73 protein-coding genes and 1 pseudogene (1 of these 74 cut by a window edge) are annotated in these 84,081 nt (G+C 61.8%); 51 read left to right on the forward strand and 23 right to left on the reverse strand.

The genetic code is table 11. The annotated features are described in order from the left end of the window. The 7 genes from ACF8MI_RS10485 to minC form a co-directional block, all read right to left on the reverse strand. On the reverse strand, window positions 1–2,144 hold the 5' portion of the coding sequence (locus tag ACF8MI_RS10485) for a mechanosensitive ion channel family protein (protein ID WP_104835419.1). Its footprint begins 10 nt before the window's first position; 2,144 of the gene's 2,154 nt are visible here — the first part of the coding sequence; the start codon lies at window positions 2,142–2,144; the stop codon falls past the left edge of the window. 44 nt (window positions 2,145–2,188) lie between these two features. Next, window positions 2,189–2,356 (reverse strand): hypothetical protein, encoded by a 168-nt coding sequence (locus ACF8MI_RS10490; protein ID WP_016715524.1) that lies wholly within the window; start codon window positions 2,354–2,356, stop codon window positions 2,189–2,191. 125 nt (window positions 2,357–2,481) lie between these two features. Continuing rightward, entirely contained in the window at window positions 2,482–3,771 is a 1,290-nt protein-coding gene (locus tag ACF8MI_RS10495; protein WP_016715525.1) for a M18 family aminopeptidase, read from the reverse strand. A gap of 107 nt (window positions 3,772–3,878) precedes the next feature. Continuing rightward, the gene (locus ACF8MI_RS10500; RefSeq protein WP_060497580.1) at window positions 3,879–4,514 is read right to left on the reverse strand and encodes an RluA family pseudouridine synthase; all 636 of its coding nucleotides are present in this window, start codon (window positions 4,512–4,514) and stop codon (window positions 3,879–3,881) included. Between the two features lie 154 nt (window positions 4,515–4,668). Beyond that, entirely contained in the window at window positions 4,669–4,923 is a 255-nt protein-coding gene (minE, locus tag ACF8MI_RS10505) for a cell division topological specificity factor MinE (RefSeq protein WP_003252572.1), read from the reverse strand. A gap of 3 nt (window positions 4,924–4,926) precedes the next feature. Then, complete coding sequence (gene minD, locus ACF8MI_RS10510) at window positions 4,927–5,739, reverse strand: septum site-determining protein MinD (protein ID WP_016715526.1); 813 nt, start codon at window positions 5,737–5,739, stop codon at window positions 4,927–4,929. Between the two features lie 109 nt (window positions 5,740–5,848). After that, complete coding sequence (gene minC / locus ACF8MI_RS10515) at window positions 5,849–6,610, reverse strand: septum site-determining protein MinC (protein ID WP_019097103.1); 762 nt, start codon at window positions 6,608–6,610, stop codon at window positions 5,849–5,851. Between the two features lie 111 nt (window positions 6,611–6,721). On the opposite strand from minC, the gene ACF8MI_RS10520 reads away from it, so the two are divergent. Next, a complete protein-coding gene (locus ACF8MI_RS10520; RefSeq protein WP_104834137.1) occupies window positions 6,722–7,657 on the forward strand; it encodes a lipid A biosynthesis lauroyl acyltransferase in 936 nt (311 codons plus the stop codon). A 25-nt stretch (window positions 7,658–7,682) separates the two neighbouring features. After that, a complete protein-coding gene (locus ACF8MI_RS10525) occupies window positions 7,683–8,831 on the forward strand; it encodes a patatin-like phospholipase family protein (protein WP_060497578.1) in 1,149 nt (382 codons plus the stop codon). Between the two features lie 115 nt (window positions 8,832–8,946). On the opposite strand, the gene ACF8MI_RS10530 is transcribed toward ACF8MI_RS10525, so the two are convergent. Both ACF8MI_RS10530 and ACF8MI_RS10535 read right to left on the reverse strand, forming a co-directional pair. Then, a complete protein-coding gene (locus tag ACF8MI_RS10530; protein ID WP_082426333.1) occupies window positions 8,947–9,771 on the reverse strand; it encodes a VacJ family lipoprotein in 825 nt (274 codons plus the stop codon). After that, window positions 9,764–11,062, reverse strand: coding sequence for a serine/threonine protein kinase (locus ACF8MI_RS10535; RefSeq protein ID WP_060497577.1), 1,299 nt, complete (start codon window positions 11,060–11,062; stop codon window positions 9,764–9,766). Before ACF8MI_RS10535 ends, ACF8MI_RS10530 begins: the two co-directional genes overlap by 8 nt. Before the next feature lie 190 nt (window positions 11,063–11,252). Here ACF8MI_RS10535 and ACF8MI_RS10540 point away from each other — a divergent pair, with 190 nt between their 5' ends. Continuing rightward, complete coding sequence (locus ACF8MI_RS10540; RefSeq protein WP_060497576.1) at window positions 11,253–11,606, forward strand: hypothetical protein; 354 nt, start codon at window positions 11,253–11,255, stop codon at window positions 11,604–11,606. Between the two features lie 290 nt (window positions 11,607–11,896). Here the strand turns inward: ACF8MI_RS10540 and ACF8MI_RS10545 are convergent, their stop codons facing one another. Then, window positions 11,897–13,462: a beta (1-6) glucans synthase gene (locus ACF8MI_RS10545; protein WP_200928732.1), complete on the reverse strand. Its 1,566-nt coding sequence runs from the start codon at window positions 13,460–13,462 to the stop codon at window positions 11,897–11,899. A gap of 197 nt (window positions 13,463–13,659) precedes the next feature. Here ACF8MI_RS10545 and ACF8MI_RS10550 point away from each other — a divergent pair, with 197 nt between their 5' ends. The 10 genes from ACF8MI_RS10550 (at window position 13,660) to ACF8MI_RS10595 (ending at window position 27,202) form a co-directional block, all read left to right on the forward strand. Continuing rightward, window positions 13,660–14,520: a glycine betaine ABC transporter substrate-binding protein gene (locus ACF8MI_RS10550; protein ID WP_060497574.1), complete on the forward strand. Its 861-nt coding sequence runs from the start codon at window positions 13,660–13,662 to the stop codon at window positions 14,518–14,520. Between the two features lie 243 nt (window positions 14,521–14,763). After that, window positions 14,764–15,075 carry a DUF485 domain-containing protein gene (locus tag ACF8MI_RS10555; protein ID WP_054900493.1) on the forward strand — a complete coding sequence of 104 codons (312 nt, stop codon included), beginning with the start codon at window positions 14,764–14,766 and terminating at the stop codon, window positions 15,073–15,075. Beyond that, window positions 15,072–16,736, forward strand: coding sequence for a cation acetate symporter (locus tag ACF8MI_RS10560; RefSeq protein WP_105945961.1), 1,665 nt, complete (start codon window positions 15,072–15,074; stop codon window positions 16,734–16,736). The genes ACF8MI_RS10555 and ACF8MI_RS10560 overlap by 4 nt, the downstream gene beginning before the upstream one ends. A gap of 218 nt (window positions 16,737–16,954) precedes the next feature. Next, window positions 16,955–17,431 (forward strand): CS1 type fimbrial major subunit, encoded by a 477-nt coding sequence (locus ACF8MI_RS10565; protein ID WP_060497572.1) that lies wholly within the window; start codon window positions 16,955–16,957, stop codon window positions 17,429–17,431. Between the two features lie 97 nt (window positions 17,432–17,528). After that, entirely contained in the window at window positions 17,529–20,021 is a 2,493-nt protein-coding gene (locus tag ACF8MI_RS10570) for a TcfC E-set like domain-containing protein (RefSeq protein WP_200928731.1), read from the forward strand. A 26-nt stretch (window positions 20,022–20,047) separates the two neighbouring features. After that, window positions 20,048–21,235, forward strand: a complete 1,188-nt coding sequence (locus tag ACF8MI_RS10575) for a hypothetical protein (protein WP_200928730.1) — start codon at window positions 20,048–20,050, stop codon at window positions 21,233–21,235. A 170-nt stretch (window positions 21,236–21,405) separates the two neighbouring features. Further along, the gene (locus tag ACF8MI_RS10580) at window positions 21,406–22,104 is read left to right on the forward strand and encodes a hypothetical protein (protein ID WP_060497594.1); all 699 of its coding nucleotides are present in this window, start codon (window positions 21,406–21,408) and stop codon (window positions 22,102–22,104) included. A 5-nt stretch (window positions 22,105–22,109) separates the two neighbouring features. Continuing rightward, a complete protein-coding gene (locus tag ACF8MI_RS10585; protein WP_177337075.1) occupies window positions 22,110–23,297 on the forward strand; it encodes a hypothetical protein in 1,188 nt (395 codons plus the stop codon). 26 nt (window positions 23,298–23,323) lie between these two features. Next, the gene (locus ACF8MI_RS10590; protein WP_060497569.1) at window positions 23,324–23,950 is read left to right on the forward strand and encodes a response regulator transcription factor; all 627 of its coding nucleotides are present in this window, start codon (window positions 23,324–23,326) and stop codon (window positions 23,948–23,950) included. Next, a complete protein-coding gene (locus ACF8MI_RS10595) occupies window positions 23,951–27,202 on the forward strand; it encodes a response regulator (protein ID WP_233458197.1) in 3,252 nt (1,083 codons plus the stop codon). It abuts the gene before it with no gap. Here ACF8MI_RS10595 and ACF8MI_RS10600 read toward each other — a convergent pair. Next, complete coding sequence (locus ACF8MI_RS10600; protein ID WP_012271016.1) at window positions 27,130–27,282, reverse strand: DUF3309 family protein; 153 nt, start codon at window positions 27,280–27,282, stop codon at window positions 27,130–27,132. The two genes, ACF8MI_RS10595 and ACF8MI_RS10600, sit on opposite strands and share 73 nt — an antisense overlap. Before the next feature lie 220 nt (window positions 27,283–27,502). Here ACF8MI_RS10600 and ACF8MI_RS10605 point away from each other — a divergent pair, with 220 nt between their 5' ends. Continuing rightward, a complete protein-coding gene (locus ACF8MI_RS10605) occupies window positions 27,503–28,312 on the forward strand; it encodes an SDR family oxidoreductase (protein ID WP_104834141.1) in 810 nt (269 codons plus the stop codon). Window positions 28,313–28,432: 120 nt separating this feature from the next. Continuing rightward, window positions 28,433–28,612 (forward strand): carbon storage regulator, encoded by a 180-nt coding sequence (locus ACF8MI_RS10610; protein WP_104834142.1) that lies wholly within the window; start codon window positions 28,433–28,435, stop codon window positions 28,610–28,612. 32 nt (window positions 28,613–28,644) lie between these two features. Here ACF8MI_RS10610 and ACF8MI_RS10615 read toward each other — a convergent pair whose 3' ends face one another. From ACF8MI_RS10615 to mnmC, 5 genes are all read right to left on the reverse strand, one after another. Continuing rightward, a complete protein-coding gene (locus tag ACF8MI_RS10615; RefSeq protein ID WP_060497566.1) occupies window positions 28,645–28,872 on the reverse strand; it encodes a YheU family protein in 228 nt (75 codons plus the stop codon). A gap of 82 nt (window positions 28,873–28,954) precedes the next feature. After that, on the reverse strand, window positions 28,955–30,139 hold the full coding sequence (locus ACF8MI_RS10620; protein ID WP_104834143.1) for an osmoprotectant NAGGN system M42 family peptidase: 1,185 nt from the start codon (window positions 30,137–30,139) through the stop codon (window positions 28,955–28,957). Window positions 30,140–30,267: 128 nt separating this feature from the next. After that, the gene (gene ngg, locus ACF8MI_RS10625) at window positions 30,268–32,013 is read right to left on the reverse strand and encodes an N-acetylglutaminylglutamine synthetase (RefSeq protein ID WP_060497565.1); all 1,746 of its coding nucleotides are present in this window, start codon (window positions 32,011–32,013) and stop codon (window positions 30,268–30,270) included. 3 nt (window positions 32,014–32,016) lie between these two features. After that, window positions 32,017–33,804, reverse strand: coding sequence for an N-acetylglutaminylglutamine amidotransferase (locus tag ACF8MI_RS10630; protein WP_060497564.1), 1,788 nt, complete (start codon window positions 33,802–33,804; stop codon window positions 32,017–32,019). A 113-nt stretch (window positions 33,805–33,917) separates the two neighbouring features. Then, on the reverse strand, window positions 33,918–35,882 hold the full coding sequence (mnmC, locus tag ACF8MI_RS10635) for a bifunctional tRNA (5-methylaminomethyl-2-thiouridine)(34)-methyltransferase MnmD/FAD-dependent 5-carboxymethylaminomethyl-2-thiouridine(34) oxidoreductase MnmC (RefSeq protein ID WP_060497563.1): 1,965 nt from the start codon (window positions 35,880–35,882) through the stop codon (window positions 33,918–33,920). Between the two features lie 113 nt (window positions 35,883–35,995). Here mnmC and pap point away from each other — a divergent pair, with 113 nt between their 5' ends. Continuing rightward, window positions 35,996–37,489: a polyphosphate:AMP phosphotransferase gene (pap, locus tag ACF8MI_RS10640; RefSeq protein ID WP_060497562.1), complete on the forward strand. Its 1,494-nt coding sequence runs from the start codon at window positions 35,996–35,998 to the stop codon at window positions 37,487–37,489. A 74-nt stretch (window positions 37,490–37,563) separates the two neighbouring features. Here pap and ACF8MI_RS10645 read toward each other — a convergent pair whose 3' ends face one another. Next, a complete protein-coding gene (locus ACF8MI_RS10645; RefSeq protein WP_200928728.1) occupies window positions 37,564–38,958 on the reverse strand; it encodes a class II fumarate hydratase in 1,395 nt (464 codons plus the stop codon). 154 nt (window positions 38,959–39,112) lie between these two features. Here ACF8MI_RS10645 and ACF8MI_RS10650 point away from each other — a divergent pair, with 154 nt between their 5' ends. The 7 genes from ACF8MI_RS10650 (at window position 39,113) to ACF8MI_RS10680 (ending at window position 46,844) form a co-directional block, all read left to right on the forward strand. Further along, complete coding sequence (locus tag ACF8MI_RS10650) at window positions 39,113–39,637, forward strand: DUF2059 domain-containing protein (protein ID WP_003252642.1); 525 nt, start codon at window positions 39,113–39,115, stop codon at window positions 39,635–39,637. 10 nt (window positions 39,638–39,647) lie between these two features. Beyond that, entirely contained in the window at window positions 39,648–39,944 is a 297-nt protein-coding gene (locus tag ACF8MI_RS10655) for a BolA family transcriptional regulator (RefSeq protein WP_016715010.1), read from the forward strand. Window positions 39,945–40,053: 109 nt separating this feature from the next. Beyond that, window positions 40,054–40,986, forward strand: a complete 933-nt coding sequence (locus ACF8MI_RS10660) for a rhodanese-related sulfurtransferase (protein ID WP_060497560.1) — start codon at window positions 40,054–40,056, stop codon at window positions 40,984–40,986. Between the two features lie 3 nt (window positions 40,987–40,989). Further along, window positions 40,990–41,622, forward strand: a complete 633-nt coding sequence (locus ACF8MI_RS10665) for a DsbA family protein (RefSeq protein ID WP_200928727.1) — start codon at window positions 40,990–40,992, stop codon at window positions 41,620–41,622. Further along, a complete protein-coding gene (locus tag ACF8MI_RS10670; RefSeq protein WP_060497558.1) occupies window positions 41,615–43,447 on the forward strand; it encodes an ABC transporter ATP-binding protein in 1,833 nt (610 codons plus the stop codon). The genes ACF8MI_RS10665 and ACF8MI_RS10670 overlap by 8 nt, the downstream gene beginning before the upstream one ends. A 124-nt stretch (window positions 43,448–43,571) precedes the next feature. Beyond that, window positions 43,572–46,028, forward strand: a complete 2,457-nt coding sequence (locus ACF8MI_RS10675; RefSeq protein WP_060497557.1) for an EAL domain-containing protein — start codon at window positions 43,572–43,574, stop codon at window positions 46,026–46,028. Window positions 46,029–46,058: 30 nt separating this feature from the next. Next, complete coding sequence (locus ACF8MI_RS10680) at window positions 46,059–46,844, forward strand: TenA family transcriptional regulator (RefSeq protein WP_060497556.1); 786 nt, start codon at window positions 46,059–46,061, stop codon at window positions 46,842–46,844. Window positions 46,845–46,966: 122 nt separating this feature from the next. Here the strand turns inward: ACF8MI_RS10680 and ACF8MI_RS10685 are convergent, their stop codons facing one another. The 3 genes from ACF8MI_RS10685 to ubiG are packed head-to-tail and all read right to left on the reverse strand — an operon-like array spanning window position 46,967 to window position 49,109. After that, window positions 46,967–47,707: a YciK family oxidoreductase gene (locus ACF8MI_RS10685; RefSeq protein WP_200928726.1), complete on the reverse strand. Its 741-nt coding sequence runs from the start codon at window positions 47,705–47,707 to the stop codon at window positions 46,967–46,969. Window positions 47,708–47,736: 29 nt separating this feature from the next. Beyond that, window positions 47,737–48,408 carry an N-acetylmuramic acid 6-phosphate phosphatase MupP gene (mupP, locus tag ACF8MI_RS10690; protein ID WP_104834147.1) on the reverse strand — a complete coding sequence of 224 codons (672 nt, stop codon included), beginning with the start codon at window positions 48,406–48,408 and terminating at the stop codon, window positions 47,737–47,739. Window positions 48,409–48,410: 2 nt separating this feature from the next. Beyond that, window positions 48,411–49,109, reverse strand: coding sequence for a bifunctional 2-polyprenyl-6-hydroxyphenol methylase/3-demethylubiquinol 3-O-methyltransferase UbiG (ubiG, locus tag ACF8MI_RS10695; RefSeq protein WP_016715017.1), 699 nt, complete (start codon window positions 49,107–49,109; stop codon window positions 48,411–48,413). A gap of 110 nt (window positions 49,110–49,219) precedes the next feature. Between ubiG and mtnA the strand changes: the two genes are divergently transcribed. The 7 genes from mtnA to rpsA all read left to right on the forward strand — a co-directional run bounded on the left by mtnA (window position 49,220) and on the right by rpsA (window position 60,577). Beyond that, complete coding sequence (gene mtnA / locus ACF8MI_RS10700; RefSeq protein WP_104834148.1) at window positions 49,220–50,296, forward strand: S-methyl-5-thioribose-1-phosphate isomerase; 1,077 nt, start codon at window positions 49,220–49,222, stop codon at window positions 50,294–50,296. Window positions 50,297–50,542: 246 nt separating this feature from the next. Continuing rightward, window positions 50,543–53,308 (forward strand): DNA gyrase subunit A, encoded by a 2,766-nt coding sequence (gene gyrA, locus ACF8MI_RS10705; protein WP_060497553.1) that lies wholly within the window; start codon window positions 50,543–50,545, stop codon window positions 53,306–53,308. 204 nt (window positions 53,309–53,512) lie between these two features. Continuing rightward, window positions 53,513–54,598 (forward strand): 3-phosphoserine/phosphohydroxythreonine transaminase, encoded by a 1,086-nt coding sequence (serC, locus tag ACF8MI_RS10710; RefSeq protein ID WP_060497592.1) that lies wholly within the window; start codon window positions 53,513–53,515, stop codon window positions 54,596–54,598. After that, complete coding sequence (pheA, locus tag ACF8MI_RS10715; RefSeq protein WP_016715021.1) at window positions 54,598–55,692, forward strand: prephenate dehydratase; 1,095 nt, start codon at window positions 54,598–54,600, stop codon at window positions 55,690–55,692. Before serC ends, pheA begins: the two co-directional genes overlap by 1 nt. A gap of 193 nt (window positions 55,693–55,885) precedes the next feature. Beyond that, window positions 55,886–58,093 (forward strand): bifunctional prephenate dehydrogenase/3-phosphoshikimate 1-carboxyvinyltransferase, encoded by a 2,208-nt coding sequence (locus tag ACF8MI_RS10720; protein ID WP_233458233.1) that lies wholly within the window; start codon window positions 55,886–55,888, stop codon window positions 58,091–58,093. Further along, window positions 58,090–58,776: a (d)CMP kinase gene (cmk, locus tag ACF8MI_RS10725; protein WP_060497551.1), complete on the forward strand. Its 687-nt coding sequence runs from the start codon at window positions 58,090–58,092 to the stop codon at window positions 58,774–58,776. The genes ACF8MI_RS10720 and cmk overlap by 4 nt, the downstream gene beginning before the upstream one ends. Before the next feature lie 124 nt (window positions 58,777–58,900). Further along, window positions 58,901–60,577: a 30S ribosomal protein S1 gene (gene rpsA, locus ACF8MI_RS10730; RefSeq protein ID WP_003252673.1), complete on the forward strand. Its 1,677-nt coding sequence runs from the start codon at window positions 58,901–58,903 to the stop codon at window positions 60,575–60,577. A 355-nt stretch (window positions 60,578–60,932) separates the two neighbouring features. Here the strand turns inward: rpsA and ACF8MI_RS10735 are convergent, their stop codons facing one another. Beyond that, the gene (locus ACF8MI_RS10735; protein WP_060497545.1) at window positions 60,933–61,388 is read right to left on the reverse strand and encodes a transposase; all 456 of its coding nucleotides are present in this window, start codon (window positions 61,386–61,388) and stop codon (window positions 60,933–60,935) included. Between the two features lie 325 nt (window positions 61,389–61,713). Between ACF8MI_RS10735 and ihfB the strand changes: the two genes are divergently transcribed. The 21 genes and pseudogenes from ihfB to rfbA all read left to right on the forward strand — a co-directional run bounded on the left by ihfB (window position 61,714) and on the right by rfbA (window position 81,780). Beyond that, window positions 61,714–62,016: an integration host factor subunit beta gene (ihfB, locus tag ACF8MI_RS10740; protein WP_016715025.1), complete on the forward strand. Its 303-nt coding sequence runs from the start codon at window positions 61,714–61,716 to the stop codon at window positions 62,014–62,016. Between the two features lie 19 nt (window positions 62,017–62,035). Beyond that, window positions 62,036–62,299, forward strand: coding sequence for a lipopolysaccharide assembly protein LapA domain-containing protein (locus ACF8MI_RS10745; RefSeq protein ID WP_016715026.1), 264 nt, complete (start codon window positions 62,036–62,038; stop codon window positions 62,297–62,299). A 102-nt stretch (window positions 62,300–62,401) separates the two neighbouring features. Continuing rightward, window positions 62,402–63,832 carry an MBL fold metallo-hydrolase RNA specificity domain-containing protein gene (locus ACF8MI_RS10750; RefSeq protein ID WP_164524947.1) on the forward strand — a complete coding sequence of 477 codons (1,431 nt, stop codon included), beginning with the start codon at window positions 62,402–62,404 and terminating at the stop codon, window positions 63,830–63,832. Window positions 63,833–63,982: 150 nt separating this feature from the next. Then, window positions 63,983–65,101: a Wzz/FepE/Etk N-terminal domain-containing protein gene (locus tag ACF8MI_RS10755; RefSeq protein ID WP_186723386.1), complete on the forward strand. Its 1,119-nt coding sequence runs from the start codon at window positions 63,983–63,985 to the stop codon at window positions 65,099–65,101. 129 nt (window positions 65,102–65,230) lie between these two features. Then, window positions 65,231–65,770 (forward strand): annotated as a pseudogene (gene rfbC / locus ACF8MI_RS10760) (dTDP-4-dehydrorhamnose 3,5-epimerase); the annotation flags it as partial. A gap of 57 nt (window positions 65,771–65,827) precedes the next feature. Continuing rightward, window positions 65,828–66,202, forward strand: a complete 375-nt coding sequence (locus tag ACF8MI_RS10765; protein ID WP_392517489.1) for a sugar 3,4-ketoisomerase — start codon at window positions 65,828–65,830, stop codon at window positions 66,200–66,202. Then, window positions 66,195–66,665 (forward strand): acyltransferase, encoded by a 471-nt coding sequence (locus tag ACF8MI_RS10770; RefSeq protein WP_104834154.1) that lies wholly within the window; start codon window positions 66,195–66,197, stop codon window positions 66,663–66,665. The genes ACF8MI_RS10765 and ACF8MI_RS10770 overlap by 8 nt, the downstream gene beginning before the upstream one ends. Then, window positions 66,658–67,764, forward strand: coding sequence for a DegT/DnrJ/EryC1/StrS aminotransferase family protein (locus ACF8MI_RS10775; RefSeq protein WP_104834155.1), 1,107 nt, complete (start codon window positions 66,658–66,660; stop codon window positions 67,762–67,764). The genes ACF8MI_RS10770 and ACF8MI_RS10775 overlap by 8 nt, the downstream gene beginning before the upstream one ends. A gap of 9 nt (window positions 67,765–67,773) precedes the next feature. Beyond that, window positions 67,774–69,045, forward strand: a complete 1,272-nt coding sequence (locus ACF8MI_RS10780; RefSeq protein WP_104834156.1) for an O-antigen translocase — start codon at window positions 67,774–67,776, stop codon at window positions 69,043–69,045. Window positions 69,046–69,048: 3 nt separating this feature from the next. Continuing rightward, window positions 69,049–70,482 carry a hypothetical protein gene (locus ACF8MI_RS10785; RefSeq protein WP_392517483.1) on the forward strand — a complete coding sequence of 478 codons (1,434 nt, stop codon included), beginning with the start codon at window positions 69,049–69,051 and terminating at the stop codon, window positions 70,480–70,482. Window positions 70,483–70,484: 2 nt separating this feature from the next. Next, the gene (locus ACF8MI_RS10790) at window positions 70,485–70,967 is read left to right on the forward strand and encodes a hypothetical protein (protein WP_392517484.1); all 483 of its coding nucleotides are present in this window, start codon (window positions 70,485–70,487) and stop codon (window positions 70,965–70,967) included. Window positions 70,968–70,979: 12 nt separating this feature from the next. Next, a complete protein-coding gene (locus ACF8MI_RS10795; protein ID WP_392517485.1) occupies window positions 70,980–71,750 on the forward strand; it encodes a hypothetical protein in 771 nt (256 codons plus the stop codon). Continuing rightward, window positions 71,689–72,558 (forward strand): hypothetical protein, encoded by an 870-nt coding sequence (locus tag ACF8MI_RS10800; RefSeq protein ID WP_225850521.1) that lies wholly within the window; start codon window positions 71,689–71,691, stop codon window positions 72,556–72,558. The genes ACF8MI_RS10795 and ACF8MI_RS10800 overlap by 62 nt, the downstream gene beginning before the upstream one ends. Further along, complete coding sequence (locus tag ACF8MI_RS10805; RefSeq protein ID WP_104834159.1) at window positions 72,555–73,673, forward strand: glycosyltransferase family 4 protein; 1,119 nt, start codon at window positions 72,555–72,557, stop codon at window positions 73,671–73,673. Before ACF8MI_RS10800 ends, ACF8MI_RS10805 begins: the two co-directional genes overlap by 4 nt. After that, the gene (locus tag ACF8MI_RS10810; protein WP_392517486.1) at window positions 73,663–74,772 is read left to right on the forward strand and encodes a DUF1972 domain-containing protein; all 1,110 of its coding nucleotides are present in this window, start codon (window positions 73,663–73,665) and stop codon (window positions 74,770–74,772) included. Before ACF8MI_RS10805 ends, ACF8MI_RS10810 begins: the two co-directional genes overlap by 11 nt. Then, window positions 74,772–75,761, forward strand: a complete 990-nt coding sequence (locus ACF8MI_RS10815) for an SDR family oxidoreductase (RefSeq protein ID WP_104834161.1) — start codon at window positions 74,772–74,774, stop codon at window positions 75,759–75,761. The genes ACF8MI_RS10810 and ACF8MI_RS10815 overlap by 1 nt, the downstream gene beginning before the upstream one ends. Continuing rightward, on the forward strand, window positions 75,758–76,771 hold the full coding sequence (locus tag ACF8MI_RS10820; protein WP_104834162.1) for a glycosyltransferase family 4 protein: 1,014 nt from the start codon (window positions 75,758–75,760) through the stop codon (window positions 76,769–76,771). The genes ACF8MI_RS10815 and ACF8MI_RS10820 overlap by 4 nt, the downstream gene beginning before the upstream one ends. A gap of 58 nt (window positions 76,772–76,829) precedes the next feature. Next, entirely contained in the window at window positions 76,830–78,827 is a 1,998-nt protein-coding gene (locus tag ACF8MI_RS10825; RefSeq protein ID WP_164524942.1) for a nucleoside-diphosphate sugar epimerase/dehydratase, read from the forward strand. A gap of 102 nt (window positions 78,828–78,929) precedes the next feature. Then, window positions 78,930–80,000 (forward strand): dTDP-glucose 4,6-dehydratase, encoded by a 1,071-nt coding sequence (gene rfbB / locus ACF8MI_RS10830; protein WP_164524941.1) that lies wholly within the window; start codon window positions 78,930–78,932, stop codon window positions 79,998–80,000. Continuing rightward, the gene (rfbD, locus tag ACF8MI_RS10835) at window positions 79,997–80,893 is read left to right on the forward strand and encodes a dTDP-4-dehydrorhamnose reductase (protein ID WP_104834164.1); all 897 of its coding nucleotides are present in this window, start codon (window positions 79,997–79,999) and stop codon (window positions 80,891–80,893) included. The genes rfbB and rfbD overlap by 4 nt, the downstream gene beginning before the upstream one ends. Window positions 80,894–80,898: 5 nt before the next feature. Beyond that, window positions 80,899–81,780: a glucose-1-phosphate thymidylyltransferase RfbA gene (gene rfbA, locus ACF8MI_RS10840; protein WP_392517490.1), complete on the forward strand. Its 882-nt coding sequence runs from the start codon at window positions 80,899–80,901 to the stop codon at window positions 81,778–81,780. 129 nt (window positions 81,781–81,909) lie between these two features. Here rfbA and ACF8MI_RS10845 read toward each other — a convergent pair whose 3' ends face one another. Together ACF8MI_RS10845 and ACF8MI_RS10850 are read right to left on the reverse strand one after the other, a co-directional pair. Continuing rightward, on the reverse strand, window positions 81,910–82,641 hold the full coding sequence (locus tag ACF8MI_RS10845; RefSeq protein ID WP_392517487.1) for an SGNH hydrolase domain-containing protein: 732 nt from the start codon (window positions 82,639–82,641) through the stop codon (window positions 81,910–81,912). A gap of 82 nt (window positions 82,642–82,723) precedes the next feature. Beyond that, entirely contained in the window at window positions 82,724–83,704 is a 981-nt protein-coding gene (locus ACF8MI_RS10850; protein ID WP_392517488.1) for an IS5-like element ISPa41 family transposase, read from the reverse strand. Window positions 83,705–84,081: the final 377 nt, after the last annotated feature.

An 84,081-nucleotide genomic window follows, 5' to 3' on the forward strand; every position in this document is an offset into this window, starting at 1 on the left:
GCGCCGGATTGCGCCATTCCACCACCACCCGCAGTCACCACCTGCACCGACAACCGTGGTGTCGCCAAGTCCAGCCCTGCCTCATCCAGCTGCCGCTTCAGCGCCAGGTTGAAGGCCCGCGACACTTCCCACTGCTTGATCGGCGCCGTCTTGAACCGCGCCCGCAAAATTGCCGACCCCGACTCGAAACTCTCCACCCCTTGCAGTTCCAGTGGCGACCAGATGTTGCGGCGCATCAGCGGGTCATTGCGCAGCTTTTGCCCCACTTCGCGAATCAGCGTGATCGCCTGGTCGATGTTCATGTTGTGCGGAATCGCCACGCGGAAAATCGCATAGCCAAACTCCCGCGAGTAGTTCTTGATGCTCTTGATCTCGCTGAAGGGGATGGTATGCACGATGCCGTCTATGTCCCGCAGGCGCACGGTACGAATGGTCAGCCCCTCCACCGTGCCCAGGTGGCCGCCCACGTCCACGTAGTCGTCGATGGCCAGCGAGTCCTCGATGATGATGAACAGCCCGGTGATCAGGTCCGCCACCAGTGACTGTGCGCCAAAGCCGATGGCCAGGCCGATCACACCGGCACCGGCCAGCAGCGGGGTGACGTTCATGCCCATGTTGGCCAGGGCAACGATCACCGCGATGATGAAGATGACCACGAACATCACGTTGCGGATCAACGGCATCATGGTTTGCGCACGGGCGTTGGCCAGGCCCCGACGCGAGCGCACCAAGGCATGGTGCACGGCGGTGTCGGCAAGGATCCACACCAGCCAGGCGACGATCAGTGTGCCGGCAAGGCCCAGCAGGCGCAGGCTGATGTCGTGGCCGTCGCCCTCTGCGAAGCTGATCATCGACAGGCCCCACACACGCAGGCCCAGCTCGATGAATACCAGCCAGATGAACAGGTGCACCAGCAGGTAGCCAAAGTTGCGCAGGCGCTCGGCATACACGGCCTGGCGCTTGTTGGCGCGTTTGGGGTTGGCCGCATGGCGGCGTACCAGGCCGTTCAGCACCATGCACACCACCACCAGCACCGTGCACATCAGTGACTGGCGCAGGGCGGTGCTGGTGTCGCCCGCCGAGATGAAGGTGGCGAACAGCGAAATGGCCACCAGAATCAGTGCCGGAATGAACCAGAAGCTGCCGAGAATCTCGATGGTGTCGCTCAGGGTGCGCCGGGTCAGGCGCCGCGACAGCGGCTGGTTGCGGATCAGGTGGGCGATGGGGCGGCGAAAGCGCAGGATGAACAGCCCGGTGCACAGTGCGGCGATGACGTTGGCCAGGGTGGCCAGGGCATGGGCCAGGTGGGTACCCAGTGCAACCAGCATGCGCGGGTCGCTCATGGCCTCGCCAAACGCAGCGAAGCTGCCGATCAGCCACAACGGGCGGAACGCCTGGCGCCGCAGGATGTGCAGGGCGCGGTGGCGGTGCGGGCCGTCCAGCAGCGAGAAGGCGATGACGCAGATGGCCGAGAAGCAAGTGCCCACGACCAGCGCGTAGGCCAGCACCATGGCCAGCGATTTGCCCAGCGACGGCGGCAGCACGAAACTCAGGTAAACGGTGAATACCAGCGCCACCAGCCATGGGCCGAGCTTGCGCAAGGCAAAGCGCACCAGGTCCCAGGTGCGCGGGTGTTGCGGTAGTTCTTCGCTCAGGCCAAAGCGCAGGCGTATCCGGTGCCCAACCCAGTTGAAGGCGTAGGCCAGCACACTCCACACGGCAATGACAGCGGCAAAGCCGAACAGGATGGCTGGCCACTGGTGCACCGGCACCATCAGTTCGGTCAGTTCCGCCTGGGCCTGTTCGATTTCCGCCGCCCAGCGATGGAACGGGCTGGCGTCGCCGCTGAACTGTTTTTCGAAGTCATGCAGGGCACCGCCGATCAGCCCGAGCACGCCCTGTTCGACGCTGGGTTGCGACTGCTTGGTCGCGTCGCGCAGCTTTTTCAGGTCGGCCAGCAGCTTGGCCCGCTGTTGGTCGTTTTCGAGGTTCTTGATCACCTCGTCCAGCGACTTGCCCAGCGGCTCGGTGGCCTCCGGTTGCGCAGGCGCACTGCCACCCAGCAGGCCAGGCAGGCCCGCCGCCTTTACCGGGGTGATGAACAGCAACAGCAGCAGGAACAGGTAACGCAGGAGGGCAAGCACTGGCAAATCTACCTCAGGTCAAACGATTGACCGAGTGTAGAGGTTTATGACGGCAGTTTCTCAAGGATCTTCCAGCAGGTGAGGCCGAAGATACCCAAGGTGCCGATCCACATCATCAGTACCCCGATATTGCGTTCGCGCATGCTGAAGCCGATGGTCAGCAGCATCAGGAACAGGAACACCGGCACGAACAGGGACAGGAACGGGGACATGGACAGCAATCCTTTTGCAGTGGGGCCATGTATCAAGCATAGCGGGTGGCAAGCGAGGCGGGATTGACCTTGAGCAGGTCCGGCCCTTTGCGGATAAAACCGCGATAGGGCCGGACCTGCCTACATCAAGGCAACTCGCGGCTACGGTAGAAGGCGGTCAACACCTTCACCAGGTGCGCCAGGTCATGGCTGCCGCACAGTTCACGAATCGAATGCATGGCAAAGGTCGGCAGCCCGATGTCCACCGTGCGCACCCCCAGGTGGCTGGCGGTAATTGGCCCGATGGTCGAACCACAGCCCATGTCGCTGCGCACCACAAAGCTCTGCACCGGCACTTCTTCGGCCATGCACAGGTGGCGGAAGAACCCGGCGGTTTCGCTGTTGGTGGCGTAGCGCTGGTTGTTGTTCACCTTGATCACCGGCCCGGCGTTCAGCTTGGGCCCGTGGTTGCCGTCGTGCTTGTCGGCGTAGTTGGGGTGCACGCCGTGGGCGTTGTCCGCCGACACCATCAGCGAGCGCTGAATGGTGCGCACGTAGGCGTCGCCATCCGGCAGCAGGCGCTGCAGGGTCTGCTCCAGCATCGGGCCATCGGCGCCGCAGGCTGAGCAGCTGCCGACTTCTTCGTGGTCGTTGCACACCAGCACGCAGGTTTCATCACTGTCGGCGGCCAGTAAGGCTTGCAGGCCGGCGTAGCACGACAGCAGGTTGTCCAGGCGGGCGCCGGCGATGAAGTCGCCGTTCAGGCCGACCAGTGCGGCATCCTGGGTGTCGTAGAAGCTCAGCTCGTAATCCAGCACCACGTCGGCGATCAGCTCGTGCTCGCGGGCCAGTTGCTCGGTGAGCAGGGCGCGGAAGTCGATGCGCTCGTCTCCGGCCACCTGGGCGAGGATGGGCGGTAGCTCGTTCTGCGGGTTGATCGCCCAGCCTTCATTGGCGGTGCGGTTCAGGTGAATGGCCAGGTTGGGGATGATCGCGATCGGCAGCTTGAAGTCGATCAGCTGGCTTTCAACCTTGCCGTCACGGCGGTAGGTAACGCGCCCGGCCAGCGACAGGTCGCGGTCGAACCACGGCGCCAGCAGGGCACCGCCATACACCTCGACACCCAGTTGCAGAAAGCCCTGGCGCTGCAGCTCGGGCTGCGGTTTCACCCGCAGGCACGGGCTGTCGGTGTGGGCGCCGACCATGCGGATGCCGTTCAGCAGGGGGGCTTGCTTGCCCAGCTTGATGGCGATGATTGAGGAGTCGTTACGGGTGACGTAATAGCGGCCGCCGGGCACGGTGGCCCAGCTGTCGCGCTCGTCCAGGCGCTGGTAGCCGGCCGCTTCCAGGCGCTGGGCCAGGCTGGCGGTGGCGTGGAAGGGCGTGGGGGAGGCCTTGAGGAAGTCGATAAGGCCAGAATTCAGTGCGTCGCGCATAGCTCACTCCAGACAGCAGTGGCGCGAGTTTAGCGTATTAAGTCGACAAATTGTGTCTGCCTCTTCGCGGCTAAAGCCGCGAAGAGGCCTGTAAAGGCAGTACACATTCAGAAGGGCGCTGGGCACTCGAACTTCAACCGCTCCCCCGACACCGGGTGGGTAAAGCTCAGCATGGATGCATGCAGGCACAGCCGCTCATGCGCAGCCAGCGCCTCAGGGTTGGCATACAGCCGGTCACCCAGCAGCGGATGCCCGATCGACAGCATGTGCACACGCAACTGGTGAGAACGCCCGGTAATCGGCGTCAGTTCCACCCGGCAGTAATCGCCACAGCGCTCGACGATGCGCCAGAAGGTCAGTGCGTGCTTGCCCTGTTCGTGGTCCACCACATGCCGTGGCTTGGTTGGCGGGTCGTAGCGCAGTGGCAGGTCGATGCTGCCACTGTCCAGCGCCGGTTGGCCCCAGCACAACGCGGTGTAGGCCTTTTCGGTTTCGCGGTCGTGAAACTGGCGAGACAGCTCGCGGTGGCTGTCGGCATCGCGGGCCAGCAGGATGATGCCGGAGGTTTCCCAGTCCAGGCGGTGCACGATCAGCGCATCAGGGTAGCCGTTTTGCTGCAGGCGGGTGATCAGGCAGTCCTTGTTGTCTTCGGCGCGGCCGGGCACCGACAGCAGCAGGGTCGGCTTGTTGATCACGAGGATGGCGGCGTCTTCGTGCAGGATCTGGATGTTCGACAGCGGCATTGCGTGGTCTCTGTTAAATCGGGGAAAGCTATTGGGGCCGCTTTGCGTCCCATCGCGACACAAGGCCGCTACTACAGGGGAGTGCATTCCCTTGTAGGAGCGGCCTTGTGTCGCGATGGGCTGCACAGCAGCCCCAAATTCCCGGTAGCGCGGATCAGCGATCCGGCAGGGTAATGTTCAGCTCCAGAATGGAGCAGCTGCCCTGGTTTTCCAGCTCGATATGCACATCATCGTTGCCGATGTTCACATACTTGCGGATGACTTCCAGCAGTTCTTTCTGCAGCGCCGGCAGGTAGTCCGGTTCGCTGCGTTGGCCGCGCTCGTGCGCCACGATGATCTGTAGACGCTCTTTCGCTACCGACGCGCTGGTCTGTTTCTGTCTGCCACGAAAGAAGTCAAAAAGGTTCATGGTTTACTTGCCTCCAAACAGGCGCGCGAAGAATCCTTGCTTCGGCACTTCGATGAACCGCAGGGGCTTCTCTTTGCCCAGCAGACGGTCGACGGTGTCGCTGTAGGCCTGGCCGGCATCGCTCTGGTCGTCGAGGATGACCGGGATACCCTGGTTGGAAGCCTTCAGCACGGCCTGGGACTCGGGAATCACGCCCTTGAGCTTGATCGCCAGGATTTCTTCGACGTCGGCGATGCTCAGCATTTCGCCCTTTTCCACGCGCTCGGGGTGGTAGCGGGTGATCAGCAGGTGTTCCTTGATTGGCTCTTCGCCGTTTTCGGAGCGGCGCGACTTGCTCGACAGGATGCCCAGCATGCGGTCGGAGTCACGTACCGAGGACACTTCCGGGTTGGTGACCACGATGGCTTCGTCGGCGAAGTACATGGCCAGGTGCGCGCCTTTCTCGATACCGGCTGGCGAGTCGCAGATGACGAAGTCGAAGTCTTTCTTCAGCTCCATCAGCACCTTTTCAACGCCTTCCTGGGTCAGCGCGTCCTTGTCACGGGTCTGGCTGGCGGCCAGCACGTACAGGTTCTCGAGGCGCTTGTCCTTGATCAGGGCCTGTTGCAGGTTGGCTTCGCCGTTGACCACGTTGACGAAGTCGTACACCACGCGGCGTTCGCAGCCCATGATCAGGTCGAGGTTACGCAGGCCCACGTCGAAGTCGACGATGACGGTCTTGTGGCCACGCAGTGCGAGGCCGGTACCAATGGCGGCGCTGGTGGTGGTCTTGCCCACACCCCCCTTGCCGGAAGTAACCACGAGAATCTTGGCCAAGGTGTTTCACCCCTAAAATAGTCGGGACACGGGTCCCTGCAAATAACTGAAATAGCTTAAATAACGGCAACGGTAAAAAAGTTGCTCTAAAAATGCTGGCAAGTATCCGTTAAAGACGAGTGATGTTCAACACGTCACCAGACAGGCTGACTTGCACGCCGGTGCCCCACAGCGGGTCGCGGCGCAGGTCTTCGCAGACCTTGTACTGGCCGGCGATCGAGACCATTTCGGCGGTCATCTGCTGGCAGAAGATACGCGCCTTGGTGTTACCTTTGATGCCGGCCAAGGCGCGGCCGCGCATGGCGCCGTACACATGGATGTTGCCATCGGCCAGAAGTTCCGCACCCGGGCTGACCGAAGCGGTAACGATCAGGTCGCCACCTTGGGCGTAGATCTGCTGGCCGCCGCGTACCGGCGAGGTGATGATGCGGGTCGGGCGCACTTCGGGTTCCGGTGCCGGTGGTGGGGCCGGGGCCGGCTCGGGCTTTCTGACCACCTCGGGCTCGGGCTCCAGTGGCCGCTCGCGGGCGCCGGAAGGCGGCAGTACCGGCAGGTCGATGGCGATGGCGGCAGCGATGTCCTCGATGCGGTTGGCGCGAATGGCCAGGGTACGCAGGCCGTGGTGGCGGCAGATCCGCATCAAGCCGGGCAGGTCGATTGCCCCTTCGTCGGCTGGCAGTTTGTCCAGCGCCAGCACCAGCGGCGTGTTGCTGAAGAAGTTCGGTGCCTGGGCGACTTTGGCCGCCAGCTGGCGGTCGAGGGCTTCAAGGTCATTGCGCGCCAGTTCCAGTACGGTAATGGCGAGCATGCTGCCCTTGAGCTGGAACACGGAGGCGGTGTCGGGTGTGTGGTTTGGGCTCATGGTCTGCATAGACGGCTTGTTGCGAAAAAAGTGCCCTGACTTATAACGAGAACACCGGTTGCCCGCAACATGCACTGATCCGTTGTAGAATGCGCGGCCTTTGTCTTTCCGGATGCTTCAATGGAACGCCCGCGTTTTCGTCCCTATTACCTTCATCCCAAGTTCTGGGGCCTGTGGTTGGGCCTGGGCCTGCTGTGGCTGGTGGTCCAGTTGCCGTACCGGGTGCTGTTGAAAATCGGTGCCGGGTTGGGTGCCGTGATGTATCACTTTGCCGGTGAGCGTCGGCGCATTGCCGCACGCAACCTGGAGCTGTGTTTCCCGGAGCTGTCGGTCGACGAACGGCAGCGTTTGCTCAAGGCCAATTTTGCGTCCACCGGTATCGCCTTCTTCGAAATGGCCATGAGCTGGTGGTGGCCCAAGGCCAGGCTGGCGCGCCTGGCCCATGTCGAAGGGCTGGAGCATCTGCAGGCCGCCCAGCAGGCGGGGCAGGGCGCCATCCTGATGGCGGTGCATTTCACCACGCTGGAAATCGGCGCGGCGCTGCTGGGCCAGCAGCACACCATCGACGGTATGTACCGCGAGCATGGCAATGCGTTGTTCGACTTCATCCAGCGCAGTGGGCGTGAGCGGCATAACCTCGACTCGCTGGCGGTGGAGCGTGAGGACGTGCGCGGCATGCTCAAGCTGCTGCGTTCGGGTCGTGCGATCTGGTACGCACCGGACCAGGACTACGGCGCCAAGCAGAGCATTTTCGTGCCGCTGTTCGGTATCCCGGCTGCGACGGTAACTGCCACAACCAAGTTTGCCCGGCTGGGCAAGGCGCAGGTGATTCCGTTCACCCAGAAGCGCCTGGAGGATGGCAGCGGCTATCGTCTGGTGATCCACCCGCCGCTGCAAGACTTCCCGGGGGAGAGTGAAGAGGCTGATTGCCTGCGCATCAACCAGTGGGTTGAAAGTGTGCTGCGCGAGTGCCCTGAGCAATACTTGTGGGCGCACCGCCGGTTCAAGTCGCGGCCTGAGGGTGCGCCGCGGCTCTATGACAAGAAAAAGCGCTGAAAGCAGCTGAACCAGGAAGGATGCCATGGCCCCACCTCCGGTAACCGGTCTTATCCTTTCTGGCGGCGGCGCCCGCGCGGCCTATCAGGTCGGCGTACTGGCCGGCATCGCCGAGCTGCTGCCGGCCGGCGCGCACAACCCCTTTCCGGTCATCGTCGGCACCTCTGCCGGTGCCATCAATGCCGTGACCCTGGCCAGCGGTGCCACTCATTTCAACGACGCCGTGCAACGGCTTACCACCTTCTGGCAGAACTTTCGCAGCCACCTGGTCATCCGCAGCGACTGGCCCGGGGTGGTGCGCCAGGCCAGTCGCTTCGTTGGCCACAACCTGTTAGGCATTGGTGGCCCGGCACCCGTGGCGCTGCTGGACAGCAGTCCCTTGCGAGGCTTGCTGGAGGCACACCTGAACCTGGACGGCATCGGCCATTCCCTGGCCGCCGAGCAGTTGCGCGCCGTGGCAATCACGGCCTTTGGCTACGAGTCTGGTCAGGCGGTCACCTTCTACCAGGGCCGTGGCAGCATCGAGGCCTGGCTGCGTCACCGCCGCATTGGCGTACCCACGCCGCTGACCATCGACCACCTGCTGGCCAGTGCGGCCATTCCGCTGCTGTTTGCCCCGGTGCAACTGGGCGACGAGTATTACGGCGACGGTGCAGTCCGCCAGTCGGCGCCCATCAGCCCGGCCTTGCACCTGGGCGCCAGCCGGGTGCTGGTGGTCGGGGTCAGTGGCAACCCGCAGCGGCCAGCGCCGCCGTTGCCGACCCAGCGGGTGTTCAGCGGGCAGCAGCCGAGCCTGGCACAGATTGGTGGGCACATGCTCAACAGCACGTTCATTGACAGCCTGGAAGACGATATCGAATTGCTGCAGCGGCTCAATCATTTGAGCCGGTTGCTACCGGCACATCTGGATGCCCGTCGCCTGGGGCTGGCGCCGATCGACGTACTGGTGGTGGCGCCCAGCCAGCCGCTGGACGAGATTGCCGCACGGCACCGGCGTGAGCTGCCGGCGGCGTTGCGCTTGTTCCTGCGTGGGCCGGGGGCGACGCGGACCAGCGGGGCCGGGGTGTTGAGCTATTTGCTGTTCGAGGCGAGCTATTGCAGTGAGCTGATCGAGCTGGGGCGGCGGGATGCTTTGGCGAAGAAGCGGGAGTTGTGTCAGTTCCTGGGGATTTGATGTTGCCTGTTCTGGCCCTTTCGCGGGCAAGCCCGCTCCCACAGGAACCGCACAACCTTCAGGCATTGTGCAGTCCCTGTGGGAGCGGGCTTGCCCGCGAACAGGCCGGGCCTGCTTACTCGGCTATCTGCAACTTGCGCGCTTGGGTATACACGTACCGCACCTTCTCGTACTCGAACGGCGAGTTCAGCTGCCCATAGCGGAATTTGGTGGTGTAGCGCTTGTCCACCACCTGCAAGGCAAAGATTTCCGGATGGTCGGTGCTGGCTTCGGCCACATTTAGGTAGTTGATGGCCTGCTCGCCCGCATAGTCCACCACCACCCCTGTGGTATCGCGCAGGTTCGATGGCCCCAGCACCGGCAGCATCAGGTACGGCCCGTCCGGCACGCCGTAGAAGCCCAGGGTCTGGCCAAAGTCTTCGCTCTGACGCGGCAGGCCCATGCTGGTGGCCGGGTCCCATAGCCCACCCACACCAATGATGGTGTTGAACATCAGCCGCGCCGTGATCTCCGCCGAGCGCTTGGCTTTCAGCTGCAGCACGCTGTTGAACAGGTTCGGCACATCGCCGATGTTGTTGAAGAAATTGCTTACCCCGGTACGCACGAAGCGCGGGGTGACGTACTGGTAGCCACTCACCAGCGGCAGCAGCACCCATTGGTCCAGCCGGTAGTTAAAGTGGTAGATGCGCCGGTTGATCGACTCCAGCGGGTCGTACACGTTCAGCGCCTCCAGGGTAGAGCGCTCGAACTCGCGCTGGTCCAGCCCGGGGTTGAATTTCAACTCGCGCAGCGGGTCGAGAAAGCCGTCTGCTTCGGGCGCCAGTGGTGCGGCAGTCACCTGAGGGTCGGCTTCGACCACGCTGGCCCGTGGGGCGGTTTCGGCGGCCAGCGCGTGGCCGGCAGCCAGCAGGGCAGTGGCAAAGAGGAGTTTGTTAACCACGGAAGAACTCCAGCATGGCGTCACTGTTGACGCGGTAGTTGAGGTTGCCGCAATGGCCGCCATGGGGGTAAAGGGTCAGCCGGTCACCAAATACCTTGCGCAGGAAGCCGATATCGCCGGGGCCAAGGATGACGTCGTCAGCGTTGTGCATCACGGCAATCTTGTCGCTGCTGCGCAGGTAGTCTTCCAGGGCATACAGGCTTACCTGGTTGACCAGTTGCAGGATGCTGTTGCCGTCGGTGCGGGCGCGCCACATGGGGATCACCTGCTCGGTCATGTAGCAGTCGAAGTCGCACTGCAGGGCACGTTTGAAGAACGGCGTGAGGCTACTGCCCTCGGTGATCGGAAACTTCGGCGGAATGATCAGGCCACGGCGGTTGATCAGGTCGGAGGTAAAGGCAATGTCGGCCGCCGAGAAGCGGAACGAGGTGCCGATCAGCATGGCCATCTGTTCGTTGGACAAGTGCTGGCGCGACTGCTGGAAGTCGTACAGCAGGGCGTCATTGAGGTCGATGTAGCCCTTGTCCTGGAAGTAGCGCGTGAGCTTTTGCAACATCAGCTCGTAGAAGGTGGTGCTGCGGTCGATGCCCTTGACCTGGGTTTGCACCAGCTTGTCCAGGTTGTTGATCGAGGTGTACAGGTTGACTGGCGGGTTCAGCAGCAGCACGCGCTTGAAGTTGAAGCTGCGGCGGGTTTCGTCCAGGTGGCTGACGAAGGCCGCATCCAGCGCACCCAGGCTGTAGCCGGTGAGGTAGAAGTCACTGACTGGCAGGCGCGGGTGCTGGGCGCGCACGGCCTGCATCACCCGGTACATGTCTTCGGCGTCATCCTTGCTGACACCGGGGGTGGCAAAGCGCGAAGCGGCGCTCATGAAGTCGTAGCTGGTGGGCGACGACAATTGCACTACGTGGAAACCGGCCTGATAGAACAGCTTTTTCAGGTATTCGTTGATGCTGCTGGAGTACGGTGCGCCGGTACCCGCAATGATGAAGATCAGCGGCGCCTCGCGGTCCTGGCGGGCCAGGCGGTACTTGAGTTTTTTCACTGCCCAGAAGTTGTCGGGCAGGGTGAACTCACGCTCCGGGCGCAGGTTGAGGCTGTAGTCGGACTGTGTGATTTCGTCGTCGCTGGGCAGGGTCGGGCGCTGGTCCGGCGGCGTGGTGGCGATGGTGGCCTCGAACGGGTTGGTCAAGGGGTAGCCATAACTCGCGGCGTCGATGTCCCGCGCCGAAGCGGCCACAGCCATGAGCAGGCTGCCGAGCAGGGCAGCGAGGCGCAAAGATCGAAGCATGTAGTCCCCCAAAAGAACGCAAGGTCGAGCGGTGTGCAGGCTAGGACCACATCAACGCAGGCAAAGTTGCCTGGCGCGGTGGCCTTTGGTGTGCCGGTTATCTGCAACATAGCTGCAGGGTTGTGATTTTGCCTTACATCGGGGCATAAGCGATCATGGATGCTTTCGATTACCGCTATTGGAGAACGGGATGTCTCGTACGCTGCCGGCTGCGCTGCTTGTGCTGTTTCTTGGGTTGTGGCTTGCGGCCAGTTATGGCGTGCGTTACGGCTTGATGGAGGACGGGCAGTGGGTGGGGTTGTGTACGACACCTGCGGCGTACTGGCAGTGTGAGGTGCGGTCGTTGCTGGGATTGGGCATTCACCATCAGGTGATGGCCTGGTCCGGGCTGGGCCTTGCGTTGTTGGCGCAGGTGGTGACCCGCCGCACCGGCTGGTGGCTGGCGGTGTTGGCCCTGCTCTTCGCGGTACCAGCGCTTGTGCTGTATACCGCCAGCATTGCGGTGTTTGCGCTGGTGCTGGCGGGGTTGCGGTTGGTTCGGTAATTGCTGTGGGGCTCAAAGGTGCATGCCTTGGGTACTGCGGTGGGGCGGAAATCGAGCGCCGCCCACGCGGCGCATCGCGAGCTGCGCTCGCTCCTACGTTTATTTCGGGCCAGTGATGCCTGTGACAGGCGCGCGCGACTGCCTGGTTTGTACGACGCGATATTGCGCCTTGCGCCAAGGCGTACGCGCTCAAATCCCACAGGAATAATTGGCCCGAAATAAACGTAGGAGCGAGCGCAGCTCGCGATGCGCCGCGTGGGCGGCGCTCGATTTCCGCCCCACCATAGCAATCAAGCCGAACGCAGCCGCAAGCTCCGCCACAAAGCCGCTGTCATTAGCACACTCACCACCGCCCAGCCCCAAGCCTGCTGGTTTTCCAGCCCTTCCACGAACAACTGCGGCGCCACCCCGGCCCCAACAATGAACGCCAGCAGCGCCACCTCGGCACGCCGTGCCCGTACCGGCCACAGCACATAGACCAGCGCCGGCAACGCCAGCGCCGCACTGGGGAAGCTGCGATAGCGTGGGTCGAACACCATCGCCAACATGCTCACCGCTGCGGCAAAGCCCGCCGCCAGCAACAGCCAGCCTGCCCGTGCCTGTAGCCAGGCGAACAACCGCTCGCGCCAGCCGGCCCGCTGCGCCAGGGCCAGCAACACGTGGGCCAGCACCAGCAGGTTCAACCCGGCCAGCGCCACCGCCCATACCCACTCCCCGGCAAAGCGCGCATGGGTGCGCATCAGCTCACCCCACAACCCCAGGCATCCGGCGCCAAACGCCGCCAGCAATGGCAGCAGCAAGGCTGCCTGAACCGTTGCGGGGCGCCCGGCAAGTAACAGCATGGCCAGCATCAACAATGCGCAGGCCAGCAACCACTGCGGCCAGTAATGCAGGTTGCTCACCGGCCCCTCCAGCACGCCCTTGTCCTGCCGGTCGGCATCGTAAAGCCCCCAGTAACCGCCGACGGCCCCCTCGTTGGCACGTTTCCAGGGTTGGTCGAATGCTTCGATCAGGTTGTAGCGCCAGCCGTTGCTCTCAGCCATGGCCACAAAGCCGCGAATGAAACGCGCCTCGTTGACCCGGCTGGGCACTGCGGTCTCCCGCTGGCGCCCTTCGCTGGGCCAGCCGGTTTCGCCGATCAGGATGTCTTTGGGGGCGAAGCGTGTGCCGAACACCCTGCGCACATCGGCCACATGGGCCAAGGCTTCGTCGATACCGCGTGGGTCGTCTTCCCAGTAGGGCAAGAGGTGGATAGTCAAGAAGTCCACCTGCGGCGCTACCTGCGGGTGCTGCAGCCAGAACTCCCATACATCCGCGTAGGTCACCGGCACCTTCACCTGGCGCTTCACACGGGCGATCAGCGTGGCCAGGTGTGCGCCGGTCACCTCTTTGCGCAGCAAGGTTTCGTTGCCGACGATCACCGCGCTGACCACATCCGGGTTGGCGTTGGCGGCGGCAATCAGCAGGTCGATTTCCCTGTCGGTATCGGCCGGGTGGGCGTTGACCCAGGCACCCAGCATCACTTTCAGGCCATGCTTGCGCGCCAGCGCGGGGATTGCCTCAAGACCGGTCATGGAATAGGTGCGGATGCACTGGAATCGCTCAGCCAGCAACGCAAGGTCGGCGTCCATGCGTGCCGGGCGCAGGCGAAACGGCTGGTCGTAGGGCGACTGGTTCTTGTCGAACGGCGTGTAGGACGCGCACTGCAACTTGTGCGTCGGGCTGGCCGCATCCGGCAGGTGCACCGGCTTGCCAAGCCCGTACCAGAGCCCTGCAAGCCCCAGCAGGGCCAACAGGCAGGCAAGCAGGTACAACGGCAACAGCAGGCGGGCAGAGCTGGGCATCGGGCGGTCCATCGTCAGGCGCAAAAGGGTAGATAGTAGCCCGGCGCCAACGCTTTGGCATGCAAGGATCGCGCAGGCCGGCGTGAGCCGATGGCGCTAATGGCACAGTGCTGTCGCATATGGGGCGGGTACAGGTCGCAGCTGGATCAGGTCGCCCGGTGTTGCAGGCAGATGATGGAATCTCCTGGACCTGACGAGGGGATGCTTTGATGGCTGCGATAAAAAGAATGCGACGTTTACTGGGTGTGGGCACCGCCCTGGTAATGGCCATGAGCGCTGCACAGGCAATGGCCAAAGAAGTAAGCATCGGTTACGTGGATGGTTGGGCCGACAGCGTGGCCACCACCAACGTGGCTGCAGAAGTGATCAAGCAGAAGCTCGGCTACGACGTGAAGTTGCAGGCCGTGGCCACGGGCATCATGTGGCAGGGTGTGGCAACCGGCAAGCTCGATGCGATGTTGTCGGCCTGGTTGCCCGTCACCCATGGCGAGTATTGGGCCAAGAACAAGGACAACGTGGTCGACTACGGCCCCAACTTCAAGGACGCCAAGATCGGCCTGATCGTGCCCGAGTACGTCAAGGCGGTGAGCATTGCCGACCTCAAGACCGACAGCAGCTTCAAGCAGAAGATTGTCGGCATCGACGCCGGCTCCGGCGTAATGCTCAAGACCGACCAGGCGATCAAGGACTACGACCTGACAGGCTACAAGCTGCAGGCAAGCTCCGGTGCGGCCATGACCGCGGAGCTGGGCCGTGCCTATGCCAAGCAGCAGTCGATTGCGGTCACTGGCTGGGTACCGCACTGGATGTTCGCCAAATGGAAGCTGAAGTTCCTCGAAGACCCGAAAGGCGTGTATGGCGCGGCGGAAACCGTGAACAGCATTGGCAGCAAGGAACTGGCGACCAAGGCGCCGGAGGTGGCGGAGTTCCTGAAGAAGTTCAGCTGGCAGTCGAAGGACGAGATTGGCGAGGTGATGCTGGCGATTCAGGAAGGCGCCAAGCCTGAAGCAGCGGCCAAGGACTGGGTGGCCAAGCACCCTGATCGCGTGAAGGAGTGGACAGGTAAGTAATCTACTTCAACGTCCGGTTTTTCTGCTTCGCGGGCTTGCCCGCTCCCACAGGTCTATCACTGCCTTCAGGCCTTGTGATGCCCCCTGTGGGGGCGGGCATGCCCGCGAAAGGGCCTTCACTTTGTTACGCAATCGGTAAAACACCGTTGCATCTAAGACTAAGGTCGTCTGGCTGCCGTCCAACAGCCGCATAAAGTAAGGGCGTGGGTTTCATCCCCTACCTGTGCTGCTAGGACAAAAACAATGAACGACAGCATTTACCTCTCGATACAAAACAGCCCCCGCTTCAAGGAGCTGGTCACCAAACGCGAACGGTTCGCCTGGATACTCTCAGCGATCATGCTCGGCCTGTACTGCGCCTTCATCCTCCTGATCGCCTACGGTCCTCAGATACTGGGCGCCAAGCTCAGCCCTGAGTCGTCGATTACCTGGGGCATTCCCCTGGGCGTCGGCCTGATCGTTTCGGCATTTGTCCTGACCGCCATCTACGTGCGCCGCGCCAACGGCGAATTCGATGAGCTGAACAAGGCCATCCTGAAGGAGGCGCAACAATGATTCGCCACGCCAAAACCCTGGCCGTACTGGCCTGCGGAGCCTTCGCACCCGCCGTGTGGGCTGCCGATGCCCTGACCGGCGAGGTGCAGAAGCAACCGCTGAACGTTTCCGCCATCGCCATGTTCGTGGCCTTCGTCGCCTTCACCCTCGGCATCACCTACTGGGCCTCCAAACGCAACAAGTCGGCGTCGGACTACTACGCTGCCGGCGGCAAGATCACTGGTTTCCAGAACGGCCTGGCAATCGCCGGCGACTACATGTCGGCCGCCTCGTTCCTGGGTATTTCCGCGCTGGTGTTCACCTCTGGCTACGATGGCCTGATCTACTCCATCGGCTTCCTGGTCGGCTGGCCGATCATCCTCTTCCTGATTGCCGAACGCCTGCGCAACCTGGGCAAATACACCTTTGCCGACGTGGCCTCGTACCGCCTCGGGCAGAAGGAAATCCGCACCCTGTCGGCCTCCGGTTCGCTGGTGGTGGTGGCGTTCTACCTGATCGCCCAGATGGTCGGTGCCGGCAAGCTGATCGAGCTGCTGTTCGGCCTGGACTACCACGTGGCGGTGATCCTGGTGGGTATCCTGATGTGCCTGTACGTGCTGTTCGGCGGCATGCTGGCCACCACCTGGGTACAGATCATCAAGGCCGTGCTGCTGCTGTCCGGTGCCAGCTTCATGGCGCTGATGGTGATGAAGCACGTGGGCTTCGACTTCAACACCCTGTTCTCCGAAGCCATCAAGGTACACGCCAAGGGCGAAGCGATCATGAGCCCGGGTGGCCTGGTCAAAGACCCGATCTCGGCGTTCTCGCTGGGCCTGGCGCTGATGTTCGGTACCGCAGGCCTGCCGCACATCTTGATGCGCTTCTTCACCGTCAGTGACGCCAAGGAAGCGCGCAAGAGCGTGCTGTACGCCACTGGCTTCATCGGCTACTTCTACATCCTCACCTTCATCATCGGCTTTGGCGCCATCCTGCTGGTCAGCACCAACCCGGATTTCAAGGACGCCGCTGGCGCCTTGCTGGGTGGCAACAACATGGCAGCCGTGCACCTGGCCAATGCGGTGGGTGGCAGCGTGTTCCTGGGCTTCATCTCGGCGGTCGCCTTCGCCACCATTCTGGCGGTGGTTGCCGGCCTGACCCTGGCCGGTGCCTCGGCGGTGTCCCACGACCTGTACGCCAGCGTATGGCGCAAGGGCAAGGCCAACGACAAGGACGAGATCCGCGTATCGAAAATCACTACCGTCGCCCTGGGCGTGCTGGCGATCGGCCTGGGTATCCTGTTCGAGAAGCAGAACATCGCCTTCATGGTTGGCCTGGCGTTCTCCATCGCGGCCAGCTGCAACTTCCCGGTACTGCTGCTTTCGATGTACTGGAAAAAGCTGACCACCCGCGGCGCGATGATTGGTGGCTGGCTGGGGCTGGTAAGTGCGGTGACGCTGATGATCCTCGGCCCGACCATCTGGGTACAGATCCTCGGCCACGAGAAACCGATCTACCCGTACGAGTACCCGGCGCTGTTCTCGATGGCCATTGCCTTCGTCAGCATCTGGTTCTTCTCGGTCACCGACAAGTCCAAGGCTGCCGACGACGAGCGAGCGCTGTTCTACCCGCAGTTCGTGCGTTCGCAGACTGGCCTGGGTGCCAGCGGGGCAGTGTCTCACTAATCAGGTAATTGGGGCCGCAAAGCGGCCCCAATGTGCTTGGTATTCTCCTGCGGAAGTGCTCCCCCTCTGAATTGTCGTTAGGAAATGTCAACAACTCGCTCAGATAGTTCCCGTATTTACGTTGTGGGTAACTGCGGATACTCCTGCCTGTCAACGGCGCTTAGCCTGATTGACCTTCAATCAAAGCTTATGTCTACAGATTTCCAGGAGATCTATTCGTGAAAGCACTCATGCTGGCACTTCCATTTGCTGCTCTCGTTGCAGGCCCAGCCATGGCCGAAGACCCGATCGAGAAACAGGTGCTGATTACAGCTACCGTGCCTACCGCCAACTTCTACGTCGAGCCCGTCGGCGGCAACTGGATGAATGACCCGCAGGAAATGGCCTGGAACTCGTTTCAAGGCACCCTGACCCCGGTCCGCAAGCAACTGCAAGCCAAGAGCACCATCGGCCCGATCACTGCCCACCTGCTGTCGCCAGCCGTGGTCAGCAGCGGTCTGGACTCCATCGGCCTGGATGTGAAGATCGGCGACACGCTGCTCACCACCAATGCGACCGAAATTCTCACCGAGACCCAGGCTTTACCCGGAGCCATCGTCGACTTCGAAGTGGCAGCGCAAACCCCGGCCGGTGGCTACAAGCCAGGCAACTACCAAGGCCTGGTCAGCATGATGTTCGAAACCGCTGCGCCCTGATCCCCGCACTGTTCCCCTTCTTTCATCCGTTGTTGCTCACCTTCACCCCTTGCGTCGCGCCGGGGGTGAGGGCAGCGTCTTGCTTGCAGACAGGGTCATGGCCTTTTCCTTAACTATAAAGACTTTGCTGCTGACGGCATGTCTTGCTGTGCTGCCGGTTGCCGCCCAGGCGTCTGACCGTGCAATGGGCGTGGTTAGCCAGGCCCAAGGCTTGCCACGGGAATTCGAGGAGCACTTTTTTGACGTGCCGCTGGCCGTGCGTGTGGACCTGGATGGCCGCTACCTGGGTGATGCCATGGTGGTGCTCAGCCGCGATGAGCGTGTGCAGCTGCTGGAGTTCACCGACCACTTCGACAGCCGCGAGCCAGAAACCCTGCGCCGCCGCTGGCAGGAGCGGCTAACTTCTGGTCGCCCGTTGGGCGACTGCAAGCGCGACTGCCCGGACGGTTTGCGCGCTATCCACTACAGCTTGGTCAACTCGCAGCTGTCCTTGCTGACCCACGCCGCCGAGCTGGCCGGCGACGCACCGCGCTACCACGCCTTGCCCGAACAGGGCGGCGGGCTGCTGCTGCGCAACCAACTCAACCTGGCCAGCGATGGCCGCGACACCAGTGGCCTGTTTTCTCTGGCAGGCCAGGGCAGTGTCGGTAACTGGACCACCCTGGCCGATGCCCAGCTTGACCGTGGCAGCGTCGGCAGTCAGCAAACCCGGCACCGGGTCAGCCAGCTGTACGCCGAGCGTTTGCACGATGACCACTTCTTTCGCCTGGGCTATTTTACCCCCGGCAACCAAGGACTCACCCGCCAGCCGCGGCTGCTGGGGCAGAGTCCCGATACCACGCTTGGCCTGATGTTCGGCAGCAGCGACAGCCTGTTGATCGACAACGGCCAGCCCAGCTCGACTCCCATCTACGTCACCCCCAATCGCCCCGGCGTGGTGGAGATCTACCGCAATGGCTCGCTGATCAACAGCCAGACGGTGCAGCCTGGCTTGCAAGCACTGGATACCCGGGTGTTGCCAGGTGGCATCTACCAGGTCGAGGTGCGCTTGCTGGAAGACGGCCAGGAAACTGCACGCACCGAGGAGTTCGTCTACAAGCCCAACAGCTGGCGCAACCCCGACAGCCGCTGGCGCTACAACCTGTACCTGGGCCAGCAGGCCAGCCTGCTCAGCAACTGGGACGAGGATCACGACGACAGCCTCAGCGCCGGTGTCATGGCCAACTACCTGCTGCACCCGCGGGCGGTACTTGGCGTGTCCGTGCAGCAGGTGGAAGAAGCCATGCAATACGGTACCTCGCTGGACTGGGACGCACTCGATCGGCTCAAGCTCTACGGCAACCTCTACCGTACCGAGAACCAGGGCGATGGTTATGACCTGCAAGTGATCCACAACCACGACCTGGGCTCGCTGGTGTTCAGCCACAGCCGCTCCTGGCTGGAAACGGTCAGTCGCCCGACCCACAGCCAGTTCGTGCGCTACCAGGAACAGAGCCAGACCTCCCTGTTGCTGACCCACCGCCTGAGCAACCGCAGCACCGCCACCATTCGCCTGGCCCACAGTTCGGGGGCCGCCGATGGCCTCGGCATCGACCTGGGCTGGTCGTACTACGGCAAGCTGTTGGGCTCTGACGCCAACTGGCGCCTGAGCCTGTTCGACCGCCCTGGCACCCTCAGCAGCGGTGACGAGCGCAGCCGTGGCGTCAACCTGGCCGTGAGCATGAGCCTGGGTGGCCCCGGCGAGCGCATTGCCGCCAGCATCGGTAGCCGCACCGCCCATGACGGTGGGCGCGATCAGAATGCTTCGCTGTCCTACCAGCGCGACGTCGACCTAGGCGTGGTGCGCAGCCTCGGCGGCAGCGTCACGGCGGACCGCTACGGCGCCGGTTTCGGCGGCACGGCTCAGTTCCAGAACCAGGCGCTGTACGGCGACGCCTACGCGCAGAGTTCGTCCTACAACGGCGAAGTCAGCGCCGGGCTCAACCTGCAGAGCATCGTCGCGGTGGGGGAAGGCAAGCTGGCCATGAGCGGCCAGTACCTGCCCCACGATGCCGGGCTGATCGTCGATGTCGAGAGCGACATAGAAGGCTTGGCCCTGCGCGCCGACGACCAGTATGGGCTGAGCGCCACGCTGCACCCCGGTCGTAACGTGATCCCGGTTGGCGCCTACAAGTCCGGCTATGTGCAGTTCGACCTGGATGGCGACAACGAAGCGGCGGCGGTGATCCAGCCGACCAGTTTCGACTACCACCTCAACCGGGGCGGGGTGGGCTATCGCAAGTTGCGGGTGATGCGCACGGTGACCGTGCTGGGGCGGCTGCTCGATCGACATGGGCAACCGATGCAAGGGGCGCAGGTGGTCAATCACGCCAGCCGTAGCGTGAGCGAAGCTGGGGGGCATTTTGCTGTGGAGATGAGTGAGTCGACGCCGACGCTGGAGGTGCGCAAGGGAGGGCAGGCGCTGTGCCTGCTTGAGCTGAAAGTGGCGCAGATCGAGCGTGAGGGAGATGTATTGCTGGCTGGCGATCTAGCCTGTGAGCCGGGCAAAGTTGCTCAGGCCGGGTCATTGCATACGGGGGACAAGGGGTGAGTGGGTACCGGATTATCAGAACGGCTTTGCGCCTGCCTTTGGGGGTATGGTTGCTCCTTGGCCTGGCAACACCCGGACGGGATGATGTCGCCCTGGAGGCGCTTGTCAGTGCTCAATACCTGGGGGATGCTTCGGGTGACTTCGAAAATACCACCCCGCTGGCTGCGTATTGCCAACGCTGGTCTGCAGACTGCCGCGAAATGCGCGCCATGCAGCTTCCCATTACCTATGCCAGGACGACGGTGAAGAACAGTGGTGATGTCCGTGACAATTTTTACGTTCAACTGCCCTCGGCCAGGGCTGTGGATGTGTTTCACACAAGCACGGGGGAGTCCCATCGTCTGAACTTTGAGTTTCTTGGCGTCAGTCAGCAGGTTCAGGGTACCCCGGAGTTGCGCGTCAACCCGGTCTGGACACGGGAAATCAGGGGTGGTTGCTCTTATCGGCAGACATTCGGTTATGCCGGCAGCCCTTTTGCGACGCATTACCTGTGGCTGGTACGCAATCCAAGCTCACCCTCCGGGTGCCATTCCATTCATGGGGCGATGCCGAACGGTTATACCGTTGAAACTTCGGTTAGCAACATGGGTATCGCCTATCGGCTGACCATGCCTGAGCCCAATCGCATGAAGCCCGGTTTTTATACCGGCAGCCTGACTTACAGTATCGGACCGGGCGGCGACTTCGATTTTGGCAATGGTGTCAGCGCTCTGAATGGCAGCAGCTTGACGTTGAACTTCGAACTTGACGTACAGCATGCCTTCGTCTTCGAGTTTCCACCTGGATCGGACCGTGCCGTGCTGGAGCCCCCAGGGGGATGGGGGGCGTGGCTCGGGGGGAGGGGGGCGCCCCAGCGGTTGCTCAGGGATTTGCCGTTTCGGCTGTGGTCCACCGGGCCTTTTAAAGTTTACAAGTTATGCCGGCATTATTCGGGTACCGGTTGCGGTATCCGCAATGACGCAAACCATGAGGTACCTGTTGCCGTTGCATTGACCTTGCCCGGCGGCATTCGGCACCAAGGCGGTCCGGTGAGTAAGCTCGAGCTGCCTACCGGTCGCGATGCTGCGCTCTCTTTCGAGTCGGTGATGCCGGTGCTCAACCAGTCGGGGCAGTTGCATTTCGAGGTTGGTGGCGAAGATGTGAAAGCCATGATCGAGCATCCCGGCAGCCGCTACGAGGGAGAGGTGACGGTGGTTTTCGACGCCCAGCTATAAGGGCGGAAGCTGTCTTTAGGAAATCTCCTCAAACGATTAGGAAATTTCCTGCATTTTGTGTGTGAGCACAAGACCACAATCACTTCAGTGATGCTGATTGGCTATCAGAGGCTTTTTGCTATGAGGAATTTTGCGTGAAATCATTTCGCTATTTCTGCCTGGCCTGGGCCATGCTGCCTTGCCTGGCCCAGGCGGGGCCCGAACTGAATGTGGGCGGGCTATACGACTACCTGGAAGAAGGCAAGAGCACCTTGCTCAAGCGCGTACGCAACGGCGGTGATTCTACGGCCTTCGTCAAGGTCAGCGTGGTTGAGCTGGTGTATGACGGCAGTGGCCCGCCCCGTGAAGTCGCCCTCGAAGGCCTGGCACTGGAGCAGCGCGGCCTGGTGGTCAGCCCGGCGCGGCTGATCGTGCCGTCGCGGGGCATGCAGGCCGTGCGCCTGCTGTACCGCGGCGAGCGCGACAAGGAGCGCTACTACCGCCTGCGCTTCATCCCGGTGCTGCCGGAACTGGGCGACGGCTTTGCCGTCAGCGAAGCCGAAGCTGAGCAGTACCGCGACAGCCTCAAGGCCGGCGTCAACCTCCTGGCCGGCTACGGCACGCTGTTGTTCGTGCGCCCCGACCAGACCCGCTACCACACCCCGATCCGCCGCCAGGGCGGTGCGCTGACCGTAACCAACCAGGGCAACGCCACCGTGGTGCTCGACCACTTCCGCCAGTGCCAGGCGCAGGACCAGGTGTGCGAGCCGGCCACCAAGCATCATCTGCTGCCAGGGCGTACCCGCCAGTTCGAAGGGCAGGCGGCCAAGGTGCATCAGTTCGAGTTGCACGAAGGCGCTGAGCGCAAGCCGATGTTACTGGAGGGATGAAAACCATGGCGCGTACCCGCAGGGTTTTGGTCTGGTTGCTGACCGCCCTTGCCTTGCCGATGTCGTTTGTAGAGGCAGCACAAGTGACGATCTCTGCCCAGTATCGTGGCGGTGGCTCGGGCCGTTTCGACAATACAACGCCACCCGGCGGTATGTGCCAGTACATGCCCTATACCTGTAGAACCCGCCAGACAGTCGCGTTGCCTATCACGTATACCAAGCAAACCACAAAGGATGCGGCGGATGTGCGTGATCAATTCTATGTGCAGCTGCCCGGTCGCAAGCAGATCGATGTCTATCATGAGCAAACCGGTGAGCCACGGCAGATTACTTTCGACTGGTCGGCAATCAGTCAAGAAGTCCACGGCAGCGATGTGACACGTATTGCACCAGGCAATAGAGACGTGCGTGGTGGATGCCGGATGGTCACCACCGTGTCCCAATACCGGCCCCCGATAGTCAGGTACTTGTGGGATATGACAAGCCCGGCAGCACCTCAGCCCTGTTCGGTCTCCGTGCTTCAGGGGGGCAGTGGTCAGAGGGACACTGTCGATGTGACCGACACCAGCGTCGCCTACCAGTTGAATCTGCCGCCGCCCTATCGCCTTCCTGCCGGCATCTACCGCGGCAGCGTGGTGTATAGCGTAGGCCCGGGAGGGGATTTCGACTTCGGCAACCAGGTCAGTGGCCTGAGCACCAACACCCTGACGGTCGATTTCGTGCTCGATGTCCAGCACGCGTTCATCTTCGAATTTCCTCCCGGCTCCGACCGCGCGGTGCTCGAACCTCGAGGCGGCTGGAAATCCCGGCTGTCGGGAGGGCGGCCGCCGCAGAGGCTGTATCGAGACCTGCCGTTTCGGGTGTGGTCCACCGGGCCGTTCAAGGCCTACAAGCTGTGCCAGTACAACATGGCCGGCACCTGTGCCATCCGCAATGCAGATCAGCACCAGGTACCGGTGGGGATATCCCTCAGCCTGCCTGCCGGCATTCAGCATCGCGGTCAGGCCGTTGAACGTGTACCGCTGCCAACCGGCAGGGGCGCTGCGTTGCAGTTCGAAGCGGCTACGCCGGCGCTCAACCGGCCCGGGCAATTGCATTTCGAGGTTGCGAGCGCTGCGGTGGGCGAAATGCTCGACCATGCCGGCAGTACCTACAACGGCATGGCCACCGTGGTGTTCGATGCCGAATTCTAAGCCAGCCTGCCAAGCGAGAACGCCTGATGAATAAAGCACTGGTGGTCGACGACCACCCTTTCATACGTTCCACGGTGTGCATGCTGCTGCGCCAGGAGCGCCTGGAGATCGTCGGCCAGACCGACAATGGCATCGACGCCGTGCGCATGGCCCGTGAGCAGGCGCCCGATATCATCATCCTCGACATCAGCCTGCCCAGGCTCGATGGCATGGAGGTGATCGCCCGGGTCAAGCGCCACGAACGACCGGCCAAGACTTTGGTGCTGACCTCGCACCAGGCCGAAGCCTACTCCCTGCGGTGCATGCAAGCCGGGGCGGCGGGATTTGTGTGCAAAAGCAACGACCTGGGAGAGCTGAACAAGGCGGTGCGCGCAGTGCTGTCGGGTTTCACCTACTTCCCCGAGGTGGCGCTGAGCTCGGTGCACAGCCAAGACCTGTACGCCACCGATGCGCAGCGTATTGCCTGCCTCAGTGACCGTGAACTGATGATCCTCCAGCACCTGGCCCGTGGCCTGAGCAACAAGGCTATCGGTGACGTGATGCTGCTCAGCAACAAGACGGTCAGCACCTACAAGGGGCGGCTGCTGGAAAAGCTGCGTCTAAACTCGCTTATCGACCTGGCGGATTTCGCTCGTCGCAACCAGCTTATTTGAATGGTGCGTGCAATCTGGCTGCTGTTGTTGTGCTGCCTGTTTCCCCTGTCGGGCGTGGCTGCACCGGTGTTCCATGGGCGTGCGGTATTCGAAGGGCCGCGTGCCGAACCGGTCAGCAGTGACCTGCGCTGGCTGTGGCACCATCGTGTGCTGCGCCTGGGGGTGCTTGGCGACGACCAGCCGCCGCTGGATATCCTCGGCACCGGGCGTGCCTACGAAGGCATCACGGCCGATTACTCGGGGCTACTGGCCGAACACCTGCAACTGGACATGCAGGTGCAGGTGTTCGAGTCGTTCCAGGCGGCGGTCGCGGCGTTGCGCGAAGGCACTGTCGACCTGCTTGGCTCGGTCACTGCGCAGCAGGCGCTGCAGGCCGGCTTGCGCCTGTCGACGCCCTACGCCGAAGACTATCCCCTGTTGCTGGCCCAGGAGCACAAGGCGGTTTCCCCGGGCGATGAAGCGTTGCGCATGGTGATGGTGGACGGTTACCGCACACCGGAGCAGGTCAGCCAGTACTACCCACAAGCCGACCTGCAGGTGCACCCCACTGCGTTCAGCGCCCTGGCCGCGCTTGCCCTAGGCCAGGCTGACCTGTACCTGGGCAACGCCTTGATTGCACGCTACGTGAAGGGCCGCAGCCCCTTTAGCGGGGTGGAAGAAATTGGCCACGCGGCCCTGCCGCGCCAAAGTATTGGCTTTGCCATGCTTGACAACGGTACGCCGTTGCCACGCCTGGTGGATACGGTGCTGGAGGGCATCAGCCCAGCCCAGCGTGCGCGCATCCAGGCGCGCTGGAACCCGCTGGCGAGCGGCCCACGCTCGGCCCAGTCGGTGCACTTGAGCGAGGCCCAGCAGCGCTGGCTGACTGACAACCCCAAGGTGCGCGTGCTGGTGGACGATCAGGTGCTGCCACTGAGCTACCGCGACAGTAAGGGCCAGCTGCGCGGCCTGACCCTCGATGTGCTGCAGATGATCACCCGGCGCACCGGTCTTGAATTTGACGTGCAGGCAGGGGCGGGCGCCGAGCAGATGATCGGCCAAGTCATTCAAGGCAAGGCGCACCTGATTGCCGGGCTGCCCTACAGCGACAACCTGGCGCAGCGCCTGGGCTTCAGTCGCGCCTACCTCAGTGCTTCGCGGGTGCTGGTCAGCCGCACTGGCGAACAGGCGCCGTCCAGCCTGGAGCAACTGGCTGGACGGCGCGTGGCGGTGGTGTCGGGCAGTGCCATGGTCGAGCTGTTGCAACAACGTTATCCGCAAGTGCGCCAACGCGTATTGAGCGGCCCTCTGGATGCCCTGCACGCGGTCGCCGATGGCCGGGTGGACGCCGCCTTCCTGACTCTGGATGACGCCCGTCCGCTGGTCGCCCGGTGGTACCCCGGGCAGTTGCAGGTCAGTGCCGGCCTGGCCCTGCCGCCCGCGCATTTCGCCTTGGCCAGTACCCGCGGCGCCAGTGAACTGCTGGGTATCATCGACAGCGCGTTGCTCAGCCTGACGCCGCAAGAGACCACTGCGCTGGTGCGTCGCTGGCGCAACCCGATGATCGTCCCCGACGGCGTCTGGCCCCGCCATCGCGTCAAGGTGCTGTTCGGCTTCGGCATCGCGTTCTGCCTGCTGTTCATTGCTCTGTTGTGGATCCGCTACCTGCGCCGGTTGCAGGTACGGTTGCGGCGGGCCAAGCGTGCGGCGGATGCCGCCAACCAGGCCAAGACCGAGTTCCTTGCCACCATTAGCCATGAGATCCGCACCCCGCTGCATGCGGTGCTGGGTATGCTCGAACTGGCACAGCGCAAGGCCGCCCAAGGTGTACTGGACCGCCTGGCCATCGAGGTGGCCACCGAAGCGACACGGGGGCTGAAAGAGCTGATTGGCGACATACTCGACATTACCCGCATCGAAACCGGCCACTTGCAACTTTCGCCGCAGCGGGTACGGGTGGGCGAGCTGGTCGGGCGGGTGGTGCAACTGTTCGAACAATTGGCCCGTGGCAAAGGCCTTGAGTTACAGATGCAACTGGGAGGGGCAGTGGGTGCCGAGGTCATGCTCGACCCGCTGCGCTTCAAGCAGGTGCTGGCCAATCTGCTGAGCAACGCAATCAAGTTCACCCGGCGCGGGCGCATCTTGGTCAGCCTGCAGGCAGCGCCGGCTGACGGGCTGCTCGATATCGTGCTGCTGGTAAAGGACAGCGGCGTGGGCATCGCCGCCAGCGAGCTGGCTGCATTAGGGCAGCCGTTTCGTCAGGCCAGCAACCACCGCCAGTCGCCACGTGCCAGCACCGGCCTGGGCTTGAGCATCAGCCGTAACCTGTGCCAGTTGATGGGGGGGCAATTGCAGCTGCGCAGCACCTTGGGGGAGGGCACCGAAGTGCAGGTGCGGCTCAAGCTGCCGCTGTTGTCGAGTGCGACGCCAGCGCCTGATGTTTCACCCTTGCTTGCTGCAGAGCCTGGCGCACGGCTGCGGGTGCTGGTGGTGGACGACTACCCGGCAAACCGGCTGCTGTTGGCACAGCAACTGGATTTTCTCGGGCATCAGGCGCGGGTTGCGGAAGACGGCGCACAAGCCTTGCGCTTGTGGCTGAAGGAGCATTTCGACGTGGTGATTACCGACTGCAACATGCCGCGCCTGGACGGTCACGGGCTGGCCCGTGCCATACGCGAACACGAGCGGCGCAGCGCTCGCCCGCGTAGCAGGGTGATTGGCCTGACCGCCAGCGCCCAGGAGGCCGAGCGCAGGCGCAGTTGCGAAGCGGGCATGGATGACTGTCTGTTCAAGCCGCTGGACTTGGGTAGCCTCGCCCAGGCACTGATCAGTGCACGGCCTGCGCAGGAACCGAATGACCAAGGCAGCCTGCTAGACCTGCAGCACTTGAGGCATCTGGTGGGTAACGATGAAGCGGCGCTAAAGGCGTTGTTGGGCGACCTGCGTGCCAGCAACCGTGAGGACCTGCAACGGTTGGAAAACCTCGGTGATGCGCCCGAGGCTATCGCCAGCCTGGCGCACCGGGTCAAGGGCGGCGCACGTATCGCCCGCGCCGACGCCCTGGTTACCTTGTGCGAGCAGGTCGAGCGTTGTTGCAACGCTCAGCCGTTGCAGCGCCCGGCGCTCAGCCTGGCGGTCCGCGCCCTGGGCGACGGCATGCGCCGCCTGGAGCGCCATCTGGAACGCCAGGCCGGGGTGGCTCATATCATGCCAAGCAGTAACAGCACCAACAAGATCACCAGCACCACGCCGACGATGCCGGACGGGCCATAGCCCCAGCTGCGCGAGTGTGGGAAGACCGGTAAGCCACCAATCAGCAGAAGGATCAGGATGATGATGAGAATCGTGGTCATGACGGAATCCTTGCATGGTTGAGGGTCAAGGGCCTCTGACTGCTGGCCTCTTGTAAGTAAGGACCGGCGTCACGCGGGAAAGATTCCATTTGTGTGCGGCCAGGCGGGCGGAACCGACCATGCAGTCATGCCCACCCATTCATTACCCTGATGAACCCTGCCTGTCCGCCTGGTCTTGATTAGACTCGCTGCACAACCACTTTGAACAAGGCCAGCCACCATGCAAAACCGCATCATGATCACCGGCGCCGGGTCCGGTCTCGGCCGCGAGATCGCCCTGCGCTGGGCGCGTGAGGGCTGGCGCCTGGCGCTGGCTGATGTCAATGAAACCGGCCTGCGCGAAACCCTGGCGCTGGCCCGCGAAGCGGGCGGCGATGGCTTCGTTCAGCACTGTGACGTGCGTGACTATAGCCAGCTGACAGCCCTGGCCCAGGCCTGCACCGAGCTGTTCGGCGGTATCGACGTGATCGTCAACAATGCCGGTGTTGCCTCGGGCGGGTTCTTCGCCGAACTGTCGCTGGAAGACTGGGACTGGCAGATCGCGGTCAACCTGATGGGTGTGGTCAAGGGCTGCAAGGTCTTTTTGCCGCTGCTGGAGCGCAGCAAGGGCCGCATCATCAACGTTGCCTCCATGGCCGCGCTGATGCAGGGGCCTGGGATGAGCAACTACAACGTGGCCAAGGCGGGTGTGTTGGCCCTGTCGGAAAGCCTGCTGGTGGAACTGCGCCAGCTGGAGGTGGCGGTGCATGTGGTGTGCCCGTCGTTCTTCCAGACCAACCTGCTCGACTCGTTCCGAGGGCCGAACCCGGCGATGAAGGCGCAGGTTGGCAAGTTGCTGGAGGGCTCGCCGATCAGCGCGGCGGACATTGCCGACTACATCCATCAACAGGTCGTCGCTGGCGAGTTCCTTATCCTGCCGCACGAGGCAGGGCGGCAAGCCTGGCAGCTGAAATGCCAGGCCCCTGAGCGGCTGTATGACGAGATGGCCGAAATGGCGGTGAAAATGCGCGCAAAAGCCCAGTCGCGATGAATAACCTGTAGGAGAAGTTACCTGGCTGTGTAGGGCTCTTCCGAATAGTGATGGAGCTATTGAGTAGCCGAATCCCTACGAGGCAGGCTCTGGTTTTCCCGTTAGCAGGAGGATCGGAACATGCTGGTAATAGGGCGCGAAGTAGGCGAAATCATCGTGATCGGTGATTACATCAGGATCATGGTGGCGGATGTCCGGGAAGGGATTGTGCGCTTTGGTGTGGAGGCCCCGCGAGAGGTGCCGGTGCATCGGGCCGAGGTGTACAAGCGCATCAAGGAGGCCAAGCAAAACGAGGCCTGATGTTGCCTGTACCGGGGCGCGTCGCGGGCCTGCTAGCCGAGCAGTTCGCGGGGCACATCATGCCTGGCCAACAACTGGCATTGTTGGCTTTCGGGGTCGAACAGGATGAACGCCTGCCCCTTGGCCAATGCCTGGCGCACCCGCAGCACACGGGTTTCCAGTGGGGTATCGTCGCCATTGTCGGTGCCGTCGCGGGTGACGAAGTCTTCGATCAGGCGGGTCAGGGTTTCGGCTTGCAGTTGGTCGTAGGGGATCAGCATGGTAGGCGATGTCTGAAGTAGGTGTGGGCATGCTACGCGAAACAGTTGATATTTTGGGGCCGCAAAGCGGCCCCAAACGTCCTCAGCCTTTATTGCCAATCAGGCTGTCCACCGCCGGCACCCGTGTGTCGCTCTCCATTTGCGCATCGTGCTCCAGCTGGTGGCTGAACCTTTCAAGCGAAGCATTGGCCGGCTGCGAATCGCTGGCGAACACCGGTGGGCTAAGCAGGTAAGCCGACAACAACCGGCTGAGTGCAGCCAGGCTGTCGATATGGGTGCGCTCATAGCCATGGGTGGCATCACAACCGAATGCCACCAGCGCGGTGCGAATATCGTGCCCTGCGGTCACCGCCGAATGAGCGTCGCTGAAGTAGTAGCGGAACAGGTCGCGTCGCACCGGCAGGTCGTGGTCGCCGGCCAGTTTCAGCAGGTGCCGGGACAGGTGGTAGTCGTAAGGCCCCGACGAATCCTGCATGGCCACGCTCACCGCATGCTCGCTGGAGGCCTGGCCGGGCGCTACCGGGGCAATGTCGATGCCGACGAACTCGCTGACATCCCAGGGCAGGGCGCCCGCCGCGCCCGAGCCGGTTTCTTCGGTGATGGTGAACAGCGGGTGGCAGTCGATCAGTGGTTGCTGGCCGCTTTCAACCACGGCTTTCAGTGCCGCCAGCAGCGCAGCTACGCCGGCCTTGTCGTCCAGGTGGCGGGCGCTGATGTGACCGCTTTCGGTGAACTCGGGCAAGGGGTCGAAGGCCACGAAGTCACCAATGCTCACGCCCAGCGCCTCGCAATCGGCACGGGTGGCGCAATAGGCATCCAGGCGCACTTCCACATGCTCCCAGCTCACCGGCATCTGGTCGATGGCGGTGTTGAAGGCATGCCCGCTGGCCATCAGCGGCAGCACGCTGCCACGGTATACGCCAGTATCGGTGAATACGCTGACGCGGCTGCCTTCGGCGAAGCGGCTGGACCAGCAGCCCACTGGTGCCAGGGCCAGGCGGCCGTTGTCCTGCAACTGGCGCACGCTGGCACCGATGGTGTCCAGGTGCGCGGATACGGCACGGTCGGGGGAAGTTTGCCGGCCCTTGAGCGTGGCGCGAATGGTGCCGCGCCGGGTCAGCTCGAAGGGGATGCCCAGCTCGTCCAAGCGTTCGGCCACGTAGCGCACGATGGTGTCGGTGAAGCCGGTGGGGCTGGGGATGGCGAGCATCTCCAGCAGCACGCGTTTGAGGTAATCGAGATCGGGTTCAGGATACTGATTGGACATGTTTGGAACTCCTTTACTCCTGTACTGGCCTCTTCGCGGGCAAGCCCGCTCCCACAGGGACCTCACAATCCCTGAGGGCAGCGCTTTACCTGTGGGAGCGGGCTTGCCTGCGAAGAGGCCGTCAGCAGTTACGCCAAAGGCCGGCTATGCGGAAACAGCAAATCGATAAAGCGCTCGGCCGTGGGCTGCGGTTCATGGTTGGCCAACCCGGCACGCTCGTTGGCCTCGATGATCACGTACTCCGGTTGCCCGGCATCGCGCACCATGAAGTCCAGCCCGACCACAGGGATTTCCAGCGCCCGTGCAGCGCGCACGGCCGCGTCGGCCAGCACCGGGTGCAGGCGTTCGGTGACGTCTTCCAGGGTGCCACCGGTGTGCAGGTTGGCAGTGCGCCGTACCGTCAGGCGCTGGCCAGCAGGCAGCACGTCGTCATAGCCAAAGCCCGCCGCGCGCACTGTGCGCTCGGTTTCGTCGTCCAGCGGAATGCGGCTTTCGCCACCGGTGGCGGCCTGGCGTCGACGGCTTTGGGCTTCGATCAACTGGCGGATGCTGTGGTTGCCGTCGCCCAGCACCTGGGCCGGGTGGCGCACGGCGGCAGCCACCACCTCGTAGCCGATCACCACGATGCGCAGGTCGAACCCGGCATGGAAGCTCTCCAGCAGCACACGGCTGTCGAACTGGCGGGCGTGCGCCACGGCGCGGGTGATGTCGTCGATGCAGGTCAGGTTCACCGCCACGCCCTGGCCTTGCTCGCCATCGACCGGTTTCACCACCACCGCGCCATGCTCGTCGAGAAACGCCAGGTTGTCGTCTGCATTTCCCGCCAGCTGCTGTGCCGGCACCTGTAGCCCGGCGTTATGCAACGCATGCTGGGTGAGGCGTTTGTCCTGGCACAGGGTCATGGTCACGGCACTGGTCAGGTCGCTGAGCGATTCACGGCAGCGGATGCGCCGCCCGCCCAGGCTCAGGGTGAACAGGCCGCCAACGGCGTCATCCACCTGCACGTCGATGCCCCGGCGCATGGCCTCATCGACGATGATGCGCGCGTAGGGGTTCAGCTCGGCCTCAGGGCCCGGGCCCAAGAACAGTTGCTGGTTGATGCCGTTCTTGCGCTTGACCGCAAAGGTGGGCAAGTTGCGAAAACCCAGCTTCTGGTACAGACGCTTGGCCTGGCGGTTGTCGTGCAGCACCGACAAGTCCAGGTAGGCCAGGCCACGGCTCATGAAGTGTTCAATCAGGTGGCGCACCAGCACCTCACCCACGCCGGGGCGGGTGCACTGCGGGTCCACCGCCAGGCACCACAGGCTGCTGCCGTGTTCCGGGTCGTCGAAAGCCTTGGCGTGGTTCAGGCCCATGACGCTGCCGATCACCGCACCGCTGTCTTCGTCTTCGGCCAACCAGTACACAGGGCCGCCCAGGTGCCTGGGGGTGAGCAGGCAAGGGTCGACCGGTAGCATGCTGCGTGCCTGATACAGGGTATTGATGGCCTGCCAGTCGGTCGCGTTTTGCGCCCGGCGTACGCGAAAACCGCGGAATACCCGTTGCGCTGGCCGGTAGTCGGTAAACCAAAGGCGCAGGGTGTCGGACGGGTCGAGGAACAGTTGTTGCGGGGCCTGGGCCAGCACCTGCTGGGGCGCGGCCACGTACAGGGCTATGTCGCGCTCGCCGGGGCTTTCGTCCAGCAGCGCCTCGGCCAGGCTGGTCGGGTTGGGGTAGGTATGGCCGATCAGCAGCCGACCCCAGCCGCAGTGCACGGCACGCGGCTGGTTGTGGGGCTGGCTGCCGTCGCCGGCCAGGCGCGCCTGCAGGCGCTCGTAGGACGGCGCCTGGCCGCGCAGCAGGCGCTGACCGTAAGCGATTTCATGGGCTTTCATCGGTCAGATTCCTTGTTCGCTCAACCACAGGTTCAGCGCCGCCAGCTGCCACAGCTTGGAGCCGCGCAGCGGGGTGAGCTGGCCATGCGGGTTACTCAGCAGGCGGTCGACCATGGCCGGGTTGAACAGCCCACGGTCCTGGCTGGGGTCGGTCAGCAGCTCGCGCACCCAACCCAGGGTGGCGCCTTCCAGGTGCTTCAGGCCCGGTACCGGGAAGTAGCCCTTCTTACGGTCGATCACCTCATGCGGGATCACCCGTCGTGCCGCCTGCTTGAGCACCTGTTTGCCGCCGTCGGGCAGCTTGAAGCGCGCCGGGATACGCGCTGAAAGCTCCACCAGGCGGTAGTCGAGGAACGGTGTGCGCGCTTCCAGGCCCCAGGCCATGGTCATATTGTCCACGCGTTTGACCGGGTCATCCACCAGCATCACCGTGCTGTCCAGGCGCAGGGCCTTGTCCACGGCGTCGCGGGCGCCGGGGCGGGCGAAGTGCTCGCGCACGAAGTCGCCGGCCGCGTCGGTTTCCAGCAACCAGGGCGCCTGCACGGTGTCGCGGTACTCGGCGTGGCTGCGGTCGAAGAACGCGTCGCGGTAAGCCGAGAAGGCATCCTCGGCGCCGTCCACCTGCGGGTACCAGTGGTAGCCGGCGAACAGCTCGTCCGCACCCTGGCCGCTTTGCACGCCCTTGCAATGCTTGGCCACTTCCCGCGACAGCAGGTAGAAGGCGATACAGTCGTGGCTGACCATTGGCTCGCTCATGGCGCGAAACGCTGATGGCAACTGCTCGATGATCTCGTGTTCGGCGATGCGCAACTGGTGGTGGCGGGTGCCGTAGTGCTTGGCGATCAGGTCCGAATACTGGAACTCGTCGCCACGCTCGCCACCGGCGTCTTCGAAACCGATGGAGAACGTGGACAGGTCGTCCACGCCCGCTTCGCGCAACAGGCCGACCAGCAGGCTGGAGTCGACACCCCCGGACAGCAGCACGCCGACGTCGACGGCAGCACGTTGGCGGATGGCCACGGCCTCGCGGGTGGCGTCGAGCACGCGGGTGGTCCAGCCTTCCAGGTCCAGCTCACGCTCATCAGGGTTGGCACCGTATTTCAGCTGCCACCAAGTCTGGCGTTCGACTTCGCCATGGCGATCGACGCGCATCCAGGTGCCGGGCTCCAGCTTTTGCACGTTGGCCAGCAAGGTGCGCGGTGCCGGTACCACGGCGTGGAAGTTCAGGTAATGGTTGAGCGCCACCGGGTCGAGCACCGGGTCGATGTCGCCACCCTTGAGCAGGGCCGGGAGGGTCGAGGCGAAGCGCAGGCGCTCGCCGTCGCGTGACAGGTACAGCGGCTTTACGCCCAGGCGGTCGCGGGCCAGGAACAGGCGCTGGTTGTCGCGCTCCCAGATGGCCAGGGCGAACATGCCGTTGAGCTTGGGCAGCAACGCCGCGCCCCAGGCGTGGTAACCCTTGAGCAGCACCTCGGTGTCGCCATCGGACCAAAAGCTGTAGCCCAGGTCCTGTAGCTCGTGGCGCAACTCGGGGAAGTTGTAGATGGCACCGTTGAACGCCAGTGACAGGCCCAAGGTGTTGTCGACCATTGGCTGCGCCGAGCCGTCGGACAAGTCCATGATTTTCAGGCGTCGGTGCCCGAGGGCGATCGGGCCTTGGCTATGGAAACCCCACGCATCCGGGCCGCGAGGCGCCAGGTGATGGGTAATGCGCTCTACCGCAGCCAGGTCGGCTGGGCGAGGGGCTTGGTCCATGGGGGTGAAACGCAACTCTCCTGCTAATCCGCACATAAGTCCTTACCGGTTTTTCCGTTGGGGAGGGGGGGCCCAGGATTCGGGCACCTTAAGGAACTGACCTATGTGCTTTGTGAGAGTTTTAGAACAATCTGTTATATGGGGCGGGATCACTTCCCTCGGATCAGCTTGCGTAATGCAAACCGGTTTGGGTGGCACGCCTCCACCACCGCCCGTGGCAACGGCAGCGGTTCTCCACATACCCAGGCCGCCACCAGCTCCCCACTCAATGGCGCCGTGATCAACCCGCGTGAGCCATGCCCGCTGTTCACGTACAACCCGCTCAGCCAAGGGCAGGCCACATCGGGCACTTGCCGCGCATCGCGGGCCAGCACCGCATAGGCCTCGGCAAACCCTTGCGCATCAGCCATCGGCCCCACGATCGGCAGGTAATCCGGGCTGGTGCAGCGGAACGCCGCACGCCCCTGCAACTGCTCGGCGTCCAGCTCGGCCACACCCAAGCGCTGCGCCAGATCGACGGAAATCTCGTCCAGCATTGCCAGGTTGCCCTGATGTTCGGCAACCGTCGGCGCCAGGTCTTCGCTCTGGAAGTCGAAGCTTGCGCCCAAGGTATGCTCATCCTCGCGGGGTGGCGCTACATAACCCTCTGCGCATACCACGGTGCTGAGCATGCGGCTGCTGGCAGTGGCCGGCAGCCGGGTAATCTGCCCGCGAATGCGCTTGAGCGGCAACTGTGCACAAGGCTCGAAACGCCGAACGTCGGCGGCACCGGCCAGGATCACCACCGGTGCACTGGCCAGCAGGCGCTCACCCGCCCAGGCTTGCCACTGGCCATCCACCTTGCGCAGCTCAAGCACTTCCTGGTGTGTCACCCGTTGAATCCCCGGGTGCTGCAACTGCTGCTGACACAGGGCCGGCGGGTGCACCCAACCGCCTTCGGGGTAGAACAGGCCGCCGGCCGGCAGGGCCACACCGGCAATGGCTTCGGCCTCGGTGCGCGCCAGGGTGTGCAGCAAGGCGTGGTCGAAAGCGGCAGCCAGCTTGCCCTGGCGTTCGGCCTCTTTGCTGTCGAAGGCCAGTTGCAGCACCCCGCAGGCATCCCAGTCACGGCCACGCTGCAAGCGCTCGAGCTGGCGACGGGTGTAGCCGAAACCGGACAGGATCATTTGCGACAGCGCTGTGCCATGCGCAGACAGCTTGAGGTACAGCACCCCCTGCGGGTTGCCCGAGGCTTCCCGGGCCGGTGCATCGTGGCGTTCCAGCACGGTCACCTGCCAGCCACGCCGGGCCAGGCTGGCCGCGCTTGTGCTGCCAGCGAGCCCGGCGCCGATTACGAGCGCTTCACGCGGCCCTGGAATGGCGGGCGGGCGCGCATACCAAGGCGCTTTGGGGCCGGGCCGGGGGCCGACGTAAGCGCCGCTCATCACTTCCCACTTCTTGCCGATGCCCGGCACTTTCTTCATGGCGAAGCCGGCTTCGACCAGGCTGCGGCGCACCCAACCCGTGGTGGTGAAGGTGCCCAGCACGGTGCCGGCGTGCGACAGCCGCGCCAGTTGCGCAAACAGCTCCGGGGTCCACATGTCGGGGTTCTTCGCCGGGGCGAAACCATCGAGGAACCACACATCGATCTGCGCATCGAGCTGCGGCAGCTGTTCCAGTACATCACCGACCAGCAGCGTCAGGGTGACCCTGCCCTCGGCGAAGGTGAATTGCTGGAAGCCCTGGTGCACCGCCACGTACTGCTCCAGCAGCGGTTCGGTGTAGGCGGCAAGCTCAGGCCACAGGTGTACTGCGCGGGCCATGTCAGCCAGGCTGAGTGGGTATTTTTCGACGCTGACGAAGTGCAGGCGCGCGTTGCTGTGGGCATGCTCTTCAAACAGCTGCCAGGCGCAGAAAAAGTTCATGCCAGTGCCAAAGCCGGTTTCGCCGATCACCAGGCAGGCGTGCGGGGCCAGGCTGGCAAAACGCTCGGCCAGGCGGGTCTGGCCGAGGAACACATGTTTGGTTTCTTCGATGCCTTCGTTGACCGCGAAATATACGTCGTCGTATTGCCGCGAGTGGGGGCGGCCCTGGTCGTCCCAGTCGATCTGGGCATGCTGGAGGAGGGTGGACATGGTTGGCTCGGTTGCAGCAGATGGTCGGGATTTTATGCCATCTGATGATTTTGCGCAGGCACAGGCGGCCCACAAATCCGCTAGTCTTGCTTATCAATTGAAGGAGCCAGTGCATGTTCGAATCCGCCGAAATCGGCCACAGCATCGACAAGGAGGCTTACGACGCCGAGGTACCCGCTTTACGCGAGGCCCTGCTCGAAGCCCAGTACGAACTCAAGCAGCAGGCGCGCTTCCCGGTGATCGTGCTGATCAACGGCATCGAAGGTGCCGGCAAGGGTGAGACGGTAAAACTGCTCAACGAGTGGATGGACCCGCGCATGATCGATGTGCTCACCTTCGATCAGCAGACCGACGAAGAGCTGGCTCGCCCGCCGGCCTGGCGCTATTGGCGGGCCTTGCCCCCCAAGGGGCGGATGGGTGTGTTCTTCGGCAACTGGTACAGCCAGATGCTGCAGGGGCGGGTGCACGGGGTATTCAAGGATGCCGTGCTCGACCAGGCCATCATGGGCGCCGAGCGGCTGGAGCAGATGCTGTGCGATGAAGGTGCACTGATCATCAAGTTCTGGTTCCACCTGTCCAAGAAGCAGATGAAGGCTCGTCTGAAATCGCTCAAGGACGACCCGCTGCACAGCTGGAAGATCAGTCCGCTGGACTGGCAGCAGTCCGAAACCTACGACCGCTTCGTGCGTTTTGGCGAACGCGTACTGCGCCGCACCAGCCGCGACTACGCGCCGTGGCACATCATCGAAGGCGTCGACCCGAACTACCGCAGCCTGGCAGTGGGGCGCATCCTGCTGGAAAGCCTGCAAGCCGCACTGGCCAACAACCCCAAGGGCAAGCACCAGGGCAACGTCGCCCCGCTGGGCCGCAGCATCGACCAGCGCAGCCTGCTCGGTGCCCTGGACATGACCGTGCGGCTGGATAAATCCGACTACCAGGAACAGCTGGTCACCGAACAGGCCCGCCTGGCCGGCCTGCTGCGCGACAAGCACATGCGCAGGCACGCGTTGGTGGCGGTGTTCGAAGGCAACGACGCCGCCGGCAAGGGCGGCGCGATCCGCCGAGTGGCAGCGGCGCTGGACCCCCGCCAGTACCGTATCGTGCCGATTGCCGCACCCACCGAAGAAGAACGCGCGCAGCCTTACCTGTGGCGGTTCTGGCGGCATATTCCGGCACGCGGCAAATTCACCATTTTCGACCGGTCCTGGTATGGCCGGGTGCTGGTCGAGCGGGTGGAGGGCTTCTGCAGCCCGGCCGACTGGATGCGCGCCTATAGCGAGATCAACGACTTTGAAGAGCAGTTGGTGAATGCCGGCGTGGTGGTGGTCAAGTTCTGGCTGGCGATTGATCAGCAGACCCAGCTGGAGCGCTTCGAAGAGCGTGAGCAGATCCCGTTCAAGCGTTACAAGATTACCGAGGACGACTGGCGCAACCGGGACAAGTGGGACGACTACGTCCAGGCCGTAGGCGACATGGTCGACCGCACCAGCAGCGAGATCGCGCCGTGGACGTTGGTAGAGGCCAACGACAAGCGCTGGGCGCGGGTGAAGGTGTTGCGCACCATCAACCAGGCCCTTGAGGCGGCGTTTGCCAAGGACAAGAAATAGCTGAAAGTGTTGTTGCCTGTCCTGGCCCTTTCGCGGGTTTACCCGCGAAGAGGCCGGCACAGGCTATAGATGACTCAGCCCTTGCCACCCGGTGCCAGCATGTTCTCCGGCCTTACCCACTGGTCAAACTGCTCATTGGTCAGGTACTTCAATTCCAGCGCAGCCTCGCGCAAGGTCTTGCCCTCGTTATAAGCCTTCTTGGCAATCTCCGCCGCCTTGTCATAGCCAATATGCGGGTTAAGTGCCGTCACCAGCATCAACCCGCGTTCCAGGTGCGCAGCCATCTGCCCGGCATCCGGCTCGATGCCCGCCACGCAGTGCAGCTGGAAGTTGCTGCAGCCATCGGCCAGCAGTTCGATCGACTGCAACAGGTTATGGATGATCACCGGCTTGAACACATTGAGCTGCAAATGCCCCTGGCTGGCGGCAAAGCCGATGGCCGCGTCGTTGCCCAGTACCTGGCAGGCCAGCATCGACAGCGCCTCGCACTGGGTAGGGTTGACCTTGCCCGGCATGATCGAGCTGCCGGGTTCGTTGGTTGGCAGGCGCACTTCGGCCAGCCCGGCGCGCGGGCCGGAGCCGAGCAGGCGCAGGTCGTTGGCAATTTTCATCAGGGCCACGGCCAGGGTCTTCAACGCGCCCGCCAGGCTGGTCAGCGGTTCGTGGCCGGCGAGGGCGGCGAACTTGTTCGGTGCTGTGACGAACGGCAGGCCGGATTCCGCCGCCAGCTCGGCAGCGATGGCCTCGGCAAAGCCATGCGGGGCATTAAGGCCGGTACCCACGGCGGTGCCGCCCTGGGCCAGCTCACAGACCGCCGGCAGGGTAGCGCGGATGGCTCGTTGGGCGTAATCGAGCTGGGCAACGAAAGCCGAGACCTCCTGGCCGAAGGTGATTGGCGTGGCATCCATCATGTGCGTGCGGCCAGTCTTCACCAGCTTTTGGTGGCGCGCTGACAACTCTGCCAGGCCCGACGACAGTTCGGCGATGGCCGGCAGCAGCTTGTCGTGCACCGCTTGGGCTGCAGCAATGTGCATGGCGGTGGGGAAGCAGTCGTTGGAGCTTTGCGAGCGGTTGACGTGGTCGTTAGGGTGTACCGGCGCCTTGCCGCCACGGCCCTTGCCGGCCAGTTCGTTGGCGCGCCCGGCAATCACTTCGTTGACGTTCATGTTGCTCTGGGTGCCGCTGCCGGTCTGCCAGACGACCAACGGAAACTGGTCGTCATGCTGGCCATCCAGCACTTCGTCGGCGGCCTGTTCGATCAGCCGGGCGATGTCGGCCGGCAGGTCGCCATTGCGGTCGTTAACGCGTGCAGCGGCCTTCTTGATCAGCGCCAGGGCGTGCAGCACCGCGAGGGGCATGCGTTCCTTGCCAATAGCGAAGTTGATCAGCGAACGCTGGGTTTGCGCACCCCAATAAGCGTCCTCCGGAACTTCGACCGGGCCCAGGCTGTCTGTCTCGATACGGCTCATTCTGTACTCACTCCTGTGTAGTTCGAATTCGCAGTTTAGGCCCTGAATCGACCGAGCGGTTCCGTCGCTCGTCGTGCCACTTGAGCACATCGCCACCACGGCGCAGAATGCTCTACTCTGAGGTACCCGCCTCCCTCTCCTTGAAGGAAATGCAATGACCCGTCTCCGTGTCCTTTGTGCCGCCGTTGCCCTGGTTTGCGCCAGCGGCCAGGTGCTCGCTGCCACCGCCAGCCATAACGCTGCTGCCGAGAAGTTCCTGACCCTGGCCAACGCCGACAAGCTGGGCACCCCGGTGTACATGCAAGTGCAGCAGATGTTCGCCCAGCGCTTCGCCCAGACCAAGGCCCCGGCCGCCAAGCAGCCGGTGCTGGAAAGCTACCAGGCCAAGGCCAACGCCGCACTGGACAACGCCATCGGCTGGAACAAACTGAAGCCGAAGATGGTCGACCTGTACACCCAGACGTTCACCGAGCAGGAACTCAAAGACCTGGTCAAGTTCTACGAATCGCCGCTGGGCAAGAAGGTGCTGCGTGAAATGCCCAAGGTCACCCAGCAGTCGGCCCAGCTGACCCAGCAGAGCCTGGAGCCAGCAGTACCCGTGGTGAACAAGCTGCTGGAAGACATGACCAAAGAGCTGGACCCGAACGCTGGCAAGGCCGCCGCTCCGGCGAAGAAGTGAGTACGCCGCAATGACCATGCAGCAGCGCATTGAACAGCAACTGGCGGCCCTGGCGCCGGAACACCTGCAAGTGCTCAACGAAAGCCACATGCACAGTCGTGGTCAGGAGACCCACTACAAGGCAGTGATCGTCAGCGAGCAGTTTGCCGGGTTGAACAGCGTCAAGCGCCACCAGAAGGTGTACGCCACCATGGGTGAGCTGATGGGCGAAATTCACGCCCTGGCCATCCACACCTACACCGCCGAAGAGTGGGCCAAGGTCGGCGTTGCACCGGCCTCGCCGGTGTGCGCGGGCGGCGGGCACTGAAACCTTTCTGTCGTTCTGGTAGAATTCGCAACGCGCCGCTTGTCGGCGCGTTTTTATTTGTCAATCCGGTCCGCCCTTTACGAGGGCAACCACCTGGAGAACCTGCTTCATGTCCCAAGCCATCGTCGTCGCGGCGCTGTACAAATTCGTCACCCTGGAAGACTACGTCGAGCTGCGTGAGCCGCTGCTCAAGGCCATGCTCGACAACAACGTCAAAGGCACCCTGCTGCTGGCCCACGAGGGCATCAACGGCACCGTGTCGGCCACCCGCGAAGGCATCGATGGCCTGCTGGCCTGGCTGCGCAACGACCCGCGTCTGGTCGATGTCGACCACAAAGAGTCGTACTGCGACGAACAGCCGTTCTACCGCACCAAGGTGAAGCTCAAGAAAGAAATCGTCACCCTCGGCGTGCCAGGCGTAGACCCCAACCAGGCGGTCGGCACCTATGTCGAGCCCAAGGACTGGAACGCCCTGATCAGCGACCCGGAAGTGCTGCTGATCGACACCCGCAACGACTACGAAGTGGCCATTGGTACCTTCAAAGGTGCCATCGACCCCAAGACCGAGACCTTCCGCGAGTTTCCGGAGTACATCAAGGCCAACTTCGACCCGAGCAAGCACAAGAAGGTCGCCATGTTCTGCACCGGCGGCATCCGTTGCGAAAAAGCCTCCAGCTACATGCTCGGTGAAGGCTTCGAGGCGGTCTATCATCTTAAGGGCGGCATCCTGAAATACTTCGAGGAAGTGCCTCAGGAAGAAAGCCTGTGGGACGGCGACTGCTTCGTCTTCGACAACCGCGTCACGGTGCGCCATGACCTGAGCAAAGGCGAGTACGACCAGTGCCACGCCTGCCGCCACCCGATCAATGCAGAGGAACGCGCGTCCGAGCACTATTCGCCAGGGGTCAGCTGCCCGCATTGCTGGGACACCCTGAGCGAAAAGACCCGGCGCAGTGCCATCGACCGGCAGAAGCAGATCGAGCTGGCCAAGGCCCGCAACCTGCCGCACCCGATCGGTTACAACTACAAAGCCGAGGCTTGATGCATGTCTTCACGCCTGATCTATGTGATGGACCCGATGTGCTCCTGGTGCTGGGGTTTCGCGCCAGTGGCGGGGGCCCTGATCGCCCAGGCGCGTGAGGCCGGTATCGCCACCCGTCTGGTGGTGGGTGGGCTGCGCACCGGTGGCAGTGCGCTGGACAGCTCTACCCGCAAGTACATCCTCGAACACTGGCAGGCGGTGGCCGATGCCACCGGCCAGCCGTTCCGCTTCGAGGGGGCCATGCCCGACGGCTTCGTCTACGACACCGAACCGGCCTGCCGTGCCCTGGTCACAGCCCGCGAGCTGGACGCCGAGCGCGTCTGGCCGCTGCTGGCGCTGATTCAGCGTTCGTTCTACGAGCAGGGCGTGGATGTGACCACTGCGCCGCAGCTGGTCGAACTGGCCGAACAGGCAGGCTTCGACCGTGCCGTGTTCGCCGAAACCTTCGCCCGTGCCGACACCCGTGCGGCCACTGCGGCCGACTTCAGCTGGGCACAGGACCTGGGTATTGCCGGTTTCCCGACCTTGCTGGCCGAGCGCAACGGCCAACTGGCCCTGCTGACCAACGGCTACCAGCCGCTGGAGCGCCTGCAACCCTTGCTCGGCCGTTGGCTGCAGCAGGCCGCCTGTGCTTGATGTGCCTGGGTCACCCGACCCGGTACCGGGCAAGCCATACACTGCGGCCGATCGGCTGAGCTGGGCGGAAATCCGCCGCCTGGCCCTGCACCACAAGCAAAACCTCTGGTCCGCCAACCTCATCGCTGTGCTGGCGGCGTGTTGCAGCGTGCCCATTCCGCTGCTGCTGCCGTTGCTGGTGGATGAAGTGCTGTTGGGCCACGGCGATGCCGCGCTCAAGTGGATGAACCACCTGCTGCCGTCCAGCTGGCAGGTGGCAGCCGGCTACATCGGCCTGATGCTGGCGCTCACCCTGTGCCTGCGCCTGGCGGCGCTGGCGTTCAACGTGATCCAGGCCAAGCTGTTTGCCGGCTTGGCCAAGGACATCGTCTACCGCCTGCGAATTCGCCTTATAGAGCGGCTCAAGCGCATCTCGCTGAAGGAGTACGAAAGCCTGGGCAGCGGCACGGTAACCACCCACTTGGTCACCGACCTGGACACCCTCGACAAGTTCGTGGGCGAAACCCTCAGCCGTTTCCTGGTGGCCATGCTGACGTTGACCGGCACGGCGGCGATCCTGATCTGGATGCACTGGCAGCTGGCGTTGCTGATTTTGCTGTTCAACCCGCTGGTGATCTATTTCACCGTGCAGCTGGGCAAGCGCGTCAAACACCTGAAAAAGCTCGAAAACGACAGCACCGCGCGTTTTACCCAGGCGCTGGCGGAAACGCTCGATGCCATCCAGGAAATCCGTGCCGGCAACCGCCAGGGCTACTTCCTGGGCCGCCTTGGCCTGCGTGCCCGCGAAGTGCGCGACTACGCCGTGGATTCGCAGTGGAAAAGCGATGCCAGTGGCCGTGCCAGTGGCCTGCTGTTCCAGTTCGGCATCGATATTTTCCGTGCAGCAGCCATGCTCACCGTGCTGTTCTCCGACCTGTCGATCGGCCAGATGCTGGCGGTGTTCAGCTACCTGTGGTTCATGATCGGCCCGGTGGAACAGCTGCTCAACCTGCAATACGCCTACTACGCCGCGGGCGGTGCGCTGAGCCGCCTCAACGAGCTGCTGGCGCGTGCTGACGAGCCGCAATACCCGGCCGCCTGCGACCCGTTCGCCGGGCGCGACACGGTGGGCATCGAGGTGCGCGACTTGCGTTTTGCCTATGCCGACGAGCCAGTGCTGGATAACCTGGACCTGTCCATCGCCCCGGGTGAAAAGGTGGCAATTGTCGGTGCCAGTGGCGGCGGCAAAAGCACCTTGGTGCAGCTGTTGCTGGGCCTTTATAGCGCCCAGGCCGGTACCATCCGCTTTGGCGGTGCCAGCCTGCAGGAAATCGGCCTGGAAACCCTGCGTGAAAACGTGGCGGTGGTGTTGCAGCACCCGTCACTGTTCAACGACACCGTGCGCGCCAACCTGACCATGGGCCGAGACTGCAGCGACGACGCCTGCTGGCAAGCGCTGCGCATCGCTCAGCTGGATGCCACCATTGCGGCCTTGCCGCAGGGCCTGGACAGTGTGGTGGGTCGCTCTGGCGTGCGCTTGTCCGGCGGCCAGCGTCAGCGCCTGGCCATCGCCCGCATGGTGTTGGCCGAGCCCAAGGTGGTGATTCTCGACGAGGCCACCTCGGCGCTGGATGCTGCCACCGAGTACAACCTGCATCAGGCATTGGCGCGCTTCCTCAGCGGCCGTACCACGCTGATCATCGCCCACCGCCTGTCGGCGGTGAAACAGGCCGACCGGGTGCTGGTATTTGATGGTGGGCATGTCGCCGAAGATGGCGACCACCAGCAGCTGATCGCCGAGGGTGGGTTATACGCCAAGCTTTATGGGCACCTGCAGCAGAGCTGACGTTCAAACTGTACAAATCCCCCGATTCCCTGTCATAAAAATCCCCTCCACAACGATGGCAAATGGCCTACGCTGTGCTTGTCTGGGTTGATTTGCGCCTTATCTGCTCTGTGACAGGGAATCCATGAAGGGACATCGCACTCTAGAAGCGCCTAAGTTGCTCGGCATCACCTGGCCCTTCATCGCCGTTGTGGTCTTCCAGGTGGCGCTGGGCAGCCTCAGCCTTTATACGCTGTCGGCCGTGCGCGCCTATGTCGCGGGCGAAAGCCTGTGGTCCAAGGCGCAGAAAGACGCCATCTACTACCTTAACCTGTACGCCGAAACCCGCGACGACAGCACCTATCAGCGCTATCGCCAAGCCATTACCGTGCCGCAGGGTGACCACCAGTTGCGCGAGGTGCTCGACCAGCCCAACCCTGATCTGGATGCCGCTCGCCGGGCGGTGCTGCAGGGTGGCAACCACCCCGACGATGTCGAGCGGATCATCTGGTTCTACCGCAATTTCCGCAACATCAGCTATATGCAGACAGCCATCGACTACTGGGACATCGGCGACGACTACCTGGCCAAGCTCGATGTGCTGGCTGGCGAGATGCGCCAGAGCTTTGCCACTGGCCCGGCAGACACCCAGGCAGTGAGTGCCTGGAAGGCCCGTATCGTCACCATCAACGAGGGTGTCACACCCGCCGCCAAGGCGTTCAGTGATGCGCTGGGTGAAGGCTCGCGGATGCTGTTGCGGGTGTTGCTGATCACCAACCTGCTGACGGCCATGTTCCTGATTACCATCGCCTGGCGCCGCTCCAGCAAGCTGCTGGCCCAACGGCAAGCCTTCGCCAGTGCACTGCAGGAGGAAAAGGAGCGGGCACAGATCACCCTGCAGGCCATTGGTGATGCGGTGATAACCACCGACGTGGAGGGCAACATCGGCTACATGAACCCGGCCGCCGAGCAACTGACCCACTGGCAGTCTGGTCAAGCCCAGGGCCTGCCGCTGTCAGCGCTGTTTAGCCTGGTGGATGAGCAAGCTGAAGAGGATAGCAGCAGCCTGGTCGAGCAGGTGCTTAGCGGTAGCCTCAAGGGCGGCGCGGAGCATGCCCGGCTGATTCAGCGCCTGGATGGCAGTACCGTGTCGATCAACCTGGTAGGTTCGCCCATCGTCAGCGATGGCCAGGTCAGCGGCATCGTACTGGTACTGCATGACATGACCCAGGAACGCCAGTACATCGCTAACCTGTCCTGGCAGGCCACTCACGATGCCCTGACCGGCCTGGCCAACCGGCGCGAGTTCGAGTATCGCCTGGAGCAGGCGCTCAATGGCCTGGCGCGCCAGGCTGGGCGGCATTCGCTGATGTTCCTTGACCTCGACCAGTTCAAGCTGGTGAACGACACCTGCGGCCACGCCGCCGGTGACGAGCTGCTGCGGCACATCTGCGCCGTGTTGCAATCCGGCCTGCGTGAAGGCGATACCCTGGCGCGGCTGGGGGGTGACGAATTTGGCGTGCTGCTGGAAAACTGCCCATCCGACCAGGCCGAGCGCATTGCCGAACAGTTACGCCAGATGGTGCAGAGCCTGCATTTCGTGTGGAAGGGGCGGCCGTTCGTCACCACGGTCAGTGTTGGCCTGGTGCACATGGCCCAGCCCCCCGGTACCCTCGAAACCTCGCTGCGCGCCGCCGACATGGCCTGCTACATGGCCAAGGAAAAGGGGCGCAACCGCGTGCAGGTGTACCACGCCGATGACAGCGAGCTGTCCATGCGCTTTGGTGAAATGGCCTGGATCCAGCGTTTGCATGTGGCCCTGGAAGAAAACCGCTTCTGCCTGTACGCCCAGGAAATTGCCCCGCTGAAAACGTTCGAAGGGCCGGGCCATATCGAAATCCTGCTGCGCCTGCACGACGAAAGTGGCCGTACCATTCTGCCCAGCAGCTTCATTCCGGCAGCCGAGCGCTATGGCCTGATGACCGCGCTGGACCGCTGGGTGGTGCGCAATGTGTTCCAGGTCATCCGCCAATGCCTGGACGAAGGGCGTGAAGGGCCGCTGTCGATCTGCGCGATCAACCTGTCAGGGTCGAGCATCGGCGATGACAAGTTTCTCGAGTACCTGCAGCGGCTGTTTGTCGAATACGCCATCCCGCCGCGGATGATCTGTTTCGAAATCACCGAAACCAGCGCCATTGCCAACCTGGGTAGCGCCATCCGCTTCATCAACGAGTTGAAGGGGCTGGGCTGCCGCTTCTCGCTCGATGATTTTTGCGCTGGCATGTCGTCGTTCGCCTACCTCAAGCATTTGCCCGTGGATTTCCTGAAAATTGACGGCAGTTTCGTCAGGGACATGCTCGACGACCCGGTCAACCGGGCCATGGTCGAGGTCATCAACCATATCGGCCATGTCATGGGGAAACGCACCATCGCCGAGTTCGTCGAAACACCCTTGATCGAGCAGGCCCTACAGGAAATAGGCGTGGATTACGCCCAGGGTTACCTGATCGAACGCCCGCAGGTGTTCACCTGTGACAGTCTGCAGCGCCAACGGATCGCCGCCCGGCCTCTGTTGCAGCGCGCACCTGGCACGTTTCGCTAGCTAGAAATCACAAGGATCAAGGAGCTGAAAGTGATTGATGCATTCGTTCGTATCGGGCCTTTGATGGACCCCGCCAGCTACCCCCAGTGGGCCCAGCAACTGATTGAAGACTGTCGCGAAAGCAAGCGCCGGGTGGTCGAGCATGAGTTCTATGCGCGCCTGCGCGATGGCCAGCTCAAGCAGTCGACCATTCGCCAGTACCTGATCGGTGGCTGGCCGGTGGTGGAGCAGTTTTCGCTGTACATGGCCCACAACCTGACCAAGACCCGTTATGGGCGGCACCAGGGCGAAGACATGGCGCGGCGCTGGTTGATGCGCAATATCCGGGTTGAGCTGAACCACGCCGACTACTGGGTGAACTGGTGTCAGGCGCATGGCGTACACCTGCATGAGTTGCAGGCCCAGGAAGTGCCGCCCGAGCTGAACGGCCTGAACGACTGGTGCTGGCGTGTGTGTGCTACTGAGAACCTGGCCATTTCCATGGCGGCGACCAACTACGCCATCGAGGGGGCTACCGGGGAGTGGTCGGCGGTGGTGTGCTCGACCGACACCTACGCACAGGGCTTCCCGGAGGACCAGCGCAAGCGGGCGATGAAGTGGCTGAAGATGCATGCCCAGTATGACGATGCGCACCCGTGGGAGGCGCTGGAGATCATCTGTACCCTGGCGGGCGAGAACCCGACGCTGGGGCTGCGCACCGAGCTGCGCAGGGCGATTTGCAAGAGTTACGACTGCATGTTCCTGTTCCTGGAACGGTGCATGCAGCTGGAAGGGCGCCAGCAAGGCCGCCTGCGCCCTGCGTTGGCAGCGGGCTAAGGCCCTGGGGTCGCTTTGCGACCCATCGCGACACAAGGCCGCTCCTACAGGGGATCGCGTACCCTTGTAGGAGCGGCCTTGCGTCGTGATTGGCTGCACAGCAGCCCCGGCAATCTCAAGCCTTACTGAGCGTTGAACGCCTGCCCATTCACCCCGGTGCTGTCCGGCCCCATCAGGTACAGGTACACCGGCATGATCTCTTCGGGCAGCGGGTTGTTCTGCGGGTTCTCGCTGGGGTAGGCCTGGGCGCGCATCGCCGTGCGCGTGGCGCCCGGGTTGATGCTGTTGGAGCGCACCGGCGCCACGCCTTCCAGCTCGTCGGCCAGGGTCTGCATCAGGCCCTCGGTGGCGAATTTCGAAACGCCATAGGCGCCCCAGTAGGCACGGCCTTTACGCCCGACACTGCTGCTGGTGAACACCACCGACGCGTCTTGCGACAGTTTCAATAGCGGCAGCAGGGTGCTGGTGAGCATGAAGGTGGCATCGACGTTGATGTGCATCACGCGCATGAAGTTGTCGCCCGATAGCTGCTCCAGCGGCGTGCGCGGGCCAATGATCGAGGCATTGTTCAGCAGCCCGTCCAGGCGGCCGAACTGATCCTCGATCATTACCGCCAGTTCGTCGTACTGGTGGGGCAGGGCGGTTTCCAGGTTGAACGGGATGACCACCGGTTGCGGATGCCCGGTGGCTTCGATCTGGTCGTAGACCTCGTTCAGGTTGGCCTCGGTCTTGCCCAGCAGCAGCACGGTGGCGCCTAACGCGGCGTAGGCCTTGGCGGCAGCGGCACCGATGCCGCGGCCGGCACCGGTAACCAGAATGACCCGGCCTTGCAGCAGGTCGGGGCGGGCGGTGTAGTCGAACATGGTAGGTCCTTCGTGTTCGTTGGCGGGGGTCAGCAGCCGCACAGCGCGCTGTCGATCACTTTGCGCAGTTCCAGCGGGTGGTCCACCACCACGTCGGCACCCCAGTTGTTTGGGTTGTCCTCTGGATGAATATAGCCGTAACGCACCGCCGCCGTGCGGGTGCCGGCGTCGCGGCCAGACTCGATGTCGCGCAGGTCGTCGCCGACGAACAGCACGCTGGCCGGGTCCAGGTCCAGGGTTTTGCAGGCCAGGATCAGCGGCTCGGGGTCGGGCTTGCTGTTTTTCACATGGTCCGGGCAGATCAGCAATGCCGAACGCTCGGCCAGGCCCAGCTGCTGCATGATCGGCTCGGCGAAACGCACCGGCTTGTTGGTGACCACGCCCCACACCAGATTGCCTTTCTCGATGTCGGCCAGCAACTCGGCCATGCCGTCGAACAGCTTGCTGTGCACCGCGCAGTCGCGCTGGTAGCGCTCCAGGAACTCCAGGCGCAGGGCCTCGAAGCCTTCGGCCTCCGGGGCCATGGCAAACGTGGCGGCTACCATGGCGCGGGCACCGCCCGAGATCACGCCGCGGATCAGGTTGTCGTCAACGGCCGGCAGGCCGCGCTCGGCGAGCATGGCCTGGCAGATGGCGATGAAGTCTGGCGCCGTGTCCAGCAAGGTGCCGTCCATGTCGAAGAGTACTGCTCGCAAACGCATGCTCATTCCTCGCGCAGGGTCTGGATCATGTAGTTGACGTCGACGTCGCTGTTGAGCTTGTAGTGCTTGGTCAGCGGGTTGTAGGTCAGGCCGATGATGTCTTTGACTTCGAGGCCGGCAGCGCGGCTCCAGGCGCCCAGTTCGGATGGGCGGATGAACTTCTTGAAGTCGTGGGTGCCGCGCGGCAGCATTTTCAGGATGTACTCGGCGCCGACGATGGCCAGCAGGTAGGCCTTGGGGTTGCGGTTGATGGTGGAGAAGAACACCTGGCCGCCCGGCTTGACCATACGGTAGCAGGCGCGAATCACCGAAGACGGGTCGGGCACGTGCTCGAGCATTTCCAGGCAGGTGACCACGTCGAACTGTTCAGGCATCTCTTCGGCCAGGGCTTCGGCGGTGATCTGCCGGTATTCCACCTGCACGCCGGACTCCAGCTGGTGCAGTTGGGCCACGGCCAAGGGAGCTTCGCCCATGTCGATACCGGTCACCGTGGCGCCGCGCAGGGCCATGGCTTCGCTGAGGATGCCGCCGCCGCAGCCGACGTCCAGCACCTTCTTGCCGGCCAGGCTGGCGCGTTCGTCGATCCAGTTGACGCGCAGCGGGTTGATTTCGTGCAGCGGCTTGAACTCGCTTTCGCGGTCCCACCAGCGGTGGGCCAGCGCTTCGAACTTGGCGATTTCGGCGCGGTCGACGTTGCTCATTGAACAGTCCTCTGAAACTTCGCAAAATTGCGCCGGAGTATACCCGAGCGCTCGGCCCCGAGGGTCGCTATAATCGCCGGCTTTTGATATCCGAACGACGGGGAGAGGCGATGCGCGAGCGACTTTTGGCGGCGGAGAAGGTGACCGGGATCCGCTGGCAGGGCGGCGTCCTGCACCTGCTCGACCAGCGCCTGCTGCCCTCGGATGAACGCTGGCTGGCCTGCGACAATGTCGCGCAGGTGGCGGCGGCGATCCGTGACATGGCAGTACGCGGCGCTTCGGCCATCGGCATTGCCGCCGCTTACGGCCTGGTGCTGGCCCTTGAAGAGCGGCTGGCCGAAGGTGGCGATTGGGAAATGGACCTTGAAGAGGACTTCCTCTGCCTCGCCGAGGCGCGTCCCACCGCAGCCAACCTGTTCTGGGCGCTGAACCGCATGCGCGAGCGCCTGCAGCGCCTGCGCCCGGATGAAGACGTGCTGGCAGCGCTGGAGGCCGAAGCCGTGGCCATCCATGAAAGCGACCGTGAAGCCAACCTGACCATGGCTCAGCAAGGCATCGAACTGATCCGTCGTCACCAGGGCAATGCCCAGACCCTGCTCACCTACGGCAATGCGGGTGCGCTGGCCAGCGGCGGCTTTGGTACCGCGTTGGGGGTGATCCGCGCCGGCTACCTCGAAGGCATGGTCGAGCGGGTGTATGCCGGCGAAACCCGCCCCTGGCTGCAAGGCTCACGCCTGACCGCCTGGGAGCTGGCCAACGAAGGCATCCCGGTCACCCTGTGCGCCGACTCGGCGCTCGCCCACCTGATGAAGACCAAAGGCATCACCTGGGTGGTGGTGGGCGCGGACTGCATCGCTGCCAATGGCGACGTGGCCGGCAAGATTGGCACCTACCAGCTGGCGGTCAGCGCCATGCACCACGGTGTGCGCTTCATGGTGGTGGCGCCGAGTACCAGCATCGACCTGAACCTGGCCACTGGCGAGGATATTCCGCTGGAAGAGCGCGCGGCCGACGAACTGCTGGACATTGCCGGTACCCGGGTGGCGCCGGATGTGGAGGTGTTCAACCCGGTGTTCGACGTGACCCCGGCCGACCTGATCGACGTGATCGTAACCGAGCGAGGCATTGTCGAACGCCCGGATACCGCCAAACTGGCGCAGTTGATGTGCCGCAAGCGGTTGCACTGAGGGCGTAGGGCGGCACAAGATTCACGGCAAGCACACCCGTGCCACATCTCCCCACCGCCCCCGCCTTTGTGATAACATCCGGCAGTTTCCAAGACCGCCCATCACGGCGGCCTTCATTGCGCAGATCCATGGCACAACTCATTGATTTGTCGTAAGTCGTCGCACCCTTATGCGCTGCGGCGGCGAGCTTCGTTCGGCCCTTGATGGAGCTGCGAAGTTTCACCAGAAAAAGGAATCAGGCTTCTCATGGGCGAACTGGCCAAAGAAATCCTCCCGGTCAATATCGAAGACGAACTGAGACAGTCTTACCTCGACTACGCGATGAGCGTGATTGTCGGGCGAGCGCTGCCCGATGCGCGTGACGGCTTGAAGCCCGTGCATCGTCGCGTTCTCTATGCGATGAGCGAACTGGGCAACGACTGGAACAAGCCGTACAAGAAATCCGCCCGTGTGGTCGGTGACGTGATCGGTAAGTATCACCCGCACGGCGACACTGCGGTCTACGACACCATCGTGCGTATGGCCCAGCCGTTCTCGCTGCGCTACCTGCTGGTCGACGGCCAGGGCAACTTCGGTTCGGTGGACGGCGACAACGCCGCAGCCATGCGATACACCGAAGTGCGCATGACCAAGCTGGCCCACGAGCTGCTGGCCGACCTGCACAAGGAAACCGTCGACTGGGTGCCCAACTACGACGGCACCGAGCAGATCCCGGCGGTCATGCCGACCCGTATTCCCAACCTGCTGGTCAACGGTTCCAGCGGTATCGCCGTGGGCATGGCGACCAACATCCCGCCGCACAACCTCGGTGAAGTCATCGACGGCTGCCTGGCGCTGATCGACAACCCGGAAGTCACCATCGATGAGCTGATGCAGCACATCCCGGGCCCGGACTTTCCGACTGCCGGCATCATCAATGGTCGCCAGGGCATTATCGAGGCCTATCGTACCGGCCGTGGCCGCATCTACATGCGTGCCCGTTCCGAAATCGAAGACATCGACAAGGTCGGCGGCCGCCAGCAGATCGTCGTGACCGAGTTGCCGTACCAGCTGAACAAGGCGCGCCTGATCGAAAAGATCGCCGAGCTGGTAAAAGAGAAGAAGATCGAAGGCATCACTGAACTGCGCGACGAGTCCGACAAGGACGGCATGCGCATCGTCATCGAGCTGCGTCGCGGCGAGGTGCCGGAGGTGGTGCTGAACAACCTCTATCAGCAAACCCAGCTGCAGAGTGTGTTCGGTATCAACGTGGTGGCCTTGGTCGACGGCCGTCCGCGCCTGCTCAACCTCAAGGACCTGCTCGAAGCGTTCGTCCGTCACCGCCGTGAAGTGGTGACCCGCCGCACCGTGTTCGAGCTGCGCAAGGCCCGCGAACGCGGCCACATCCTTGAAGGCCAGGCGGTTGCGCTGTCCAACATCGACCCGGTCATCGCCCTGATCAAGGCCTCGCCGACACCGTCCGAAGCCAAGGAAGCCCTGGTTTCGACGCCGTGGGAATCCAGTGCCGTGCAGGTCATGGTCGAGCGCGCCGGCGCCGATTCCTGCCGCCCTGAAGACCTGCCAGAGCAATACGGCCTGCATGACGGCAAGTACTTCCTGTCGCCGGAGCAGGCCCAGGCCATTCTCGACCTGCGCCTGCACCGCCTGACCGGCCTGGAGCACGAGAAGCTGCTGGCCGAGTACCAGGAAATCCTCGAGCAGATCGGCGAGCTGATCCGCATCCTCAGCAGCGCCGAGCGCCTGATGGAAGTGATCCGCGAAGAGCTGGAAGCCATCCGTGCCGAGTACGGTGATGCCCGACGTACCGAAATTCTCGATGCGCGGCATGACCTCAACTACGGCGACATGATCCCGGAAGAGGAGCGTGTGGTCACCATCTCCCACGGCGGCTACGCCAAGACCCAGCCGCTGTCCGCCTACCAGGCCCAGCGCCGTGGCGGCAAAGGCAAGTCGGCCACCGGGGTGAAGGACGAGGACTACATCGAGCACCTGCTGGTCGCCAACAGCCACGCTACCTTGTTGCTGTTCTCCAGCAAGGGCAAGGTGTACTGGCTGAAAACCTACGACATCCCTGAAGCGTCCCGCGCTGCCCGTGGTCGCCCGCTGGTCAACCTGCTGCCGCTGGAGGAGGGTGAGCGCATCACCGCCATGCTGCAGATCGACCTCGAGGCCCTGCAGCAGAGCGCTGGCGCCGAAGAAGAGCTGGACGAGGCGGAAGACGCCGTGCTCGAAGGCGAAGTGGTCGAGGCCGAGGAAGTCGACGAAGAAGACGGCGACACCCCTGAGTGGGTGGCCGAGCCGACTGGCGCCTACATCTTCATGGCCACCGCTTCGGGTACCGTGAAGAAGACGCCGCTGGTGCAGTTCGCCCGTCCGCGCTCCAACGGCCTGATTGCCCTCAAGCTGAAAGAAGGTGACACCCTGATCGCTGCAGCCATTACTGACGGCGCCAAGGAAGTCATGATGTTCTCCGATGCCGGCAAGGTGATCCGCTTCGCTGAAAGCGTGGTGCGCGAAATGGGCCGTAACGCCCGTGGCGTACGTGGCATGAAGCTGGGCAAGGGGCAGCGGATCATTTCCATGCTGATCCCGGAATCGGGTGCACAGATCCTGACTGCCTCCGAGCGTGGCTTCGGCAAACGCACCCCGCTGTCCAAGTTCCCGCGTCGCGGCCGCGGTGGCCAAGGTGTGATCGCCATGGGTACCAAAGGGCGCAACGGTCTGCTGATCGGCGCCATCCAGGTGCAGGAAGGCGAAGAGATCATGCTGATCTCCGACCAGGGTACGCTGGTGCGTACACGGGTGGGTGAAGTGTCCAGCCTGGGTCGTAACACCCAGGGCGTGACCTTGATCAAGCTGGCTGCCGACGAGACGCTGGTGGGCCTGGAGCGTATCCAGGAGCCTTCCGAGGACGAACTCGACGATGTGATCGAGACGGACGAAGAGGGCGTCGAGGCCGAGGCGCCAGACAACGAAGAAGCTGCTGGCGCCGAAGAGGCCCCGCAGGAGTAAGCAAGCGTAAACCCGAACGGGGCGACCAAGGTCGCCCCGTTTGACTGAATAGGCCGGGCATTGCCTGGCCCTGTGGGAGCGGGCTTGGCCGCGAACGAGGCGCCGCGGTGTATGGCACCGGCTTCGCCGGTGTTCGCGGGCAAGCTCGCTCCCACAGGGTTCCCGCAGAACTAGCTGTTTAGATCTATTAGAGCGAGAGTGGATGTGAGCAAACGAGCCTTTAACTTCTGCGCAGGCCCTGCCGCGCTTCCTGACGCTGTCCTGCAGCGCGCCCAGGCCGAAATGCTGGACTGGAACGGCAAGGGCTTGTCGGTGATGGAAATGAGCCATCGCAGCGACGACTACGTGGCCATCGCTGAAAAGGCCGAGCAGGACCTGCGTGACCTGCTGTCCGTCCCCTCCAACTACAAGGTGCTGTTCCTGCAGGGTGGTGCCAGCCAGCAGTTCGCTGAAATCCCGCTGAACCTGTTGCCGGAAAACGGCACTGCCGACTACATCGAAACCGGCATCTGGTCGAAAAAAGCCATCGAGGAAGCGCGCCGCTTCGGCAATGTGAACGTCGCCGCCAGCGCCAAGCCTTACGACTACCTGGCGATCCCGGGCCAAAACGAGTGGAGCCTGACCAAAAACGCCGCCTACGTGCACTATGCATCCAACGAGACCATCGGTGGCCTGCAGTTTGACTGGGTGCCAGAAACCGGTGATGTGCCGTTGGTGGTCGACATGTCCTCCGACATCCTCTCGCGCCCCATCGACGTGTCGCAGTACGGCCTGATCTACGCCGGTGCGCAGAAAAACATCGGCCCAAGCGGCCTGGTAGTGGTCATCGTGCGCGAAGACCTGCTGGGCCACGCCCGCAGCAGCTGCCCGACCATGCTCGACTACAAGGTCTCGGCCGACAACGGTTCGATGTACAACACCCCGGCCACCTACTCCTGGTACCTCTCGGGCCTGGTCTTCGAGTGGCTGAAAGAGCAGGGTGGCGTTGACGCCATGGAACAGCGCAACCGCGCCAAGAAAGAGCGTCTGTACGGCTTCATCGACAGCAGCAACTTCTACACCAACCCGATCAGCCACAACGCTCGTTCGTGGATGAACGTGCCGTTCCGCCTGGCTGACGAGCGCCTGGACAAGGCCTTCCTCGCCGGTGCCGATGCCCGTGGCCTGCTCAACCTCAAGGGCCACCGTTCGGTGGGCGGCATGCGCGCTTCCATCTACAACGCCCTGGGCCTGGAAGCAGTGGAAGCACTGGTGGGCTATATGGCTGAATTCGAGAAGGAGCACGGCTGATGTCCGAACAGGAGCTCAAGGCGCTGCGCGTACGCATCGACAGCCTCGACGAGAAAATCCTCGAGCTGATCAGCGACCGCGCCCGTTGCGCCGAAGAAGTGGCCCGGGTCAAGACTGCCTCGCTGAAAGAAGGCGAGAAGCCGGTGTTCTACCGCCCAGAGCGTGAGGCGGCGGTGCTCAAACGCGTGATGGAGCGCAACAAAGGCCCGCTGGGCAACGAAGAGATGGCGCGGCTGTTCCGCGAAATCATGTCGTCGTGCCTGGCCCTGGAAGAACCGCTGAAAATCGCTTACCTCGGCCCTGAGGGTACTTTCACCCAGGCGGCGGCCATGAAGCACTTTGGCCACGCGGTGATCAGCCGCCCGATGGCGGCCATCGACGAAGTGTTCCGTGAAGTGGCGGCCGGTGCTGTCAACTTTGGCGTGGTGCCGGTGGAAAACTCCACCGAAGGCGCTGTCAGCCATACCCTGGACAGCTTCCTCGAGCACGACATGGTGATTTGCGGCGAGGTCGAGCTGCGTATTCACCACCACCTGCTGGTGGGCGAAAATACCAAGACCGACAGCATCACCCGTATCTACTCCCATGCTCAGTCGTTGGCCCAGTGCCGCAAGTGGCTGGACGCGCACTACCCGAACGTGGAACGCGTCGCTGTTTCGAGCAATGCCGAGGCCGCCAAACGCGTCAAGGGTGAGTGGAATTCGGCGGCGATCGCCGGTGATATGGCGGCCAACCTGTATGGTCTGACTCGCCTGGCCGAGAAGATCGAAGACCGCCCGGACAACTCCACGCGCTTCCTGATGATCGGTAACCAGGAAGTGCCGCCGACCGGCGACGACAAGACTTCGATCATCGTTTCGATGAGCAACAAGCCCGGTGCCTTGCACGAGCTGCTGGTGCCGTTCCACCAGAATGGCATCGACCTGACCCGCATCGAGACCCGCCCGTCGCGCAGCGGCAAGTGGACCTACGTGTTCTTCATCGACTTCGTTGGCCACCACCGCGACCCGCTGATCAAGGCGGTGCTGGAGCAGATCAGCCAGGAGGCTGTGGCGCTGAAGGTGCTGGGGTCTTATCCGAAGGCGGTGCTGTGATTTGAGGTTGTTGGGGGCGCTTTGCGCCCCATCGCGACCTTCGGTCGCTCCTACAGGGGGCGCGTAGGCTGGTAGGAGCGACCAAAGGTTGCGATTGGGCTGCAAAGCAGCCCCCTACGGTCTTAAAGGCTGTCTAGATTTTTGAACAGGGTTCGCACCAGTGGTAAATGCAGCAAAAACCAAACCCGCACCCATCATCAACCGCCTGGTCGTGGTCGGTCTCGGCCTGATCGGCGGCTCTTTCGCCAAGGGCCTGCGTGAAAGCGGCCTGTGCCGCGAAGTGGTCGGTGTCGACCTGGACGCCCCCTCACGCAAGCAAGCCGTTGCCTTGGGTGTTGTCGACCGCTGCGAAGAGGACCTTGCAGTCGCCTGTGTCGGTGCCGATGTCATCATGCTGGCCGTACCGATCCTGGCCATGGAGAAAGTCCTGGCCCGCCTGGCCCAGCTCGACCTGGGTGACGCGATCATCACCGATGTCGGTAGCGCCAAGGGCAACGTCGTCCGTGAAGCGCGTGCCGTTTTCGGTGAGCGTCTGCCGCGCTTCGTCCCCGGCCACCCCATCGCCGGTTCCGAGCAGAGCGGGGTAGAGGCCTCCAACGCTGCCCTGTTCCGCCGCCACAAGGTCATCCTCACGCCGTTGGCTGAAACCGACCCGGCCGCACTGGCCCTGGTGGATCGCCTGTGGCGTGCGCTGGATGCCGATGTGGAGCACATGTCGGTCGAGCGCCATGATGAAGTGCTGGCAGCCACCAGTCACTTGCCGCACCTGCTGGCCTTTGGCCTGGTCGACTCGTTGGCCAAACGCAATGAAAACCTCGAGATCTTCCGGTACGCTGCGGGAGGTTTCCGCGATTTCACAAGAATCGCTGGCAGCGACCCGACCATGTGGCACGACATCTTTCTCGCCAACCGCGACGCTGTCCTGCGCACGCTAGATACATATCGCAGCGATCTCGACGCCTTGCGCGACGCGATCGCTGAAGGGGACGGGCACCAGCTGCTGGGTGTATTCACCCGCGCACGGGTTGCCCGCGAGCATTTCAGTAAAATCCTGGCCCGCCGGGCCTATGTGGACGCTATGAACGCCAACGATCTGATTTTCCTGGCCCAACCGGGTGGCCGCCTGAACGGGCGTATTCGCGTACCGGGCGACAAGTCGATTTCCCATCGCTCGATCATGCTCGGCTCGCTGGCCGAAGGCACCACCGAAGTCGAAGGCTTCCTCGAAGGTGAAGACGCGCTGGCGACCCTGCAGGCATTCCGTGACATGGGTGTGGTCATCGAGGGCCCCAACCACGGTCGCGTGACCATTCACGGCGTTGGCCTGCACGGCCTCAAGCCACCACCCGGGCCACTGTATGTAGGCAACTCCGGCACTTCGATGCGCCTGCTGTCGGGCCTGCTGGCCGGTCAGCCGTTCGACGTCACCATGACAGGCGACGCTTCGCTGTCCAAGCGCCCGATGAACCGTGTGGCCAACCCGCTGCGCGAAATGGGTGCGGTGGTCGAGACAGGTCCGGAAGGCCGCCCACCGCTGACCATTCGCGGCGGCAGCAAGCTCAAGGCATTGACCTACACGCTGCCGATGGCCAGCGCCCAGGTCAAATCGTGCCTGTTGCTGGCCGGCCTGTACGCCGAAGGCAAGACCACCGTCACCGAACCTGCGCCAACCCGTGACCACACCGAGCGGATGCTGCGCGGCTTTGGCTATGCGGTCGAGTCGAACGGCCCGGTTGCCTCGCTGCAGTCCGGTGGCAAACTCACCGCTACCCGCATCGAAGTGCCGGCCGACATTTCCTCGGCAGCGTTCTTCCTGGTGGCAGCTTCGATCGCTGAAGGCTCCGAACTGGTGCTGGAGCACGTGGGCATCAACCCGACCCGTACCGGCGTGATCGACATCCTGCGCCTGATGGGCGGCGACATTACCCTGGAAAACCAGCGTGAAGTCGGCGGCGAGCCGGTGGCTGATCTGCGTGTGCGTGGCGCCAAACTCAAGGGTATTGATATCCCGGAAGAACTGGTACCGCTGGCCATCGACGAGTTCCCGGTGCTGTTCGTGGCCGCCGCCTGCGCCGAAGGACGTACCGTGCTGCGTGGCGCCGAAGAGCTGCGGGTGAAGGAATCCGACCGTATCCAGGTGATGGCTGACGGCCTGATCACCTTGGGCATCCAGTGTGAACCGACCCCGGACGGCATCATCATCGACGGTGGCCAGTTGGGCGGTGGCGAAGTGCATGGCCACGGTGACCACCGCATTGCCATGGCTTTCAGCGTGGCCTCGCTGCGCGCCAGCGCGCCCATCCGCATCCATGACTGCGCCAACGTCGCCACCTCGTTCCCCAACTTCCTGGCGCTGTGTGCCGAAGTGGGTATCCGCGTGGCGGAAGAGGGCAAGTCGTGAATTCGCTGGCACCGGTCATCACCATCGACGGGCCTAGCGGCTCGGGCAAGGGCACGGTCGCCGGCCTGCTGGCCCGCGATCTGGGCTGGAAGCTGCTGGACTCGGGCGCGTTGTACCGCTTGCTGGCGTTCAATGCCAGCAATCACGGCGTCGATCTCACCAACGAAGAGTTGCTGACCAAGCTTGCCGCCCATCTGGATGTGCAGTTCATCGCTGCCGAGCCCGGTAAGCTGCAGCAGATCATCCTTGAGGGTGAGGACGTCAGCAACGTCATCCGTACCGAAACGGTAGGTGCGGGTGCGTCGATGGTGGCTTCGCTGCCGGCGGTGCGTGATGCATTGCTGGTGCGTCAGCGTGAGTTCCGCGAGGCGCCGGGGCTGATCGCCGACGGTCGCGACATGGGTACCGTGGTGTTCCCCGACGCGCCGTTGAAGGTCTTCCTTACCGCCAGCGCGGAGGAGCGTGCACGTCGTCGCTACCTGCAGTTGAAGGGCAAGGGTGAAGATGTTAGTCTGTCGAGTCTGCTGGATGAGATTCGTGCGCGTGATGAGCGCGACACCCAACGTGCAGTGGCCCCGCTGAAACCAGCGGTCGATGCCATTCAGTTGGACTCTACCGAGTTGTCCATCGAGCAGGTGTTGCAACGTATCAGGAGCGAGATCGCCCAGCGCGACCTCCTCTGATAGCCAGGAGAGCAGGCAGGGGCACCAGTCAACGTCCTGCCGGCTTTCCTTTACTTAAAACAGACCCACATTGTCTGGAATGTGGCGAGGGGCGTTTGTTTCGCCCGAATTTACAGGAATTAAAATGAGCGAAAGCTTTGCAGAACTCTTTGAAGAAAGCCTGAAAACCCTCAATCTTCAGCCGGGTGCGATCATCACCGGTATCGTTGTCGACATCGACGGCGACTGGGTTACCGTACACGCTGGCCTGAAGTCCGAGGGCGTCATCCCGCTCGAGCAGTTCTACAACGAAGCTGGCGAGCTGACCATCAAGGTCGGTGACGAAGTGCACGTTGCGCTGGACGCGGTCGAAGACGGCTTTGGCGAAACCAAACTGTCCCGTGAAAAAGCCAAGCGCGCCGAGTGCTGGATTGTTCTGGAAGCAGCTTTCGCCGCCGAAGAAGTGGTCAAGGGCGTTATCAACGGTAAGGTTAAGGGCGGCTTCACTGTCGACGTTAACGGCATCCGTGCGTTCCTGCCGGGCTCCCTGGTTGATGTCCGCCCAGTGCGCGACACCACCCACCTGGAAGGCAAAGAGCTGGAATTCAAGGTCATCAAGCTGGACCAGAAGCGCAACAACGTTGTCGTTTCCCGTCGCAGCGTGCTGGAGGCCGAGAACTCCGCCGAGCGCGAAGCCCTGCTGGAAACCCTGCAGGAAGGCCAGCAAGTCAAAGGTATCGTCAAGAACCTCACCGACTACGGCGCATTCGTGGACCTGGGCGGTATCGACGGCCTGCTGCACATCACCGACATGGCCTGGAAGCGCATCAAGCACCCATCGGAAATCGTTAACGTTGGCGACGAAGTCGACGTACGCGTTCTGAAGTTCGACCGCGAGCGCAACCGCGTTTCGCTGGGTCTGAAGCAAATGGGCGAAGATCCGTGGGTAGCTATCACTGCCCGTTACCCAGAAGGTACTCGTGTACAAGCTCGCGTTACCAACCTGACCGACTACGGCTGCTTCGCTGAGCTGGAAGAAGGCGTTGAAGGCCTGGTGCACGTTTCCGAAATGGACTGGACCAACAAGAACATCCACCCGTCGAAAGTCGTTCAGGTTGGCGACGAAGTGGAAGTCATGGTTCTGGACATCGACGAAGAGCGTCGTCGTATCTCCCTGGGCATCAAGCAGTGCAAGTCCAACCCATGGGAAGACTTCTCCGGCCAGTTCAACAAGGGTGACAAGATCACCGGTACCATCAAGTCGATCACCGACTTCGGTATCTTCATCGGTCTGGACGGCGGCATCGACGGCCTGGTTCACCTGTCCGACATCTCCTGGAACGAAACCGGCGAAGAAGCCGTACGTCGTTTCAAGAAGGGCGACGAGCTGGAAACCGTCATCCTGTCGGTCGACCCAGAGCGCGAGCGCATCTCCCTGGGCATCAAGCAGCTGGAAGACGATCCGTTCTCCAACTTCGTTGCTGTCAATGACAAGGGCGCTATCGTCAAGGGCATCGTGAAAGAAGTTGACGCCAAAGGCGCCATCGTCACCCTGGCCGACGACATCGAAGCCACTCTGAAAGCTTCCGAAATCAGCCGTGACCGCGTTGAAGACGCGCGTAACGTTCTGAAGGAAGGCGAAGAGATCGAAGCCAAGATCATCAGCGTTGACCGCAAGTCCCGCGTTATCAGCCTGTCGATCAAATCGAAAGACGACGCTGAAGAGCGCGAAGCCATCCAGAGCCTGAAAAACGCTCCGGAAGCGGCTGCCGACACCACCATGGCTGCGCTGCTGCGCGAAGCAATGGCCAAGCAGAACTGAGTTCTGTTTGATCGGTAAAAAGGGCGACCCTCGGGTCGCCCTTTTTTTTGGATTTGGTTTTGTTTTGTGGTGTTCGCCGTTGGTTTTGCGGTGTTGCGCAGATCGAGCGCCGCCCGCGCGGCGCATCGCGAGCTGCGCTCGCTCCTACGTTTGTTTCGGGCCAATTATTTCTGGGGGATTTACGCGCGGACGCCTTGGCGTATGGCGCGATATTGCGTCTTATAAACAAGGCGGTCGCGCGCGCCTGCCACAGGCCTTACTGGCCCGAAACAAGCGTAGGAGCGAGCGCAGCTCGCGATGCGCCGCGCGGGCGGTGCTCAATCTCCCAGGCGCAGCCACTCTCTGCGGCATACCCTCAAAGCCAAACCGCATCCCAATGCGGGTAATCACCGACCTTGGTAACCAATCCCGCCCTGACCGGGTTGGCCACGATATACCTTGCCGCCTTGAGAATATCTTCGTCTCGGCGCAAAGCGCGGTCGTAATAACCTGCTTGCCATATCGGTGACATCTTTACGCCGGCTTTGCGCAATGCATTGCTGGATTGGCACTTGAAGCGTTGCATCAGTTTGCTAAGCGTCGCGTCTTTCAATTCTATCAACCAGTGCAAGTGGTCTGGCATCAATACCCAAGCTAGCGAGCGACAGTGTTGCTGCTGATCTGCATGGCGTAGATTGTGAATAGCTAAGCGGGCATGGTGAAGGTTGTGGAACAGCGGCTGACGCAGGTGTGTGACAGTCGTCAGCATGTACAGCCTGCCTGGCACCGAGCATCGGGCATGGCGAAGCCTGCAGCCGTGGGGTTTGGTCATCGTGTTCATCCTTGAGTATGTGTGTGCCGGGGCAGCGTAGTCGCGGTGGCTGGGGGCTGGCGTTAATCAGAGTTTCAGCATGTGAATGGATGGCGTGGGATTTGCGGTGCTGCGCAGATCAAGCGCCGCCCGCGCGGCGCTCGATTGTCGCTCCAATGCAAATCTATCGTCGGACACCTAAAAGCTCTCGCTGGCTAGACCATTCTTGTAAAACTTCAATCTTGAATTTTTTTATTAAGTCAAGAACCGCCCTGTTCAAAACCTTCCCGGCGTGCTACAAACTGGTTAAGCAATGATCTAGCTGCTTGATAACGAAGGGAAAAATATGACGAAGTCGGAGCTGATCGAACGTATTGTCACCCATCAAGGGCTGCTCTCGTCCAAGGACGTGGAGCTGGCCATCAAGACCATGCTTGAGCAGATGTCACAATGCCTTGCTACCGGCGATCGCATCGAGATCCGCGGTTTTGGCAGCTTCTCGCTGCACTATCGTGCCCCACGCGTGGGCCGTAACCCGAAGACCGGTCAGTCGGTCAGCCTCGAAGGCAAGTTCGTGCCGCACTTCAAGCCCGGCAAAGAGTTGCGCGACCGGGTCAATGAAGACGAGCATGATGAGGTTCACACCTGATCCCTCAAGGAGCAATCTGATGCGTAACCTCAAGCGCGCCCTGGCGGCGGTATTCGTGCTGCTGTTGGCGGCCGTGGTGCTGTTCTTCGTGCTGGAAAACCAGCAAACCGTGTCGTTGGTCCTGTTCGGCTGGGCTGCCCCGGCAATGCCGGTTGCTGTGCTGGTGCTGGCCGCGCTGGTGATTGGCCTGGCAGTCGGGCCATTGTTGGGTGCCTACGGCGTGCAGCGCAGCAAGCGCAAGATCAGGGCGTCTGCCCGGCAGGCGGCACTGAGCGGTAACTAGGGAAATTTCCTACGCTCACTTGGGAAAGCGTCACCTATGCATGCTCTGGTCGTCGTGGAGTAATAGCGCACTTCATTTTTGGCCCAGGTGAGTGTGCGCAGCATGGACTATCCCAGTCTTTCCCATCACGGTGGTACCCGCAGCGTTACTGGCTCTTGTCACCAACTCCATCTCGCTCCATTTACCAGCCTGCTGGTCGACTGCGGCCTGGAGCAGGGCGCCGAGGCAGCGCAAGGCGCAGGCGCTGCGCCGCTCGGCTTTGACGTGCAGGGCATCGAGGCCCTGATCATCACGCATGTGCATCTGGACCACGTTGGTCGTATCCCTGCGCTGCTGGCCGCCGGTTACCGCGGCCCCATCCTCTGCAGTGAGCCTTCCGCACAGCTGCTACCGCTGGTGCTGGAAGACGCCTACAAGCTGAGCGTCAGCAGTGATCCCGCGCAGGTGGCGCGGTACCTCGAATTCGTCTGCGACCTTATCGTGCCCCTGCCGTTCGAGCAGTGGCACACGCTGGTCGAGCGCCCAGGCCTTGGCTGTCGCATTCGCTTGCAGCGCGCGGGCCATCTGCTGGGCTCGGCGTATGTCGAGTGCGACATGCAGCATGGGCAATCCAGTAGCCGCTATGTGTTTTCTGGTGACCTGGGGGCGTGTGGCAATCCCTTGTTGCGCCCGCTACAGCCGCCAGAGCGCGCCGACGTGCTGGTGCTGGAAAGTACCTATGGTGACCGCCTGCATCCGCATGTCGGCGACCGCAGGCAGCGGCTGGAAGAGGCCATCGATCGTGCCTTGGCCGACAAGGGCACCCTCCTCATTCCGGCGTTCAGCCTGGGTCGCACCCAGGAGCTGCTGTACGAGCTGGAAGGCATACTTCATCGCAAGGCATTGCTGGGTAGCGCCGGCCCGGGCCCCGATGGCGACCCGATTGACTGGTCGCAACTGCCCATTATCCTCGACTCGCCTTTGGCTCAGCGCATCACCAGCGTGTATCGAAACTTACACGACTACTGGAATGCCGAAGCCAGGGCGCGCCTGGCCGAGGGGCGCGACCCGCTGGGTTTCAGCCAGCTGATCAATGTAGACACCCATGCCCGCCACCAGCAGGTGGTCAACTACCTCAAGAGCACCGGGCGCCCGGCGATCGTGATTGCCGGTAATGGCATGTGCTCGGGTGGGCGTATCGTCAATTATCTCAAGGCCATGCTGGGGGACCCTCGGCACGAGGTGATGTTTGTGGGCTATCAGGCCAAGGGCACGCCGGGGGCGGTGATTCAGGCTAGCGAGGGGGCGGAAGGGTTCGTGCAGATTGATCTGGACGGAAGAATGTACGACCTGCGGGCGAAAGTCATGACGCTATCGGGGTATTCCGCACATGCTGATCAGGCAGGTTTGGTGCAGTTTGCGCTGGGTGGTCAGGTGCAGCCTGGCAGGGTGCTGTTGGTGCATGGTGAGAGGGGCGCAAAGGCTGCTTTGCACAAGGCCTTGATGCAGCATGCAGAGCGGGCGGGTGAAAGTCTGGAGGTCTTCGTCCCCTGAACCCTTGGTCTGACAACGGTGAGCTGGCCGACGCAAGGTGGGAACTAATCCCGGCAGCGTTTATCTACTGCGACTAACCCTGGCGCTGGATGTGTAAGATGTTGGCATAATGCCGCTACCCTCATGAGGGCGTGCGCCTTGCCGAGTTCGATGCAGTCGCTCGTGATGTTTTGGTATGCCAGAAACCGTGTACGCAGTCAGACCCAAGGAAAAACACAAGAAATGCGCAATGACCTTGAGCGCCGCAGTTGCAATAGTGAAGAAGTTGACCTGTTGGAGTTTCTGGAAGGGGTGTGGCGGCAAAAGCTACTCATCTTTCTGGTCACGGTAGTCGTCACGGCAGTTGCACTGGCTTATGCGCTGTTGGCCAAACCCGTTTATGAGGCCAAAATATTTTTGGCGGCACCGGCGACAAGTGATATAGCAGATCTCAACTATGGCCGCACCCAGCAGACTGGGTTGGAGCCATTCACGTCGCGTAAGGTTTTTGACATCTTCGTTGAACATCTGAACGGTGAAACACTGCGACGTCAGTTCTTTAAAGAAGTTTACATGCCCTCCGTAGTGGCGGGGCAAGGGGCGCAAGGGGCATTGTATGCTGCGTTCAATGGCTCTTTTGATGTCGTACAACTGGCGGGTGAGCCTCCGCGCGCCTATGTCGCCTTCCGTGGGCGTGACCCTGCCGTGGCGTCCCAGTGGGCAACCGCTTATGTCGAGAAGGCCGGCGCCGCCGCCAAGGCCGAAGTCCTGCACGATGCCACCCGGGAGGCTCAGGTCCGTGCCAATGCACTGCAACTGGAACTCGACAACCTGCGTGAAAGCGGCCAGCAGCAACGTGAGGACAAGATCACCCGCTTACAAGAGGCGCTGCAGATTGCAACGGCCATTGGCCTGCAAAACCCGCCGCTGATAAGCGGTGAAGTTTCCAGGGCGCTGTCTGGCAAAATGGACGGCGAGCTGACTTACATGCGCGGTAGCAAGGCGCTGGCCGCTGAAATTGCCAGTTTGCAGCAGCGTAAAAGTGAAGATGCGTTCATTCCCGAGCTCAGGGAAGTGCAAACCAAACAGCAGTTTTATCAAGGGATGGTAGGGGCGGAGCGCCATGTGAGTGTTTATCAGCTTGACGGCACCATAGAGCAGCCTGATGTACCGATTAAACCCAAGCGGAACTTGATCATTGCCCTGGGTGTAATTGTTGGGTTGGCCCTCGGTTGCCTGATTGCAACCCTGAAATATGCCATGCAGAATTTGCAAAGGCGCCGGGCCTGACCCAAAAATGAATAGCAACGCGCAGGTCGCATTTAGCGAGAGACTTTTGCCGTGTAAACGGTGAAACTGCAGGAATAAAGGGGGCGGCGCGACGGGCCCTCACAAAAAAATCATGCCAAAGGTTTACCGATGAAGCTTGTTCAAACGAACATTCCTGATGTTGTCATAGTGGAACCCGCCGTGTACGAGGATGATCGCGGGTGGTTCACGGAAACCTTCAATGAAACCCGCTTTCATGGCGCACTGCTGGAGCTGGGCTTGAGCAAGCCCCGTGCGTTCGTCCAGGACAACCACTCGATGTCCCATCGTGGCGTGTTGCGCGGGCTGCATTTTCAGCGCGCACCGCATGCGCAGGGCAAGCTGGTCAGGGTAGTGCGCGGTGCGGCCTATGACGTCGCTGTCGATATCCGCCCAGGCTCGGCAACATTCGGGCAGTGGGTAGGGGTCGAGTTGACCGAGCGCAACAACCGTATGCTGTGGATTCCCGAAGGCTTCGCGCACGGTTTTATCGCTCTGGAGGACGAAACGCACTTTCTGTACAAAACCACGGATGTGTACAACAAGGACGCCGAAGGCAGTATTCACTGGGATGACCCAGACCTGGCCATTGACTGGCCAATGCGCGACGGCCTCATCGTCAGTGAAAAAGACAACCAGGCCCCGTCGTTCCGGCACCACCTGAACTCCGCCGAAGAAGGGGCGCTGGCCCAGATCGAACTGTTCAAGGTGCTGGGTGATCACCGTGGCCAGTTGGTGGCCCTTCAAGCCCTGGACAATGTGCCATTCGCCATACAGCGCGTGTACTACCTTACCGAGACGCTGCCAGGGGTTTCCCGTGGCTTTCACGCGCACAAGGCACTCAACCAGCTGGCCATCTGCGTGTCCGGGCGTTGCCGGATGCTCATGGATGACGGTACCACCCGCACAGATCACTGGCTGGACGCTTTCAACAAGGGCATTTTGATTCCGCCCATGGTCTGGCACGAAATGCATGATTTCAGCCCCGACTGCGTGCTGTTGGTGTTGGCCGACGCACATTACGACGAGGGCGACTACATTCGTGACTACACCACGTTCACGGAGCTGAAGCCCAATGCCTAGCATTCATCAACTGGCCGATGTGAAAAGCGATGCTATCGGCGAAGGCACCCGGGTCTGGCAATTCGTGGTGATCATGAACGGTGCGAAAATCGGGCGTAATTGCAACATCTGCGCCCATACCCTGATTGAAGGTGATGTGGTGCTTGGGGATAACGTGACGGTCAAGTCCGGCGTTTACCTGTGGGACGGTACCCGCATTGCCGATGACGTGTTCATCGGCCCCAATGCCACGTTTACCAACGACGTGATGCCGCGCTCCAAGGTTTACCCGGAGCAGTTCAATGGCATTACCCTGGAACGTGGGGCCAGTATTGGCGCCAATGCCACGTTGTTGCCAGGCATCGTCGTTGGCGAGTACGCCATGGTGGGGGCAGGGGCAGTGGTGACCAAAGACGTCCCGCCTTATGCCGTTGTCGTAGGGAATCCAGCAAAAATTATCAGGGTGATAGACCGCAATGGTTAAGTTTCTCGATCTGCAAGGTGTGAACGCACAATACCGTCAGGCATTGATCGATGCCTGCACCGAGGTCATCGACTCGGGTTGGTACATCATGGGTGAGAAACTCAAGCAGTTCGAAGCCCAGTTCGCCAGCTACTGTGGGGTAAAACACTGCATTGGTGTAGCCAACGGCCTGGACGCGCTGATTCTGACCTTGCGTGCCTGGAAGCAGTTGGGGCGTATCGCCGAAGGCGACGAGGTGCTGGTACCCGCCAATACTTACATTGCCACCATTCTGGCTATCACCGAGAACAAGCTGGTGCCCGTGCTGGTTGAGCCTGATGAAGGCAGCTTCAACCTGGGGGCGCACAACCTTGCACAAGCACTGACTCCACGCACCCGCGTGATCATGCCGGTGCATCTGTATGGCCGGCTTGCCGACATGCCGGCGATCAACGCGTTCGCGAAGCAACATGACCTGCTGGTGCTGGAAGATTCTGCTCAATCGCACGGTGCCGAGCTGGACGGGCGGCGGGCGGGTGCCTGGGGGGATGCCTCGGGCTTCAGCTTCTACCCGGGCAAGAACCTCGGGGCACTTGGGGACGCCGGCGCAGTCACCACCAACGACGATGCGCTGGCAGAGACCCTGAAGTCGCTGCGTAACTACGGTTCGCATGTGAAATACATGAACATTTATCAGGGCGTGAACAGCCGTCTGGACGAGCTACAGGCGGCGCTGTTGAGCGTGAAGCTTGCGTACCTGGACAGCGAGACCCGCCTGCGCCAGCAGGTTGCACAGCAGTACCTGGCCGGCATCGACAACCCGGCCATCCAGTTGCCTGACCCGGGCGTCGCCGGCCAGCACGCCTGGCACCTGTTCGTGGTGCGCAGCGAGTGCCGTGAGCAGTTGCAGCAGCACCTGGCACAACAGGGAGTGCAAACCCTGGTGCATTACCCGATACCGCCGCATCGGCAACAGGCCTACCCGCAGTTGGCCGACCTTTCGCTACCGCTGACCGAACGGTTGCATGAGCAGGTACTGAGCCTGCCCATGGACCCTACCCTGACTGTGGACTCTATCCAGCATGTCATTGACGCTTGCAACAGCTTTTCGCGTCCTTGAGTGCTGGGTATGACCCTTATCAGAACTAGCCTGCTCAATGCGATAGCGGTTGCGGTGAAGATGGCCACCCTGCTTGGCCTGAACAAAGTGCTGGCCCTGTACGTAGGGCCAGCCGGTTACGCGGCCATTGGCCAACTGCAGAATGCGGTGACCATGTTCACCACCTTGGCCAGCGGTGCCGTCAGCACTGGCGTAACCAAATACACGGCGGAGTTCGCCGAACAGCCCGAAGAGCAACGCAAGGTTTGGAGAACCGCCGGTACACTGTCGGTACTGGTTTCGCTGCTGCTTGCGGTGCTGATCATCGTGCTGCGCAAGCCCCTGGCCGGTTGGTTCTTCAACGATGAATCGCTGGCGACCGTGCTGCTGTGGTTTGCCGCCACGCTGGTGTTTTTTGCCTTCAACTCGTTGTTGCTTGGCGTGCTCAACGGCAAGAAGGATGTGCCGCGTTATGTACTGGCCAATATCTTCGGTAGCCTGATTTCGCTGGTAGTCACCTGTGTACTGACCATTCAGCTTGGGTTGTACGGTGCGCTGGTGGCCTTGGCGGTGTACCAGTCGCTGAGTTTCGTGGCTACCTTGCTGATCTGCATGCGTACGCCGTGGTTCCAGCTTGCCGATTTCTTTGGACGGCTGGATCGCCAGGCGTTGGCGCGGTTGTCGAGATTTGCGTTGATGGCCGTGGTCACGGCCTGCTCCCTGCCGGTGTGCCATGTGTTCCTGCGCGACTACCTGGGTAACACCTTCGGCTGGGCGCAAGCGGGCTATTGGGAAGCCATGTGGCGACTGAGCTCGGCATACCTGATGCTGATTACCACCACCCTGGCGGTTTATTACCTGCCACGGTTGTCCGAAATCAAGGATGCCGGCGAGCTGCGCAAGGAGATTTTGCAGGGCTACAAACTGATCCTGCCCATGACCATCCTGGCTGGGTTGGTTATCTATTTGCTGCGCGACTTCATCATCCAGGTGCTGTTTTCCGATTCGTTTCTGCCAATGCGCGAACTGTTCGCCTGGCAGATGGTGGGCGACAGCCTGAAGATTGCCAGTTGGCTGATGGCCTACCTGATGCTGGGCAAGGCATTGACGCGGCTGTACCTTGTGACGGAAATCCTCGCTACGCTCTCGCTTTACGCCTTGACGGTGTACCTCACGCAACTCTGGGGTTATGACAAGGTCACACTTGCCTACGCCGTCAACTACCTGTTGTACGCGATCGTCATGTATTTCGCGGTCTTTCGCCGGTTGCCGTCGATTGTCGCTGATTCGGCACGGAGCTGAGCAATGAAACAAGTGGTGGAGCAGCTGCAGGCACGCATACTGAACGCCGCACCCGGGCCGGCATTGGCTCAGGCGCAAGTTTATGGTGCGCTGCTCTGGGCCGTGGACTTGAACATCTACGAGGCAGCGTCACTGGAGCGCCACCTGACCGCGCAGTGCGCCAGCCTGGTCACGGTGCCGGCCACCAATGGCCTATCGCGGGGCTGCCTGCACGTGGTCAGCGAGCCCTACCTGCAAGGCGGGCACACCCGGCTGATGGAGCGCCTGGCGCACATGCACGAGGGGCCTGTGGACCTGTTGGTTACACGCAGCGCCAAACCCCAGGTGCTCGAACGGCTGGCCGGCTTTTTTGCCCATATTGAACAGGCGCGTGGCGATGACCCGTGTGCCCGTCTGCAATCCATCGTCGACACCCTGGCCCAATACGACAGGGTGGTGCTGCACATCCACCCGGACGACATCATCACCACTGTAGCGTGTGGCCTGCTGAAACTGCAGCGTAGCGCTGGGGTGACGGTGTACTTCGTCAACCACGCAGACCACGTCTTCAGCTTCGGCGCTTCGGTGGCCGATGTGTATTTCGAGATCAGCGCCTACGGGCACCATCTGGACAAGAAAAAGCACCTCACCTGCCAGAAGAGCTTTCTGGCGATCCCGATCGAGACCAGCGGTGCAAAAGTACCGGATGCTGTGCCCACGCATGAGCGAATCAAGGTGTTCAGCGCAGCCTCTGCTGCCAAGTACAAACCCCATGGCGGCCTGGACATGCGCCCGTCGATCACGGCTATTCTCGACAGGTTTCCGAACGCCGAATGCTGGATCATTGGTGCCAACCCGCTGACCAACACCTGGTGGTGGACAGTGAAACTGCGTTACCCCACGCGCTTTTTCATCCGCCGGCACTTGCCTTACAAGGATTACCTGGCCTTCGCCGAGAAAGCTGACTTCTACCTGGACAGCTACCCTATACCCGGCGGCACGGCGTTCGCCGAGCAATTGCTCAAGGGCCGACGTTGTGTCGGGCTGGTTGCGCCGATCCAGGGCTATTCCCCCGCCGACAGCCTGAAGGTGGCCAGCGTAGAGCAGTTGCTGGCCAGCATCGAGCAGCCGCAGCCCAGTGCATCGGTGGTCGAGGCCGTGCACCAGGTGAACTCGGTAGAAGCGGTGAAGGCGAGGTACCTGGCTTGCATCGAACGGGGTGAATACAGCGAAAACCAGCTGGCGGCCATGCTGCCGTGGTCGGGCAACCTCGATTTCATGAAACCGACAGGTAAGGCCACTAGCATGGTCCCTGCGGATGTCTTCGACGCCCTGTGCCGTACGGACACAAACCTGGCGTTGCGAGCGCTGCTTTCCTACGCCTGGGTGCCGCGCATCAAGATCCTGATCAAGGTCACGCTGTTGCGGCTGGCCAGGTTTGCCAGAGCGCGAGGGTGAGTGTGATCAAGATCTTTATCGGCGTGCTGTTCTGTCTGCTCTTCATGAGCGATTACATCGTGCTGACATTGGGGCTGGGCAGCGTTTTTGCCGGCTGGCGCGAAATGATCAGCCTGTTGCTGGTCATGTGGCTGGTGTTGCGGGCCTTGGCCAGCATCACTACGCGTGGCATGGTTAACCTCGAAGTCGGGCGATCATTGCTGATTGTGCTGTTCTTCGCTTTCCTGTACCTGTTGTTTGGCGACCTGAGTGCGGGATCGGTGCGCATGTTCCGAGCGCTGGCTGTGCCGGTGTTTGTCGGCATGGCTGTGGCCATTTGGGCACAGGCGGTGTCGACCGAGAAAAAGCTGCGCCACGTGTACTGGTCGGTATTGGCCATGAGCGTGTTGACCGGTGTATATGCGCTATACCAGTACCTGACCGTTGCCGCACCTGAGCAGTTTTGGTACTGGCCATTGCTGACCGCCAAAGGGTATGAGTTGTAGCCCTACAATTCCATGCGTGAGGGTATTCCGCGTGTATCCGGCTTCTTCACGGGAACACTGGAATTTTCAGCAGTAATCCTTAATACCGCCGCCATGACGCTGGCGGTGTTGCTTAGTGGACGCAATTGGTCGCTGGCTCGGCGCCTGCTCTTGAGCGGTGCGTTCTTGTTGCTATGTGGACTGATCGCGATTGGCTCAGTGCGCACGGCAATGATCGGCCTGATCTGTGTCTGCTCGATGCTGGTGGTAGCTCGGGTAATTCGGACGACTTGGTTGATCTCGCTGCTCGGTTATTTGCAGTTTGTTGCAGTCACCGTGGCAATTTTTGCGTATCTATCGATGGGTTATACCCAGGACCTATCCGCGCTGGACCGCGAGCGCCAGTGGCTGCACATGTTTGAGGTGTTAAGCGTACACCCACTGGGTTATGGTTTTGGTGCAGTAGGGCCGGGACAGCCACATTGGTTCGATTCATTTTGGCTAAATTTGCTGGCTACCTGCGGCTGGGTGGGGGCGCTGATCATGGCCGGTTTGATTCTGTGGTATCACAAGCTGGTGGCGATTATCGTCCGGGATAGGCCATATGCCAGTTCGTGGAAAAACGGATTGGGCAACTTCGTCATTGCCAGTTACCCATTTTTCCTGAGTTCGTTCTTTTTCCAGTCTTATACGAACAGTGTGGTCCTTTACATATTCGCGATCGTGGTGATGGTGATCATTGGTGAAAAAAGAAAAACAAAAGCTGATCCTGGCAGTCCTGATCGTTCTATACCGGAAAGCTAGCCAAGACTCTGTTGCGCTACAGTCATTGCTCGCGCAGAAGGTACTGCTGGATGGTGAGGGTATCGACCTGCAGCTACACGTCTGGAATAACTCGCCCGGCCTAGCGCAGCCTATTCCGGGTGCGCGTTGGTATGAGGCGGATAACCAGAGCCTGTCCACGATTTACAATCATGTCGCAGCTGATGCATTTGCCAACGGGGTCGAATTGTTCATGATTTCGGACGACGACACTAACTACTCTAATGTGAGTTTGTTGCACTGTCTGGAGCAGATCGAGCAAGTACGTAACTCGGCGGATGGCAATCAGATTGGTGTGTACCTTCCAAGAATGATGAGTAATAATCAGTTGGTCAGTCCTGGATCTCGTTGGTTGTTCAAGGGGCGCTTGACGCCTTCCGTCAGGCCTGGTGTGGTACCCTCAAAAAATCTGTTGGGAATCAATAGTGGTTTGATCTTTACCAAAGCTTGCTTTGAGAAAATGTTACCGTTCTATGACGAGCGTCTTCGGTTTTATGCCACCGACAGTAATTTTTTTATTCGTTATGAGAAAGTTTTCCCCAAAGCGTATCTGTTGGACGTGACAATTGCACATGACTTGTCAGAGCACAGTGCCGATACCCCAGCGCGTGCTTTGTTCAGGTTCGAGGAAATGGTCCGAGGTCTGCGTATCAGTTTTGAATCGCACTCGCTAGCCGTACAAACGTTGTTGAATACATATCTTTTATATGCCGCTGTACGTAAGACCCTGGCTTACCGTCGCCCCTCATTCTTGAAGGCATTGTTTTTCGATAGGGAGATGACGAAATGAACAGCGGACAAAAGCGCGATGCGGAGCAGCCGATAATTTGTGCCCACCTCCTGAACGATTTCAGTGGCAGCCCACGTATGCTTGCGCAGACTATTATTGCCCTTGCTGGGCAGGGTAATACATGCACTCTGTATGTTGGAAGCAATGGGCGAGGCGTGCTGGACGAACTGAATGTGCCCGTTTATAAATACGGTTACAGACGGTTTGGCAACCGGTGGCTTACGTTACTGGCATACTTCTGTTCCCAGGTTGCTCTCTTTACTGTCCTCTCCCGAAGATTGCGGCCAGGCGCGGTAGTTCTGGTCAATACGATGATGCCTTTTGGCGCTGCTCTAGCAGGTAAGATTCGGGGGGCGACTGTGGTCTATCATCTGCACGAGACGTCGATAAAACCGCCTGTGCTAAAGAAATTCCTTCGATGGGTTATCGGCCGCTGTGCCAGCAAAGTAGTGTATGTGTCGAAGTATTTACAACAGCATGATGCGATAAAGGGCGTCCCGGCTATTACGATCTACAATGGGCTGGCCGAATCCTTTCAGCGACAAGCTACTTCAACCGTCTATCAGCACCTGCATGATGGGCTGTTTCACGTTTTAATGCTAACGTCACTGAAAGCTTATAAGGGCGTTAACGAGTTCGTGGCGTTGGCATCGGCTATGGCTGACCACCCTCAGGTCAAGTTCACATTGGTACTGAGCGCTAGCCAGGAAGAGGTAGACGACTATTTTCGATCTCTGATATTACCGGAAAATCTGACTTTGAATTCCGCTACTTCGGATGTTATCCAGTTCTACGCGCGCGCCAGTCTAGTACTTAACCTGTCCCTTGTTGACGTCTGTGTCGAAACCTTTGGCCTGACCATACTTGAGGCGATGGCTTTTGGCATCCCGACTATCGTGCCCCCGGTAGGCGGCCCGGTGGAGCTGGTCAGTGATGGGGTTGAGGGCTATCAGATCGACTCGAAAAACCATCAACAACTGGTGCGTACGGTTGCGCACCTGTCGCAGGACCCACAGCTGTGCCAGGCACTGTCCGAGCGCGCACGCATGAAAGCGAGTGAGTTTTCCACCGCCAACTTCCAGAAAAATATCGTGATGGTGTTTGATGACCTATAAGATTGCAGTAATTGGTACGGTAGGTTTGCCCGCCCAATACGGTGGTTGGGAAACGTTGACCGAACAATTGGTGCGCAACCTGCCAGGTGACTGCGAGCTCACCGTCTATTGCAGTGCACCGCATTACCCCGAGCGCCCGCAGTTTTTCGAGCGTGCCCGCCTGGTTTACCTGAACCTCAAGACCAATGGCGTGCAAAGCATTCCGTACGACGTGCTGAGCATGCTGCACGCCTACCGCAAGCACGACCTGATGCTGATTCTGGGTGTTTCCGGCTGTATCGCCTTGCCATTCATGCGCCTGCTGACGCGTAAGCCGATCGTGGTGAACATCGATGGCTATGAGTGGAAACGCGCCAAATGGTCCAACTTCGCTCGCTGGTTCCTGAAGCTCTCTGAAGCCGTGGCCGTGCGCTTTGCCCATGCGGTCATCACCGACAACAAGGTGCTGCAGGAGTACGTGACCGCCGAATACAACAAGCCCAGTGAACTGATTGCCTATGGTGGTGACCAGGCTCGTGCGGGTGAGCCAACCGGGCAAGCGCGCCAGGCGTACCCGTTCCTGGGGGCGCCATACGCTTTCACGGTGTGTCGTATCGAACCGGAGAACAACATCCACGTCATTCTCGAGGCCTTTGCCGGGTCTGGCATGCCGTTGGCGATCGTCGGCAACTGGAACCACAGCGAGTACGGCGTACAACTGCGCAAGCAATATGAAGGGGTGAGCAACATTCACCTGCTGGACCCGATCTACGATGTGGAGCAGTTAAGCCCGCTGCGCAGCAATGCCACGGTGTACCTGCATGGCCACAGCGCTGGCGGCACCAACCCGTCGCTGGTCGAAGCCATGTGGCTGGGCCTGCCGGTGGTGGCTTTCGACGTGTCGTTCAACCGCGCCACCACCGAGGACCAGGCGTTGTACTTTGCCGACAGCGCCTCGCTACGCAAGCACGTGCAGGCACTGCTGGGTGATGAACCCGCGCGTGCGCAACTGTCGGCGAGCCTGCATGAAATTGCCAACCGCCGTTACCGCTGGTCGGTGGTGGCAGACCAGTACCGCAGCGTGTTCACCCGCCTGCTGGGCCAAGTGGGGAGAGTTTGATGGCCGGGCAAGACAACGCCCAACGCCCAGGCGTCCTGACCACCGGCGGTAGCGGTTTTGTTGGCAAGGTGTTGCTGCAGCGGCTCGCTGAAGGTGCGCGCTGGGCACCGCGCGCGCTGGTGCGGCAATTGCCCGCCCAGCAGCTGGCAGGTGTCGACTACCGGTCGTTTAGCGAACTGACGACGGTGGACGCGGCATCGGGGCACTTCGAGCAGGTGGATACCGTAATCCACCTGGCGTCCCGCGTGCATGTCATGCACGAAACCGCCGCCGACCCCTTGGCCGAGTTCCGCCGGGTAAACGTGGAGGGCACCCTTAGCCTGGCCCGTGCTGCGGCCCAGGCCGGTGTTCGACGCTTCATTTTTGTCAGCTCGGTGAAGGTGAATGGCGAAACCACCGACGGCCGCCAGCCGTTCACTGCTGACGAAGCACCTGCGCCATCGGACCCCTACGGCATTTCCAAACGTGAAGCCGAAGACGGTCTGCGCCAACTGGCGGCCCAAACCGGCCTGGAAGTGGTGATCGTGCGCCCGGTGCTGGTGTACGGCCCAGGTGTGAAAGCCAACTTCCGCAGCATGATGAACTGGCTGAGCAAAGGTGTGCCGCTGCCGTTTGGCGCCATACACAACAAGCGTAGCCTGGTGGCGCTGGACAACCTGGTGGACCTGCTGGTGACCTGCATCGACCATCCAGCGGCCGCCAACCAGACCTTCCTGGCCAGCGACGGCCACGACCTGTCCACCACCGAGTTGCTGCAACGGTTGGGCAAGGCACTGGGCAAACCCGCCAGGTTGCTGCCGGTGCCCGCCGCCTGGTTGAAGGGGGCGGCAACGCTAGCCGGCAAGGGTGGCGTGGCTCAGCGGCTGTGCGGGTCGCTGCAGGTAGACAGTGGCAAAGCCCGTACGCTGCTGGGCTGGCAGCCCCCGCTGGATGTGGACCAGGCACTGCGGGCCACGGCACTCAACTTTTTGAAAGAGCAAGACAAATGATGGCATGGTGGCTTATTCCCCTGGTCGCAGGGGCATCTCTGCTTCTGACCGCAGCGCTGCGGCGTTACGCACTGAACAAGCAGATCATCGACGTGCCCAATGCGCGTAGTTCGCACACTGTGCCTACCCCACGGGGTGGCGGTGTGGCCATTGTGCTGAGCTTTCTGGCCAGCCTGCCGGTGTTGGGCATGGCCGATGCCGTGCCGTTGGCGGCGCTGGTGGCCATTGGTGGTGCGGGGGCGCTGATTGCGGTCATCGGTTTCATGGACGACCACGGCCACATCGCCGCTCGCTGGCGCCTGCTCGGCCACTTCGCCGCAGCCGTGTGGATGCTGTACTGGCTGGGTGGTCTGGCGCCGCTGCAGGTGTTTGGCTTTACCCTCGACCTGCAGTGGTTCGGCTACGTACTGGCGGCGTTCTACACCGTATGGATGCTCAATCTCTATAATTTCATGGACGGCATCGATGGCATTGCCAGCATCGAAGCGGTCACCGCCTGCCTGAGCATGGTGCTGCTATCGGCCCTGGCCGGTGTGCCGCAGTTGATGGTGCTGCCACTGCTGCTGGCGGCGGCCACGCTGGGCTTTCTGTTCTGGAACTTCCCGCCTGCCAAGATCTTCATGGGCGACGCCGGCAGCGGCTTCCTTGGCATCGTGCTGGCGGGCTTGTCGCTGCAGGCTGCCTGGGCCTCACCGCAATTGTTCTGGTGCTGGCTGATTCTGCTGGGCGTGTTCGTGGTAGATGCCACCTTTACCCTGATCCGCCGCTTGCTGCGCGGTGACAAGGTGTACGAAGCGCACCGCAGCCACGCCTACCAGTTTGCCTCTCGTCATTTTGGCAAGCACCTGCCAGTGACCTTGGCGGTGGCCGCGCTCAACCTGTTCTGGCTGCTGCCCGTGGCCCTGTGTGTGCTGTTGCTGGGCCTGGACGGCGTGTGGGGCGTGATCATCGCCTACCTGCCATTGGCGTATCTGGCCGTGCGCTGGCGCGCCGGTGAGCTCGAACACTAGCTAAAGTGATAGGACGAAGACTGTAGACATGTCACGTTGGAAAGCCCTCAGAGGTTCTATGGATAAGCTGCGCTCAAGACTGCTTGGACTACCTCGGCGCCACAAACGGCTGATTCAGGTAGCGACTGATGTGATTCTGGTCTGGTTCGCGCTGTGGCTGGCGTTTGTCGTGCGCCTGGGTATCGACGACCTGGCCAATCCTGTTCGTGACCACACCTGGCTGTTCATCACGGCACCGATCATCTCCATCCCGTTATTCATCCGCTTCGGCTTGTACCGGGCGGTGATGCGCTATTTCGGCAATGATGCGCTGATCGCCATCATCAAGGCCGTGACCCTGTCGGCGCTGATTCTGGGCTTCATCATTTACTGGGCCAGCAACCACCAGAACGTGGTGCCACGCTCTATCACCTTCAACTACTGGTGGCTGAGCCTGATCATGGTCGGCGGCCTGCGCCTGGCCATGCGCCAGTACTTCCTCGGTGACTGGTTCGCCACCGCCGTGCAACATGTGCCTTTTGCCAACCGCGACGACGGCCTGCCACGGGTTGCCGTCTATGGGGCCGGTTCTGCCGGCAACCAGCTGGTGGCGGCCCTGCGCATGGGCAAGGCCATGCGCCCGGTGGCGTTCATCGACGACGATGCCAGCATCACCGACCGGGTGATCGCCGGCCTGCAGGTGTACCAGCCAGAACAGCTGCAACGCATGATCGATGACACCGGGGCCGAAGAAATCCTGCTGGCGCTGCCCTCGGTCAGCCGCAGTCGCCGCCGCGAAATTCTCAACCTGCTTGAAGGCTACCCGCTGCACGTGCGCAGTGTGCCCGGCTTCATGGACCTGGCCAGCGGCCGGGTGAAAGTGGACGATATCCAGGAAGTGGACATCGCCGACCTGCTGGGCCGTGACGCGGTACCGGCACAAGGTGACCTGCTGCAGCACTGCATCATCGACCAGACCGTGATGGTGACGGGGGCTGGCGGCTCGATCGGTTCCGAGCTGTGTCGCCAGATCCTGGGGCAAACTCCGCGTACGCTGCTGCTGTTCGAGCATAGTGAATTCAACCTGTACACCATCGCTGGCGAACTGGAGCAACGTATCCTGCGCGAAGGCCTGGCCGTGCAACTGATTCCGATACTGGGCTCGGTCCGCGACCAGGCCAAGATGCTGGACGTGATGCGTGCGTGGCAGGTCGATACCGTGTACCACGCCGCCGCCTACAAGCACGTGCCCATCGTCGAGCACAACATTGCCGAGGGCCTGTCGAACAACGTGTTCGGCACCCTGTATACCGCCCAGGCGGCGCTGCAGGCTGGCGTGTCCAACTTCGTGCTGATTTCCACCGACAAGGCCGTGCGCCCCACCAACGTCATGGGCAGCACCAAGCGCCTGGCCGAAATGGTGCTGCAGGCCCTCAGCAACGAGCTGGCGCCGGTGCTGATGGGCGAGACCGGGAATGTGTCGCAGGTGAACAAAACCCGTTTCACCATGGTGCGCTTCGGCAATGTGCTGGGTTCGTCGGGCTCGGTCATCCCGTTGTTCCACAAACAGATCAAAAACGGTGGGCCACTGACCGTGACCCACCCGAAAATCACCCGCTACTTCATGACAATCCCCGAGGCCGCGCAGTTGGTGATCCAGGCCGGCTCCATGGGGCAGGGCGGCGACGTGTTCGTGCTGGACATGGGCGAGCCCGTAAAAATTGTGGAACTGGCCGAAAAAATGATTCACCTGTCTGGCTTCAGTATCCGCTCCGAGCGAAACCCGCTGGGCGATATCGCCATCAACTTTACCGGCCTGCGCCCAGGCGAAAAACTGTACGAAGAATTGTTGATTGGCGACAACGTGATTGCCACACGCCACCCCATGATCATGAGCGCCAACGAAGACTACCTGCCCTGGGATGTGCTGAAACAACGCCTGGATGCATTGAGGGCCGCAACTTCGGCAGATGACTTTGCCACCGTGCGCCAGTTGCTGCGCGACACCGTGAGCGGCTACGTGCCCGGCGGGGAAATTGTGGACTGGCTGTACCAGCGCCGGCGGCTAGAGCCCTGAACGCGGTGCTGACAAATAAAACAGGCGTTGCCGGCACAGGAGCGCCCACATGAACTTCAAACGCTGTGAAGTTTGAAAGCAGGAATTGGGAAGAACTGAACAATGACTATTTTGGTAACGGGTGGTGCGGGCTTCATTGGCGCAAACTTCGTCTTGGACTGGCTGGCCGGTAGCGATGAGCCCGTGGTCAACCTCGACAAGCTCACCTATGCAGGCAACCTGCAAACCCTCAGCAGCCTGCAGGGCGACAAGCGCCACATCTTCGTGCATGGCGATATCGGCGACTCCGACCTGGTAGCCCGCCTGCTGCAAGAGCACCAACCGCGCGCGATCGTCAACTTCGCCGCCGAGTCCCACGTCGACCGCTCGATCCATGGGCCCGAAGACTTCATCGAAACCAACATCGTCGGCACCTTCCGCCTGCTGGAAGCCGTGCGCGCTTACTGGGGAGGCCTGGACGCACAGGCGCGCCCCGTGTTCCGCTTCCTGCATGTGTCCACCGACGAGGTGTACGGCTCGCTGGCAGCCGACGAACCGGCCTTCACCGAAACCCACCAGTACCAGCCCAACAGCCCGTACTCGGCCAGCAAAGCTGCCAGTGACCATCTGGTGCGTTCCTACCACCACACCTACGGCCTGCCGGTGCTGACCACCAACTGCTCGAACAACTACGGCCCGTATCACTTCCCGGAAAAGCTCATCCCGCTGATGATCGTCAACGCCCTGGCCGGCAAGCCACTGCCGGTGTACGGTGACGGCCAGCAAATTCGCGACTGGCTGTACGTCAAGGACCACTGCAGCGCCATCCGCCGTGTGCTGGAAGCCGGCACCACCGGTGAGGTGTACAACGTGGGCGGCTGGAACGAAAAGCCCAACCTGGAAATCGTCAACCGCGTGTGCGCGTTGCTGGACGAACTGCGCCCGCGCGCCGACGGCAAGCCTTACGCCGAGCAGATCACTTACGTGACCGACCGCCCCGGGCATGACCGCCGCTATGCCATCGATGCCCGCAAGCTGGAACGCGAGCTGGGCTGGAAACCTGCTGAAACCTTCGAAACCGGCATTCGCAAAACCGTTGCCTGGTACCTCGACAACCAGGAGTGGGTGCAGAACGTACAGTCTGGCAGCTACCGCGAGTGGGTTGAAAAGAACTACGCAGGGCGCTCGGCATGAAAATTCTGCTACTGGGCAAGGACGGCCAGGTAGGTTGGGAGTTGCAACGCAGCCTGGCCCCGCTGGGCCAGGTGCTGGCGCTGAACAGCCGCAGCCAGTCGCACTGCGGCGACCTGGCCAACCTGCCAGGCCTGGCCGAAACCGTGCGTGCCTATGCCCCCGATGTCATCGTTAACGCCGCTGCCTACACCGCCGTCGACAAGGCAGAAAGCGAGCGCGAACTGGCCTTCAAGGTAAACGCCGAGGCCGTGGGGGTGCTCGCCCGTGCTGCAGCCGACTGCGGCGCACTGCTGGTGCATTACTCCACCGACTACGTATTCCCGGGGCAGGGCGCCCAGGCCTGGCGCGAAGACGACACTGTCGGCCCGCTGAATACCTACGGCGCAAGCAAGCTGGCGGGTGAGCAAGCCATCCAAGCTGCCGCCTGCCAGCACCTGATCTTCCGTACCTGCTGGGTGTATGCCGCCCGCGGCAACAACTTTGCCAAGACCATGCTACGCCTGGCCGCCGAGCGCGACAGTCTGGGCGTGATCGACGACCAGTTTGGCGCCCCGACCGGCGCCGAACTGATCGCCGACATTACTGCCCACGCGATCACCGCTACCCGTCGCAACCCGGCCATGGCCGGCCTGTACCACTTGGCGGCCGGTGGCGAAACCACTTGGTGCGGCTATGCCCGCTACGTACTGGAGCAGGCTGCGGCACAAGGTGTGGCGCTGAAGGTCCAGGCCGAACAGGTCAACCCGTTGACCACGGATGCCTATCCGACCCCGGCCAAGCGACCGGCTAACTCGCGTCTCGATACCAACAAACTGCAGAAGGCTTTTGCCCTGACTCTGCCAGACTGGCGCCAGGGAGTGGCCCGCATGCTCAAGGAAATTCACGAGAAATGACCACTATGAAGCGTAAAGGCATCATTCTGGCGGGCGGGTCGGGTACCCGCCTGCACCCAGCGACCCTGGCAATTTCCAAGCAGCTGTTGCCGGTGTACGACAAACCGATGATCTACTACCCGCTGACCACATTGATGCTGGCGGGCATCCAGGAGATCCTGATCATCTCCACCCCGCAAGACACTCCCCGCTTCGAGCAACTGCTGGGCGACGGCCATCAGTGGGGCATCAACATCACCTACGCCGTGCAGGCCTCGCCAGACGGTTTGGCACAAGCCTTCCTGATTGGTGAAGAGTTCATCGGCAACGACCTGTCGGCGCTGGTGCTGGGCGACAACATCTATTACGGCCACGACTTCCAGCAGTTGCTGCGCAATGCCATGGGCCGCGACGAAGGCGCCAGCGTATTTGCCTACCATGTGCATGACCCCGAGCGTTATGGCGTGGTTGAGTTCGATGACAAGGGCAAGGCAATCAGCCTGGAAGAAAAGCCCGCCCAGCCGAAGTCCAGCTATGCCGTGACCGGGTTGTATTTCTACGACAAGGACGTGGTCGAGATTGCCAAAGGCATCAAACCGTCCCCTCGTGGCGAGCTGGAGATTACCGACCTGAACCGGGTGTACCTGGAGCAGAACCGGCTGTCGGTGGAGATCATGGGGCGCGGGTATGCCTGGCTGGATACCGGGACGCACGACTCGTTGCTGGAGGCTAGCGGGTACATCGCCACGATTGAGCGGCGGCAGGGGCTGAAGGTGGCTTGCCCGGAAGAAGTGGCGTACAGGCAGGGGTGGATTGGGGCGGAGCAGCTGTTGAAGCTGGCTGAGCCGTTGGCCAAGAATGGGTATGGGCAGTATTTGAAGCGGTTGGTGGGGGATAGGGTTTATTGATCAGGGCAAACCGTAATAGCTGAGCCAGGCTGAATTTGTTGCTGCTTTGGATATCCTCGTTCTCGGGTAACCCTGCTCTGATAATTGCTGCGCACCCTGCCGCCTAGACGGCAGCAGGGTGCGAATGACTTAATTCACAACGATGGAAGGATGAGATAACGCTTGAAGCGATTTCGGTACTGTTCCTGCTTGAATCGCAAGGTTGCCTAAAGCTTCTGAACCTACGCGACTAAGGTGTCCACTATCGTAGTAGAGTTGGGTTGTTCCAGAAAATGCTGAACAAGAAACGCCGTTGCAAATTAAGTCTCGAATACCAAAGTAAGAGACATTTTCTCTGCCTTGTATACGCTTGATTATTTCCTGGTTGACGCGCATTTCGCCTGTGTCAGGCAGCGTGGTTCTCTTTCCACAATCTAAATATCGGATCTTCAATGCGTTTTCAGAACACTGTCGGTCAATTGCATTGAAAGTTGGCGCCTTTAACGCAATAATTATCTTTTTCCCGCTTATTCCGAGTTCGTCCAGCATTGCATCAAAGTCGTCGAAGAATGCGACCTTGTCTACATGATGATAAGAGGGCCAGCTTGCTCCTACGATGATAGTGTCATATTTTGCTATTTGTTTCAAAACTTCGGCGAAGTACGAGGGGCAGCTAACTTTGTACCCTTCCTTGATATAGCGCACACTGCGTTGACCGGGGAAAAGAGGGCACGCGCTGTGTTCAACGTTCCTCATAGACAGGCCCTGCTTCAAAGCAATGATATTCAAGTAGCCCGCAAAGTGTGCGGCATTGGAATAACCAACCAGTATGGCGCTAGGGATGCTCCGATCAACTTGTCGTGCAGCCGCGGCAAGTTGCAATTTTCCAGGCACCTACAGCGTTATTGGACGAAAAGTGACCGAAAAATCATGTACGGAGAGCTTTTTCGACCGGTTCTCCGTGTTAAACGCGAACCTCACCCATACCCATGAGCTGTTTTCGAACCCTCCACAGGTTTGCCAGGGCGAACAGCGTGGTCAACTGAGCCGTGTTTTTCATCAGCCCACGAAAACGTACTTTCACGTAACCAAACTGCCGCTTGATCACGCGAAACGGATGCTCGACCTTGGCCCGTGTCTGAGCCTTGCAGAACTCGATCTTGCGCTTGGCTTTGTACAGTACGCTGCGCTGGTTCAGCTTGGAATAGGTGCTGCGACGCGCTGCAATCTGCCAGATCCCCCCCCGATTTTCATGCTCTTCGCGCCTTTCGACACCGGTGTAACCGGCATCTGCATACACGGCGTTTTCTTCGCCATGCAGCAGTTCAGCCACCTGCGTGACATCGGCCACATTGGCAGCGGTGCCATGGACGTGATGCACCAGGCCGGACTCGACATCGGCACCGATGTGCGCCTTCATCCCGAAGAAATACTGACCGCCTTTCTTGGTCTGGTGCATCTCGGGATCACGCTTGCCTTCTTTATTTTTGGTCGAGCTGGGGGCATGAATAATGGTGGCATCGACGATGGTGCCTTGGCGCAGCGACAGGCCTTTTTCCTGCAGATAACCATTGATGACCGCAAGGATTGCCGGTGCGAGCTGATGCTTCTCCAGCAAGTGCCGGAAGTTCATGATCGTGGTGTCTTCGGGGATTGGCGCGCTCAGCGTCAGGCGTGCGAACTGGCGCATGGGCGTGATTTCGTAGAGCGCTTCTTCCATGGCCGGGTCGCTCAGGGAGAACCAGTTCTGCAACAGATGGATGCGCAGCATGGTTTCCAGAGGATAGGGTTTTCTACCGCCGCCGGCCTTGGGGTAGAACGGTTCGATCAGCTCCAGCAGGCCTGCCCAGGGCACCACCTGATCCATTTCGGCGAGGAAGCGCTCTCGGCGGGTTTGCTTGCGCTTGCCGGCGTACTCAAAGTCGGAAAAGCTCATCTGGCTCATGGGCGGCTCGGATCAGGTGTTGCGGGGATTCTCGCATAACTGAAGGCTTGTTCGGAGATTCCCTAGGCGCTTTAGATATGTCCCCTAACAAGCATTTTGGCGATGTGAAGAGTTCTGGTTTGAACGCATTCTGACACACATAGGGTAGCTCGGCTGCTGGGTCCGAGCCTGAGCGGTTGGACGCAAGCGCAGCTTGATATCCACTTGGGCTCACTACGCTAATCACGCCATTATTCATATACAGCAGGCCCGCTAGAGCAAGTGCCAATGAAGCCGAAGCAGGGATGGCCAAAGTGAACTTCCAGTTACTTTTGCTCCTGAATGGAACCTCTACTATGATATAACTGGAGAGTGTCAGCCCCGCCATAGCCTGCAGA

It is taken from the genome of Pseudomonas sp. yb_9, assembly GCF_043103635.1.
GTDB classification, from domain to species: domain Bacteria; phylum Pseudomonadota; class Gammaproteobacteria; order Pseudomonadales; family Pseudomonadaceae; genus Aquipseudomonas; species Aquipseudomonas monteilii.

Excerpts from the sequence above, each read along its gene's own strand:
- ACF8MI_RS10490 (WP_016715524.1), bottom strand. The coding sequence starts at position 2,356 with ATGTCCCCGTTCCTGTCCCTGTTCGTGCCGGTGTTCCTGTTCCTGATG.
- ACF8MI_RS10495 (WP_016715525.1), bottom strand. The coding sequence starts at position 3,771 with ATGCGCGACGCACTGAATTCTGGCCTTATCGACTTCCTCAAGGCCTCC.
- ACF8MI_RS10500 (WP_060497580.1), bottom strand. The coding sequence starts at position 4,514 with ATGCCGCTGTCGAACATCCAGATCCTGCACGAAGACGCCGCCATCCTC.
- minE (WP_003252572.1), bottom strand. The coding sequence starts at position 4,923 with ATGAACCTTTTTGACTTCTTTCGTGGCAGACAGAAACAGACCAGCGCG.
- minC (WP_019097103.1), bottom strand. The coding sequence starts at position 6,610 with ATGCAGACCATGAGCCCAAACCACACACCCGACACCGCCTCCGTGTTC.
- ACF8MI_RS10520 (WP_104834137.1), top strand. The coding sequence starts at position 6,722 with ATGGAACGCCCGCGTTTTCGTCCCTATTACCTTCATCCCAAGTTCTGG.
- ACF8MI_RS10525 (WP_060497578.1), top strand. The coding sequence starts at position 7,683 with ATGGCCCCACCTCCGGTAACCGGTCTTATCCTTTCTGGCGGCGGCGCC.
- ACF8MI_RS10535 (WP_060497577.1), bottom strand. The coding sequence starts at position 11,062 with ATGCTTCGATCTTTGCGCCTCGCTGCCCTGCTCGGCAGCCTGCTCATG.
- ACF8MI_RS10540 (WP_060497576.1), top strand. The coding sequence starts at position 11,253 with ATGTCTCGTACGCTGCCGGCTGCGCTGCTTGTGCTGTTTCTTGGGTTG.
- ACF8MI_RS10545 (WP_200928732.1), bottom strand. The coding sequence starts at position 13,462 with ATGGACCGCCCGATGCCCAGCTCTGCCCGCCTGCTGTTGCCGTTGTAC.
- ACF8MI_RS10550 (WP_060497574.1), top strand. The coding sequence starts at position 13,660 with ATGGCTGCGATAAAAAGAATGCGACGTTTACTGGGTGTGGGCACCGCC.
- ACF8MI_RS10555 (WP_054900493.1), top strand. The coding sequence starts at position 14,764 with ATGAACGACAGCATTTACCTCTCGATACAAAACAGCCCCCGCTTCAAG.
- ACF8MI_RS10560 (WP_105945961.1), top strand. The coding sequence starts at position 15,072 with ATGATTCGCCACGCCAAAACCCTGGCCGTACTGGCCTGCGGAGCCTTC.
- ACF8MI_RS10570 (WP_200928731.1), top strand. The coding sequence starts at position 17,529 with ATGGCCTTTTCCTTAACTATAAAGACTTTGCTGCTGACGGCATGTCTT.
- ACF8MI_RS10580 (WP_060497594.1), top strand. The coding sequence starts at position 21,406 with ATGCTGCCTTGCCTGGCCCAGGCGGGGCCCGAACTGAATGTGGGCGGG.
- ACF8MI_RS10585 (WP_177337075.1), top strand. The coding sequence starts at position 22,110 with ATGGCGCGTACCCGCAGGGTTTTGGTCTGGTTGCTGACCGCCCTTGCC.
- ACF8MI_RS10590 (WP_060497569.1), top strand. The coding sequence starts at position 23,324 with ATGAATAAAGCACTGGTGGTCGACGACCACCCTTTCATACGTTCCACG.
- ACF8MI_RS10595 (WP_233458197.1), top strand. The coding sequence starts at position 23,951 with ATGGTGCGTGCAATCTGGCTGCTGTTGTTGTGCTGCCTGTTTCCCCTG.
- ACF8MI_RS10600 (WP_012271016.1), bottom strand. The coding sequence starts at position 27,282 with ATGACCACGATTCTCATCATCATCCTGATCCTTCTGCTGATTGGTGGC.
- ACF8MI_RS10605 (WP_104834141.1), top strand. The coding sequence starts at position 27,503 with ATGCAAAACCGCATCATGATCACCGGCGCCGGGTCCGGTCTCGGCCGC.
- ACF8MI_RS10610 (WP_104834142.1), top strand. The coding sequence starts at position 28,433 with ATGCTGGTAATAGGGCGCGAAGTAGGCGAAATCATCGTGATCGGTGAT.
- ACF8MI_RS10615 (WP_060497566.1), bottom strand. The coding sequence starts at position 28,872 with ATGCTGATCCCCTACGACCAACTGCAAGCCGAAACCCTGACCCGCCTG.
- ACF8MI_RS10620 (WP_104834143.1), bottom strand. The coding sequence starts at position 30,139 with ATGTCCAATCAGTATCCTGAACCCGATCTCGATTACCTCAAACGCGTG.
- ngg (WP_060497565.1), bottom strand. The coding sequence starts at position 32,013 with ATGAAAGCCCATGAAATCGCTTACGGTCAGCGCCTGCTGCGCGGCCAG.
- ACF8MI_RS10630 (WP_060497564.1), bottom strand. The coding sequence starts at position 33,804 with ATGTGCGGATTAGCAGGAGAGTTGCGTTTCACCCCCATGGACCAAGCC.
- mnmC (WP_060497563.1), bottom strand. The coding sequence starts at position 35,882 with ATGTCCACCCTCCTCCAGCATGCCCAGATCGACTGGGACGACCAGGGC.
- pap (WP_060497562.1), top strand. The coding sequence starts at position 35,996 with ATGTTCGAATCCGCCGAAATCGGCCACAGCATCGACAAGGAGGCTTAC.
- ACF8MI_RS10645 (WP_200928728.1), bottom strand. The coding sequence starts at position 38,958 with ATGAGCCGTATCGAGACAGACAGCCTGGGCCCGGTCGAAGTTCCGGAG.
- ACF8MI_RS10650 (WP_003252642.1), top strand. The coding sequence starts at position 39,113 with ATGACCCGTCTCCGTGTCCTTTGTGCCGCCGTTGCCCTGGTTTGCGCC.
- ACF8MI_RS10655 (WP_016715010.1), top strand. The coding sequence starts at position 39,648 with ATGACCATGCAGCAGCGCATTGAACAGCAACTGGCGGCCCTGGCGCCG.
- ACF8MI_RS10660 (WP_060497560.1), top strand. The coding sequence starts at position 40,054 with ATGTCCCAAGCCATCGTCGTCGCGGCGCTGTACAAATTCGTCACCCTG.
- ACF8MI_RS10665 (WP_200928727.1), top strand. The coding sequence starts at position 40,990 with ATGTCTTCACGCCTGATCTATGTGATGGACCCGATGTGCTCCTGGTGC.
- ACF8MI_RS10675 (WP_060497557.1), top strand. The coding sequence starts at position 43,572 with ATGAAGGGACATCGCACTCTAGAAGCGCCTAAGTTGCTCGGCATCACC.
- ACF8MI_RS10685 (WP_200928726.1), bottom strand. The coding sequence starts at position 47,707 with ATGTTCGACTACACCGCCCGCCCCGACCTGCTGCAAGGCCGGGTCATT.
- mupP (WP_104834147.1), bottom strand. The coding sequence starts at position 48,408 with ATGCGTTTGCGAGCAGTACTCTTCGACATGGACGGCACCTTGCTGGAC.
- ubiG (WP_016715017.1), bottom strand. The coding sequence starts at position 49,109 with ATGAGCAACGTCGACCGCGCCGAAATCGCCAAGTTCGAAGCGCTGGCC.
- mtnA (WP_104834148.1), top strand. The coding sequence starts at position 49,220 with ATGCGCGAGCGACTTTTGGCGGCGGAGAAGGTGACCGGGATCCGCTGG.
- gyrA (WP_060497553.1), top strand. The coding sequence starts at position 50,543 with ATGGGCGAACTGGCCAAAGAAATCCTCCCGGTCAATATCGAAGACGAA.
- pheA (WP_016715021.1), top strand. The coding sequence starts at position 54,598 with ATGTCCGAACAGGAGCTCAAGGCGCTGCGCGTACGCATCGACAGCCTC.
- rpsA (WP_003252673.1), top strand. The coding sequence starts at position 58,901 with ATGAGCGAAAGCTTTGCAGAACTCTTTGAAGAAAGCCTGAAAACCCTC.
- ACF8MI_RS10735 (WP_060497545.1), bottom strand. The coding sequence starts at position 61,388 with ATGACCAAACCCCACGGCTGCAGGCTTCGCCATGCCCGATGCTCGGTG.
- ihfB (WP_016715025.1), top strand. The coding sequence starts at position 61,714 with ATGACGAAGTCGGAGCTGATCGAACGTATTGTCACCCATCAAGGGCTG.
- ACF8MI_RS10745 (WP_016715026.1), top strand. The coding sequence starts at position 62,036 with ATGCGTAACCTCAAGCGCGCCCTGGCGGCGGTATTCGTGCTGCTGTTG.
- ACF8MI_RS10750 (WP_164524947.1), top strand. The coding sequence starts at position 62,402 with ATGGACTATCCCAGTCTTTCCCATCACGGTGGTACCCGCAGCGTTACT.
- ACF8MI_RS10755 (WP_186723386.1), top strand. The coding sequence starts at position 63,983 with ATGCAGTCGCTCGTGATGTTTTGGTATGCCAGAAACCGTGTACGCAGT.
- ACF8MI_RS10770 (WP_104834154.1), top strand. The coding sequence starts at position 66,195 with ATGCCTAGCATTCATCAACTGGCCGATGTGAAAAGCGATGCTATCGGC.
- ACF8MI_RS10775 (WP_104834155.1), top strand. The coding sequence starts at position 66,658 with ATGGTTAAGTTTCTCGATCTGCAAGGTGTGAACGCACAATACCGTCAG.
- ACF8MI_RS10780 (WP_104834156.1), top strand. The coding sequence starts at position 67,774 with ATGACCCTTATCAGAACTAGCCTGCTCAATGCGATAGCGGTTGCGGTG.
- ACF8MI_RS10785 (WP_392517483.1), top strand. The coding sequence starts at position 69,049 with ATGAAACAAGTGGTGGAGCAGCTGCAGGCACGCATACTGAACGCCGCA.
- ACF8MI_RS10795 (WP_392517485.1), top strand. The coding sequence starts at position 70,980 with ATGCGTGAGGGTATTCCGCGTGTATCCGGCTTCTTCACGGGAACACTG.
- ACF8MI_RS10805 (WP_104834159.1), top strand. The coding sequence starts at position 72,555 with ATGAACAGCGGACAAAAGCGCGATGCGGAGCAGCCGATAATTTGTGCC.
- ACF8MI_RS10810 (WP_392517486.1), top strand. The coding sequence starts at position 73,663 with ATGACCTATAAGATTGCAGTAATTGGTACGGTAGGTTTGCCCGCCCAA.
- ACF8MI_RS10815 (WP_104834161.1), top strand. The coding sequence starts at position 74,772 with ATGGCCGGGCAAGACAACGCCCAACGCCCAGGCGTCCTGACCACCGGC.
- ACF8MI_RS10820 (WP_104834162.1), top strand. The coding sequence starts at position 75,758 with ATGATGGCATGGTGGCTTATTCCCCTGGTCGCAGGGGCATCTCTGCTT.
- ACF8MI_RS10825 (WP_164524942.1), top strand. The coding sequence starts at position 76,830 with ATGGATAAGCTGCGCTCAAGACTGCTTGGACTACCTCGGCGCCACAAA.
- rfbB (WP_164524941.1), top strand. The coding sequence starts at position 78,930 with ATGACTATTTTGGTAACGGGTGGTGCGGGCTTCATTGGCGCAAACTTC.
- rfbD (WP_104834164.1), top strand. The coding sequence starts at position 79,997 with ATGAAAATTCTGCTACTGGGCAAGGACGGCCAGGTAGGTTGGGAGTTG.
- rfbA (WP_392517490.1), top strand. The coding sequence starts at position 80,899 with ATGAAGCGTAAAGGCATCATTCTGGCGGGCGGGTCGGGTACCCGCCTG.
- ACF8MI_RS10850 (WP_392517488.1), bottom strand. The coding sequence starts at position 83,704 with ATGAGCCAGATGAGCTTTTCCGACTTTGAGTACGCCGGCAAGCGCAAG.